The 114720-nt window shown below is 64.1% G+C and carries 103 protein-coding genes and 1 pseudogene (1 of these 104 running past the window's edge); 36 read left to right on the forward strand and 68 right to left on the reverse strand.

Annotated features, from left to right (window positions below; all coding sequences use genetic code 11):
* Positions 1-642: 642 nt before the first annotated feature.
* The 4 genes from IVB28_RS23255 to IVB28_RS23270 all read right to left on the reverse strand — a co-directional run bounded on the left by IVB28_RS23255 (position 643) and on the right by IVB28_RS23270 (position 5263).
* The gene (locus IVB28_RS23255; protein ID WP_247529317.1) at positions 643-1623 is read right to left on the reverse strand and encodes an SDR family oxidoreductase; all 981 of its coding nucleotides are present in this window, start codon (positions 1621-1623) and stop codon (positions 643-645) included.
* Positions 1624-2160: 537 nt separating this feature from the next.
* Positions 2161-2565, reverse strand: a complete 405-nt coding sequence (locus IVB28_RS23260; protein WP_247529318.1) for a YccF domain-containing protein — start codon at positions 2563-2565, stop codon at positions 2161-2163.
* 212 nt (positions 2566-2777) lie between these two features.
* Positions 2778-4322 (reverse strand): acyl-CoA synthetase, encoded by a 1545-nt coding sequence (locus IVB28_RS23265; RefSeq protein WP_247529319.1) that lies wholly within the window; start codon positions 4320-4322, stop codon positions 2778-2780.
* A 131-nt stretch (positions 4323-4453) separates the two neighbouring features.
* A complete protein-coding gene (locus IVB28_RS23270) occupies positions 4454-5263 on the reverse strand; it encodes a crotonase/enoyl-CoA hydratase family protein (RefSeq protein WP_247529320.1) in 810 nt (269 codons plus the stop codon).
* 117 nt (positions 5264-5380) lie between these two features.
* On the opposite strand from IVB28_RS23270, the gene IVB28_RS23275 reads away from it, so the two are divergent.
* Complete coding sequence (locus IVB28_RS23275) at positions 5381-6253, forward strand: SDR family oxidoreductase (RefSeq protein WP_247529321.1); 873 nt, start codon at positions 5381-5383, stop codon at positions 6251-6253.
* 272 nt (positions 6254-6525) lie between these two features.
* Positions 6526-8103: a fatty acid--CoA ligase gene (locus tag IVB28_RS23280; protein WP_247529322.1), complete on the forward strand. Its 1578-nt coding sequence runs from the start codon at positions 6526-6528 to the stop codon at positions 8101-8103.
* A gap of 173 nt (positions 8104-8276) precedes the next feature.
* On the opposite strand, the gene IVB28_RS23285 is transcribed toward IVB28_RS23280, so the two are convergent.
* Positions 8277-9551, reverse strand: coding sequence for an acyl-CoA dehydrogenase family protein (locus IVB28_RS23285; protein ID WP_247529323.1), 1275 nt, complete (start codon positions 9549-9551; stop codon positions 8277-8279).
* Positions 9552-9764: 213 nt separating this feature from the next.
* Between IVB28_RS23285 and IVB28_RS23290 the strand changes: the two genes are divergently transcribed.
* The gene (locus IVB28_RS23290) at positions 9765-10544 is read left to right on the forward strand and encodes an enoyl-CoA hydratase-related protein (protein WP_247529324.1); all 780 of its coding nucleotides are present in this window, start codon (positions 9765-9767) and stop codon (positions 10542-10544) included.
* 107 nt (positions 10545-10651) lie between these two features.
* Here IVB28_RS23290 and IVB28_RS23295 read toward each other — a convergent pair whose 3' ends face one another.
* From IVB28_RS23295 to IVB28_RS23305, 3 genes are read right to left on the reverse strand one after another with little or no spacing between them, the layout of a single operon-like run.
* The gene (locus IVB28_RS23295) at positions 10652-11029 is read right to left on the reverse strand and encodes a DUF6285 domain-containing protein (RefSeq protein WP_247529325.1); all 378 of its coding nucleotides are present in this window, start codon (positions 11027-11029) and stop codon (positions 10652-10654) included.
* Between the two features lie 3 nt (positions 11030-11032).
* Positions 11033-12019 (reverse strand): phosphotransferase family protein, encoded by a 987-nt coding sequence (locus IVB28_RS23300; RefSeq protein WP_247529326.1) that lies wholly within the window; start codon positions 12017-12019, stop codon positions 11033-11035.
* On the reverse strand, positions 12016-12804 hold the full coding sequence (locus IVB28_RS23305; RefSeq protein ID WP_247529327.1) for an enoyl-CoA hydratase/isomerase: 789 nt from the start codon (positions 12802-12804) through the stop codon (positions 12016-12018). The genes IVB28_RS23300 and IVB28_RS23305 overlap by 4 nt, the downstream gene beginning before the upstream one ends.
* Positions 12805-12982: 178 nt before the next feature.
* Between IVB28_RS23305 and IVB28_RS23310 the strand changes: the two genes are divergently transcribed.
* The 3 genes from IVB28_RS23310 (at position 12983) to IVB28_RS23320 (ending at position 15843) form a co-directional block, all read left to right on the forward strand.
* Positions 12983-13762: an SDR family oxidoreductase gene (locus tag IVB28_RS23310; protein ID WP_247529328.1), complete on the forward strand. Its 780-nt coding sequence runs from the start codon at positions 12983-12985 to the stop codon at positions 13760-13762.
* A gap of 129 nt (positions 13763-13891) precedes the next feature.
* Entirely contained in the window at positions 13892-14272 is a 381-nt protein-coding gene (locus IVB28_RS23315; protein ID WP_247529329.1) for a VOC family protein, read from the forward strand.
* Positions 14273-14565: 293 nt separating this feature from the next.
* Positions 14566-15843 carry an acyl-CoA dehydrogenase family protein gene (locus tag IVB28_RS23320; protein ID WP_027516797.1) on the forward strand — a complete coding sequence of 426 codons (1278 nt, stop codon included), beginning with the start codon at positions 14566-14568 and terminating at the stop codon, positions 15841-15843.
* 116 nt (positions 15844-15959) lie between these two features.
* On the opposite strand, the gene yghU is transcribed toward IVB28_RS23320, so the two are convergent.
* Positions 15960-16835, reverse strand: a complete 876-nt coding sequence (gene yghU, locus IVB28_RS23325) for a glutathione-dependent disulfide-bond oxidoreductase (protein WP_247529330.1) — start codon at positions 16833-16835, stop codon at positions 15960-15962.
* A 390-nt stretch (positions 16836-17225) separates the two neighbouring features.
* Here yghU and IVB28_RS23330 point away from each other — a divergent pair, with 390 nt between their 5' ends.
* Both IVB28_RS23330 and IVB28_RS23335 read left to right on the forward strand, forming a co-directional pair.
* Positions 17226-18359, forward strand: a complete 1134-nt coding sequence (locus tag IVB28_RS23330; protein WP_247529331.1) for a nitronate monooxygenase — start codon at positions 17226-17228, stop codon at positions 18357-18359.
* A gap of 116 nt (positions 18360-18475) precedes the next feature.
* Positions 18476-19993: an acetyl-CoA acetyltransferase gene (locus IVB28_RS23335; RefSeq protein ID WP_247529332.1), complete on the forward strand. Its 1518-nt coding sequence runs from the start codon at positions 18476-18478 to the stop codon at positions 19991-19993.
* Between the two features lie 318 nt (positions 19994-20311).
* Here IVB28_RS23335 and otnK read toward each other — a convergent pair whose 3' ends face one another.
* The 3 genes from otnK to ltnD are packed head-to-tail and all read right to left on the reverse strand — an operon-like array spanning position 20312 to position 23310.
* Positions 20312-21601: a 3-oxo-tetronate kinase gene (gene otnK, locus IVB28_RS23340; RefSeq protein WP_247529334.1), complete on the reverse strand. Its 1290-nt coding sequence runs from the start codon at positions 21599-21601 to the stop codon at positions 20312-20314.
* Positions 21598-22380 carry a 2-oxo-tetronate isomerase gene (otnI, locus tag IVB28_RS23345; protein WP_247529336.1) on the reverse strand — a complete coding sequence of 261 codons (783 nt, stop codon included), beginning with the start codon at positions 22378-22380 and terminating at the stop codon, positions 21598-21600. Before otnI ends, otnK begins: the two co-directional genes overlap by 4 nt.
* 12 nt (positions 22381-22392) lie before the next feature.
* Positions 22393-23310 (reverse strand): L-threonate dehydrogenase, encoded by a 918-nt coding sequence (ltnD, locus tag IVB28_RS23350; RefSeq protein WP_247529338.1) that lies wholly within the window; start codon positions 23308-23310, stop codon positions 22393-22395.
* Positions 23311-23414: 104 nt separating this feature from the next.
* On the opposite strand from ltnD, the gene IVB28_RS23355 reads away from it, so the two are divergent.
* Entirely contained in the window at positions 23415-24089 is a 675-nt protein-coding gene (locus IVB28_RS23355; RefSeq protein WP_247529339.1) for an aldolase, read from the forward strand.
* Between the two features lie 132 nt (positions 24090-24221).
* Here the strand turns inward: IVB28_RS23355 and IVB28_RS23360 are convergent, their stop codons facing one another.
* From IVB28_RS23360 to IVB28_RS23385, 6 genes are all read right to left on the reverse strand, one after another.
* On the reverse strand, positions 24222-24926 hold the full coding sequence (locus tag IVB28_RS23360) for an ABC transporter ATP-binding protein (RefSeq protein ID WP_247529340.1): 705 nt from the start codon (positions 24924-24926) through the stop codon (positions 24222-24224).
* Complete coding sequence (locus tag IVB28_RS23365; RefSeq protein WP_247529341.1) at positions 24910-25641, reverse strand: ABC transporter ATP-binding protein; 732 nt, start codon at positions 25639-25641, stop codon at positions 24910-24912. The genes IVB28_RS23360 and IVB28_RS23365 overlap by 17 nt, the downstream gene beginning before the upstream one ends.
* Complete coding sequence (locus IVB28_RS23370) at positions 25638-26621, reverse strand: branched-chain amino acid ABC transporter permease (protein WP_247529342.1); 984 nt, start codon at positions 26619-26621, stop codon at positions 25638-25640. The genes IVB28_RS23365 and IVB28_RS23370 overlap by 4 nt, the downstream gene beginning before the upstream one ends.
* The gene (locus tag IVB28_RS23375; protein ID WP_256467010.1) at positions 26621-27499 is read right to left on the reverse strand and encodes a branched-chain amino acid ABC transporter permease; all 879 of its coding nucleotides are present in this window, start codon (positions 27497-27499) and stop codon (positions 26621-26623) included. Before IVB28_RS23375 ends, IVB28_RS23370 begins: the two co-directional genes overlap by 1 nt.
* Before the next feature lie 150 nt (positions 27500-27649).
* Positions 27650-28894 carry an ABC transporter substrate-binding protein gene (locus IVB28_RS23380; RefSeq protein WP_247529343.1) on the reverse strand — a complete coding sequence of 415 codons (1245 nt, stop codon included), beginning with the start codon at positions 28892-28894 and terminating at the stop codon, positions 27650-27652.
* A gap of 88 nt (positions 28895-28982) precedes the next feature.
* Positions 28983-29798 carry a putative hydro-lyase gene (locus tag IVB28_RS23385; protein ID WP_247529344.1) on the reverse strand — a complete coding sequence of 272 codons (816 nt, stop codon included), beginning with the start codon at positions 29796-29798 and terminating at the stop codon, positions 28983-28985.
* A 119-nt stretch (positions 29799-29917) separates the two neighbouring features.
* Between IVB28_RS23385 and IVB28_RS23390 the strand changes: the two genes are divergently transcribed.
* The 4 genes from IVB28_RS23390 to IVB28_RS23405 all read left to right on the forward strand — a co-directional run bounded on the left by IVB28_RS23390 (position 29918) and on the right by IVB28_RS23405 (position 34220).
* Positions 29918-30835: a LysR family transcriptional regulator gene (locus tag IVB28_RS23390; protein ID WP_247529345.1), complete on the forward strand. Its 918-nt coding sequence runs from the start codon at positions 29918-29920 to the stop codon at positions 30833-30835.
* Between the two features lie 125 nt (positions 30836-30960).
* Complete coding sequence (locus tag IVB28_RS23395) at positions 30961-32211, forward strand: Zn-dependent hydrolase (RefSeq protein ID WP_247529346.1); 1251 nt, start codon at positions 30961-30963, stop codon at positions 32209-32211.
* 12 nt (positions 32212-32223) lie between these two features.
* Complete coding sequence (locus IVB28_RS23400; RefSeq protein ID WP_247529347.1) at positions 32224-33135, forward strand: NAD(P)-dependent oxidoreductase; 912 nt, start codon at positions 32224-32226, stop codon at positions 33133-33135.
* Positions 33136-33146: 11 nt separating this feature from the next.
* Positions 33147-34220, forward strand: a complete 1074-nt coding sequence (locus IVB28_RS23405; protein WP_247529348.1) for a malate/lactate/ureidoglycolate dehydrogenase — start codon at positions 33147-33149, stop codon at positions 34218-34220.
* A 192-nt stretch (positions 34221-34412) separates the two neighbouring features.
* Here the strand turns inward: IVB28_RS23405 and IVB28_RS23410 are convergent, their stop codons facing one another.
* Complete coding sequence (locus IVB28_RS23410) at positions 34413-35486, reverse strand: tartrate dehydrogenase (protein ID WP_247529349.1); 1074 nt, start codon at positions 35484-35486, stop codon at positions 34413-34415.
* A 155-nt stretch (positions 35487-35641) separates the two neighbouring features.
* On the opposite strand from IVB28_RS23410, the gene IVB28_RS23415 reads away from it, so the two are divergent.
* From IVB28_RS23415 to IVB28_RS23425, 3 genes are all read left to right on the forward strand, one after another.
* The gene (locus IVB28_RS23415) at positions 35642-36418 is read left to right on the forward strand and encodes an SDR family oxidoreductase (protein ID WP_247529350.1); all 777 of its coding nucleotides are present in this window, start codon (positions 35642-35644) and stop codon (positions 36416-36418) included.
* A 112-nt stretch (positions 36419-36530) separates the two neighbouring features.
* Positions 36531-37949 carry an amidase family protein gene (locus tag IVB28_RS23420; RefSeq protein ID WP_247529351.1) on the forward strand — a complete coding sequence of 473 codons (1419 nt, stop codon included), beginning with the start codon at positions 36531-36533 and terminating at the stop codon, positions 37947-37949.
* Positions 37950-38039: 90 nt separating this feature from the next.
* A complete protein-coding gene (locus IVB28_RS23425) occupies positions 38040-38690 on the forward strand; it encodes an aspartate/glutamate racemase family protein (RefSeq protein ID WP_247529352.1) in 651 nt (216 codons plus the stop codon).
* Here the strand turns inward: IVB28_RS23425 and IVB28_RS23430 are convergent.
* The gene (locus IVB28_RS23430; protein WP_247529353.1) at positions 38687-39334 is read right to left on the reverse strand and encodes a TetR/AcrR family transcriptional regulator; all 648 of its coding nucleotides are present in this window, start codon (positions 39332-39334) and stop codon (positions 38687-38689) included. The genes IVB28_RS23425 and IVB28_RS23430 overlap by 4 nt on opposite strands.
* A gap of 154 nt (positions 39335-39488) precedes the next feature.
* Here IVB28_RS23430 and IVB28_RS23435 point away from each other — a divergent pair, with 154 nt between their 5' ends.
* The 5 genes from IVB28_RS23435 to IVB28_RS23455 all read left to right on the forward strand — a co-directional run bounded on the left by IVB28_RS23435 (position 39489) and on the right by IVB28_RS23455 (position 44253).
* Positions 39489-39698: a ferredoxin gene (locus IVB28_RS23435; RefSeq protein WP_015687579.1), complete on the forward strand. Its 210-nt coding sequence runs from the start codon at positions 39489-39491 to the stop codon at positions 39696-39698.
* A gap of 61 nt (positions 39699-39759) precedes the next feature.
* The gene (locus IVB28_RS23440) at positions 39760-40980 is read left to right on the forward strand and encodes a cytochrome P450 (protein WP_247529354.1); all 1221 of its coding nucleotides are present in this window, start codon (positions 39760-39762) and stop codon (positions 40978-40980) included.
* Positions 40981-41010: 30 nt separating this feature from the next.
* Positions 41011-42333, forward strand: a complete 1323-nt coding sequence (locus tag IVB28_RS23445) for an MFS transporter (RefSeq protein ID WP_247529355.1) — start codon at positions 41011-41013, stop codon at positions 42331-42333.
* Between the two features lie 3 nt (positions 42334-42336).
* A complete protein-coding gene (locus IVB28_RS23450; protein ID WP_247529356.1) occupies positions 42337-43002 on the forward strand; it encodes a sulfite oxidase-like oxidoreductase in 666 nt (221 codons plus the stop codon).
* A 27-nt stretch (positions 43003-43029) separates the two neighbouring features.
* Entirely contained in the window at positions 43030-44253 is a 1224-nt protein-coding gene (locus tag IVB28_RS23455; RefSeq protein ID WP_247529357.1) for a bifunctional alpha/beta hydrolase/OsmC family protein, read from the forward strand.
* A 114-nt stretch (positions 44254-44367) separates the two neighbouring features.
* Here the strand turns inward: IVB28_RS23455 and IVB28_RS23460 are convergent, their stop codons facing one another.
* The 16 genes from IVB28_RS23460 to IVB28_RS23535 all read right to left on the reverse strand — a co-directional run bounded on the left by IVB28_RS23460 (position 44368) and on the right by IVB28_RS23535 (position 58570).
* On the reverse strand, positions 44368-45426 hold the full coding sequence (locus IVB28_RS23460; protein WP_247529358.1) for a YeeE/YedE family protein: 1059 nt from the start codon (positions 45424-45426) through the stop codon (positions 44368-44370).
* A gap of 2 nt (positions 45427-45428) precedes the next feature.
* Entirely contained in the window at positions 45429-46433 is a 1005-nt protein-coding gene (locus IVB28_RS23465) for a zinc-binding alcohol dehydrogenase family protein (RefSeq protein ID WP_247529359.1), read from the reverse strand.
* A 70-nt stretch (positions 46434-46503) separates the two neighbouring features.
* The gene (paaK, locus tag IVB28_RS23470) at positions 46504-47835 is read right to left on the reverse strand and encodes a phenylacetate--CoA ligase PaaK (protein WP_247529360.1); all 1332 of its coding nucleotides are present in this window, start codon (positions 47833-47835) and stop codon (positions 46504-46506) included.
* Between the two features lie 46 nt (positions 47836-47881).
* Positions 47882-48331, reverse strand: coding sequence for a hydroxyphenylacetyl-CoA thioesterase PaaI (paaI, locus tag IVB28_RS23475; RefSeq protein WP_247529361.1), 450 nt, complete (start codon positions 48329-48331; stop codon positions 47882-47884).
* Positions 48332-48386: 55 nt separating this feature from the next.
* Complete coding sequence (gene paaE, locus IVB28_RS23480) at positions 48387-49469, reverse strand: 1,2-phenylacetyl-CoA epoxidase subunit PaaE (RefSeq protein WP_247529362.1); 1083 nt, start codon at positions 49467-49469, stop codon at positions 48387-48389.
* 138 nt (positions 49470-49607) lie between these two features.
* The gene (paaD, locus tag IVB28_RS23485) at positions 49608-50111 is read right to left on the reverse strand and encodes a 1,2-phenylacetyl-CoA epoxidase subunit PaaD (RefSeq protein WP_247529363.1); all 504 of its coding nucleotides are present in this window, start codon (positions 50109-50111) and stop codon (positions 49608-49610) included.
* Positions 50105-50881 (reverse strand): 1,2-phenylacetyl-CoA epoxidase subunit PaaC, encoded by a 777-nt coding sequence (gene paaC, locus IVB28_RS23490; RefSeq protein WP_247529364.1) that lies wholly within the window; start codon positions 50879-50881, stop codon positions 50105-50107. The genes paaD and paaC overlap by 7 nt, the downstream gene beginning before the upstream one ends.
* A gap of 129 nt (positions 50882-51010) precedes the next feature.
* Positions 51011-51298, reverse strand: coding sequence for a 1,2-phenylacetyl-CoA epoxidase subunit PaaB (gene paaB / locus IVB28_RS23495; protein WP_247529365.1), 288 nt, complete (start codon positions 51296-51298; stop codon positions 51011-51013).
* A 9-nt stretch (positions 51299-51307) separates the two neighbouring features.
* Positions 51308-52300: a 1,2-phenylacetyl-CoA epoxidase subunit PaaA gene (gene paaA / locus IVB28_RS23500; protein ID WP_247529366.1), complete on the reverse strand. Its 993-nt coding sequence runs from the start codon at positions 52298-52300 to the stop codon at positions 51308-51310.
* Between the two features lie 76 nt (positions 52301-52376).
* On the reverse strand, positions 52377-53243 hold the full coding sequence (gene paaX / locus IVB28_RS23505) for a phenylacetic acid degradation operon negative regulatory protein PaaX (RefSeq protein ID WP_247529367.1): 867 nt from the start codon (positions 53241-53243) through the stop codon (positions 52377-52379).
* A gap of 225 nt (positions 53244-53468) precedes the next feature.
* Positions 53469-54239 (reverse strand): alpha/beta hydrolase, encoded by a 771-nt coding sequence (locus IVB28_RS23510; RefSeq protein ID WP_247529368.1) that lies wholly within the window; start codon positions 54237-54239, stop codon positions 53469-53471.
* 203 nt (positions 54240-54442) lie between these two features.
* Positions 54443-55729: a DUF445 domain-containing protein gene (locus IVB28_RS23515; protein WP_247529369.1), complete on the reverse strand. Its 1287-nt coding sequence runs from the start codon at positions 55727-55729 to the stop codon at positions 54443-54445.
* Between the two features lie 132 nt (positions 55730-55861).
* Positions 55862-56317 (reverse strand): phasin, encoded by a 456-nt coding sequence (locus IVB28_RS23520; protein WP_247529370.1) that lies wholly within the window; start codon positions 56315-56317, stop codon positions 55862-55864.
* 203 nt (positions 56318-56520) lie between these two features.
* Positions 56521-57114 (reverse strand): GNAT family N-acetyltransferase, encoded by a 594-nt coding sequence (locus IVB28_RS23525; RefSeq protein WP_247529371.1) that lies wholly within the window; start codon positions 57112-57114, stop codon positions 56521-56523.
* Positions 57111-58193, reverse strand: a complete 1083-nt coding sequence (locus tag IVB28_RS23530) for an alpha/beta fold hydrolase (protein ID WP_247529372.1) — start codon at positions 58191-58193, stop codon at positions 57111-57113. The genes IVB28_RS23525 and IVB28_RS23530 overlap by 4 nt, the downstream gene beginning before the upstream one ends.
* Complete coding sequence (locus IVB28_RS23535) at positions 58190-58570, reverse strand: hypothetical protein (RefSeq protein WP_247529373.1); 381 nt, start codon at positions 58568-58570, stop codon at positions 58190-58192. Before IVB28_RS23535 ends, IVB28_RS23530 begins: the two co-directional genes overlap by 4 nt.
* 163 nt (positions 58571-58733) lie before the next feature.
* Between IVB28_RS23535 and IVB28_RS23540 the strand changes: the two genes are divergently transcribed.
* Entirely contained in the window at positions 58734-59648 is a 915-nt protein-coding gene (locus IVB28_RS23540) for an alpha/beta hydrolase (RefSeq protein ID WP_247529375.1), read from the forward strand.
* Positions 59649-59767: 119 nt separating this feature from the next.
* Positions 59768-60232: a nuclear transport factor 2 family protein gene (locus tag IVB28_RS23545; RefSeq protein ID WP_247529377.1), complete on the forward strand. Its 465-nt coding sequence runs from the start codon at positions 59768-59770 to the stop codon at positions 60230-60232.
* 50 nt (positions 60233-60282) lie between these two features.
* Here IVB28_RS23545 and IVB28_RS23550 read toward each other — a convergent pair whose 3' ends face one another.
* From IVB28_RS23550 to IVB28_RS23575, 6 genes are all read right to left on the reverse strand, one after another.
* On the reverse strand, positions 60283-60957 hold the full coding sequence (locus IVB28_RS23550) for a spermidine synthase (RefSeq protein ID WP_247529379.1): 675 nt from the start codon (positions 60955-60957) through the stop codon (positions 60283-60285).
* Positions 60958-61109: 152 nt separating this feature from the next.
* Positions 61110-64346: a cytochrome P450 gene (locus IVB28_RS23555; protein WP_247529380.1), complete on the reverse strand. Its 3237-nt coding sequence runs from the start codon at positions 64344-64346 to the stop codon at positions 61110-61112.
* Between the two features lie 91 nt (positions 64347-64437).
* On the reverse strand, positions 64438-65433 hold the full coding sequence (locus IVB28_RS23560) for an alpha/beta hydrolase (protein WP_247529381.1): 996 nt from the start codon (positions 65431-65433) through the stop codon (positions 64438-64440).
* A 10-nt stretch (positions 65434-65443) separates the two neighbouring features.
* Entirely contained in the window at positions 65444-66994 is a 1551-nt protein-coding gene (locus tag IVB28_RS23565) for a wax ester/triacylglycerol synthase family O-acyltransferase (RefSeq protein ID WP_247529382.1), read from the reverse strand.
* Positions 66995-67039: 45 nt separating this feature from the next.
* The gene (locus IVB28_RS23570; protein WP_247529383.1) at positions 67040-67840 is read right to left on the reverse strand and encodes an alpha/beta hydrolase; all 801 of its coding nucleotides are present in this window, start codon (positions 67838-67840) and stop codon (positions 67040-67042) included.
* Positions 67840-68097, reverse strand: a complete 258-nt coding sequence (locus IVB28_RS23575) for a DUF6489 family protein (RefSeq protein ID WP_094975344.1) — start codon at positions 68095-68097, stop codon at positions 67840-67842. Before IVB28_RS23575 ends, IVB28_RS23570 begins: the two co-directional genes overlap by 1 nt.
* Before the next feature lie 304 nt (positions 68098-68401).
* Here IVB28_RS23575 and IVB28_RS23580 point away from each other — a divergent pair, with 304 nt between their 5' ends.
* From IVB28_RS23580 to IVB28_RS23605, 6 genes are all read left to right on the forward strand, one after another.
* Positions 68402-69997, forward strand: coding sequence for an ABC transporter substrate-binding protein (locus tag IVB28_RS23580; RefSeq protein ID WP_247529384.1), 1596 nt, complete (start codon positions 68402-68404; stop codon positions 69995-69997).
* A gap of 104 nt (positions 69998-70101) precedes the next feature.
* Entirely contained in the window at positions 70102-71082 is a 981-nt protein-coding gene (locus tag IVB28_RS23585; RefSeq protein WP_247529385.1) for an ABC transporter permease, read from the forward strand.
* A gap of 11 nt (positions 71083-71093) precedes the next feature.
* Positions 71094-72065, forward strand: coding sequence for an ABC transporter permease (locus tag IVB28_RS23590; RefSeq protein WP_247529386.1), 972 nt, complete (start codon positions 71094-71096; stop codon positions 72063-72065).
* Between the two features lie 29 nt (positions 72066-72094).
* On the forward strand, positions 72095-73081 hold the full coding sequence (locus IVB28_RS23595) for an ABC transporter ATP-binding protein (protein WP_247529387.1): 987 nt from the start codon (positions 72095-72097) through the stop codon (positions 73079-73081).
* Positions 73078-74067 (forward strand): oligopeptide/dipeptide ABC transporter ATP-binding protein, encoded by a 990-nt coding sequence (locus IVB28_RS23600; RefSeq protein WP_247529388.1) that lies wholly within the window; start codon positions 73078-73080, stop codon positions 74065-74067. Before IVB28_RS23595 ends, IVB28_RS23600 begins: the two co-directional genes overlap by 4 nt.
* Before the next feature lie 81 nt (positions 74068-74148).
* On the forward strand, positions 74149-75954 hold the full coding sequence (locus IVB28_RS23605; RefSeq protein WP_247529390.1) for a gamma-glutamyltransferase family protein: 1806 nt from the start codon (positions 74149-74151) through the stop codon (positions 75952-75954).
* 7 nt (positions 75955-75961) lie between these two features.
* On the opposite strand, the gene IVB28_RS23610 is transcribed toward IVB28_RS23605, so the two are convergent.
* From IVB28_RS23610 to IVB28_RS23650, 9 genes are all read right to left on the reverse strand, one after another.
* Positions 75962-76708 carry a hypothetical protein gene (locus IVB28_RS23610; protein ID WP_247529392.1) on the reverse strand — a complete coding sequence of 249 codons (747 nt, stop codon included), beginning with the start codon at positions 76706-76708 and terminating at the stop codon, positions 75962-75964.
* Between the two features lie 9 nt (positions 76709-76717).
* Positions 76718-77968 (reverse strand): adenylate/guanylate cyclase domain-containing protein, encoded by a 1251-nt coding sequence (locus IVB28_RS23615; protein WP_247529394.1) that lies wholly within the window; start codon positions 77966-77968, stop codon positions 76718-76720.
* Entirely contained in the window at positions 77965-78354 is a 390-nt protein-coding gene (locus tag IVB28_RS23620; RefSeq protein ID WP_247529395.1) for a response regulator, read from the reverse strand. The genes IVB28_RS23615 and IVB28_RS23620 overlap by 4 nt, the downstream gene beginning before the upstream one ends.
* Positions 78351-80927, reverse strand: coding sequence for an ATP-binding protein (locus tag IVB28_RS23625; protein ID WP_247529397.1), 2577 nt, complete (start codon positions 80925-80927; stop codon positions 78351-78353). Before IVB28_RS23625 ends, IVB28_RS23620 begins: the two co-directional genes overlap by 4 nt.
* A gap of 159 nt (positions 80928-81086) precedes the next feature.
* On the reverse strand, positions 81087-84182 hold the full coding sequence (locus IVB28_RS23630) for a MexW/MexI family multidrug efflux RND transporter permease subunit (protein WP_247529399.1): 3096 nt from the start codon (positions 84180-84182) through the stop codon (positions 81087-81089).
* A 71-nt stretch (positions 84183-84253) separates the two neighbouring features.
* The gene (locus tag IVB28_RS23635) at positions 84254-85447 is read right to left on the reverse strand and encodes an efflux RND transporter periplasmic adaptor subunit (RefSeq protein WP_247529401.1); all 1194 of its coding nucleotides are present in this window, start codon (positions 85445-85447) and stop codon (positions 84254-84256) included.
* Position 85448: 1 nt separating this feature from the next.
* Positions 85449-86135, reverse strand: a complete 687-nt coding sequence (locus tag IVB28_RS23640) for a TetR/AcrR family transcriptional regulator (RefSeq protein WP_247530144.1) — start codon at positions 86133-86135, stop codon at positions 85449-85451.
* A gap of 104 nt (positions 86136-86239) precedes the next feature.
* Positions 86240-86830 (reverse strand): thiamine pyrophosphate-dependent enzyme, encoded by a 591-nt coding sequence (locus IVB28_RS23645; RefSeq protein ID WP_247529403.1) that lies wholly within the window; start codon positions 86828-86830, stop codon positions 86240-86242.
* Positions 86827-87369 (reverse strand): phosphonopyruvate decarboxylase, encoded by a 543-nt coding sequence (locus IVB28_RS23650; protein WP_247529405.1) that lies wholly within the window; start codon positions 87367-87369, stop codon positions 86827-86829. Before IVB28_RS23650 ends, IVB28_RS23645 begins: the two co-directional genes overlap by 4 nt.
* 105 nt (positions 87370-87474) lie before the next feature.
* Here IVB28_RS23650 and IVB28_RS23655 point away from each other — a divergent pair, with 105 nt between their 5' ends.
* Positions 87475-88695 carry a cytochrome P450 gene (locus IVB28_RS23655; RefSeq protein ID WP_247529406.1) on the forward strand — a complete coding sequence of 407 codons (1221 nt, stop codon included), beginning with the start codon at positions 87475-87477 and terminating at the stop codon, positions 88693-88695.
* A 132-nt stretch (positions 88696-88827) separates the two neighbouring features.
* Here IVB28_RS23655 and IVB28_RS23660 read toward each other — a convergent pair whose 3' ends face one another.
* From IVB28_RS23660 to IVB28_RS23700, 9 genes are all read right to left on the reverse strand, one after another.
* Entirely contained in the window at positions 88828-89691 is an 864-nt protein-coding gene (locus IVB28_RS23660) for a sugar phosphate isomerase/epimerase family protein (protein WP_247529407.1), read from the reverse strand.
* Positions 89691-90881 (reverse strand): dihydrodipicolinate synthase family protein, encoded by a 1191-nt coding sequence (locus IVB28_RS23665; protein WP_247529409.1) that lies wholly within the window; start codon positions 90879-90881, stop codon positions 89691-89693. Before IVB28_RS23665 ends, IVB28_RS23660 begins: the two co-directional genes overlap by 1 nt.
* A 135-nt stretch (positions 90882-91016) precedes the next feature.
* Positions 91017-92168, reverse strand: coding sequence for a Gfo/Idh/MocA family oxidoreductase (locus IVB28_RS23670; RefSeq protein WP_247529410.1), 1152 nt, complete (start codon positions 92166-92168; stop codon positions 91017-91019).
* Complete coding sequence (locus IVB28_RS23675) at positions 92165-93562, reverse strand: hypothetical protein (protein WP_247529412.1); 1398 nt, start codon at positions 93560-93562, stop codon at positions 92165-92167. The genes IVB28_RS23670 and IVB28_RS23675 overlap by 4 nt, the downstream gene beginning before the upstream one ends.
* Before the next feature lie 216 nt (positions 93563-93778).
* Positions 93779-94627, reverse strand: coding sequence for an ABC transporter ATP-binding protein (locus tag IVB28_RS23680; protein WP_247529414.1), 849 nt, complete (start codon positions 94625-94627; stop codon positions 93779-93781).
* A 122-nt stretch (positions 94628-94749) separates the two neighbouring features.
* Positions 94750-95742, reverse strand: coding sequence for an ABC transporter substrate-binding protein (locus IVB28_RS23685; protein ID WP_247529415.1), 993 nt, complete (start codon positions 95740-95742; stop codon positions 94750-94752).
* Between the two features lie 66 nt (positions 95743-95808).
* Positions 95809-96618, reverse strand: a complete 810-nt coding sequence (locus tag IVB28_RS23690) for an ABC transporter permease (protein ID WP_247529416.1) — start codon at positions 96616-96618, stop codon at positions 95809-95811.
* A 400-nt stretch (positions 96619-97018) separates the two neighbouring features.
* The gene (locus IVB28_RS23695; protein ID WP_247529417.1) at positions 97019-97726 is read right to left on the reverse strand and encodes a TetR/AcrR family transcriptional regulator; all 708 of its coding nucleotides are present in this window, start codon (positions 97724-97726) and stop codon (positions 97019-97021) included.
* A gap of 143 nt (positions 97727-97869) precedes the next feature.
* Positions 97870-98718, reverse strand: coding sequence for a VOC family protein (locus tag IVB28_RS23700; protein WP_247529418.1), 849 nt, complete (start codon positions 98716-98718; stop codon positions 97870-97872).
* 212 nt (positions 98719-98930) lie between these two features.
* Between IVB28_RS23700 and IVB28_RS23705 the strand changes: the two genes are divergently transcribed.
* Both IVB28_RS23705 and rbsK read left to right on the forward strand, forming a co-directional pair.
* Positions 98931-99824: a sugar kinase gene (locus tag IVB28_RS23705; RefSeq protein ID WP_247529419.1), complete on the forward strand. Its 894-nt coding sequence runs from the start codon at positions 98931-98933 to the stop codon at positions 99822-99824.
* Positions 99825-99842: 18 nt separating this feature from the next.
* A complete protein-coding gene (gene rbsK, locus IVB28_RS23710; protein WP_247529420.1) occupies positions 99843-100760 on the forward strand; it encodes a ribokinase in 918 nt (305 codons plus the stop codon).
* Here rbsK and IVB28_RS23715 read toward each other — a convergent pair whose 3' ends face one another.
* Complete coding sequence (locus IVB28_RS23715; RefSeq protein WP_247529421.1) at positions 100761-101981, reverse strand: FAD-dependent oxidoreductase; 1221 nt, start codon at positions 101979-101981, stop codon at positions 100761-100763.
* A 225-nt stretch (positions 101982-102206) separates the two neighbouring features.
* On the opposite strand from IVB28_RS23715, the gene IVB28_RS23720 reads away from it, so the two are divergent.
* Complete coding sequence (locus IVB28_RS23720; RefSeq protein WP_247529422.1) at positions 102207-103001, forward strand: enoyl-CoA hydratase-related protein; 795 nt, start codon at positions 102207-102209, stop codon at positions 102999-103001.
* Positions 102998-103573: a histidine phosphatase family protein gene (locus IVB28_RS23725; RefSeq protein ID WP_247529423.1), complete on the forward strand. Its 576-nt coding sequence runs from the start codon at positions 102998-103000 to the stop codon at positions 103571-103573. The genes IVB28_RS23720 and IVB28_RS23725 overlap by 4 nt, the downstream gene beginning before the upstream one ends.
* Here the strand turns inward: IVB28_RS23725 and IVB28_RS23730 are convergent.
* The 4 genes and pseudogenes from IVB28_RS23730 to IVB28_RS23745 form a co-directional block, all read right to left on the reverse strand.
* Positions 103566-104906, reverse strand: coding sequence for a TRAP transporter large permease (locus IVB28_RS23730; RefSeq protein WP_247529425.1), 1341 nt, complete (start codon positions 104904-104906; stop codon positions 103566-103568). The two genes, IVB28_RS23725 and IVB28_RS23730, sit on opposite strands and share 8 nt — an antisense overlap.
* Positions 104903-105483 (reverse strand): annotated as a pseudogene (locus IVB28_RS23735) (TRAP transporter small permease). The gene IVB28_RS23730 and the pseudogene IVB28_RS23735 overlap by 4 nt, the downstream one beginning before the upstream one ends.
* Positions 105484-105607: 124 nt before the next feature.
* A complete protein-coding gene (locus IVB28_RS23740) occupies positions 105608-106603 on the reverse strand; it encodes a TRAP transporter substrate-binding protein (RefSeq protein WP_247529430.1) in 996 nt (331 codons plus the stop codon).
* A gap of 55 nt (positions 106604-106658) precedes the next feature.
* Positions 106659-108377, reverse strand: a complete 1719-nt coding sequence (locus tag IVB28_RS23745) for an IlvD/Edd family dehydratase (RefSeq protein ID WP_247529432.1) — start codon at positions 108375-108377, stop codon at positions 106659-106661.
* Between the two features lie 173 nt (positions 108378-108550).
* Between IVB28_RS23745 and IVB28_RS23750 the strand changes: the two genes are divergently transcribed.
* Positions 108551-109240 carry a GntR family transcriptional regulator gene (locus IVB28_RS23750; RefSeq protein ID WP_247530145.1) on the forward strand — a complete coding sequence of 230 codons (690 nt, stop codon included), beginning with the start codon at positions 108551-108553 and terminating at the stop codon, positions 109238-109240.
* A 344-nt stretch (positions 109241-109584) separates the two neighbouring features.
* Here the strand turns inward: IVB28_RS23750 and IVB28_RS23755 are convergent, their stop codons facing one another.
* Positions 109585-110409 (reverse strand): NAD(P)-dependent oxidoreductase, encoded by an 825-nt coding sequence (locus IVB28_RS23755; protein ID WP_247529434.1) that lies wholly within the window; start codon positions 110407-110409, stop codon positions 109585-109587.
* 89 nt (positions 110410-110498) lie between these two features.
* On the opposite strand from IVB28_RS23755, the gene IVB28_RS23760 reads away from it, so the two are divergent.
* The gene (locus IVB28_RS23760; protein WP_247529436.1) at positions 110499-111479 is read left to right on the forward strand and encodes an SMP-30/gluconolactonase/LRE family protein; all 981 of its coding nucleotides are present in this window, start codon (positions 110499-110501) and stop codon (positions 111477-111479) included.
* A 164-nt stretch (positions 111480-111643) separates the two neighbouring features.
* On the opposite strand, the gene IVB28_RS23765 is transcribed toward IVB28_RS23760, so the two are convergent.
* Together IVB28_RS23765 and IVB28_RS23770 are read right to left on the reverse strand one after the other, a co-directional pair.
* Entirely contained in the window at positions 111644-113074 is a 1431-nt protein-coding gene (locus IVB28_RS23765; RefSeq protein ID WP_247529438.1) for an aldehyde dehydrogenase family protein, read from the reverse strand.
* A 316-nt stretch (positions 113075-113390) separates the two neighbouring features.
* Positions 113391-114720, reverse strand: the 3' portion of a protein-coding gene (locus tag IVB28_RS23770) for a transketolase (protein WP_247529440.1). It continues 1034 nt past the right edge of the window; the window shows 1330 of its 2364 coding nt (coding positions 1035-2364); its start codon lies beyond the right edge, outside the window; the stop codon is at positions 113391-113393.

The following is a 114720-nucleotide window of genomic DNA, read 5'->3' on the forward strand; positions in this document are numbered from 1 at the left end:
GGACGCGCTGCAACGCCCTTTGTGCGTCGAAGACGCGCGTAAACGCGCTGGTGGCGTTGCTGCGCAGAGCCGGGACCCAGCAGCTACCGAGCACACTGCCGAAATATGGGCCCCTGCTCAGCAGCGCATCGCTGAAGAAGCGCGGCGCTGCGTCCGGGGCACGAGAGCTGCAATCTTATCAATAAACATGCCTTCGCGGTCTCGCGGCGCGTTCCGCCCGAGCTGTGCTGTCCGTTTCGCCCTCTCTCAAAACAAAGGGCGCAGGGAAGGCCGGGCGCCGGCTAGCACCAGGGTCCGCACGCGGAAGACGCACGCGGGTGACCACAGGTGACGCCGGGACATCCCGGCCTTCCCTGCGCAATGGTTTTACGGCTTATGGCGTGCTCTCCCCGGGGAGCGATGCACTATTGCCCCTCTCGCCTTGCGGATGACTGGTGCGCGCGCCCGGTCGGGCCGCTTCACCACCGCAAGCCTTGACGCACAGGCCCCGGGCGTCAGGACCACACGCTTTTGCCGTCCGCGGACATCCCCTCCCAAATCTTCGGAAGCTCGCGCGTGCTCGCCCCCGTAGGGTCGCGAAGGGCCGACAGGCGACGTAGCCGGTTTGATTGAACATAAGAGAGGGCGCCAAGTGAGGCGAGCTCAAGTTAAGTGACGGCGAAACTTCTTGATGATCTCGCGAAAGTTAGGACGGAAGAGGCGTAGTGCACGATCGGCCCAGTATTTTTTCCATCCACCCGCCACGCTGTACGGCCCGGTCGGAGCGAACAGGTTTCCCGTCGTCGGCGACTCACAGCCAGGCTCGAATTGGACCGCAGGTGCGGCGCGCGCAACGACGCGTTCGACCAGCATGGGTGCGAACTTAAGCGCGACGCTCAGCATATAACCTGACGCTCCAACGATGACCTCGCGGCGTGGCCGCTCAGAGAGGCTCACGATAGTCTGCGCCACGCGCTCGGACGCTATTACCGGAAAAATCGAGCGTGCCCTTCGCCCGAATACGTTGCCGAGCTTGCTGAAGATGGGCGTATCCACTGCCCACGGCATGACCGCTGAAATGTGGATGCCGGGGACCTGCTCGAACTCCTGCCGTAGGCAGGCGGTGAAGCCCCGAATGGCGAACTTGGAGGCGACGTAAGGACTGGCGAAAGGCTCGCCCATCATACCCAACATCGAACTCGTGTTGATGAGGACACCGCAATCGCCTTGCGTCCGAAACTGTGACAGCGCCACGCGGGAGCCGTTGACGCATCCGAGGAAATTCGTCTCAACGACGCGTCTAAAGGCGTCGAGCGGAATATCTTCGAATCGGCCGAGCAGAAGAACGGCCGCGCAGTTCACCCAGACGTCGATCCTGCCATAGGCCGCAGCCGCCGTGTCCCGGATGCGCTCGACGGCGGCGTGATCGGTCAGATCTGCCGCGCATGCAACCGCTTCCGCACCGTGTGCCTGGCAGCAGCGAACCACCACCTCCAATGCGGCGGCCTCCCGACCGACGAGCACCACGCGTGCCTTTCGCGCGGCGAAGGCAAGCGCAGTCGCGCGGCCAATGCCGCTGGATGCTCCCGTGACAACCACGACGGGCGCATCGTGCCGACCGGTCATGGCCAGATCGCTACGCACGAGTACGGTCCGTGGTTGTTGGCCGCGCAACTGCCGATGCCTGCGCCGGTGCTTCGGGATGCACACCCGATGCGGTGCTGATAGACCAGATCACCGCCCTTCCAGCCCGTAAACAGCAGGATTCCGACAACGACAGCGGATAGAAAAATGCCCCACAGCGATCCCAGTCAGATCGGTTTGAGCCATGGTCGGTCTCGCTCTGATTGAACGTTCCGACAGTAACGCAGCACGTAACAGGCTCGTTCCTGTAGGTGCGGAGGAGGTGCGTCGATTGCGGGCGGTCGAGCGCCCGGACGGGGCGCTGGAGGTGGAAGCCTCGAAGCACGCGGCGCTTGAATCCTCGCCAACGGACGCGGCGGAATCAGCTTCGGATCAATCGGTGCAGACCTCTACCTGTCACTTCTGGTCCACCGCGAACAGCGGACATTCTCGAACCGGCCCGGTTGGCCCGACACGGGCCAGGAGCCGCCTTCACGCGCCCCGCAGCGGTAGGTCGGCAACCCGCCAAAGCCGACATTTCGCCTACGCGTTCGCATCTCAAGCTGGCACGATCACCTTGCCAATCGGCCAGAGCGCGATGCCGGCGAGCTTCAGATGCGCCCATGCGAACGGGATGCCGATGATGGTCACTGCAAGCACCACCGCCGTCACGAGATGGCCGAGCGCGAGCCACCAGCCGGCCAGCACGAACCAGATGATGTTGCCGATCAGCCCGAGCGGGCCGGTGCCGATATCGCTCATGCCGGTGACATCGTAGCGGTTGACCGCCTTTGAACCGAACGGCAGCAGCGTGTAGACGGCGATATTGAACGCCGCCCGCGCCCAGGGCAGGCCGATGATGGTGACGGCCATGATGACCGCCGCGATCAGCCAGCCGAACGCCATCCAGGCGCCGCCGATCAGGATCCAGAGGATGTTGAGAAGATGGGAAAGGGGGGCCATGGCATGATCCGGGAGACAGTGATCCCCTTCATATAGGCGCGAAATCTGTCTCTGCTAAGACGACAAAGCAAATCGCAGCGCCGGGCTACGGACCGTCCGTATCCCGTAGGCTGGGCAAACGCGCGTTTGCGCCGTGCCCACGATCTTCCTCCGTCATGAGAATTTGGTGGGCACGCTTCGCTTTGCCCACCCTACGGCACTACGGCACCTCCTCAGATCTTCCGGCCCGCCTGCTCCCAATAGGGATCGCGCAGACGGCGTTTGAAGATTTTTCCGGAGTCCTCGCGCGGCAGGCCGGTGCGGATCTCGATGTGCTTGGGCACCTTGTAATCGGCCAGATGCGCCTTCAGCGCGGCGCGAACATTGGCGGCTTCCAGCGTGATGCCCGGCTGCGGCTCCACCACCGCCATCAGCGCCTCTCCGAACTCGGCGTCGGGGATGCCGAACACGGCGCAATCATGCACGCCGGGCACCGCGTGCAGCACCGACTCGATCTCGGCCGGATAGATGTTGACGCCCCCTGATATCACCATGTCTCGCTTGCGGTCGCAGATGAAGACATAACCGTCTTCGTCGATGTAGCCGACATCGCCGGAGGTGATGAAGCCGTCGCGGTCGATCTCGGCGCGCTTGTCCGGCTTGTTGTGATAGGTGAAATCGGCAAGCCCGGCCATGCGCGAATAGATCTCGCCGATCTCTCCGGCCGGCAGCACGCGGCCGTCTTCGCCGAGGAAGCGCAGCTCCGCGCCGGGCGAAATCTTGCCGACCGTGCCCGGCTTTCGCAGCGCGTCTTCGGAGGTGGCGAAGGTGACCGCGCTGGATTCGGTCGAGCCGTAGAATTCGTAGATCACCGGCCCCCACCACTCGATCATGGCGCGCTTGACCTCCGCCGGACACGGCGCGGCGGCGTGGATGACGTGGCGCAGCGAAGAGACGTCATATTTCCTACGCACCTCCTCCGGCAGCTTCATCAGGCGGATGAACATGGTCGGCACCATGAAGATGGTGTCGATCTCAAAGCGCTCGATCAGCTCCAGGAACTCTTCTGCCTCGAAGCGCGGCATCAGCACCAGCGCACCGCCGAGCTTGCCGGCGCGGATGCCGAACGAGTTCGGCGCGGAATGATAGAGCGGTCCCGGCAGGATCGCTCGGGCGCCGGGCTTGAGACCATAGATCATCGCGCGCATGCGCTCGCCGGCGGCCTGCTGTTCCGGCGTCGGCGCGTTGCGGCGGACGCCCTTGGGATGGCCCGTGGTGCCCGAGGTGTAGATCATGTTCATCGGCTGCGGCACGACCGGGCCGTCATAGGGGTGGAATTGCGCGAGCCAGGATTCGAAATCGATAGCGAAAGCCGGTGTCGTCAGATGGCCCGGATCGATCTTGTAGTTGGACAGGATCTCCGGCGGCGTCGGCACGCTCAGCACGGTGACGCCTTCCGGAATCGTATCGCGCAACGAATGCAGCATGTCGGCATGTCCGATCAGCACTGAGGTGCCGGTATCCTCAAGGATATAGCTGATCTCCTCCGGCTTGAAATGCCAGTTGATCGGCACGCCATAGGCACCGAGCCGCATGGCGGCGTAGGCGGCTTCGAGGAAGGCAATGTCGTTGCGCATCAGCATGCAGACGCAATCGCCTGGCTTGACGCCGAGCTTGGCAAGCCCTGAGGCGATGCGGTCGGCGCGAGCGGCGACCTCAGTGTGAGAACGACCGCGCTCGCCGGAGACGATGCCGAGAAATTGGGAGGTTTCGCTCATTGTTGTTTTTCTTTGTTGTCATGTTGTCATTCCGGGATGGTCCGAAGGACCAGACCCGGAATCTCGAGGTTCTCAGGTGCGCAATTGCGCACCATAGTTCGATGCTACGCATCGCCCCGGAACGACAGCAATCAATCCGCAAACTTCGCCGCGCGCTTCTCCAGATTCGATCGCACCGCCTCGGTCTGGTTCGCACTGCCGATCAGCTTCTGCTGCTCGACCGACTCCGCAAGCAGTGCCGGGCCCGGATCGACCGAGAGATTGTTCAGCAGGCGCTTGGCCGCGCGGATCGCATCGGGGCTCTTGCCGGCGATCTCCCGCGCGGCTTCGAGGGCGGCGGCGCGCGGGTCGTCGCAGATGCGCGTGGCGAGGCCGTAAGCCAACGCCTCCTGCGCCGAGAAAATGCGGCCGGTGTAGGTGAGATCGCGCAAAATATCGTCGCGCACGAGCGAAGCCAGGATCGGCGTGCCCGCCATATCGGGGATGAGGCCCCATTTGATCTCCATCACCGACATCCGTGCGTCCGCCGAGAGGAATCGCATGTCGGCGCCGAGCGAGAGCTGGAAGCCGCCGCCGAAGGCGACACCGTGCACGGCCGCGATCACAGGCACCGGAAGCTGGCGCCAGCCCCACACCGCCTGTTGCGCAAAGTTGGCCTGGCCGTGCGTCCGCTTGGTGAGATCGCGATTTTCGCCACCCGGAATTCCGTTGCCGCCCTTCTCCTTCATGGCGGCAAAACGCCCCATGTCGAGTCCGGCGCAGAAGGCGCGGCCCTCGCCCGACAGCACGACCACGCGCACGCCTTTTTCCTTCGAAAGCCGCTCGGTTGCGGCAACAAGGGCCTCGAACATGGCCTGATCGAGCGCATTCATCTTGTCCGCGCGCACCAAGCGCACGTCGGCGACGCCTTCCGAGATCGAGATCGAGACGCGCTCTTCCATGGACGAATTCTCCCCTAAGTTCTTGCCTGTTCTTGTTCAGTGCCGCTTTACAGGACGACGGCGGCCGGATTTAGTCAATCGATCAATTAACCGACAATCGCGACAGGGGAAACAGCCATGTTCAAGGAAAATCTTCTGACGGGACGGCGCATCCTCGTGACCGGCGGCGGCACGGGTCTTGGCAGGTCGATGGCGGCGCGCTTCCTCCAGCTCGGCGCCGAGGTGCACATCTGCGGCCGCCGCAAGATCGTGTGCGACGAGACCGCGACCGAGCTGATGGCCGAGTATGGCGGCCGCGTCACCAGCCACGGCGTCGACATCCGCAACGCGCTCGCGGTCGAGGAGATGGTGGAGACCATCTTTCGCGACGCGCCGCTGACCGACCTCATCAACAATGCCGCCGGCAATTTCATCTCGCGCAGCGAGGAGCTGTCGCCGCGCGGCTTCGACGCCGTCGCCAACATCGTCATGCACGGCACGTTCTACGTGACGCAGGCGATCGGCAAGCGCTGGATCGCGTTGAAGCAGCCCGGCAACGTGGTGTCGATCACCACGACGTGGGTGCGCAACGGCTCGCCTTACGTGGTGCCGTCGGCGATGAGCAAGTCGGCGATCCATGCGATGACGATGTCTCTCGCCGCCGAATGGGGCCGCTACGGCATCCGGCTCAACACCATCGCGCCCGGCGAAATCCCGACCGAGGGCATGAGCAAGCGCATCAAGCCCGGTGACGAGGCGGGCGCGCGAACCAAGGCGATGAACCCGATGGGCCGCGTCGGCACCATGGAGGAATTGCAGAACGTCGCGGTGTTCCTGATCTCCGGCGGCTGCGACTGGATCTCCGGCGAGACCATCGCAATGGACGGCGCGCAGGCGCTGGCCATGGGCGGCAATTTCTACCAGCTCCGCGACTGGAGCGACGACGACTGGAAGACCGCGCGCGAGAGCATCATGGCGCAGAACGAGAAGGACCGGGCGAAGCGGGGGTGATGTCGTGCCCCGGACGCAGCGCAGCGCGCTCGTGGCCGTGCGGAGCATCATCCAGCGCGGCGTGATGCACTGCTGAGCCGGGGCCCAGCACTCTTTAGACGTGGAGAGAATGGGTCCCGGCTCTGCGCAGCAGCGCACCGAACGATGCTTCGCATCGCGGGGGAGCGCTGCAGCGCGTCCGGGACACGAGGCATGGTTTCCCCTCCCCCGTATTGTCTTTGCCCGCGGATGACGCCACACTCGCGGCATAAGAAAACGCCTGCGGGAGAAACATGACCACACAGCCACTGGCGAATCTCGCCGACATGGTGCGCGAGCGTGCGACGAGCCGCGGCAACGCGATCGCCTTTGAGTTCGAAGGCCGCGTCACCAGCTTTGCCGAGTTTGACGCCAAGACCAATCGCGTCGCCAATGCGCTTCGCGCAATGGGCGTGAGACACGGCGAGCGCATCGCCTATCTCGGCAAGAACAGCGACCTCTATTTCGAGCTCTTGATGGGCGCGATGAAGGCCGGCGTCGTGATGGCGCCGGTGAACTGGCGGCTGGCGGGACCCGAGGTCGCGTTCATCGTCGAAGATTGCAAGGCGCCCGTGCTGTTCGCAGGACCGGAGTTCATCACCCAGGTCCGCCAGATCAAGGACCGGCTGCCGGGCGTGCGCACGATCATCACCACCGAGGGCGGCGCGCCGGAGTGGCAGGATTTTGCGGCGTGGCGCGATGCGCAGAGCGGCGACGATCCGAAGATGCCGATCGACAGCCGCGACATCGCGATCCAGCTCTACACCTCCGGCACCACGGGCAAGCCGAAGGGCGCGATGCTGTCGCATGCCAACTTCCTGAACCTGGTGCAATCAGGCAATGTCGAGGACAAGCCGGAGTGGAACCGGTGGTCGACCGACGACGTGTCGCTGGTCGCCATGCCGGTGTTCCATATCGGCGGCTCCGGCTGGGGCGTGATGGGCCTCTATCACGGCGCCCGCGGCGTGATCGCGCGCGAATTCGACCCGACCAAGGTGCTGGATTTCTTCGAGCAGTCCGGCATCACAAAGCTGTTCATGGTGCCGGCGGCGATGCAGTTCGTGGTGCGGCAGCCGCGCGCTAGGACCGTGGATTTCTCGCGGCTGAAATACATGCTGTACGGCGCCTCGCCTATTCCGGCGGCGCTGCTGAAGGAGTGCATCGAGGTCTTCAAATGCGGCTTCGTGCAGATGTACGGCATGACCGAGACGACAGGCACCATCGTCGCGTTGCCGCCGGAGGATCACGTCGAAGGGCTGGAGCGGATGCGCTCTGCCGGAAAGGCGCTACCCGGCATCGAACTCGCGATCTTGGGCGCCGACGGCAAGCCGCTGCCGCCGCGCCAGGTCGGCGAGATCGCGACGCGCTCGGGCTCCAACATGGCGGGCTACTGGAATTTGCCTGAGGCGACCGCCGCGACGCTGCGCGGCGACGGCTGGCTGCGCACGGGCGATGCCGGCTACATGGACGAGGACGGCTATCTCTACATCCACGACCGCATCAAGGACATGATCATCTCCGGCGGCGAGAACATCTATCCCGCCGAGGTCGAGAGTGCGCTGTGCGATCACCCTGACGTCGCCGAGGCCGCCGTGATCGGCGTGCCCGATGACAAATGGGGCGAGGCGGTGAAGGCCATGGTGGTGATGAAGCCGGGCAAGGAGGCGAGCGCCACCGACATCATCAACTTCACCCGCGAGCGCATCGCCGGCTACAAGGCGCCGAAGAGCGTGGAGTTCCTGCCGGCGCTGCCGAGGAATCCGTCAGGGAAGATTTTGCGGCGGCAATTGAGGGAGCCGTATTGGGCGGGGAAGGACCGGCGGGTGAATTGATCGTCATTGCGAGGAGCGAAGCGAGAAGCAATCCAGACTGTTCTCAGCGGAAAGACTCTGGATTGTTTCGCTGCGCTCGCAGTGACGGTGTGGAGGCAGACACGCGCCTGTCTCCGCCGTCATTGCGAGGAGCCCTCGCGACGAAGCAATCCAGACTACCTCGCAACGTCAGTCTAGTGCTTCCCCGGCCCCATATAGCCGAACAGGAACCCCGCCACTTTCCGCATCTGGATCTCCTCGCTGCCTTCGGTGATGCGGTAGCGGCGGTGGTGGCGATAGATGTGCTCGAACGGCTTGTGGCGTGAATAGCCCATGCCGCCATGGACCTGCATGGCGCGATCGGCGGATTCGCAGCAGAGCCGGTTTGCCCAATAGTTGCACATGGAAACGCGGTCGGAGAGCGTGCGCTCGACCTGCTCCTCGGTCAGCTGATCCATCTCCCAGGCGGTCTTGCGGATCAGCAGGCGCAGCATCTCGGCCTGCGTCGCGAGTTCGACCAGCGGAAACTGGATCGCCTGGTTCTCGGCGAGCGCCCGGCCGAACGGCTTTCGCTCGCGCGCATATTTCACACTCTCGTTGATGCAGTAGACCGCCGCGCCGAGCGAGCTTGCGGCCTGGCGGATACGGTTCTGATGCACAAAACACTGCGCCAGCGACAGGCCCCGACCGACCTCGCCGAACAGCGCATCATCAGGCACGAACACGTCAGTCAAACTGACGCGGGGATGGTCGGTCGGCATGTTGAAGGTCCACATGTACTCTTCAATCTTGACGCCATGGCTCTTGGCCGGCACCAGGAAGCAGGTGATGCCGCGGGCATCGCCGTCATTACCGCCAGTGCGCGCGAACAGCGCGCAGTGGGTGGCGACGTGCATGCCGGTGGTCCACATCTTCTCGCCGTTGATGATCCAGCCCTTGACGTTGTCGCGGGTCGCCGGCACCGCGCGCGTCTCCATGTGGGTGGCGTCCGAGCCGTGATGCGGTTCGGTGAGGCCAAAGGTGATGCGATACTTGCCCTTGATCGAGCCGTCGATCATCGCCTTCTGGTCGTCGCGGCCGTAGCGGTCGAGCATGGTGACGACGGGGAAATTGCCGACGACCGAATGCTCGTTCTGAAGATCGTTGTGCAGGCCGAGACCCTTCGCGGCAAAATGCTCGCGGATCACCGCCATCCAGAGATTGGAGCCGTCCTTGCCGCCATACTGCTTCGGCACCGGAAAGCGGAGGTGGCCGGCGGCGTCCGCGAGGTCCTTGGCTTTGCGCAGCAGCGCCTCCCATTCGTGCCGCGGCAGGCCGCCATTCTCGAAATCCGTGCGCGCCCATTCGCGGCGATGATCGAAGAAGCGGATATTGTCGTCGGCTTCTTCGAGCGGCTTGATCTCGCGTTCGATGAATCGGTCGAGCTCTTCGAGATAGGCGACGAGGTCGGCAGGCAGTGAGAAATCCAAGGGTTCTCTCCCGGAATGATTTTATCGTTTTGCGTTAAGGCGCTAGGCGCGTTCTTGCTTCGCATGATTAAGCGGAGAAGAGCGCATTCAAGTCAAGCAAGGCGAGCCGTGCCAGACGTGCAAGGCGCACCAGCGCAATTCGATGGTGCTCGAGCAGGGCGGCGCGCTACTATGCCGGCAATATTCCTTCCCAAGAAAATGCGGGAGCGCGCGATGGAGCTGAAATTTTCCAAGGTGGAACGCAAAGGGCCGATCACAATCGTCACGCTGTCGCGCCCCGAGGTCTACAACGCGCTGCATACAGATGCGCATTTCGAGCTGCAAAAGGTGTTCGACGATTTCTCCGCGGATCCCGAGCAGTGGATCGCGATCGTCACCGGCGCGGGCGACAAGGCGTTCTGCGCCGGCAACGATCTGAAGTGGCAGGCGGCGGGCGGCAAGCGCGGCTGGGACAAGGGCGGCTTTGCCGGCCTCACCGCGCGCTTCGACTGCGACAAGCCGATCATCGCCGCCGTGAACGGCGTCGCCATGGGCGGCGGCTTCGAGATCGCGCTCGCCTGCGACCTCATCATCGCCTCGGACAACGCGACCTTCGCCCTGCCCGAGCCGCGCGTCGGCCTCGCCGCGCTCGCCGGCGGCCTGCACCGGCTGCCGCGGCAGATCGGGCTCAAGCGCGCCATGGGCATGATCCTGACCGCACGCCATGTCAGCGCCAAGGAGGGCCACGAGCTCGGCTTCGTCAACGAGGTGGTGCCGCAGGGCGAAGCGCTCACCGCCGCGCTGCGCTGGGCCGAGATGATCAGCAAGAACTCGCCGATGTCGATCCGGGCGTCGAAGCAGGCGACTCAGAAGGGGCTTGGCGTCTCGCTGGAGCAGGCGATCGACGAGCAGCGCGAGTATCCCGCGGTAAAGGCTATGGTGGCCTCGCAGGACTACATCGAGGGACCGAAGGCGTTTTCGGAGAAGCGGCCGCCGAAATGGGTAGGGAAGTAGACTGTTTCCTCGTCGTTGCGAGCGTAGCGAAGCAATCCAGATCGCCTCCGCATTAGGTAGTCTGGATTGCTTCGTCGCAAGGGCTTCTCGCAATGACGGGGAGAGGCCTACCCGCCCGGCCCCAACTCCCGCTTGTAGGACGCGTAGTTCGGCTGGTCGACTGCGAGCTTGTCCATCGTGGTCGCCCACAGATGCTCGGCGAGGCCCGGGGTTGCGAGGTCGACCTCGCCTTTCGCTATTCGCTCGGCGAGCACGAGATTGAGCTCGGTGACAGAGCCGTCCATACCAAGCAGTGCACGCAGGCGCTCCACCTCCCTGGCATCACTCCCCGCCTCCCGCGTCAGCTGCCGCGTCACGAGGTCGAGGATGTTGATGGCGACGCGCAGCTTGAAGGCCTCGTGGCCGGAGATCAGCGGCGTGATGTCGTTGCGGAGGAAGTCGGCGACTGACTTGGTCAGCTCGACCGGGGTCGGCTCGTCCTGCATGTGTCAACTCCCGCGCGGGGCCACGAGCCGCAACAGATCGATTTCGGTCTCGGAGGCGCGGCGGCCGATCATGGCGCGCTCCATGGAATGGTCGGGGCCCTCGCGGAATCGTTGCATCATGCCGCCGCACATGATGCCCCAGCGCAGCGTGCCCATCACTTCCCAGAATTTGACGCGCGCCGGATCGACCTTGCGCCCCACGGCTTCATAGCCGGCGAACAGTTCCTCACGCGAGCCAAATCCGCCGACCGGCTTGTCGATCTCGCCGAAACGCCAGGAATTGACGCAGACCCAGCCGAGATCCTCCATTGGGTCGCCGAGATGGGCGAGTTCCCAGTCGAGCACGGCGCGCACGCCGTCGGCGCCGATGATGAGATTACCGTTGCGGAAATCGCCGTGCACCAGCGTGGTCTCGCCCGACGGGCCGGGATCGCGATCGCGCAGCCAGCGCAGCGCCAGCTCAAACACCGGCTTGGGCCAATTCAGGCTGCGATAATCGCGCTCGAACTCGGCGATCTCCTGAGTTGCCCCTCGGCTGCGCAGCTCCGGCAGCTTGTCCTTTGGCAGTCGATGCAGGCCAGCGAGAATGCCGCCGATCTGCCGCGCGAGTTGCGGCCGCGCCGCCGCATATTCGTCATCGCGAAGAATCTTGCGCGCGATGGTCTCGCCTTCGACCCGCTGCATGATGAAGCCAGTGCCGAGGTCATCCTCCGGCACCAGCACATGCATCACGCGCGGCGAGGGCAATCCCGCCTCGAAGGCGCGTTGCATCAGCTGCGCCTCAGCGCCAAGGCCTGCCGCGCGGCTTGGCGCCGCGCCATAGCCTTTCGGCGAGCGGCGCAGGATCGCGCCGATCGGCCCGCCGGGATGCACGATATCGAAGCGCCAGGTTTCCTGGCTGGCGCCGCCGGACAGTTTTGCCGCGCCGGTGACGCCGGTCGCCCCCTTGCACCAGCGCTGAACGCTACGCGAAAGCTCCGCCTCGATCATTTGCCTTTGAACTGCGCGGGCCGCTTCTCCAGGAACGCGCCGACGCCCTCGCGGAAATCCTGGGTGTCGCCGGCACGGAGCTGGCACTGGAATTCGAGGTTGAGCTGATCCTCGAAGGAATTTTCCGGGCTGTCCCAGTAGAGCTTGCGGATCAGCGACAGCGCGATTGTCGGCCCGCTGGCGAGATCGCGCGCGAGCTTCATCGCCTCCTCCATCAGCACGCCGTCATCGTGGACGCGGTTGACGAGGCCCCATTCCAGCGCCTTCTCGGCCGGCAGCCGCTCGCCCATCAGCGACAATTCGATCGAACGCGCCCGGCCGATGAGGCGCGGCAACAGCCAGGTCGAGCCGCAATCCGGCACGAGGCCGATGCGACGGAAGGCCTGAAGGAAGTAAGAGGAACGCGCGCATAAAATCATGTCGCCAAGCAGCGCGAAGCTCATGCCGGCGCCCGCGGCCGGGCCGTTGACCGCGGTCACGATCGGGCAGTGCAGATTGCGGATGCGACGCAGGAAGGGATGAAAGCCGGTCTCCAGCGTCAGGCCGGCCTTGGTCTTCTTCGACTGGTTGTTGCGGCCCTGGAGATTTGCACCCGTGCAGAACGCCCGCCCCGCGCCGGTCAAGACGACGCAGCGCACCTCGTCCTTCTTCTCCTCGATCGTGTCGAGCGCTTCGGCGAGACCGCCCAGCATGTCCACGGAGACCGCGTTCATCACCTCCTGATGGTCGAGCTTGAGGATCGCGACCGAACCATCGAAATCGAGCGTGACGTGTTTGAACTGCATGGTTTCCTCGTGAGTTGGTCCTAGCGATGTTTCGCAGGCCGGAATTGCTTTTGCCGGACTGCATATTTGATTTTCGGCGCGGTCTTGTCCATGGTGATCGGAGCATAGCAAGCAATCTTGCGCGCAGCGGCTGATGCGCCGCAGACCAAGAAGACTCGCCAAAAGCAGGAAACGCGCCATGAACCTTTTCGACCTCACCGGCCGCGCGGCCGTGATCACCGGCGGCAATGGCGGCATCGGGCTCGGCATCGCGCAGGCGCTCGCCGGCCAGGGCTGCAACGTCTCGATCTGGGGCCGTAATGCCGACAAGAACAAGGCTGCTGCCGCGAGCATGGCAGGGCTTTCAGGCAAGGTCGACACCCGCGTCTGCGACGTCACCGATCCAGCCTCTGTCACCGCCGCAATGAAGGCGACGCTCGACATTTTCGGCCGGGTCGACGGTTGCTTCGCCAATGCCGGTATCGGCGGCGGCGGCCGGCGCTCCTTCGTCGAGCGCACCGAGGAGGAATGGCGAACGATGTTCGCGACCAATCTCGACGGCGTATTCCACGCGTTCCAGGCCGCCGCGCGCCACATGACCGATCGCGCCAACGCCGGCGATCCCTTCGGTCGTCTGGTGGCGACCTCGAGTCTGGCCTCGATCTTCGGCACCGCGCGCAACGAACATTATGCCGCTACCAAGGCCGCGATCAACGCGCTGGTGCGCGCGCTCGGCGTCGAGCTGGCGCGCCACGGGGTCACTGCCAATGCGATCCTGCCCGGCTGGATCAAGAGCGACATGACATCAGGTCTCATGGCGAACGAGAAGTTCGTCGCCAATGTGATGCCGCGGATTCCGGTGCGGCGCTTCGGCGAGCCAAGCGATTTCGGCGGCATCGCGGTGTATCTGATGAGCAAGGCGTCGTCGTACCACACGGCGGATACGTTCGTGATCGACGGCGGCTATACGGCGTTTTGATCTCCTGTAGGGTGGGCAGTGGCGCTCTTGCACCCTGCCCACCAGAAGCATTGTCCAATGTCGCCGTGGGCACGCTGCGCTTTGCCCACGCTACGCCTCCTCATTTTAAGCGCAGAAGGGAATGGGCGAATGTTCTCGCACGTGATGATCGGCACCAACGATCTCGACAAGGCCAAATCATTCTACGACAACCTGCTGAGCACGCTCGAGGTGCGGCCGGCCAGGGTCGACGGCCACCGCATCTTCTACATCACCAAGACAGGCGTGTTCTCGGTATCGAAGCCGATCAACGGCGAGGCGGCAACCTGCGCGAATGGCGGCACCATCGGCTTTGCCGCCAACTCGCCGGAGCAGGTCGATGCCTGGCACGCGGCTGGTGTCGCGGCCGGCGCAAAATCGATCGAGGATCCACCCGGCGTGCGTCAGGGCCCGGGCGGAAAGCTGTACCTCGCCTATTTGCGCGACCTCGACGGCAACAAGATCTGCGCGATGCATCGGATGCCGAGCTAGCCACGTCACTGCTGTCGTGCCCCGGCTTGACGGGGGCATCCAGTACGCCGCGGCCGTGCGGCGCAATCACTGCCGTGTTTGGGATGCTGGATCGCCCGATTAAATCGGGCGATGACAGCGGAGAACATGGCATGGGCGCGCTCAATCCTCACCCCATTCAAACAACATTTCAAACGCGCCCGCGATATTCCATCGCATGGCATGGCTCCGTTTGTGAAAATGCGCGCTCGCACTTTGGCCGCGCTGCGACTATTCTTGCGCCCAGAATGATCTCAAGCCTCCCGGGAGGAACAATGACAAAACACACCTACATTCCCCGCACCACGAACTACACCCTCAATCCCGGCGACGAGCTCAACGACTTGCGCATGTCGGACCAGGTCCGGCCGCTCTACGATCACGTCAGGAAATTCATCCGCGACACCGTCGAGCCGATGTCGATCGAGTTCGCCAAGGCAGGTGAAGGCAAGGAAGACCGCTGGAGCTTCACGCCGAAGCAGCTCGAGGTGCTGGAGAAGGCCAAGAACAAGGCCAAGCAGGAAGGCCTCTGGAACTTCTTCCTGCCCGATGACGAAACCGGCCAGGGCCTGAAGAATCTCGACTACGCCTATATCGCCTCCGAGCTCGGCAAGAGCCCGCTGGCCTCGGAGAGCATGAACTGCTCGGCGCCGGACACCGGCAACATGGAGGTGCTGGAGCGCGTCGGCACCAAGGAGCAGAAGGAGAAGTGGCTGAAGCCGCTGATGAACGGCGAGATCCGCTCGGCCTATGTCATGACCGAGCCGAACGTCGCCTCCTCCGACGCCAAGAACATCTCGACGAGCGCGAAGCTCGTCGGCGACGAATGGGTGATCAACGGCGAGAAGTACTACATCTCTGGCGTCGGCGATCCCCGCTGCAAGATCCTGATCGTGATGGTGAAGACCAATCCGGATGCCGCGCCCAGCAAGCAGCAGTCGCAGATCCTGGTGCCGCGCGACACCCCCGGCGTCGAGGTGCTCGGGCCCATGTACGTGTTCGGCCAGGACCACGCGCCGCGCGGCCACATGCACATGCGCTTCAACAACGTCCGAGTCCCGAAGGAGAACATCCTGCTCGGTGAAGGCCGCGGCTTCGAGATCTCGCAGCTTCGCCTCGGACCCGGCCGCATCCATCACTGCATGCGCACCATCGGAAAAGCCGAGAAGGCGCTCGACCTGATGGTGCAGCGTGGCCTCACCCGCGAGGCCTTCGGCAAGAAGATCGCCCATCTCGGCGGCAACATGCAGATCATCGCCCAGGCTCGCTGCGAGATCGAGGCGATGCGGCTGATGGTGCTGAAGGCGGCCAAGGCGATGGACGTGCTCGGCAACAAGGAGGCCCGCGTCTGGGTCTCCATGGTCAAGGCCATGGTGCCCGAGCGCGCCTGCAAGATCATCGACCAGTCAATCCAGATGCACGGCGCCACCGGCATCTCGCACTGGACCCCGCTCGCCGAAATGTACCAGGACGTTCGCCATCTACGCTTTGCCGACGGTCCGGACGAGGTGCACTGGATGGTGGTGGGCCGCCATGAGCTGAGCATGGCGTAAGGCACGAGATGCCGTAGGGTAGGCAAAGGCGCGCTCTTCGCGCGCCGTGCCCACCATTATACGTTCTCACAAAAGGCGGTGGGCACGCCTCGCTTTGCCCACCTACGAAGTTCGCCTTAGGTCGCGGGCGCGATCTTGTCCTGCGTCCTGGTCTCGAAATCGCTCGCGTCGTGCCGCTCGTGGAGCTGGCTGGCGGGATCGCCGGAGACGCGGTTGACCATGCGGCCGCGCTTCACGGCGGGGCGCTGCGCAATCTGGTCGGTCCAGCGCTGCACGTTCTTGTAGTCCTGCACAGAGAGGAATTCGCCGGCGCCATAGACCAGCCCCTTGGCGAGCGCACCGTACCACGGCCACACCGCCATATCGGCGATCGTGTACTCGTCGCCTGCGAGATACTCGTTGTCGGCAAGGCGCCGGTCGAGCACGTCGAGCTGGCGCTTGGTCTCCATCGCAAAACGATCGATAGCGTATTCGATCTTGGTCGGCGCGTAGGCGTAGAAATGGCCAAAGCCGCCGCCGAGATAGGGCGCGCTGCCCATCTGCCAGAACAGCCAGGACATCGCCTCGGTGCGAGTCTTGATGTCCTTCGGCAGGAAGGCGCCGAACTTCTCGGCGAGGTAGAACAGGATCGAGCCGGACTCGAACACCCGGATCGGCTCCGGGCCGGAGCGGTCCATCAGCGCCGGGATCTTGGAATTCGGATTGATGTCGACAAAGCCGCTGCCGAACTGGTCGCCATTACCGATCTTGATCAGCCAGGCGTCGTATTCCGCGCCCTTGTGGCCGAGCGCCAGAAGCTCCTCCAGCATCACCGTGACCTTCACCCCGTTCGGGGTCGCCAGCGAATAGAGCTGGAAGGGGTGCTTGCCGACCGGCAGCTCCTTGTCGTGGGTGGGACCGGCAATCGGGCGGTTGATGCTGGCGAACTGCCCGCCGTTCTCCTTGTTCCAGGTCCAGACCTTGGGCGGCACGTAGGCGGGGGTGTCGGTCATGCGAGGGGCTCCGGCGGAAAGATGCGCCTGCATTAATTAGCCCGGGAATGGCCAATGACAAGGGCACCGCAACGCATTGCCCGGCGGAGCAACTTCACGTTTTGTCATGGCAAGCTCCCTTCCCTGTCATTCAGGAGCGGCCGGAGGGCGAACCCGGAAATCCATCCGGCCGCTGGGATAGCTGGAGACACGGATTCCGGGTTCTCGCTGACGCGAGCCCCGGAATGACCGGAGATCACCCGGGTATGCCGTCGCGGATTGCGGATGGAGCGGCGGCGCCTGCACGCAAGATGCTCCGCCGAATCCGGCGTGGCATCGCCAGCGAGGATGAGCTAGTCAACCTTTGCTTCGCCAAGAGAACAGCAACGCGACGGCCGCCGGGAGAGAGCCATGAAATCGCCGATCTGCGACATGCTGGGCATCGAGTTTCCGCTGCTGGCGTTCAGCCATTGCCGCGACGTCGTCGCCGCTGTCAGCCGCGCCGGCGGCTTCGGTGTGCTGGGTGCCACCGTGCACACGCCGGATACGCTCGAACGCGAGCTGAAATGGATAGACGATCACGTCGATGGCAAGCCCTACGGCATCGACGTCCTGATCCCCGAGAACATTTCCACGTCAGGCGAGAAGGATGTCACCTGGAAAAGCCTTGAAGCGCGCGTGCCGCAGGAGCATCGCACCTACACGCGTGATCTCCTCGAGAAATATGACATCGAGCTCACCACGACCGAGGTCGCGGCCGACCAGCCGCAGCCGTTCGACGGAAAGACGGCGCTGGAGCTGCTCGAGGTCTCCTTCAATCATCCGATCCGGCTGATCGCCAATGCGCTGGGCGTGCCGCCGAAAGCGATGATCGGGATGGGCAAGAAACACGGCGTGCCGGTCGCAGCTCTCGTCGGTGCCAAGGAGCACGCGCTGCGCCAGGTCGCGGCCGGCGTCGACATCCTCGTGGTGCAGGGCACCGAGGCCGGCGGCCATTGCGGGGAGGTCTCGACCATGGTGCTGGTGCCCGAGGTGATCAAGGCGATCAAGAAAATCCGGGACGTGCCGGTGCTGGCGGCCGGCGGCATCATGACGGGGCGACAGATGGCGGCCTGCATGGCGATGGGCGCGGCCGGCGCCTGGACCGGCTCGGTGTGGCTGGCCACCGTCGAGGCCGAGACCACGGAGATTTTCCGCGAGAAGATGATCGCAGCGTCCTCGCGTGACGCCGTCCGCTCCAAGGGCCGCACCGGCAAGCCGGCGCGGCAGCTTCGCTCGGTCTGGACCGATGCCTGGGACCGCGCGCCGGACAGCCCGGGCGCGCTGCCGATGCCGCTGCAGAGCGTCATCAGCCGGGACGCCTTCAACTCGATCGATCGGGCCGCTGCGAGCGGCAACGCCAAGGCGCGCGATCTCGTCAGCTATTTCGTCGGCCAGGGCGTCGGCCTGATCGACAGCGTGAAGTCCGCGGGCGCCGTGGTACAGGAGTTCAAGGAAGAGTTCGCCGAGGCCGTCGAGCATATGAATGCGCTGGTGGCGGAGTAGTCTCTCATTGCGAGCGCAGCGAAGCAATCCAGACTGCCTCCGCAAATACATTTCTGGATTGCTTCGTCGCTTCGCTCGTCGCAATGACGAAACAACTAACATCGTGAACCGAGATTATGATTGACAAGACCAACGTCTCCCCCGACCGCACCCCCGTCATCGTCGGTGTCGGCGAGATCGTCGACCGCCCGAAGGAACTCACCGACGGTCTCGAGCCGCTCGACCTGCTCGAGCAGGCGCTGCGGCGCGCCGAGCAGGATGCCGGCGCAAAACTGCTCGGCGAGGTGCAATCGCTCGACGTCGTCAACTTCCTGAGCTGGCGCTATCGCGATCCGGAGAAGCTGTTGGCGCAGCGGCTCGGCATCTCGCCTGGGCATTGCTATTACGGTCCCGTCGGCGGCGAGAGCCCGATCCGTTACATCCACGAAGCCGCAAAGCGCATCGCGCGCGGCGAATGCAGCGTCGCGGCAGTGTGCGGCGCCGAGGCGCAGTCGACCGCGACCAAGGCCGAACGCGCGGGCGCGAAGCTACCATGGACGCCGTTCGCGCATGATGTCGAGGAGCCCAAGCGCGGCGCGGCGTTCCAGAAGCCGCTGGCGGTGAAGCTCGGCGTATTCCGGCCCGTCACGGTCTATCCTTTCTACGAGGCCGCCTCCTCGGCGTATTGGGGCCAGACGCCGCGCGAGGCGATGGCGGAATCCGGCACGCTATGGTCGCGCTATTCGGAAGCCGCCGCGCAAAATCCCAATGCCTGGCTGAAGCGGCGCTATGCGCCTGAAGAAATCACGACGCCGACCGCGGACAATCGTCTGATCGCCTGGCCCTACAACAAACTGATGGTCGCCAACCCGAGCGTCAACATGGGCGGCGCGCTGCTGCTCACCAGCCTCGCCAAGGCGCGCGCGGCGGGCATTGCCGAAGACAAATTAGTCTATCCGCTTGGCGGCGCCTCGGCGGAAGAGCCGCGCGATTATCTGCTGCGCGACCAGTTCTACGAGAGCCATCCGCAGAATGCGGTTCTGAAATCCGTGATGGATCTCGCCGGCGGCGACGGCGACAGGTTTGACGCCATCGAGCTCTACAGCTGCTTCCCTTGCGTGCCCAAGATGGCACGGCGGACCCTCGGCCTTGGTGCCGACGTGCAGCCGACCGTGACCGGCGGCCTCACCTTTTTCGGCGCGCCACTCAATACCTACATGACCCATGCGGCCTGCGCGATGGTGCGGCGTGTGCGCGACGGCGCCAGGCTAGGCCTGCTTTACGGCCAGGGCGGTTTCGTCACCAAGCACCATGCGCTGGTGGTGTCGAAGGCGCCGCCGCGCGAGGCGCTGGTGCAGGAGACCAGTGTGCAGGCGGAAGCCGACCGTAACAAGCGCGCGGTGCCGGAGTTCGTTGACGAGGCCTCGGGCAAGGGCAAGGTCGAGAGCTTCACGGTTCTCTATGGCCGCGGCGGCGATGTCGAGCAGGGCGTGGTGATGCTGCGGACCACAGATGACCGACGCACGCTGGCGCGGATCCCGGCGGGCGACAGCGCGACGCTGGCGCATCTGCTGAACATGGCGAGGACGCCGGTGGGATCGCTCGGGGAGATCGCGATGGCCGCCGATGGCGTGCCGGAATGGCGGGTGGCGTGATTTCGCGTCCCGGGCGCGCAGTGCCGCTCCGCAATCACTCTCGTAGCAATCACTGTCGCAGGGCGGGCAAAGCGAAGCGTGCCCACCATCTCCATGTGATGGTGAACTTTCGTGGGCACGGCGCAAGAGCGCCTTTGCACCCTACGAGACCGGCGATGCCGGAGATCTGCTGGCCGATCTCACCGGTCGCCTTCGCGGTGTGCCCGGCGAGCGCCTTCACCGACATCAAACAGTGCGCCTGAGCAGATGTTAACTACGACTCCGTACGCATACGAAAGCCCGAGACAAACGAACACGGCGCTAAGAAACGCCCTGCGCTCAGCGCATGAGCCTAAGCGCGTCGGAGAAAAATTTCGCGCCGCCGAAATTTCCGGACTTCAAAGCAAGCAACATGTCGCCTTTTTCAGCCCCGACCGCGCGCAGCACCGGGACGCCCGCCGCGATCTCTACTCCGACGAGAAATCCAGGAATCTTTAACCGGTCAACCACGGCGCCCGATGTCTCCCCGCCGGCAACGACAAGGCGCTTGACGCCGGCATGCACCAGCCCCTCGGCGATATCGGCCATCGCCTGCTCGATGGCGTGACCGGCCGCGTCGCGGCCGTGGCGCGCCTGGAGCGCTGCGACCTGATCCGGCGTCGAGCTCGATGCGATCAGGATCGGACCTTCGGCGAGTCGCGGCTTCGCCCAGGCCAGCGCACGCTGCGCCTCGTCCTCACCCGCAGTAATACGGTTCGGATCGAGATGCAGCACCGGCATGACACGCTCGGCATTCGCGATCTGCTGAAGCGTCGCCTGCGAACAGCTTCCGGCAAGGCAGGCCGCCGGTCCGCCGACCGCCGCGCCTGCGTCGCTGCTCGCAGCAGCCGATTTGACCTTGCCCGTCGATACCAGTGCGCGCGCAAGACCGAGGCCGATGCCGGAGGCACCGACCGACAAGCGATGCTCGCCGGCAACGAGGCCGATGGTCTCAAGGTCGCGGTCGAACACGGCGTCGATGATGGCGGCGCCGATGCCCTTGCCCGGGAGCTCGGCCAGCCGCGCCCGCACGGCATCCGCGCCGCGTGCGACAGTGGCGAGGTCGACGAGACCGATCTGCGTCCTGCTCTGGCGCGCGAGCACGCGCACCAGGTTGGAATCATGCATGGGATTCAGCGGATGGTCCTTCAGCGGGCTCTCGTTCAACGGGACGGCGCCGACGAAGAGGTTACCCTGATAGACGGTGCGGCCGGTCTCCGGGAACGCCGGCGTCACCAGAACGGCAGCTTCGCCGCAGTCGGCCCGCAGCGCGTCCATCACCGGGCCGATATTGCCAGCGTCGGTGGAATCGAAGGTCGAGCAGATCTTGAACAGCACATGGCTCGCGCCACGGCTGCGCAACCATTTGTCCGCAGCGCGCGAACGCGAAACGGCAAGGCCTGCCTCGATCGAGCGGCTCTTCAGCGACACCACGACGGCATCGACTTCGGGCAACGCGAGATCGTCGGAGGGCACGCCGATTGTCTGCACGGTGCGCAGGCCCGCGCGCGTCAGCGTGTTGGCGAGATCGGAGGCACCGGTGTAGTCGTCGGCGATGCAGCCAAGAGATAATTTCGCTGCAAGTGTCACGGCTTCACTCCAGCGTAAGGCTTGAACCAGGCAAGGCCGTCGGTGGTCTTGCCGCGCGGATTGTATTCGCAGCCGACGAAGCCGGCATAGCCGAGACGGTCGAGTTCGGTGAACAGGAACGGATAGTTCAGCTCCTCGCCGTCGGGCTCGTTGCGCGAGGGGATGCTGGCGATCTGGACGTGGCCGATGATCGGCATCATCTCGCGCAGGCGCATGGTGACGTCGCCATGGATGATCCCGCAGTGATAGATGTCGAACTGGAGCTTCAGGTTCGTAAGCCGCAGCTCCTGGATCAGGTCGCGCGCAAAGCCGAAATCGTTGAGGAAATAGCCCGGGACGTTGCGTGCATTGATCGGCTCGATCACGATATCGATGCCATGCGGCGCGAAGAATTCGGCAGCCCACGCCACCGATTTGTAGAACGCCTCGATCGCCACGCGCTCGCCGCGGTTGGCGATGCCGGCCATCAAATGCAGGCGCTTGACGCCCGTCGCCCTGGCATAGGGCAGCGCGATCTCCAGGCTGGCCTTGAGATCGGAGAACCGCGAGGGGAGCGCGGCAAAACCCTTTTCGCCGGCGTTCCAGTCGCCCGGCGGCAGATTGAACAGCGCCTGAGTCAGGCCGTTGCGCTTGAGCCGCTCGCCAACTGCCTCGGCCGGATGATCGTAGGGAAAGAGAAACTCGACCGCGGTGAAGCCGGCTTGCGCAGCGGCATCGAAGCGATCGAGGAACGGCACCTCGGTGAACATCATCGAGAGATTGGCGGCAAAACGCGGCATCGGAGTCCCTTCTTACTTGTCGCCGGGCAGCTTGACGCCGGTGACTTGCGCATACATCCGCGCCACCGAGGCGTCGTCGTCGCGGCCCATGCCGGCAGCCGCCGTCATCAGGAACATCTGGAGTGCTGCGGCCGACACCGGCACCGGAAATCTGGCACTGCGCGCCATGTCCTGGATGATGCCGAGATCCTTCACAAAAATCTCGACTGCGCTGCGCGGCGTGTAATCGCCGTCGAGCACATGCGGCATGCGGTTCTCGAACATCCAGGAATTGCCGGCGGAGGCCGTGATCACTTCGTAGACCTTGCGGATGTCGAGGCCCTGCTTGGCTGCGAACGCCATGGCTTCGCTGGCGGCGGCGATGTGCACGCCGGCGAGCAACTGGTTGATCATCTTGAAGGCCGCGCCCTGCCCTGCGGCATCACCGAGCTCGTAGAGCTTTGCGGCCATGGCATCGAGCGCGGGCCGCGCTTTCGAAAACGCGGCGGGACTGCCGGAGGCCAGAATCGTGAGCTCGCCTTGTGCGGCGCGCTGCGCCCCACCGGAGATCGGCGCATCCAGATAATGCCGGCCGGTCGCCTCCAGCTGCTTGGCGAGGCGCCGCGCCACGTCGGGATCCATGGTCGCCGAGGATATGAACACGCTGTCCTTCGGCATGGTCTCGGCGGCGCCGTCCTTGCCGAACAGGATCGCCTCGGTCTGCGCGGCATTGACCACAACGCTGACGACGATATCGGCGTCCTCGGCCGCTTCGGCCGGGGTCTTCGCACCCGCGCCGCCATCCTTCACGAAGCACGCGACGGCATCGGCTGAAACGTCGCAGCCGGTGACGGCATGGCCTGCGCGCTTCAGCGAGGCCGCCATGCCGTATCCCATCGAGCCGAGCCCGACGACGGCGATGCGCTGATTTTGTGGCGTAGAGGCGGACATGCAACTGATCCTTGCGAACGTTTCCCGGACGGCCAGCCCTTGCGGCAGCTCGTCGAACCGATAACACGGCTTGGCCGCGCTGCCAAAGCGTGAGACAAGCGGACATGACGGCCATGAGCAACGAGACCCGGCTGCGCGAGGACATCTGTCGCTTCGGACGGTCCCTGTTCGAGCGCGGGCTGACGCCGGGATCCTCCGGCAATATCAGCGTCACGCTGGACGGCGGCGGATGGCTGGTGACGCCGACCAATGCCTCGCTGGGCTTCCTCGATCCCGCAAAACTGTCGCGGCTCGACGATCAGGGCCGGCTGGTTTCGGGCGATGCGCCGACCAAGGAAGTTCCGCTGCACAATGCGCTCTACGACACGCGTGGGAGCGCGCGAGCGATCGTGCATCTGCATTCGACGCATTCGGTCGCGCTCTCGATGCTGCCCGAGATCGACCCGCGCGCCGCGCTGCCGCCAATGACGGCCTATTACCTGATGAAATGCGGCGCCACCGCGCTCGTACCGTATTACCGCCCCGGCGATCCCGCGGTCGCGGACGCGATTAAGGGACTGGCGGGAAAATATTCATCGGTGCTGCTCGCCAATCACGGCCCGGTGGTCGCCGGCGACACGCTGGAAGCTGCGGTGTTCGCGACGGAGGAGCTGGAGGAGACGGCGAAGCTGTATCTGCTGCTGCGCGGGATGAATCCGCGGTATTTGTCGCCGGAGCAGGTAAAGGATCTGGTGAAGGTGTTCGGGGTGACGCCGCCGGAGCATGGGCACGAGCATTAGGCCTGGCTCCAAACTCGTCATTGCGAGCGCAGCGAAGCAGTCCAGAGTCTTTCCGCAGATGCACTTCTGGATTGCTTCGCTGCGCTCGCAATGACGGAAGATGTGGCGGCGATTGCAGAGACAGTCTGAAAGCTACAGGCCCAGATACGCCTTCCGCACGTCCGGGTTGCCCCTGATCTCGGCTGCCGGGCCCTGCATCAGCACGCGGCCGGTTTGCAGGATGTAGGCGCGATCGGCGATCTCCAGACACTCGGCCATGCGCTGCTCGACGATCAGCACGGTCATGCCGGCGTCGCGGATGCGCTTCACGGCCTGGAAGATCTCGTCGACCAGCTTTGGCATAATGCCCTGCGACGGCTCGTCCAGCATCAACAGCCGGGGGCGCGTCATCAGCGCGCGGCCGATCGCGAGCATCTGCTGCTCGCCGCCGGAGAGTGTCTCGGCGCGCTGCTCCAGGCGTTCCGACAGACGTGGAAACAGCTGGAAGACGAGATCGAGCGGCTCCTCGCGATTCGCATCACCACGGTAGAGATAGCTGCCGAGGCGGAGATTGTCGCACACCGACAGGCGTGGAAACAGGCGGCGGTTCTCCGGGACGTAAGCGATGCCGGTGGCGGTGATGTGGTGCTGCGCCATGCCGTCGAGGCGCTTGCCGTCGAACGTCACGCTGCCCGATCGCGGGCGCTCGGCGCCGGCGATGGATTTGAGCAGCGTCGACTTGCCCGCGCCGTTGGCGCCGGCCACGCAGACGATCTCGCCCTTCTGGACCTCGATCGAGACCGCGGAGATCGCGACCAGGCCTTGATAGGCGGTCGTGACTTCACGCACCGACAGCATGACGATCTCCCAGATATGCGCTGATCACCTTGGGATCGCGGACGATATCGGCGGGTTTGCCCTCGACCAGCACCTTGCCGAGATCGAGCACGATGGCGCGGTCGACCAACGGCATCACGATCTCCATGACATGCTCGACCATCAGGACGGTAATGCCGGCATCGCGCACCTTGCGTACCAGCGCGACACCGGTCTGCGCCTCGGTCGACGTCAGGCCGGTGAGGACTTCGTCGAGCAGCAGCAGCTTCGGTTCAGTCGCGAGCGCACGCGCGACTTCGAGGCGGCGCTTCTCGGCCGGCACGAGATCGCTTGCGAGCACGTCGGCGCGCGCGGCAAGGCCGGTGAACTCCAGCACCTCACGCGCCTTGCGGCGGGCCTCGCGCATCACGGTGTTGCGCACGAGCGCACCGACGATGACGTTGTCAATGACAGTCATGGTCTCAAAACTCTTGACCACCTGGAAGGTGCGCCCAACGCCGCGCTGGCAGCGCTCGGCGGCCGGCATGCGGGTGACGTCCTCGCCGTCGAACCAGATCGATCCCTGCGTCGGCGGCAGCACGCCGGCGATCAGGTTGAACAGCGTCGACTTGCCGGCGCCGTTGGGGCCGATCAGGCCGACGATCTCGCCGCGCCCGACCGAGATCGAGACGTCGCTGTTGGCGACGAGGCCGCCGAAGCGCTGCCAGACGCCGCGGGTTTCGAGAAGCGGCGTCATCGTGCGGCTCCCGTCTTCTTCGGTCGTGAAAACAGGCTCAACAATCCGCGCGGCAGGGCCAGCGAGATCAGGACGATCAGCGTGCCGTAGACAATGAGGTCGACACCGCGCCCCGAGCCGCCGAACTTGAAGCGCGTCAGCTCAGTCAGCGGGATCAGGATGGCGGCCCCTAACACCGGCCCCCACAGCGTGCCAATGCCGCCGAGCACGGCGGGCAGCGCCATCAGCAGCGAAAACTGGAAGCCCATGACGCTCTCAGGGTCGATGTAGGAGACGAACTGCGCGTAGAAGCTGCCACCCACCGCGACCAGGAAGGCGGAAACGGCAGCCGCGCCCATCTTGGAATTGAACACGACGACGCCGAGGCTCTCGGCCGCTTCCGGATTGTCCTTCACCGCGCGCCACCAAAAGCCCCATTTGGAATCTTCCAGCCACCAGGTGACGAACCAGGCGAGGCAGCACAGTACCAGTGCGAAATAGAAATACGGCAGCTTGGTGCGCAGGAACTGGAATTTCAGCCAGCTGTCGCCGCGGATTGGAATGGTGATGCCCATCGCCGCGCCGGCCCATTCCCAATTGTGGAACAGCAGCAACCCGATCTCGGCGATGACGATGGTGGCGATCACGAAGTAATGGCCACGCAGGCGGAAGAAGGGATAACCAAGTCCCATCGCGATCAGTGCCGACACCACGCCACCCGCCAGCATGCCGAACCAGGGCAGCACGCCGAACTTGGTGAACAGCAGTTCGGTGGTGTAGGCACCCAGGCCGAAATATAGCGCGTGCCCGAGCGAGATCTGCCCGCAATAGCCGGAGAGGATGTTCCAGCTCTGTGACAGTCCCGCATACATCAGCGTCAGGATCAGGATGTTCTGGACGACGACGTCCTTCACGAACAATGGCGTAAGCGCGGCGATCGCGGCAAGTACTGCGGCGATGATGAGATCGCGGCGGCGCCGCGCTGCAAAATCCTTGTCCATCAGATTGATCCGAACAGGCCGCGCGGCCGGATGAAGACGACCAGCAGATAGACCGCGTAGATGCCGACCGATTTCAGTGACGGCGGCAGCACCAGGGCGGTGGTGGCCTCGACGAGGCCGACGACGATGCCGCCGGCAAAGGCGCCGAACACGCTGCCGAAGCCGCCGAGCGCCACGGTGACGTAGGCGATCAGGGCAAAGGACGCGCCGACATCGGGATAGATGTAAAAGAAGCTCGCCATGATTGCGCCGGCGAGGCCGACCAGCGCGGCGCCAAGGCCCCAGCCGAACGCGAACACGCGGTTCTTGTCGATGCCGACCAGTGCGACCGCGCCGGGATCTTCGCGGGTGGCTTCGATCGCGCGGCCGAAATCGGTGCGATGGATGAAGAGATAGAGGCCGGCAAAGGCCGCCATCGACACCAGCGCGCCGACCAGCTGCGGCTCCGGCAGGAAGATGCCGGCGATCGAGATCGTTTTGCCGCCGAGCCAGGATTGCGGAATGCTGCGATAGTCCGGCGTGAAGAAGAACTGCGCGAGGCCGCGCATGACGATGGCAAGGCCGAAGGTCGTGAAGATCTGCACCATGCCGGCATTGGCCTTGGCCCGCATGGCGAACCGTACAATCAAGAGATAGATCACCGCCCCGAAAACGAAGAGTGCCGCGGCGACCAGTGGCGCCGACAGCAAGGGGTCGATGGCGAAGAACGCGAACAGGAAGAAAGACAGGTACATCGCGATCATCAGGAACTCGCCATGGGCGAAGTTCGTGACGTCCATCAGGCCGAAGATCAGCGCGAGGCCGACCGCGATCAGTCCGTAGAGCAGGCCCATGAGCAGGCCGCTCGCGAGACTCTGGATAATGGCTTGGGCTGTCAAAACTCGTCCCCCAAAAAAGTCCTCATCCTGAGGAGCGCGCACCAGCGCGCATCACGAAGGATGGCCCAGCCCTCGTCCTTCGAGACGCGGGCTACGCCCGCTCCTCAGGATGAGGGCGGGAGCTACGTCCGAGCTCCCGCTTTCCCAGTTTCACTTCATCGGCCAGATCGCCTCGGCGATCGCGGCCTGCGGCGGGAAGATGGTGACGAACCTGCCGCCGACATATTGCAGCAGCACCGGGTCGGCGTCGTTGTTCTGGCCCATCTCGTCGAACTTGACGCGCTTCCAGGGCATGATGGTCTGCTCGCCCGGGAGGTCGGTCGCCGCCAGCGCATCGCGGATCTTCTCGCCGTCGGTCGACTTGGCGCGGCTGATGGCGTCGGCGAGGATGATCAGGCCCATGAACTGGCGCGAGGTGAGGTCGTTGAAGTCCTTGCCCGACCGCGTCTTGAACATGTCGTTGATCTTGCCGACCATCGGGCGCTTCTGCGCGAGGTCGAGCGAGAAGGTGCCGCGCGAGATCACGCCTTCGAGCTTGTCGCCGACGGCATCATAGAGCGCTTTCTCGGAGAAGCCGGCGTCCTGCGCCACGATCGCGTTCGGCTTGTAGCCGAGCTCGGCCATGGTCTTGACCAGCAAAATGCCGTCGGTGGTGTAGCTCGAAGGCATCAGCACGTCGGCATTCGCAGACTTGAGCTGCTGCACCTCGGCCGAAAGCGAGGGCGAGTTGGCGCGGTACTTGATGTCGGTGACGATCTTGTAGCCGCGCTCGCCGGCGATCTTGGCCTGGGCGTTGCCGGAATCGGTGCCGAAGATGGTGTCCTCGTGAAACAGCGAGAGCGTCTCGATCTTGGTGCCCTTCTTCTTCATGGCATCGAAGAAATCGAACATCGCGCCCGAATACATCTCGTCATGCGGCGCGGCGCGGAAATAATATTTCAGCCCGCGGCGATGCAAGCTCGGCGAGGAGTTGTCGGCCGAGACGAACGGGACCTGGTAGCGTTCGCAGATCTGGCTGACGGTGACCGCGACCGCGCTCTGATAGGTGCCGATGATGGCGCAGACTTTCTCCTGCGTGATCAGGCGCTCGGCCTCGGCGCGCCCCTTCTGGGGATCGGCCTGATGGTCGGCGAACACGAGGCGGATCTTGGCGCCGCCGAGGCCCGGCAAGCCCTCGCCCTTGCCCAGCGGCAAGTCGAAGTCGGTGTCCTTGTTGATGACCTCGAGCGCAGTCTCATAGGCCTTCTGCGCGTCGACGCCCTGCTGCGCGCTGCCGCCGGAGAACGGATAGATCACGCCGATCACGACTTCCGAAGTCTGTGCGCGTGCAGCGAGCGGCACCAGCGCAGCTGTGGCGGTGGCACCTAACAATACGTCGCGGCGAGTGATCGTCATGGCAGAGTCCCCTGTATCTGAATTTCGGCTGATTGAATGAAGCGATTGATGGATGCGGTAGACCTCGAAGAAGCAGCAAACGCTCCCACTAAATCACGGCCATGGTCCTGTTCTTGAGATCCGTCACCAGCATCAGGCCGGGCGAATGAGTGATGGCGAACGGCAGCTTGGCGGCGTTGATCACCGATTGCGGCGTCACGCCGCAGGCCCAGAACACCGGGATCTCGTCGTCGGCGACGGGCACCGGATCGCCGTAGTCGGGCTTGGAGATATCCTTGATGCCGATGAGATGCGGATGGCCGAGATGCACGGGCGCACCGTGCACGGCGGGATAGCGCGAGGTGATCTGCACCGCGCGGATCGCATCCGCCGGCTTGAACGGGCGCATCGACACCACCATGGGACCGGCGAACGGGCCCGCCTCGCCGCAGGCGATGTTGGTGCGATACATCGGCACGCGCACGTTCTGCTCGATATGGCGGATCGGCATGCCCTCGTCGAGCAGCGCCTCTTCGAACGAGAAGGAGCAGCCGAGCACGAAGGTGACGAGATCGTCACGCCAATGCTTCGTCACGTCGGTCGGCTCGTCAACGACCTCACCGTCGCGCCAGACGCGGTAGCGCGGCACGTCGGTGCGAATGTCGAGATCAGCACCGAGCGCGGGGATGTGGGGACTGCCGACTTCGGACATGCCGATGATCGGGCACGGTTTTGGATTGAGCTGGCAGAAGCGGTGAAAGGCGCTGGCATATTCGGCAGGCAGGATCGCCAGATTGCCCTGGACGAAACCGGGAGCGACGCCGGCGGTAGAGGCGACCAGCCCCTCGCGATAGGCGAGCCGGGCCTTGCGGCTCGGAAGGGCGTCAGGCGTTTCAGTTTGCTGCGCTGCCACCAAAACAGTCATGTAATCGACCTGCCTATAAACTCGACAAGGACAAGCCAACACCAAGCGTGCTATAAAGTCTAATCGTCCTTTCTAATCAATCTCGATAAATATCTTTTATCGATGGGAAAATCCTTCCAATGTTGGACTTCAGGTCGATTGAGACATTCCTCTGGGTTGTGAAGCTCGGCAGCTTCCGCGGCGCCGCCCAACGGCTCAACACGACCCAGCCCGCGATTTCCCAGCGCATCGCCCAGCTCGAGCGCGAGATGGGCGTGAAGCTGCTCAACCGCGATCATCGCGTCGCCTCACCGACCCCAAGCGGCCGGCAGATGATGGTCTATGCGGAGAAGCTGATCGGCCTGCGCGCTCAGATGCTGTCGGAGATCGGCGACCGCTCAGCGATGCGGGGGGTGATGCGGCTCGGCGTCGCCGAGACCATCGTGCACACCTGGCTGCCGCGCCTCGTCAAGAGCGTGGACCAGGTCTATCCGAACCTGTCGCTGGAGATCGACGTCGACATCACGCCGAACCTCACGGCGCGCCTGCTCGCACAGGAGATTGAGCTTGCTTTCGTCGTCGGACCGCTGTCCGCCTCCGGCGTGCAAAATCGTGTGCTCGCCGATTACCCAATCGGCTTCCTCGCAAGTCCCTCGCTCGGCCTTGGCTATGGCCCGGTCACGCCGGCGGAGCTCGCGCGGTTTCCGATCATCACCTTCCCGCGCAAGACCAAGCCTTACGAGGTCGTGCGCGAGGTATTCGACCGCCCCGAGCTGCCGCCGATCCGGCTGCACGCCTCCGCCTCGCTTGCCACCGTGATCCACATGGCGGTGGAAGGGCTCGGTGTCGCCGTGATTCCCGACGCTATCGTCGAGAACGAACTCGCCGACGGGCGGCTGCAACTCCTCGACACCGATCTTGCGATCGCGCCGCTGACGTTCACCGCAAGCTGGCTCGCCTCGCCCGACGTCGTCGCCGTGGAGCGCGTCGCGGAGCTCGCTCGGCAGATTGCGCAGAGCAGCCTCGCGGTTGACGCGCCCGCGCTGGCGCGTCATTGAAACAGGCGCCGGACAACCTTTCCCGTCATTCCGGGACGGTGCGTAAGCACCAGATCCGGAATCTCGAGATTCCGGGTTCGATGCTTCGCATCGCCCCGGAATGACAGATTAAAATGGACTGACGCATGAGCCGAGCCGCCACTAACCTGCAAATCGATTCCGCCCGCCTCTGGGGCTCGATCCACGAGACCGCACAATTCGGAGCGACAGCCAAAGGCGGCGTGCGGCGGCTGACGCTGAGCAACGAAGACAAGCAGGTGCGCGACTGGTTCCGCAAAGCTTGCGAAGACGCCGGGCTGGAAGTTCACGTCGACGCGCTCGGATCACAGTTCGGACTGCGCAAGGGCCGTGACATGTCGAAGCCTCCCGTCGGCATCGGCTCGCATCTCGACACCCAGCCGACCGGCGGCAAGTATGACGGCATCCTGGGGACTCTCGGCGCGCTGGAAGTGATCCGCACGCTGAATGATGCCGGTATCGAAACTGAAGCGCCGATCTGCATCGTCAACTGGACCAACGAGGAGGGCTCTCGCTTCGCACCTGCGATGATGGCCTCCGCGGCTTACGTCGGCGACTTCACGACCGACGACATTTTGTCGCGCAAGGACGCCGAGGGTACGACCGTCGGCCAGGCGCTCGACAGCATCGGCTATCGCGGCGACAAGCCGGTCGGCTTCCAGAAGCTCGGCTGCTTCGTCGAGCTGCACATCGAGCAGGGTCCGATTTTGGAGGCCGAAGGCAAGACCATCGGCGTGGTCGATTCCGGCCAAGGCGTGTTGTGGTACGACGGCAAGATCTCCGGCTTCGAGAGCCATGCCGGATCGACCCCGATGCCGCTGCGGCGCGATGCGCTGGCCACATTGTCGGAAATCGTGCTGGCGATGGAAACCATCGCCGGCAAGCATGGACCGAAGGCGGTCGGCACCATCGGCGAGGCCGTGATCGCAAATCCTTCGCGCAACGTCATTCCCGGCGAGATCGCCTTCACCATGGACTGCCGCAGCGCGGACGGCGCCATCATGGACGCGCTCGATCGCGATCTACGTGCAGCCATTGCCGAGATCGCCGCGCGCCGCAAGGTGGAGGTCACGATCGATCTGGTCTGGCGCAAGCCGCCGACGCATTTCGATCCCAAGCTCATTGCTGCGGTTGAGAACGCGGCGAAGACGCTGGGTTACTCCTCTCGCCGCATCACCTCCGGCGCCGGCCACGACGCCTGCAATCTCAACACCGTCATGCCGGCCGCGATGGTGTTCGTGCCCTGCAAGGACGGCATCAGCCACAACGAGCTCGAGGACGCCACCCAGCCGGACTGCGCCGCAGGCACCAACGTTCTCATGCATACCGTGCTGGCGATCGCCGGCGTCGCGTCCTGACCGGAGAAAACCATGCGAGGAGTATTCGTCGACGCCAACGAAACCTTGGCCGTGATCATGGAGCGGCTGGAGCAGCCCGGCGACCCCAAGGTGCGGATTCACAGGAACCCCGATATCAAGCCCGAACAATATCCTGAGATCCTCGACGGGGCCGAGATCGCGATCGTCGACCACACCGCGCTGCCGACCGACGTGGCGAAGACGTGCACCGGGCTGAAGCACGTCGTATTCCTCGGCACCGGCGCACGCAGCTACATGAACCCGGAGGAGCTGGCCGAACTCGGCATCTCCGTGCATCTGATCAAGGGGTACGGCGACACCGCGGTGGCCGAAGCCGCGATCGCGCTGATGTGGGCGTCGGCCCGCGTCATCGCGATGATGGATCGCGAGATGCGCGCCGGCAACTGGCTGCGCGAGGACGGCATGCAGCTCACCGGCAAGACCCTCGGCCTGATCGGCTTCGGCGGCATCGCCGCAGAGGTCGCGCGCATCGCGTCGGGCAGCGGCATGAAGGTGATTGCCTGGAACCGCTCGCCGAAGAGCCATCCGGGCGTGGAATTCGCCGATCTCGACACGCTGCTGGCCAGGAGCGACGTCGTGTCGCTGCATCTGCTGCTCAATGACGAGACGCGCGGCATGATCACGCGCGAGAAGATCGCAAAAATGAAGCGCGGTGTGATCTTCGTCAACACTGCCCGCGCCGCGATCGTCGACGAGCAGGCGATGATCGAGGCGTTGAAATCAGGCCATATCCGTCATGCCGGCCTGGACGTCTTCAACGCCGAGCCCCTGCCCGGCGACCATCCCCTGACCAAATTGCCGAACGTGACGCTGTCGGCGCATTCCGCCTTCCGCACGCCGGAAGCAAGCGAGAACCTGATTGGCGCGGCGTGGGAGCACTGCCGCCGGATCGTAAAGGCATAAGAGCAACAACAATGGCCGACTATCGCACCATCAAGGCAGAGCCGCTCACCAATGCCGTCCGCGCCATCGTCAAGGCCGGCGGCTCTTCGGACCGCGAAGCCGAGCTCGTGTCCACCAATCTTGTCGAGGCCAATCTCAAAGGCCACGACTCTCACGGCGTCGGCATGATCCCGCGCTATGTCCAGAGCGTCACCAACGGCGGCCTCGCCGTCAACCAGCACGTCAGGATCGTGCTCGACACCGGTCCGCTTCTCACCCTCGACGGCCTCACCGGCTACGGCCAGGTGATCGGCTATGAAGCGATGGAGCTCGCGGCCGAGCGCGCCAAGCAAAACGGCGTGTGCCTCGTCGGCCTCTCAAACTCGCACCATATCGGCCGCATCGGCCACTGGGCCGAGCAGTGCATCGATCATGGGCTGGTCTCGATCCACTTCGTCAACGTGATCTCGCGCCCGATCGTAGCGCCCTGGGGCGGCAGCGATGCGCGCCACGGCACCAACCCGTTCTGCGTCGGCATCCCGCGCGCGGGCAACGCCCCCATCGTGCTCGACTTCGCCACCAGCAGGATCGCGCAGGGCAAGACCCGCGTCGCCCACAACAAGGGCGTCGCGCTCGAGTCCGGCACCATCATCGATAATGAAGGCAAGCCCACCACCAACCCGCGCTACACCGTGATCCCGCCGTACGGCGCCATCCTGCCGTTCGGCGAGCACAAGGGTTCGGGGCTCGCGCTGGTGTGCGAAATCCTCGGCGGCGCGCTATCCGGCGGGCAGGTGGTCAAGGGCCCGTCCGACGGCAAGTACAACGTCCTCAACGGCATGCTCTCGATCGTCATCGACCCGAACAAGCTCGGCACCGGCGAAAACCTCGCGCGCGCAGTCGAGAGCTTCGTTGCCTGGCACACCGGCTCGCCGCCCGGCCCCGGCGTCGACAAGGTGAAGATCGCGGGCGAGCCCGAGCGCGAGACCAAGAAGAAGCGCCTTGCCGAGGGCATTCCGGTCGACCCGACCACCTGGCAGGACATTCTGGATGCCGGGAAGAAGTTTGGTCTGGATCAGGCGGCGGTCGAGAAGATCGCGGGGTAGCGAGGCAGAGCACGCTGCTCTTCCCTTCTCCCCCTGTGGGAGAAGGTGGCGCGAAGCGCCGGATGAGGGGTCTCTATCCAGGAAGAGAAATGCGATTGAGAGGTCTATCTCCGCGGAGACAACCCCTCACCCGTCTTCGATGCTTCGCATCGAAGCCACCCTCCCCCACAAAGGGGCAGGGAAAGCAGAGCCCTAATCCACCATATCCGCGACTGCCTTGCCGCAAGCCGTGGTGTCGGCATTGCCGCCGAGGTCCTTGGTGCGCAGCGTGCGTTCGGCGAGCGTCCGCTCGATCGCATCGACGATCGATTTGCCGGCTTCCTTCTCGCCGAGATGCTCGAGCATCATCGCGCCCGACCAGATCGCGCCGATCGGGTTGGCGATGCCCTGGCCTGCGATATCAGGTGCCGAGCCGTGCACCGGCTCGAACACCGACGGGAAATCGCCTTCGGGGTTGATGTTGCCTGACGGCGCGATGCCGATCGTGCCGGTGCAGGCGGGGCCGAGATCGGACAGGATGTCGCCGAACAGATTGGAGCCGACCACGACGTCGAACCAATCCGGATGCAGCACGAAGTTCGCGGTGAGGATGTCGATGTGGTACTTGTCCCACTTTACGCCCGGAAACTTCTTCGCCATCGCCTCCACGCGCTCGTCCCAATAGGGCATGGTGATGGAGATGCCGTTAGACTTCGTCGCCGATGTCAGATGCTTCTTCGGCCGCGACTGCGCGAGTTCGAAGGCGAACTTCAGGATGCGATCGACGCCGATGCGAGTCATTACAGTCTGCTGCGTCACGAACTCGCGGTCGGTGTCCGGAAACATGCGGCCGCCGACGGAGGAATATTCGCCTTCCGTGTTCTCGCGCACCACCCAGAAATCGATGTCTCCGGGCTTGCGGCCTGCCAGCGGCGACGGCACGCCGGGCATCAGCCGCACCGGGCGCAGGTTCACATATTGGTCGAACTCGCGGCGAAACTTGATCAGCGAGCCCCACAGCGAGACGTGGTCCGGAATTTTGGCCGGCCAGCCGACCGCGCCGAAGTAGATCGCATCGTGCTTGCCGATCTTGTCCTTCCAATCATCAGGCATCATCTGGCCGTGCTTCTCGTAATAATCCCACGACGAGAAGTCGAAATGGTCGAAATGCACGGCGACCCCGTGCTTCTTCGCCGCAGCCTCCAGAACGCGAAGGCCTTCGGGCATGACTTCTTTGCCGATCCCGTCGCCGGGGATGACCGCGATCCGGTATTGTTGCTTGCTCATCGAGAACGTCCTTGGTTAGTCCGGCAACCGCCGCCTTTTGACCGCACTGCAATGGACCAAACGCAGCGGCAGTGCAACGCTGCACTGCAATGTTGACCATGGCGCGGCCAAGCGCCTACTGATTTTATCCTGTTCCTAGCCCGCGAGTACCTCTCATGGATCTGCATCTGCGTGGCAAGCGTGTCCTGATCACGGGCGCGTCCAAGGGCATTGGCGCTGCCGCCGCCGAGGCGTTTGCCGAAGAAGGCGCGCACCTCCTGCTCGCCGCCCGCAGCGGCGACCAGCTCAAGGCGCTCGCCGACCGATTGCGTTCCGCGCATCAGATCGATGCCGCAACGTGCATCGTCGATCTGCGCAAGGCCGAGGACGTGGCGCGGCTCGCCAGGGAAGCCGCCGATGTCGACGTGCTCGTCAACAATGCCGGCGACATTCCCGGCGGCTCGATCGACAAGATCGACGAGGCGACGTGGCGGCACGCCTGGGAATTGAAAGTATTCGGGTACATCAATCTCACGCGGCAGATCTACGCGCAGATGAAGGCGAAGGGCGGCGGCGTCATTGTCAACGACATTGGAGCTGCCGGCGAAAAGTTCGACGCCAACTACATCTGCGGCAGTGCCGGCAATGCCGCGCTGATGGCCTTCACTCGTGCGCTCGGCGGCAAGAGCCTCGCCGACAACATCCGGGTGGTCGGCATCAATCCCGGTCCTGTCGGCACCGATCGCCATGTCACGCTGCTGAAGACCCGGGCCAAGCACCAGTTCGGCGACGAGAGCCGCTACAAGGAATTCCAGAAGAGCCTGCCGCTCGGCCGCCCAGCGCATGCGCGCGAGATCGGCGACCTCATGGCGTTCCTGGCGTCGGATCGCGCCGGCTATACGTCGGGTGTGATCTATACGGTGGACGGCGGCATCAGCGCCGGGTGGGGCTAGTTATCCGTCGTTGCGAGCGCAGCGAAGCAATCCCGAAATGCCTCCCGCGGACAGACGCTGGATTGCTTCGCTACGCTCGCAACGACGACCGATTAAGCACAGGAGTGAATAATTGTCTCAAGACCTGATCCGCGAAAGCGCATGCACCGTCGTCGACAAGCTGCGGTCTGGCGATGTCTCGCCACTCGAGCTCCTCGATGCGCTGGAGAAGCGCATCAGTGAGGTCGACGGCAAGGTCAATGCGCTGCCGACACTCTGTTTCGATCGCGCGCGAGACAACGCGAAGGCCTTGATGCGGAAGCCGGCCGGCGCGCGGGGGCTGCTCGCGGGCCTGCCGGTTCCGATCAAGGATCTGACCGACGTTGCGGGCGTGCTGAACACCCAGGGCTCGCCGATCTTCAAGAACAACATCCCCGCCAAGTCCGACCTCATGGTCGAGAATCTCGAGGCCAATGGCGCGCTCGTCTACGCAAAATCCAACACGCCGGAATTCGGCGCTGGCGCCAACACTTTCAACGAGGTGTTCGGCGCAACCCTCAATCCCTGGGATATTTCGAAATCGGCGGCAGGCTCCTCCGGTGGCGCCGCGGTAGCGCTCGCGACCGGCATGGCCTGGCTCGCGCAGGGCTCCGACATGGGCGGGTCCTTGCGCAGCCCCGCCGCATTCTGCGGCGTTGTCGGCATGCGCCCGAGCATCGGCCGCGTCGCACATACCCCAAAAGCCGGTATCGATCGCAATCTCGGCGTGGTCGGCCCGATGGCGCGCAACGTCGAGGATCTCGCGCTGCTGCTCGATGCCATGAGCGGCGACTACGCGGACGATCCGCTGTCGCTGCCCGCCCCCGTGACGTCGTTCCTGTCGGCGGCTCAGATGGGCAAGAAGCCGAAGCGCATTGCCTATTCACCCGATCTCGGCATCACGCCTATCGATCCCGAAGTGAAGGCGATCACTCGCAAGGCGGCGGAACGCTTTGCCGAGGCTGGTGCCATCGTCGAGGAGGCGCATCCGGACTGGCGCGAGGCGCATGAATGCTTCCACGTTCTGCGCGCCTTCGATTTCGCGATCACCAAGGCAAATCTGCTGCGCACCAAGCGCGACCTGCTCAAGCCCGAGGTGATCTGGAACATCGAGGAAGGCCTTAAGCTCACGGTGGAGCGGCTCGAGCGCGCCGAGGCCCAGCGCGTCGGCATGACCGCCCGGGCGGTCGAGTTCTTCAAGACCTACGATTTGCTGCTGACACCGACCACGATCGTGCCGCCCTTCCCGATCGAACACCGCTATGTCGCCGAATGCGCCGGCAAGAGGTTCGAGAATTACGTCGAATGGCTCGGCATCGTCTACGCCATCACGCTGGCCTGCTGCCCCTCGCTGTCGCTGCCGTGCGGCTTCACGGCGTCGGGCCTGCCGGTCGGCGTGCAGGTCGTCGGCGCACCGCGAGGCGACGCAAACGTGCTCGCGGGCGCGAAGGTGCTGGAGGATATTTTGGGCCTGCGCGGGACTACGCCGATCGATCCGAAGGTGAAGAAGTAGCTCCTCTCTCGTGCCCCGGACGCGGCGCAGCGCCCCTTCGGCAGTACGCTGCAGAGCCGGGGCACGAGACCTGCCAGGTAATCACGTCCAATGACGACACCCCCTCGCATCACCCTCATCCACGCGCTCAAGCACTCCATTGCCCCGATCGAGGCCGCGTTTGCCAAGGCGTGGCCGGAGGCGCGGCTGATGAACCTGCTCGACGACAGCCTGTCGGCGGATCTGGCCCGCAACGGCCAGCTCAACGATGCCATGACCGAGCGCTTCCTGGCGCTCGGCGATTATGCGGCGGCGACCGGAGCGAACGGGATCCTGTTCACCTGCTCGGCCTTCGGCCCCTGTATCGAAGCGGTCGCCCGCGCGCATGCGCCAATGCCTGTGCTGAAGCCGAACGAAGCGATGATCGAGCGCGCGGTGACAATGGGCAGGCGCATCGGCCTGCTTTCCACCTTCCCGCCGACACTGGCCTCGATGCCGCCGCAGTTTCCGGCTTCGGTCCAGGTGGTGCCGAAGCTCGCCGAGGGCGCGCTGGCGGCGCTCGACCGCGGCGACCGCGCCACGCATGACCGATTGATCGCTGAAGCGTCGAAGGACCTGTGCGACTGCGATGTCATCGCGCTGGCGCAGTTCAGCATCGCAGCGACGGCACCGCTGGTCGCAGAAATGACCGGTCGTCCCGTCGTGACCACGCCTGACAGTGCCGTCGACAAATTGATGGCGTTGTTGGGGTTGAAGGCTTAAGGGCCGGTTGTCTTTCGACGCCGAGCGCCCTTGATCGCGGCCGCGAGCGCGGCTTTCGTTTCGCTGACGAAATCCTCGACCAGCTCCTCGCGCGTGGCATGGGCGGCCTCGCCGGTGAACAGGCCCTGCTCCGCCAGCATCACGACGCCATGCAGCGCCGCCCAGATCTTGAGCGCTTGCCGTTCGCGCAAATAGCCGACCGCAGGCGCTTCCAGGGCTTCGATGACGAGCGAAAAGGTCTCGCGCGTGGCCTCGTGCAGCTCGCTGCCCTTGGCCGCGCACGAGACGGTGCGCGACGCGAACATCAGTCGGTAGATGCCATTGCGGCGCAGACCGAAATCGAGGGTAATCTGCGCCAGCCGCGACAGCTTCGATTGCCTCGACGTCCCAGCCATCGCCTCGCGCAGGATCGCGCTGAGCTGCCGGAACGCTTCCGCCGTCACCGCGGCAAGCAGCGCCTCTCGATCGGCAAAGTGCCGATATGGTGCCGGCTGAGAGACGCCGAGCTGCTTGGCCAGCGCCTTGATACTGATCGCCTCGGCGCCGCCCTGCTCCGCCTCGCGCAGCGCGGCCTTGATCAGCGCGGCGCGGAGATCGCCATGGTGGTAGGTGTTCTCGGGCTTGCGAGCGAGTTGGGAGCGCATGTTGTGCCTAGCCTATAAGTTTGCGCTTGACAGGGGAAGCCTGTCCCGAATGTAATAGCATATAACTTAGAAAGAAGCGGCGAATGCCGCCGACAACGTTGGCGAGAGGAACGCGCCGCCCTCCAGCCGCGTGCATACGACCGAGGAAGCCGCCATGACAGAGCGATTGAGGGTTCACGTCGATCCCGACAAATGCCAGGGCCACGCGCGTTGCAAGGCTCTCGCGCCCGAACTGTTCGAGCTCGACGAATACGGCAACGCGCACGAAGCGGGCGACGGCATCGTCCCGCCCGGACTTGAAGACAAGGCCTGGCTTGCCAAATCCAATTGCCCGGAAATCGCAATCGACGTGATCGAGGAGTAGCGCGGGCTTCCCGTGTGCCCGCCTGCGCGATTCGACCACCAGTTCGAGGATTCTCCCTGATATGTCCGACGTCAACCAGCCTGTCGCTCATCCGCCCGTTACCGACTGGATCAACGATTTCGACCACACCGATCCGCAGTGGACGGAGGATCCCTTCCCGATCTGGGACGAGCTGCGCGCCGCGAGCCCGGTCGTGCACACCGAGCGCTTCCTCGGCTGCTACATGCCGACGACCTATGAGGCGGTGCGCGAGATTGCCAACGACACCGAGCACTTCTCCTCGCGCCGCATCATCGTCCGCGACGTGCGGCCGGAGGTCGCCAGGAACGCCGCCCCTCCGATCACCTCCGACCCGCCCGTGCACAAGCCGGCCAAGCAGCTCCTGCTGCCGCCGTTCACGCCGGACGCGATGAAGAAGCTGGAACCGCGGATGCGCGCGATCTGCAACGAGCTGATCGACGGCTTTCTCGCCGATGGCAAGGTCGACGCCGCAGCGCGCTACAGCAAATACATTCCGGTTCGCGCCATCGCGCATATGCTGGGCATCCCCGAAAGCGACAGCGATCTCTTCATCAACTGGATCCACATGATCCTCGAGCTCGGCATCAAGGACGAAAGCAAGCTGCTCGAGGCCGTGCATGAGATGAGCGCCTATTTCAGCGCGCATATCGAGGAGCGCAAGAACAAGCCGACCGACGATCTCATCTCCTACCTGATGAATGCCAGGGACAAGGAGGGCCACCCGCTCGAAGACTCCCACGTCCTCGGCTCGCTGCGTCTGCTTCTGATCGCCGGCATCGACACCACCTGGAGCGCGATCGGTTCCTCGCTCTGGCATCTTGCGAAGACACCGGCCGATCGCGAGCGGCTGATCGCCGAGCCCGCACTGATTCCGACCGCGGTCGAGGAGCTGCTGCGCGCCTATTCGCCGGTGACGATGGCCCGCGAGGTGGTCAAGGAGACGACGATCTCGGGCTGTCCGGTCAAGGCGGGCAACATGGTGCTGCTGTCGTTCCCAGCCGCAAACCGCGATCCCAAGATGTTTCCGGATGCTGACAAAGTCGTGATTGACCGCCGCGAAAACCGCCACGCCGCGTTTGGCCTCGGCATCCACCGCTGCGTCGGTTCCAACCTGGCGCGCATGGAAATGCAGGTTGCGCTGGAGGAATGGCTGAAGCGCATTCCAGACTTCGCCCTCGATCCGGCAGGCACGGTGACCTGGTCGCAGGGCACCGTGCGAGGCCCGCGCCAGTTGCCATTTTTGCTGGGAAAGGCGATGTAAGCCTTTCCCAAGACAGCGGAGAGGCGGGACGTGACTGAGCAAGCAACCCAACCAGCCTCGGACAACATCGACATCGCCGATGCCAAGCGCCGGATCAAGGCGATCTTCATCGGCTCGATCGGCAATCTGGTCGAGTGGTACGATTTCTACGCCTACACGGCCTTCGCGCTTTATTTCGCTCCGGCCTTCTTCCCCGGCAACGACCCCGTCGTCCAGCAATTGAACGTCGCCGTCGTCTTCGCGGCGACGTTCCTGATGCGGCCCTTGGGCGGATGGTTCTTCGGCTATCTCGCCGACCATTTCGGACGGCGAATCTCGCTGACCCTGTCCGTCGTCTTCATGTGCTTTGGTTCACTGATCATCGCGCTGACGCCGACCTATGCCACGATCGGATTCGCAGCGCCGGTCATCCTCGCGCTTGCCCGCGTCATCGAGGGCCTGAGCCTCGGCGGCGAATATGGCGCCAGCGCCACCTATCTTAGCGAGGTCGCCGATCCCAAGCACCGCGGCTTCTATTCGAGCTTTCAATACGTCACCCTGATCGGCGGCCAGCTCACCGCGATCATCGTGCTGCTGCTCCTGCAAAAGGTCTTCCTCACTCCCGAGGAGCTGAAGGCCTGGGGTTGGCGTATCCCCTTCGCGATCGGCGCGGCGCTCGCGATCTTTGCCGCGGTGATGCGGCGCGGCCTGCACGAGACGGAGGCATTCGAGGAAGCCAAGAAGGTGGTGAAGCCGACCGGTTCGATCAGGAATTTGCTGCGTTATCCGCGCGAGCTGCTGCTGGTGGTCGGCCTCACCGCCGGCGGCACCGCCGCGTTCTACACCTTCACCACCTACATGCAGACGTTCGTCAAGCTTTCGGTCGGGCTGACCGAGGACCAGACCACTTTCGTGATCTTCGGCACGTTGATTTTCGCGACCATCCTCCAGCCGATCTACGGCGCGATTTCCGACAAGATCGGACGCAAGCCGCTTCTGATCTTCTTCGGTGTCGCCGGTACGCTCGCGACCGTGCCGTTATTGATGACCCTGAAAGAGACCAAGTCGCCCTTCGTGGCGTTCATCCTGATCTGCTGCGCCTGGCTGTTCGTCGCCGGCTACACCTCGATCAACGCCGTGGTGAAGGCCGAGCTGTTCCCGACCAATGTCCGCGCGCTCGGCGTCGGCCTGCCCTATGCCATTACGGTGTCGATCTTCGGCGGCACGGCGCCAGCGATCGCGCTCTATTTCAAGAGCATCGGGCACGAGGAATGGTTCTACTTCTACCTTGCCGGCATCATCTGCCTGTCGCTGATCATCTATTCCACCATGCGAGACACCAAGCATGCCTCCGCAATGCATCGGCACGAGTAGACCATGGCTGATGACAACGAGACGCCATCCGACAGCAAACTGACACGCACCAAGGAAAAATGGGCGCGCGAGGGCCGCTTTCTCACAGGAAAGATCACCCGGCCGAAGGACCAAAGACTGCCGCCCGGCCAGCACCTCACCAGGGATTGGCCGGTGCTCGATCTCGGCGTCGTTCCGCCGGTGTCGCGCGAACGCTGGCGGCTCGACGTCTACGGTGCGATCGAGACTCCCGTGTTCTGGACCTTTGCGGAGTTCGCTGCGCAGAAGCAGGCCCGGTTTACCTCCGACATCCATTGCGTCACCACCTGGTCGCGCTACGACAATGAGTGGGAAGGTCTCGCCACGCGCGAGCTGCTCGCGGCCTGCCAGCCCCGCGAGGATGCACGCTTCGTGACGCTGCATTCCCATGACGGCTACACCACCAACCTCGCGCTGGAAGATTTCGCCGCCGAGGATGCGCTGCTCGCCCATAGCTGGTCCGGCCAGCCGCTGACGGAGGAGCATGGCGGCCCGGTGCGGCTGGTCGTGCCGCATCTGTATTTCTGGAAGAGCGCGAAATGGCTCCAGGCCATCGAATTCCGGACCGAGGAGGCGCCGGGCTTTTGGGAAGTCCGCGGCTATCATAACCGCGGCGATCCCTGGGCCGAGCAGCGCTATTCAGACGATTAGGATTGAAGCAAGAAAGCGGGGAAGCCCATGCCGACGGAGCGCTTTCAATTCACCGGCGAAGGCGGTCACCAGCTTGCGGCCGCGCTGGAGCTGCCGGACGGCGAGCCCGCGGCCTACGCGCTGTTTGCGCACTGCTTCACCTGCGGCAAGGATGCGCTCGCGGCCAAGCGCATCGCGGTCGCGCTCGCAGCCAAGGGCATCGCGGTGCTGCGCTTCGACTTCACCGGGCTCGGCTCGAGCGAAGGCGATTTCGCCAATTCGACGTTTTCTTCCAACGTCGCCGATCTCGTCCACGCCGCCGATCATCTGCGCAGCGTCCGCAAGGCGCCGTCCGTCCTGATCGGCCACAGCCTCGGCGGCGCAGCGATCCTCGCTGCAGCTGGAAATATCCCGGAAGCCAGGGCACTCGCGACCATCGCGGCCCCCTCCGACCCGGCGCACGTGACCGGCCTCTTCAAGGAGCATATCGACAACATCCGCACGCAGGGCGAGGTCGAGGTCTCGCTTGCTGGACGCCAGTTCCGGATCAGGCGCGAATTCCTCGACGACATCGCCGAGCACGAGCTGATGACCGATATCAGCGGTCTGCACAAGGCGCTGCTGGTGATGCACTCGCCGGTCGATGACACCGTCGGTATCGACAATGCGACCAAGATCTTCGTTGCCGCCAGACACCCCAAGAGCTTCGTCTCGCTGGACCACGCCGATCATCTGCTCACCAAGCCCGCCGATGCGCTCTATGCGGCCGACGTGATCGCGGCCTGGGTGAGCCGCTACGTCGACACCGCAAAGCCCGCGAAGGCGATGGATCTTCCCGAGGCACTGCGTCAGGTCGTGGTGCAGGAGACCCGCACCAGCAAGTTCAACCAGATCATCACCGTCGGACCACATCGTCTCGTGGCGGACGAACCGGTCGCCGCGGGCGGGGAGGATGCCGGCCCCGGGCCCTATGATTTCTTGCTCGCCGGCTTAGGGGCCTGCACTTCCATGACCATGCGCCTCTACGCCGACCGCAAGTCGCTGCCGCTCGAGCGCGTCACCGTCACTCTGAAACACTCCAAGATCTACGCCAAGGACTGCGCGGAGTGCGACACACGCGAGGGCATGCTCGACCAGATCGAGCGCGACATCACGATCGACGGCACGCTCGATGCCGAACAGCGCAAGAAGCTGATGGAGATCGCGGACAAATGCCCGGTGCACCGGACACTGACGTCGGAGATCCGGATCGTGACGAAGGCGGCCGACTAAAGCGCGATGCGATTAGGATGAATCGCCATCGCGCCTTAGGTTGTTGTTTAAGCATGATCTTTTCGGGAAAACCTCTGCGCACTTTCCCGGATCATGCTTTAGGCACTTGCGCGGTCAGGCCGCCGCGAGCGGCTGAACGCGCAGCGCGCCACGCAAGCCTGCTGTCGTGCCGAGCAGGATACCTGCGACCGCGACGAACGAGCCCAGTGCGAGTGTCGAAATGCCGGTAAGCCCCTGCCCGATCGAACAGCCGAACGCCATCACGCCGCCAATCCCCATCAGCGCGGCGCCACCGGCTGAACGCAGCATGTGGCGGGGCGACGAATAGCCTTCAAGCTTGAAACGGCCCGTGGCCAGCGCCGTCGCGAGGCTACCGGCGAAGACGCCGGCCACCGTCGCAATGCCGAAGTTCAGCGTCAGGCCGGTCGAGAGCATGGCGTATTGCAGGCTATCCGCGATCGGCGCGACGAAGGTGAGCGAAGTAACCGCGACGGGATTGAAGTCGTCGGCGCCGAGATAGCCGGTCACGAACCAGCCGCTGGCGACGAGGAGACCGACGATGACGCCCGCTGCAATCTGGCCCGGCGAGCGGCGGAACCCGGGATGCGCCAAGGCAAACAGGACCAGCGCAGCGGCGACCACAGCCGCAGCCAGCGCGCGCGAGAGAGGTTCGGCGAGACCGAACGCCGCCAGCAATGACGGCAGCGAATTGATGCTGACGGTGGTTTGCGAGGCCTGAACCAGCGCGATGCGCGCCGGCGCGATCAGGCCCTTGAGCGTCATCTGCGCGGCGGTAGCGAGCACGAGCACGACCACGAAGGAGCGGAGATTGCCGCGCCCGAGCAGCACCAGCGCGCGCGAGCCGCAGCCGTTCGACAGCACCATGCCGTACCCGAACAGCAGGCCGCCGAGGAACAGCACCGGCACCGAGAAGGTCTGTTGCAGGTAGATCGTCTTGCCGAGATCGACCATACCGTTGCCGGCGAGGATTTGGCTTGCGGCGATCGCAACCGCGATCGCCAGCGCATAGGTCCGCACCAACCGCCCGTCCCCATCGGCCAGCCAGCCACGCATGCTGCTCATCAAGCAAAAACCGCTGAGCAGGCCGATGGCGCCGTAGACGAGACCGATGGCAAGGCCGGCGAGGATGACGAATTGTGCGGACGCTTCCATGATCAAGGCTTCAGGATCACCCGATCGCGCGAGGAGCCGGCAACGGCGACGTAGGCCTCCTTTGCTCGCTCCAGCGGATAGACGGCGCTCGGCTTGATCGGAAACGGTTTCAGCTGGCCGCTGGCAAAGCCAGGGCCGAGATCACGAAGCACCGCGCCAGTTGCGGCCGAGGACAGACCCAGCGTGTCGATGCCGACATAGCTGTGCTGTCCGCGGTAGAACTCCAGAATGTTGAACTGCACGATGCGGTCGATCGCGGCAATCAGGATCTGGCGACCACGCAATGCGAGCGACTTGTGCGCCGCCTGGAAATAGGGATCGCCCACCGTGTTGAAGACGACGTCGGCGCCCTTGCCGCCGGTCACTTCGCGCACGCGCGCGGCAACGTCCGTCGCGGAGGCGTCGATCATTTCGACCGGTGCGTTGGCGTGGCCTTCGTAAGCTTCCGCCTTGCGCACAACGCCGATCACGCGTGCGCCCTGCCAGGTCGCGATCTGCACCGCAGCCTGGCCGACCTTGCCGTTGACACCGAATACCAACACGGTCTCGCCGTGCTTCGGTACACCGGCACGGCGATAGCCTTCCATGGCCGTGACGAAGGGAACGCCGATCCCGGCCGCCTCCTCCCACGAGACCTCCTTCGGCTTCTCAACGACGGCATCGGCCTCGACCACGAGATGGCTGGCATGGGTGCCGTCGCGGCGGATGCCGAGATCACCGGAGGAGCCGAACACTTCGCGGCCAATCGTGCCGGCTGGCCCCTCGAGCACTACGCCGGAATAGTCGCGGCCCGGGGTGCGCGGGAACACGGCATAGGGCATCAGCCCGGTCGCAGCCTTGACGTCGGATGGGTTGACGGCGGCAGCCTTCACCTCGATCAGGAGATCGTTCGGGCCGCGCGTGAGCGTCTGAAACTCAATCAGCGGCGCAAGCGCAGCCGCGTTTTCGGCTTTGACATTCAGGCGCACGCAGCGCGCTTCGATAGTTTTGGTATCGGCTGGCGACATAAAAGACCCGCGATTTCTCGCAGGCCTTGTCGCCTTTGGGGCGGATCTAGTCAATCCGTCATCCGTCAAGTCAGTCCTTGGGCCGCTTGTCGTAGAGGCGTTTGGCCTTGCCGAGCGAGCGTTCCAGCGTGGCCGGCGCGACAATCCGCACCTTCGAGCTGATGCCGATGGTATTCTTGATGTGGGTCGAGACGCGATCCGCATGATCGACAAGCCCCCGGCCGTCCCAGCTTTCCGGCCTCGCCTCGGCGATGATGGTCAACTCGTCCATGCGGCCTTCGCGGGTCAGCTCCAGAATGAAATGGCCGCCGCACCAATCGGTCGCGAGCAGCACCTCCTCGATCTGGGTCGGGAACAGGTTGACCCCGCGCAGGATGATCATGTCGTCCGAGCGGCCCGTCACCTTCTCCATGCGCCGCATGCCGGGGCGCGCCGTTCCCGGCAACAGCCGCGTCAGGTCACGGGTGCGATAGCGGATCACCGGGAACGCTTCCTTGGTGAGCGAGGTGAACACCAATTCGCCCTTCTCGCCATCGGGAAGCACCGCGCCGGTCTGGGGGTCGATCACTTCGGGGTAGAAATGATCCTCCCATACGTGCAGGCCGTCCTTGGTCTCGATGCACTCCTGCGCGACGCCGGGGCCGATCACCTCGGAGAGACCATAGATGTCGGTCGCGTCCATGTCGAAGGCGTCCTCGATCTCGCCGCGCATCGCGTTGGTCCAGGGCTCGGCGCCGAAGATGCCGACTTTGAGCGAGCACTGGCGCGGATCGAGCCTCTGGCGCTTGAACTCGTCCAGGATCGCCAGCATGTAGCTCGGCGTCACCGTAATGATATCAGGCCGGAAGTCGTTGATGAGCTGCACCTGCCGCTCGGTCATGCCGCCGGAGATCGGCACCACCGTGCAACCGAGCTTCTCGGCGCCGTAGTGGACACCGAGCCCGCCGGTGAAGAGGCCGTAGCCATAGGCATTGTGGATGATCATGCCGGTGCGGCCGCCGGCGGCGCGGATCGAGCGCGCCATCACCTCCGACCAGGTATCAATATCGGCTTGCGTATACCCCACCACGATCGGCTTGCCCGTCGTACCGGAGGAGGCGTGCACGCGCACAAGCTTTTCGCGCGGCACAGCGAACATGTTGAAGGGATAATTGTCGCGCAGGTCCGTCTTTACCGTGAACGGGAATTTCGCGAGATCGGATAGCTCGCGAAAGTCGGACGGATGTACGCCGGCCTCGTCGAAGGCCTTGCGATAATGTGCGACGTTGTCATAGGCATGCTTCAGCGACCAGGCCAGCCGCTGCTTCTGCAGCGCCATGATCTCATCGCGCGAGGCGCGCTCCTGCGCGTCCATCTCGGCGCTATAGGAGCTGCCACCTTGCTCGAGCCTCGTCAAAGCCATCCTCGCTTCCCCACAACATTGATTTGTTCTTTTCTTGATTGGTCTCTTATTGGTCCTGCGTCGGCAGCCACGTGCCGGGAATGACACGCGAATGCCCACGGAATTCCGCGATAACAGTATCGCCCGCGGTGACACGCACGTCATAGATGCCGGAACGCCCCCCGCGTTTGATCTCACGTGCCTTCGCAACGAGGCGATCCCCAAATTTGCCGGGCTTGATGAAGGTGATCTGTCCCTGTGCAGCAACGACGCGGTCGTTGTGCGAATTGCAGGCAAAGGCGAAAGCGGAATCGGCGAGCGTGAAAATGAAGCCGCCATGGGCGATGCGCTGGCCATTGACCATGTCCGGCCGCACCATCATTGCCAGCGTGGCGAAGCCCGGACCGATTTCGACGATCTCCATGCCGAGCCCCTTGGAGGCATCGTCCTCCGCCCACATCGCCTCGGCGCAGGCGCGGGCCATATCCTCAGGCGACAGGGCGGCTTTCAAGTTCACGGGCTTCTCCCGGCGAAATGCTTGCACACGATGTTCTGCTGCTCCGCCAAACCTGTCAAACGTGGTCGTAATCGACTACGACGCGCTCCGACGACGGTTTCGCCTGGCAGGTCAGCACGAACCCAGCCTTCAGCTCCCACGGCTCCAGCGAATAATTGATGTCCATCGGCGCGTCCCCTTCGACCAGCTTGGCGCGGCAGGTCGAGCACATGCCGCCCTTGCAGGCGAACGGCAGATCGACGCCGGCACGCAACGCGGCATCGAGGATCGCCTCGTCCTCGGCAACAGGGACGTCACGGCGCTTGCCGTCGATGATCAGCGAAGCGATCGCCTTCGGCGGCGCGTCGGGAGCCACCAGTTTCTTCGGCCGCGGCTTGCCGCCGAACTCGGAGACGAAGCGCTCCACGTGAATGCGTTCCTGCACGATACCGAGTTCGCGGCAAGTCTTCTCGATGTCTTCGCTCATGCCAAGAGGCCCGCAAATGTAGACATGATCGACGCTTCCCGCCGGCACCAGCGAGCGCAACAGCACCCTCACCTTGTCGCCGTTGAGCCGGCCATGGAGGATCGGGATGTCCTGCTCCTCGCCGGAGATGACGTGGAAGATCGAGAGGCGATCGATGAAGCGGTCCTTCAGCTCTTCGAGCGCTTCGAGGAACATGATGTTGTCGGTGGTGCGGTTGCCGTAGAACAGGAAGAAACGGCTGTCCGGCTCGCGCGCGAGCACGGCCTTCACGATGGACAGGATCGGGGTAATACCCGAGCCCGCAGCGAAGCCGACATGAACACGCGCGCTTTGTGCCGGCGCGACCAAGCCGAAGCGGCCCGTCGGCGTCATCACGTCGAGCTCGTCGCCACATTTGAGATCTTCGGCTGCCCAGTTCGAAAACGCGCCGCCGTCAACCTTCTTCACTGCGATGCGGATCTCGCCGTCGTCAGGGCCGGAGCAGATTGAATAGGACCGGCGCACCTCTTCTCCGTCCAGCGTAGTGCGGAGCGTCAGGTACTGGCCGGGCGTGAAGGCGTAGTCGCGGGCGAGTTCGCCGGGGATGGCGAAGGTCATCGAGACGGCGTCGGCCGCCTCGCGGCGGAGATCGGCGACGGCCAGGCGATGGAAGCGTGGTGCGGCGGCTGACATTAGGGGTCACCTGCGTTGGTCTCACCGCCGTCGCAGCGAGGAGCTCTTGCGACGAAGCGATCCAGACCGTAACCGCGGAGGCACTCTGGATTGCTTCGCTGCGCTCGCAATGACGGAAAGGTTGGCATCTGATCCAGCTCAATGGCACTTGAAATAGTCGAAAGGTTCGCGGCAGGACTTGCAGCGCCACAGCGCCTTGCAGGAGGTCGAGCCGAATTCGGAGAGCAGCTCGGTGTTCTCGGAGCCGCATTGCGGGCACGCCATGGCCTGCGCACCGAACAGCTCGCGGCGCGAGCTTGAAGCTTGCGGCGGTGCAATGCCATAGGCGCGCAGCTTTTGGCGGCCCTCCTCGCTCATCCAGTCGGTGGTCCAGGCGGGCGACAGCACGGTACGGACCTTGGGACGGTGGAAGCCTGCGCGCTCCAGCGCCAGCTCGATTTCCAGCGCGATCATGTTCATCGCCGGACAGCCGGAATAGGTCGGCGTGATCGCGACCTCGACATGATCGCCATCGAGCGCAACCTCGCGCAGCACGCCGAGATCGGCGATCGTCAAGACCGGGATCTCCGGGTCGACCACGCTCGCCGCGGCATCCCAGGCGCGCTGGCGCAGCTCGCTGTCGGGCTGGAGCACCGTCACCATGTCAGCCCCGGAAATGTGCGTTGCATCGATTGCAGCTCGGACAGGAGATGGCCGAGATGTTCGCTGTGCCGACCCAAGCGGCCGCCCTGCTGCATCCAGTCGTTCTGCGGCAACACCAGCGTCGCCTGACCGACGATATCGGAAACCGTCTGCAGCCAGGGCCCGCGCAAGGTGCCGGGATCGATGGCAATACCGGCGTGGATCAGGGCGCGCTCGCCTTCGTCCACATCAAACATCTCGCCGGTGAAGGCCCAGAGTTGATCGATTGCGGCTTGCGCGCGGGCGTGGCTCTCATCGGTGCCGTCGCCGAGCCGGATGATCCATTCCGAGGCATGGCGCAGGTGATAAGCGCTCTCCTTCTCCGACTTGGCCGCGATCGCGGCAAGCGTCGTGTCGCGCGAGGTCATCATCGCGCGCCAATAAAGGTCGGCAAACGCGGAATAGAAGAACTGTCGCACCAGCGTCTGCGCAAAATCACCGTTGGGCTGCTCGACCAGCAACAGGTTGCGGTACTGCCTGACGTCCCGCAAATAAGCGAGCTTGTCCTCGTCATTCTCCTTGCCTTCGGCCTTGGCGGCGTAGGAGTAGAGCTCGCGCGCCTGGCCGATGAGGTCGAGCGCGATGTTGGAGAGCGCCATGTCCTCTTCCAGCATCGGCGCGTGGCCGCACCATTCCGACAGCCGATGGCCTAGGATTAGCGCATCGTCGGCGCGGCGCAGTGCATAGAGCACCAGCGGCGTTTCGGAGACCTGGATGTTGGCGACCGGCATGTTCTATCCACTTGTTCCGACCTTCATCCCGAGGAGGCGCACAGCGCGGTCTCGAAGGATGGCCGCAGGGTTACGGGCCGTCATGGTTCGAGACGCGCTTCGCGCTCCTCACCATGAGGGGAGAGAGCGCTACATGTGTCCCACTTCCTCGGGCACCTCGTAGAAAGTCGGATGCCGGTAGATCTTCGATTCCGCCGGCTCGAACATCATGCCCTTGTCGGCGGGATCGCTCGCGGTGATCGCGGTGGACGGCACGACCCAGATCGACAGGCCCTCGCCGCGACGGGTGTAGATGTCGCGGGCGGCTTGCAGGGCCATGGTGACATCGCTGGCATGCAGCGACCCCACATGCTTGTGCGCGAGCCCGTTGCGGCTGCGAATGAAGACTTCCCATAGCGGTGTGTTCGGCGTTGTCAATCCTGCCCCCTATTCCGCGGCTTGCGCGGTCTGGCGCTGCGCACGCTTTGCCGCGTAGGCAGCTGCCGCCTGGCGCACCCAGGCGCCCTCTTCATGTGCCTTGCGCCGCGCGGCCAGGCGGTCGCGATTGCAGGGCCCGTTGCCCGCGAGCACCTGTTTGAATTCTGTCCAGTCGATCTCGCTGTGGCGCCAGTGCCCGTCCGCATCCTGAATCATGTCGGGATCGGGAATGGTAAGGCCGAGATATTGCGCCTGCGGCACCGTGGCATCGACGAACTTCTGACGGAGCTCGTCATTTGAGAAGCGCTTGATCTTCCACTTCGCGGAGGTGTCACTGTGCTGGCTCGTGGCATCGGGGGGGCCGAACATCATCAGCACCGGCCACCACCACCTATTCAGCGCGTCCTGCGCCATCGCCTTCTGCTCGTCCGAGCCGCGGCACAGCGTCAGCATGATCTCGTAGCCCTGGCGCTGGTGGAACGATTCCTCCTTGCAGACGCGGATCATCGCGCGCGCATAGGGTCCATAGGAGCAACGGCACAGCGGGATCTGGTTCATGATCGCGGCGCCATCGACCAGCCAGCCGATGGTGCCGATGTCGGCCCAGGTCAGCGTCGGATAATTGAAGATCGACGAATATTTCGCCTTGCCGGCGAGCATGGCATCGACCAGCTCTTCGCGCGAGGTACCGAGCGTCTCGGCGGCTGCGTAGAGATAAAGGCCGTGGCCGCACTCGTCCTGCACCTTGGCGAGCAGCGCGGCCTTGCGGCGCAGGGTCGGCGCGCGCGTGATCCAGTTGCCTTCGGGCAGCATGCCGACAATTTCGGAATGGGCGTGCTGGGAGATCTGGCGGGTCAGCGTCTTGCGATAGGCCCCCGGCATCCAGTCGTTCGGCTCGATGCGCTCCTCGGCATCGATGCGGGCCTGGAATTGCGCAGCCCTGGCCGCGTCCTCAAGACCGCGATCGTCAGCCTCGGCCACATTCAGCGCCTGGGTGTACATGCGCGTCCTCCCATTTTATTGGACGGCAATATATAACGAAAATTTCATCATGCAAGATATTTCTGTAACATGACCTTCAAGCCCCGAACCGCCTTTCCAGGAGGTTTCGCGCCGGCGGCAACGCCCCCTTCTCGTTGGCTCCACGTTCATCAAGCCATTGTTCCGATGGAGCGAGCAGCGCGCGATAAATTTCGCCGCAGAGCTTCCGTGCCGCCCTGCCCGGCCAGTCCCCCGGCAGCAGGCTCTCCGGCAGCAGCGGATCGCGCAGCACGACGCGGCGGTAGTAGTGGATCAGCAGGATGCGCGCGGTGAAGGCGTCGGCCTCGGACAGATCCGTGCCGCGCCCGATCGCGGCGCGGAGCGGCTCGAACGTCTTCATGAATTTCAAATAGGCGTCGGCCGTGCGGTCCAGCGGCCAGCTCGCGCTGAGCAGACGACGTCCGCTGTCGTCTTCCGCCGAGACCTCGAGACGGATCGCGCCCGAGGCTTCATCGGGCACCGGCACGCCTGACGGTGCGACCCAGACGCCAGGCAACGGACTGCCGAAACCCGCATTGCGCAGCGCTTCGCGCGAGGCGTCACGGTCCTCTCCATTGCCGATCAGCAGCAGTTCGAAGCGCCCGGTCCAGTCGGATGGCGGCGGATCGTAGATATGGCGCGTCGCAGCCTCGAAAGTTTGTCGGCCCTTGTCGGCCAACCGATAAAAACTATTGCGACCGACCTTCTCGCGCGTCAGCCAGCCGTCGGCGGCAAGACGAGACATCGCGGTGCGGACAACGCCGCTGTCGATATCGAGGCCTTCGAAGAACTCCAGCAGCGTACCCAGCCACACGGAGCCGCCGCGCGGCACGATGGCATCGCCGAACACAGTTATGACGATGGAGCCGGTGCGCGACGGCTCGCGCTTGAGCTGGTCGATGATGCGGGAGAGCGAATGCGCCATACCCGAGCCATAGCGCGTTTGGTGCGGGCGCGACAATGGACGGGAGCGACCATTGACTAGAGCAGAGCTCGATCCTTTGAGACGGCGCTTTGCGCCTTCTCAGCATGAGGCCTGATCTCTTCCGTGCGGCATCGATTGGTTTCAACCCTCATGGTGAGGAGCGCAGCAAAGCCGCGCGTCTCCGGATGATGCTTCGCATCGCCAGGAGTATCATGCAGGGCCCATCTACCGATGCGGATCCGGATAGACCACGCTGCGCCAGCCGCTGCGGTCGAAAGGACGCCACTGGCCTTCCTTCTGCGCGAGGCGGTCGGCAACCGCGTAGACCACAGCGGGATGATGGCCCATGCCGCAATGGCTGCTCTCGACCTCGATGCTCTCGGTCTGCACGCCCGCCTTCTCCATGCAGCCCTGCCAGGCGCAGACGCCGTCGGTGCGGCTGAAGATGGCGGTGGTCGGCACCGGCGGCGGAGCGGCCAGCTCGCCGCCGAACTGCGGATCAACCTCGTCGGACTTGCGCCCGCTCGCCCATTCATAGACGCGCCAGGCGTTGGTCGAGCGCGGATCGCCCGCAAACGGGCTTCCGAGCGTAATCACCTGACGAACGCTATTCGGAACCATCTTTGCAAGCTGGCGCGCATAGATGCCACCGAGGCTCCAACCTACCAGGCTGATCTTGCGGCCGTGGGTGTCGTTGAGCTCCCGGATCAGATCGAGCATGGCATCCTGCACGCCGGGCCGCAGGCCGTAGTTGCGCCCCTGGCGCCAACCAGCCACCGCATAGCCCTTGCTCCTTAGAAAGGTTCGCAGCGCGCCCGTGGAGGTGTCGGAGGCCACGAGGCCCGGCAGCACCAGCACCGGATGCCCGTCGCCGCGCGGCGCGAGGCTCAGGAGCGGCAGCGCGCCGAGAAATGCGCCGAACTCGTGGATCGCGCGCCCTTCAAGGAACATCAGAGTACGGGACGGCGGACGCAGCGTCTGGGCAGTAGCGGTCATCAATAGTCCCCTGGGAAGAATTGCTGAAAGGGCCACCGGCCGTGACGCCGGCAAAAAAGGATTTGAAATCCAACACACCGGCTTCTGGATCGTTCCGCAACGCAACATGAATCAGCTAGGCGGCCGGTTCCCGACATTCAAGCGGGAGAGATGCGGGGCGACAATAGGCCCCCGCGTTAATGGTAACGGCCGTGACGCAAAAGTCACAGTAATCGGAGCAGGAATTCTACGGAGTAGAGCGCGAGCCCGGCGAGGCCGCCGATCAGCGAACCGTTGAAGCGGATGTATTGCAGGTCGCGCCCGATGTTGATTTCGATGAGCGAAATCAGCTGCGCCATGTCCCACGCCTTGACCTGGTCGGAGATGAAGATCGAAACGCCGCTTTTCTGGTCGTCGACGAAGCTACGCAGCACTGCGACAAGACCCTTGTTGATCTCACCGCGCAACTCGGCATCGCCGGCGAGCGCCTCGCCCGCGGCGACGAACATGCCGGCGAGATGATGCTGCAGCACCTGCGTCTCGCCGCTCGCACTGCGCTCGATGAAAGAGCGCGTGTTGGCCCACACCGTGCGGGCGAGATCGGCAAGCTCGGGCCGCGCCAATAGATCGCGTTTCAGTCCATCGATGCGGTCGATATAGGCCTGATCGCTGCCGAGCCGGTCGACGAAGCTCAGCACCATGCGATCGAACTCGCCGCGGAACGGATGTTTGGGATCGCTGCGCACCTCATTGAAGAACGCCGTGGCAGACGCCACGATCTTGTTCACCAGAAACTTGTCGGCGCGATAGAGCCTGAGCAAGGTCGGCAGCTCCGCGCGCACCTTGTCGCGGATCATCGCCATCGTCTCTTGCTGGTTCATCGTCTCGTGCATCACGCGCAGGAGATCGTCGAACAGGATCTGGTGTCGACCCTCCGCGACGAAGCCGCGCAGCGTACCGGCGGCGAGCGGCGCCAAATCGATCGACTGGAGCTGCGAGGACATGCGGCGGATGATGAAGGTCATCAGGCCCGAGCTTTCCGTGGCGGAGACGGCATCCGGCAGCAGACGCAGCGCAAAGCGTGCAAGATCGTCGCTGCGCTTGCGATCGCGCAGCCAGTCGGCAACGAAAGAGCCGAAATCGATCTCCTTCAGCTTGGCCTCGACCGGACCCGCCTCGAGAAAATGCACCTGGATGAATTCGCCGAGCTTGTCGGCGATCCGGGCCTGGTTGCTCTGGATGATGGCGGTGTGCGGGATCGGCAGGCCGAGCGGCCGCTTGAACAGTGCAACCACTGCATACCAGTCGGCTAGTCCCCCGATGGTCGCGGCTTCCGCGAACGCGGCAATGAAGCCGAAGATGGGATGCACGTTCAGAAGGATCTTCGCAACGATGAAGAGCGCAAGCGTCGACGCCAGCACCAGCGTCGCCAGCACCTTGACGCGGCGAAGCTCGGCCGCGCGCTCGGCGTCACCGGGGCTGTCGAAGGAGAAGGTGGCGGGTGCGTTCATGGTGAACCGGAGACTACGTCATTCCGGGGCGGTCCGCAGGACCGAACCCGGAATGACGGCAATGATGACGACAACACAAAACAAAGGCCCGCCGAAGCGGGCCTCAAATTTCGGTTTGCTCGGGGCGCCAGATCAGGCGGTCTTGGTGTAGACCTTGGCGAAATTGTCCTGCGCGGACTGCGCGCCGTTGGCGGCGAGCTTGCCGAAATAGTCGGCGGTCGCCTTGGCGCGCGAGACGAACACTTCGCCGCGCGAGCGGAGCAGGCCCGACTGGATCTCGACGGCCTCGCTGAACGACTTGGCGGAGGCGAGCTTGTCGATACCGGCGAAGAACGCCTGGGCGTCGTCGTAGATCGCCTGCTGGATGTTGCGGCTGATCTTGCCTGCTTCAGTGACGGACTCGGTCACTGCGTTCTCGACGGCGGCGGTCACGCGCTCGGAGCCAGCGAACACCTCGGCAGCACGGTCCTTGGCGGTGTTGGCGGACTTCTTGACGAACTCGCGGGCGGCCTCGGGAACTTCCAGGTTCTGGATGTTCTTGAATGCGTCCTTGAAGCCTTCGAAAGCGGTGTTGGTTTCGGTGGTCATTGGGGTTCTCTCCATCCTCGTTGCTTTGAGCTATGGGCTCACCCCGTCCGCATTTGGCCCGGGGCCCCATCTATATGGCACGGTTAATGGTGCGATGCAATATTCATATTGCATTGCGATATCACGAAATCGTGAACAGCCTTACCGGGAGGCAATCTGGTACCTCCGCCAGGCAGGTTCCCAACCGGATGAGCCGGCCCTACCTAGTGCTGCACCGCGCTTGGCAGCCCGTAGGCCTCCATCTGGGCCCGGACCTGCGCGATGTTGTGCCCGAGCACGACGATGTCATGGGTCTTGCCATCGACGTCCCGAACGTGGTCCCGCAGCAGCGCTTCGGCCTTGAAGCCGAGGCTCTCGAACACGGCGATCGCCGCCTGCTGGTCGACCGTCATCTGGACCGAGAGCTTTTCCAGGCCGGCCCCGAGCGCGAGCGCAAAGGTCTCCTGCGAGAGCGCCCGCCCCACCCCCTTCCCGCGCACATCGAGCGAGACCACCATCCTGATCTCGCCGACATGGGGTGACCAGGAATAGGGATCGCGCACCAGTGTGCCGCAGCCGACGACCTTGCCGTCCCTGACTGCAAGCAGGCTCGTGATCGCACCACGCTCGATCTCCTTGACCCAGGCCGACAGCACCTTCGGCTCGCTGATGTTGCGCGGCAGAAACAACAAATCGTGCGTCGGCAGGCCCTTGCCGAACGCGAGCACCGCGGCTTCATCCGCGGGCGCCATCAGGCGAATCTCGATATCGCCGGCGTCGGTCTTGACGTGGCGCGGATAGGAACGCTGTTCGCTCATGTCGATCTCTTTCCCAGCCAGGAATCCAGTTTTGGCCATAGCCGCTTCACGGCGTTGGCGCCCGCGACGAGCGAAACGTGACCGCCTTTCAGCATCACCTCTTCCTTGTCTGCAGATCCAATCTTCGCAATGAGGTGCTTGGCGGCCTCATACGGCACGATGTGATCGTGCTCAGCGACCGCATGCAGGATCGGCACCTTGATATTCTCAAGCTTCGCGGCGCGGCCGCCCACCGACATGGTGTCGTTGAACAGCTTGTTGTCCCACATCAGGTCCTTGGTGATAGTGCGGAAATATTCTCCTGCCAGCGGCAGCGTGTCGGTCGCCCAGCGGTCGAACATGCGGTACGACTTGACGAACTCGTCGTTCCAGATGTTTTCCCAGAGCTGGATCTGGCTCACCGTGCGCGAGGCCGGGCGCAACATCTCGAAGGAGGACAAGATCATCTCCGGCGGCACATTGCCGATGCTGTCGACGAGACGGTCGACATCGAAATAGCGGCGATCCGAGAAATTCGAGAACAGCTTCATCTCGCGGAAGTCGATCGGCGTGGTGAAGCAGATCAGGTTCTTCATCGGCCCGTCCTGGTGGATCGAGCCGTACAGCAGCGACAGCACACCACCGAAGCAATAGCCGATGACGGAAACGTCCTGCTCGCCGGAATCCTGCTGCACCCGGCGGACGCAGTCCGGAACGAAGTCTAGGACATAGTCCTCCATCCGCAGGCTCTTCTCCTCCGGTCTCGGCGCGCTCCAGTCCAGCATGTAGACGTCGTAACCCCGCTTGAGCAGGAATTCGATGAAGCTCTGGCCAGGAACGAGGTCGAGAATGTAGCCGCGATTGGTGGTGGCCATCACGATCAGAACCGGCACACGGTAAATCTCGTCCGACATCGGCCGGTAGTGATAGAGATTCATGGTGCCGCGCGAATGCAGCACGTCTTTCGGCGTCGAGCCGAGCGAAGGGCCCGAGGTCGAGAAATATTCGACGCCCTTGATGCTGCGCTGGATCGCACGCTGCACCTCGGACTGGATGCGCTCCGGGATGGATGCGAAATCGAGTCCCGTCGGCGCGTTCATGTCTGCTCTCCTTCCGAGGGCGGACGCTTCGTCCGTGGCGGCCGCGGCGCGCCGTCGAAGCCTTGCGAGATCCCCGAACCTGCCGCGATCTGGCTCAGCATCGACTTCATCTCGCCGATCTGGGCTTCGATGGACTGGAGCCGTTCAGCAAGGCCTGTGACCTGCTCCCGGCTAGGCAGATTCATGCTGACGAGGTATTTCTCCATGAGCTCGCCCAGCTGCTTCTGAGCACCTGCGGCAGCTCCGCCCGCACGGTTCATCGCCTGTGAAAACTCGGGCGAAGACATGGCCTGATTGGCGAAAGAGTTGAACCCCTTCTCCATCTCGCCGATCATCTTCTGCCACATGGCAACGGGGTCGTTGGTCTTGTCGGTCATCGGCGTCCTCCTGAAATCGAGAGCTGCGATGCCCTTCTTTACCGGCCATACCACACCGTTGCGCGGTGCCGGTCAACCGGCAGGTCGCACAGTGCGGCGCACACGGCTTCTTTACGGCGTGAAACCGTGCGATACACGATCATCAAAAGCCAAGGGAACGCCCGTGACCACCCATCAGCCGCCCCAGACCGTCCGCGCCAATGGCATCGACATTTGCTACCAGATCTTCGGCAACGACAATGCGGAACCGCTGCTGCTGATCATGGGTCTCGGGGCGCAGATGATCCACTGGGACGATGCGTTCTGCGAGCAGCTTGCCGCGCGCGGCTTCCGCGTGATCCGCTTCGACAATCGCGACATCGGCAAGTCGAGCCATCTGGCGGGCGGCAAACGGTTGACGCCGCTCGAGCTGTTGAAGCTGCGCTTCCTCAGAATTCCCGTCGCCGCGACCTATAGACTGATCGACATGGCCAAGGACACAGTCGGGCTGATGGACGCGCTCGGCATCAAGTCGGCGCATCTGGTCGGGGCGTCCATGGGCGGCATGATCGCGCAGGAGGTGACGCTGTCGTTTCCCGAGCGCGTGCGCTCGCTGACCTCTATCATGTCGACGACGGGCAATCCGCGCATCCCGCCCCCGTCACGCGAGGCCGCCGCGATGCTGATGGCGCCGCCGCCGCGCAGCAAGGAGGAGTTCATGGTCCGTTACGGCCAGACCTGGAAGGTGCTGCGCGCCGGACATTTTCCCGAGGAGGAAGCGCTCGATCCTGGTCGCGCCGAACGCGTGTTCGCGCGCGGGCTCAATCCGGCAGGCGTCGGCCGGCAGCTCCGCGCCGTGCTCGCCTCCGGCAGCCGCAAGGAACGGCTGCATGCCGTCAAGGCGCCGACGCTGGTGATCCACGGCACCGTCGATCCCCTGGTCCGTCCCGAGGGCGGCAAGGACACGGCAGAGTCGATTCCGGGCGCCAAGCTCCTGATGATCGAAGGCATGGGCCACGCGCTGCCGATGCGATTCTGGCCGGAGATCATAGCCGCGATCGACAAGCACGCGCATGGCGCGGCGGCGCAGGCGGCGTAGACCGCCGGTCTCCTTGCGGTGACTATGTGAGCAGCCGGTTACTCTCTTAACGAAGGCCGGCACGGAAGCTATACAGGCACTCACCAATCGCAAAGAGGCTGCGGCCTCTGGGAGCTCACATGCATTCCATGGTCCGGCCAGGCACAACGATCGTTGCTGCAATTCTCGTGCTCTCGCTCGCCAATGGTGCCGCGATAGCCGGTAGCGCGCAAGAGGAATCCAATCGCAAAACCGTGCTCGACTTCTACGAGAAGGGGCTCAACCAGAAGGATGCTGATGCGGCCCTCGCCCATGTCGGCGACCGCTACGTCCAGCACAATCCGAACGCGGCCGATGGCGCGGAGGGTTTTCGAAAGTTCATCGGCTTCCTGCGCGAAAAGTTTCCGAACTCGCGCAGCGAGATCAAGCGCAGCTTGGTGGATGGCGACTTCGTCATCCTGCACGTTCACGCAGTTCGCGAGCCTGGCAGCCGCGGCAATGCGATTGTCGACATCTTCAAGCTGGAGAACGGCAAGATCGTCGAGCATTGGGACGTCGTGCAGCCGATCGCAGAAAGCCCTGCGAACAACAACACGATGTTCTAGCTCGGAAGCGTAGCCCGGATGGAACGCAGCGCATCCAGGCCGAAGGCTGCCTAGCCTTTCCGTGCCATCCAGATCACGTGGCGTGCGCCACCGCCCCTTCCAGTGGCGCGGACGTTGACTTCATTGACCTCGAAACCGGCGCGGCCAAGGCGTTCGGTGAATGCCGGATTGGGCCCAGACGACCAGACCGCGAGCACGCCGCCTGGCCGCAGCGCCGTCTTGGCCGCCGCTAGCCCGCTCGCATCGTAGAGCGCATCATTGCCCTTCCGGGTCAGCCCTTCCGGCCCGTTGTCGACGTCGAGGAGGATGGCGTCGAAAGCCGACCGCTTTGCCCGGATGATTTCGCCGACATCGGTTTCCCGTATACTCACCCTGGCATCATCGAGACTGTCGCCAAAGACCTCCGCCATCGGGCCTCGCGCCCAGGCGACCACAGACGGGACGAGCTCGGAGACAACGATCTTCGCCTTGCTTCCGAGCACCTTCAGCGCCGCGCGCAGCGTAAAGCCCATGCCGAGGCCGCCGATCAGGACCACGGGCTTCGCGACCTTCTCGATCTGCTTCGCCGCGAGCGTTGCGAGCGCGGCTTCCGAGCCTGACAGGCGGTTGTTCATCAGCTCGTTGGTGCCGAGCTTGATGGAAAACTCCCTGCCACGTCGCATCAGGCGGAGCTCTTCGTCGGAGCCGGGGATTTTGGCGGTATCGATTTTTTCCCAAGGAATCATGGGGGACGTTTAGCACGATCGAAAATCGTAAGGTGGGTTAGCCGAAGGTGTAATCCACCATTTCGTTCCGCATTCGCTGAAGCATGGTGGGTTACGCCGAGCGATCGCGCTGTGCGCAATCGCGAGGCTAACCCAAACCCTACGATCTGCGCCTACCCACCCGCCCAAACATCGAGCACATAGCGGTTCTTCGTCCCCATCTCATCGATCCACCGTGCACTGGCCGCCTCGTCGCTGCCGCTCTTGTCGCGGTGGATCGCGACCAATGCGGCCTTCACGTCGGGCTCCATCTTGCCACCATCGCCGCAGACATAAATGATCGCGCCCTGCTCGATCAGCGGCCAGACCTTGTCCTTCTGCGCGGCGAGCACATGCTGCACATAGGTTTTCGGTCCGTCCGCACGCGAGAATGCCGTGAACAGCTCGGTGATGCCGCTTGCCGCCAGCGCCTTCAGCTCGTCCGCATAGAGAAAATCCTGATCGGGATGGCGGCAGCCGAAGAACAGCATGGACGGCCCGAGCGCCGCACCCTTGCCTTTGCGCGCGGCGCGTTCCTGGAGGAAGCCGCGGAACGGCGCGAGGCCCGTGCCGGGGCCGATCATGATGATCGGCACCGAGGGATCGTCCGGGAGCCGGAAGCCCGCCTTGGTCTCGCGCACGATGGCGTAGATCGCATCGCCCGTGCGCCGGTTGGCGAGATAATTCGAGCAGATGCCCTTGTAGGTGCCGCGCCCGGACGCGGCCGGCCCTTCGACCACGCCGACCGTGACGCTGCAACGTGCCGGGTCGACCGACGGCGAGGACGAGATCGAGTAATAGCGCGGCGCCAGCAGCGAGAGCATTTCCAGATAGACATGGAACGGCAGTTCGCAGGCCGGATATTCCAGCAGCAGGTCGAACACGGATTTGCGCCTGGCCAGGATCTCGCTGCGATAACGCTCGAGTGGTTCGCCCTCCTCGCCAACGAAGGCCAGCAGTTTCGGCTTCGTGACGGGGCAGCGCGTGTGCTCGGCCATGATCTGGATCTGCTTCCGTGTCGCGACCTGCTGCAGCTCGACGAACTCACTGAGCAGGCGGCCGACCGACACGGCATCCCCGACGGGCAACTGTGCGCGGCGGCCTTCTGCGACCTGGAGCCTGATCTGGTCGGCCGGCAGGAAACCGAAGCGGCGGGCCACCGAATCCACCAGCGTCGGATCGTTGCGCGGAACGACGCTGAGGTGATCGCCGACGCGGTAGCTGACGTTGGACGGCAGCTGCACCTCGATATGACGCGTCGAGCGCTCCGATGGGTTTGAGCCGCTCTTGTTCTGAAGCTCGTCGTTTGCCAGCACCCTCATCGCCACCGCGCCGCCTTGGGCCACGATGGTGTTGACGGCGGTCACCGCCACCGGCTCGATCGCGTAAAGCGGATCGTCCTCTGCGGTGCGGGTGAAATTCCAGTCGATGCCGAATTCCTTGGTCGCGACCTGAGCGGCGGCCGGGAACCATTTCTGGAACTGGCCGTCGAGGTCGCTACGCGCATCGCCCTCGCCGCGCGGATAGATCGCGCGCGCACCGTGCGCCGACAATTGCTCGTCGATCAAGCGCGGCACCGATTGATAGGTCGCAGCCCAATCACTATTGCCGCAGCCGAACATTGCGTAGCGCACATTGGCAAAAGCATCCTTCGGCAGATCGCCGCCGAGCCATTTGACGAACTGCGTTGCATTGTCCGGCGGTGCACCGTTATAGGAGGCGCAGATGATCAGTACCCCGCCCTCCTGTGGCAGCTTGCCGACATAATCGTCGAGCGAGCCGAGATGCACCGCAAAGCCGTTGATCTCGGCAAGATCGGCCATGCGTGTCGCGAGCTCCTCGGCGGTGCCGAGATTGGAGCCGTACAGCACCAGCATCGGCGTGTTATGGCCGAGCCGGGCCGTCGGCGCACGCGGCGCTTTCGGCGCTGAACTGGAAGCCGCGACAGGTCCGCCATAGGCGCCCCGCTCGCGATCGGCACGCGGGCGCACCTTGATCTTGAAGCCTTCCGGCTTCATCGTCAGCGTTTCCTTCAGGTGCATCTGGTAGCGCTGGTGATCGATCAGCTTGAAGCGCTGCAGGATCATGCCGAGCGCGAGCGCTGCCTCATGCATGGCAAAGCCGCGGCCGATGCAGGCGCGCTGGCCGTTGCCGAACGGCTTCCAGGCGTTGATCGGCCGTTTGGCCTCCGCCTCTCGGCTGAAATTCTCGGGATCGAAGGCATCGGGATTCGGCCCCCAGACCGAGGGATCGCGATGCAGCGCGGTCACGAGGATGGTGGTGAAGGTGCCTTTCCTGAGCTTGTACTTGCCCCCGCCGATGGTCTCGTCGTTGAGCGGCGAGATGCCATAGGCCGGCGCCGGCGGCCACAGCCGCAGCGCCTCTTTGAGGATCTGCGTGATGTAGGTGAGCTGCGTCACCTGCTGATAGGTCGGCTTGGCATTGACGTCGGGGCCGAGGACGCGGTCGATCTCGTCATAGGCCTTCTTGAGAATCTCCGGGTGCTTGAGCAGCGCATAGATCGCGCAGGACAACAGGCCGCTGGTGGTCTCATGGCCTGCGATCAGGAACGTATTGATCTGGTAGCGGATATTGACGTCGTCGAGCTGCTCGCCGGTCGAACGATCGACGCCGGTCATCATCGCAGCGAGCATGTCCTTCTTGTCGTCGATCCCCTCCGCGTTCTTGCGCCGCTCGGCGATGATCTCGTCGACCATTTTGTTCATGAAGGCGACGTCTTCGCCCATGGTCTTGCGCCGCTTCTGCATCCAGAGCTGCTCGAACGGCAGACCGCGCGTCATCATGATGGTTTCGAGCGAGCGCACCAGCGACTCGACGAAAGGATGGTAGTCGCGTCGGTAGAACGAATTGAAACGGTACTCGAAGCCGCACAGCCCGATCGTATCAAGCGTCAGCGCGGTCATGTCGTGGACGACGTCGATTTCGTCGTCGGCGTTGAGCCGCTCCCACTTCTGGACGAGCTGCTCGGCAATATCGACCATGCTGGGGTGATAGGACTGCATGGCGCGGTTGCCGAACGGCTGGAGCAGGATGTTGTGCGCCTTGCTCCAGTTTGGTTCCCTGGTATCGGCGGTGAACAGGCCATCACCGCCGACCGCGCGCACGCGCCGCAGCGCACCGCGCACCGTCTTGTCGAAGCGCTTCTCGTCGGAGAGCTCGTCGACGAGATCGTGGCCGGAAACGACGACGATCGGGGAGCCCATCATGTCGAGCCAGAAGATCGGGCCGAGCTCCTTGGAAAGCCGCGTCAAGTGTTGCACGGGGGCGGCCGAGTCCAGCGATAGCATGTTGCCGACCACCGGCTTGGTGGGCGGATGCGGGATCGGATCCAGGCGGTTCTTGGTTGACATTAAAATGCACTTCCCCCTCTTGCCGTCATTCCGAGGTCGGCTCCTCGCGCCGTCCCGGAATGACGTCTCATTTACATCGACGACCGCGTCGCTAGCCAAACCGCCTTCTACGCCATTCGATCAGCTTGGCGCTGACCTCTTCCGGCTTCTCCTGCTGCGTCCAATGGCCGCTATCCTTGACCAGATACTTCTCGAGATCGCCGATCAGTTTCTCCATGCCCTCCGCCGCCGAGGGCGGCAGCACCGCATCATTCTCGGCCATGATCATCAATGACGGCACATGGACGTGATGATCCAAGCCCTTCGACCGCTCCCAATTGCGCGTGAAGTTGCGATACCAGTTGATGCCGCCGGTAAAGCCGGTTTTGGTGAAGGTGTCGACGAACACCTTCTTCTCGTCCGCGGACAGGATCGGCGTGCGCGGATCGACCTTGGCATCATAGGCCGCGATCATCTGCGGGAAGGCCAAATTGGTTTTTGCCGAGGCGCCGACGCCTGCGATCGGCGGCGCCGCAGGCTTTGCCTCCGGTCGCGCCAGCGGCTTGCGCATGAAGGCGTCGAACGTCTGCTCGACGCGGCTGCCGAAGATCTGGTCGGGCCCACGCGCAGGATCCTGGAACTGGACGATATACATCTGGTCGCCGAAGCGCTGGCGGAACAGCGCAATGGGATCGACAGGCGTGCGGTCCCAATGCGGAGTGTTGACGCCGACTACGCCGGCCACGCGCTGGGGATGCCGCAGCGGCATCTGCCAGACGACGAAGCCGCCCCAGTCGTGACCGACGAAGATCGCCTTGTCGATTTTCAGATGATCCAGCAGACCGACGAGATCGCCGGTCAAATGCTCCATGTCATAGTCCTCGACCGGCTCCGGCCGGTCGGTCGCGCCATAGCCGCGCTGATCGGGCGCGATCACGCGGATGCCGGCGTCGCTCAGTGCCTTGATCTGGTGACGCCAGGAGAAAGCGAGCTCGGGCCAGCCGTGGCACAGCACGATCGGCGGCTTGTCGTCGGCCGGGCCTGCCTCGTAATAGCCCATGCGGATTCCGTTCGTCGTCGCGAACTGGAGCGGCGGCATTTCAATCATTGCAATATTCCTACTCAGCGGCGCCCTTGATCTCCGCCGCCGGCGGCGCGTAGGCCGCCTCCAACGCGGCAAACTCTCCCGGCAGCATGTCGCACATCACCTGCACATGCGGAATGATGTTGGCACCGACGATGAAGCCGAAATCGAGCTGGTCGCGGTAGCTCTGCACGGTGATATTGAGCGCCTGCCCGTGCGTCGAGATTGACACCGGGAAGATGTGCAGCAGTTCGGCGCCTGCCGCATAAAGCGTCTGCCGCGGCCCCGGCACATTGGACACGGTGACGTTGGCTGCCGGCGGCAGCACGTCCGAGAGGTTCGAGCGGCTGTAGAGCAGCGCGAGGATCTGCACCATGATCGGTGCGCCCAGCATCGAGATGTTGGAGACCTGCGGCATCAGTGCCCGCAGGGGATGCGACATCTCCTTGGACTTGGTCGATTGCGCGATGATGGCTTCCAGCCGTGCCTTGGGATCATCGATGTTGGTCGCGATCGAGCAGATCATACCGAACACCTGGTTGTTCGCCTCGGTGTTGCCCTCCTCCCGCAGCGAGATCGGCACGGCGGCGGTCAGGGATTTGGCCGGCAGTGTGCTATATTGCTGGAGGTAGCGTCGGACCACGCCGGATGCGAGCGCCAGCACGACGTCGTTGAGCTTGCCGCCGGCGAGCTTCGCCAGCGCCTTTGAGCGCGACAGCGAGATCGACACGCCGGCGAAGCTTCGTTCCGACGAGATGGTCTTGTTCAGCATGGTTGGCGGCGACACCATGCTGGCAAGGCTCTCGCGCGACTTCGGATCGGAGACCTTGCCGAGCACCTCGGAGACGCTCTTGACCATAGTCGGAATATTGCCCGCGAAGCGCACCGCGCTCTCGATCTGGTACATCGCGTTGTCGAACAATATCGAGCCGATGTCGCTCTTGCCGGTGCGCGGCAATTGCAGGTTCTGTGCGGCCTTACCGGCGTCGAGCGGCTGGTTGAACAGCTGCTGGTAGGAATCGAGCAGGTTCGCCGCGATGTCGCGTGGCTCCTGTCCGGGCTTGGCTCCTGCCGCCGGCGGGTCGACCTTCCGGGGGATCGGGGAGATATCGTAGATCAGGTTGGTCAGCGCCGCACCGGCGCCGCCGTCGATGGCGGCATGGTGCATCTTGGAATAAAGGCCGACCTCGTTGTCCTTCATGCCCTCGAACACGTAGAACTCCCAAAGCGGGCGAGCCCGGTTCAACAGCTTGGCGTGCATCCAGCCGACGATGCGCTCAAGCGTGGCCCGGTCGCGCGGCTGCGGCAGGCTGGCGCGGAAGATGTGGCGGTCGATGTCGAACTGATCGTCCTCCACCCAGGAGGGATGATCGATGTCGAGCGGCGCCTTCTCCAGCCGCGCCTTCAGGATCGGCGCGATGTGCAGGCGCGAGACGATCATCGCCTTGAAGTCTTCGAAGAAGTCGCCCTTGTAGTCGTCGGGCAGGCGAAAGATCGCCATGCTCCCGACGTGCATCGGCATTTCCGGCGTTTCCAGATAGAGAAACGACGCGTCCAGCGACGACAGCTTCTTGCCCTCAGCCATAATTCCCTCCCGCGATTTGACGGGCGCCTTAGCCGGCGCTTCTCGTCAGGCCGATACTGCCTGTTCCGGCGGGGCATATGCAATGGCAAACGGCCCTGCCCGGTCAAATGGCGAGAATTCCCCCTCCGGTTGGGCCAGACGGTCGGCCACGGCCCACAGCGCCGCAGGGTTCACCCCGAGTCCGATATGGCTCGCCAAGTGCACCTCGATGTTCTCGGCACGGCCCGAGGGACGGAGCAAGCAGGTTCGCCAGTTCACGACACCGTCGGCGCGCGAATAGACCGAGGTTGCCGGCACCGGCAGATCGCCCGCGATCGCCTCGCGCGCTTCCGCAAAATCCTCGACCCGTTCGCCGGACAGCGCCTCGTAGAGCCGCGTGGCGTGGGTGGCCCGCACGTCGTTGGCAAAAGGACTGCCGAGCGTGATGACATAGCGAACCTTGTCGGGCGCCCACAGCGCGAGATCGCGGGCATAGACGCCGCCGAGACTCCACCCGACCAGGCTGACCTTACGCCCCGTGGCGGCATGGATTTCGACAAGACGACTGCGCAGCGACTGTCGCATCCGCCCCAAGCCGCCAAGGTTGCGGCCCATTCGCCAGGCATGTGCCTCATAGCCGAGCGCGCTGAGGTAGCGCCGCATCGGCGCCATCGAGAGGTCGCTGGCGAGAAAGCCCGGCAGCGCCAGTACCGGATGGCCGTCGCTCCTGACGGCGCGCATCAAAAGCGGCGACAGCAGCAGGCTGGCATTGAATTCGAACAGGCCGCGAACCTCGGCAAGCAGCAGGCCGAGACCCGGCGGACGAAGCCGGGCTGACTCCAGCGCCCCATCCGGCCCGGGCGACACTATTTCTTCTTGTCGCTGCTGCGTGTGCCGCCGAGGCCGGCCATGGTGACGAACATGTCCTGAAACCGCTCCGCGATCTTTGGATCGAAGGTGAACCAGCTCTGAATCAGCGACTCCGGCGAGACCTTATCGATGTTGGACATCATCTGTTGCTGCAGCTTGTCCATGACAGCGGTCTGCATCGGCATCACGTCCGGCAGGCCGAAGAACTGGCGGGCCTCGAGGGGGGTGCAGTCAATTTCGATGTTAACTTTCATGTCCCCTCCGGATTGAGATTCGAGCGGCTCGCCCGAGTATCGCCGCGAGTTGTGGTGCGACGCAAGCGACCTGATGCAGGCGCGACATGCCCCGTCCGGCAATCGGCCGGTATGGTCAACCAAAGTCGAAAGACGCGGTCCTCCATGTCGGGCGGCGCGGTCAGCATTGCTGCACAGCGGCGCAACTTGGCGCGTTCCTTGCTGGAATGGCGCTTGCACCGGTCGAGAACTCTGGGCAACATGGATTAATCGGCCGGCCGAACAATCAAAAACCACCGGCACGGCGGTGTGGAGAGGGTCAAGAATGTCAGTATGTCGGAGTCTGTTTGCGGCGGCGCTCGCCGGTACGTTTGCGTTGACGGTGTCGCCGGCAACCAGCCAGACGCTGCGCTATGCCAACCAGGGCGATCTGAAGTCGCTTGATCCCTACTCGCTGAACGAGTCCACCACCCACGCCCATCTCGGCCATGTCTATCAGGGCCTGACGGCACGCGACAAGAATTTGAAGATCATCCCTGCGCTGGCGGAGAGCTGGGAGACGCCGGAGCCGACCCGCTGGCGCTTCCATTTGCGCAAGGGCGTGAAATTCCACAACGGCGACCCCTTCACCGCCGACGACGTGGTGTTCTCCGCCGACCGTGTCCGCAACAAGAACTCCAACATGCAGACCCGGCTCGCGCCGGACGTCAAGGTCGTCAAGGTCGACGACTACACGGTCGATTTCATTCTGCCTTCGCCCAATCCCATCCTGCATAACTCGTGGGATGTCTGGTACATCATGGACAAGAAGTGGGCCGAGGAAAACAAGGCCATCGAGCCGACGCCGGTGTCCGCGACCTCGCCAAGCTATGCCTCGCTGAACGAGAACGGCACCGGTCCCTTCACCATCGAAAGCCATCAGCCCGGCGTGAAGACCGTATTCAAGGCCAATCCCAATTACTGGGGCAAGATGGAAGGTAACCTGAAGGAGATCGTCTTTACGCCAATCGCCTCCGACGCCACCCGCGTCGCCGCGCTGCTCTCGGGCGAAGTCGACGTCATCGAGCCGGTGCCGGTCCAGGATATCGCCCGCGTCGATGGGAGCCCGAACGCCCAGGTGCTGAAGGCGCCGGAGCTGCGCACAATCTTCATCGGCTTCGACCAGACTCGCGACGAGCTCCTCTATTCCAACATCAAGGGCAAGAACCCGTTCAAGGACGCCCGTGTCCGCGAGGCCTTCTACAAGGCCATCGACATCGAGCTGATCAAGACGCGCGTGATGCGCGGGCTATCGACGCCGTCGGCCCTGATGATCGCTCCCGAACTGTTCCCACTCTCCAAGGAATTTACGCGGCCGAAATTGGACCCAGACGGCGCCAAGAAGCTCCTGACCGAGGCCGGCTATCCCGACGGCTTCGAGGTCACCATGGACTGTCCGAACGATCGCTACGTCAACGACGCCGCGATCTGCCAGGCCGTGGTCGGCATGCTTGCTCGCGTCGGCATCAAGATCAACTTGCTGGCACAGCCCAAGGCGCAGTACTTCGCCAAGGTGTTGAAGCAGGGCGGCTACCAGACCTCGTTCTACATGCTGGGCTGGACACCGAGCACGATGGACTCCCATAACGTGCTCTATGATATCATGGGCTGCCGCAGCGATCCGAAATCCTCGCGTGGCGAGGCCAATCTCGGCGGCTACTGCAACAAGGAATTCGACGCTATCACCGACAAGGTGCTGGTCGAAACAGATACGGCCAAGCGCAATCAGCTGATCAAGCAGGCGTACGAGATCAGCATCAAGGACTGGGCCTACATCCCGCTGCACCAGCAGGCACTGGCCTGGGGCGTATCGAAAAAGGTCAACCTGCCGCAGCGTGCCGACAACCTGGTGATGTTCCACTGGGCGACCAAGCAGGAATAGCGTCACTTGAACACAAGGTCCCGGCGCCGTTAGACGTCCGGGACCTTTCCTTTTCCGGCTGACAGCGACGTCGGCCGCACGCACACCCAAGGACAGTGGAAGGCATGCTCGCTTTCACTCTTCGCCGCGCCGTCCAGGCCATCGGCGTCATGTTCGCCGTCGGCATCATCGCCTTCTCGATGTTCCGTTTCGCCGGCGACCCCGTCAACCAGATCGTCTCGATCGACACGCCGGCAGCCGAACGCGAGGCGGTGCGCAAGTCACTCGGCCTCGACGATCCCGTGCCGGTGCAGTTCGTGCGCTATTTCGGCGATGCCGCGCAGTTCAAGTTCGGCGTCTCCTACCAGTTTCGTCAGCCGGTCTCGGCACTGTTGATGGAGCGCATGCCGGCGACGCTGGAACTTGCGATCTGCGCGACGGTCTTTGCAATGGTGCTCGGCATCCTGATGGGCGTCTATTCAGCGCTCAGGCGCGACACCGTGCTCGCCAAGCTGTTCCAGGCGGTTTCGCTGATCGGCATCTCGCTGCCGACCTTCCTGATCGGCATTCTTCTGATCTATCTGTTCGCGGTGACGCTGGGCTGGCTGCCCTCGTTCGGCCGCGGCGACGTGGTCAAGCTCGGCTGGTGGACGACGGGCCTGCTCACGCTGTCGGGACTGAAGGCGCTGATCATGCCGTCGATCACGCTCGGCCTGTTCCAGATGACCCTGATCATGCGGCTGGTGCGCGCGGAGATGCTGGAAGTGCTGCGGACCGACTACATCCGCTTCGCCCGCGCCAGGGGCCTCACCACCCGCGCCATCCATTTTGGCCACGCGCTGAAGAACACGCTTATTCCCGTGATCACGGTGGCCGGGCTTCAGTTTGGCTCGGTTATTGCATTTTCGATCATCACCGAAACCGTGTTCCAATGGCCGGGCATGGGACTTCTGTTCGTGCAGGCCGTGCAAAATGTCGACATCCCGATCATGGCCGCCTATCTGCTGATGGTTTCGCTGATCTTCGTCACCATCAATCTGGTGGTCGACATCCTCTACACCGTGGTCGATCCGCGCCTGCGCGCGACCGTCGGCCGCGCGACATAAGGCAACCCTGCATGTCCGACGCAGTCGCCTCCGATTCCGGCAAGCAGAGCGCGCCGCCGGCGCATGCCGGCCGCAGCCGGCTCAGCCGCGCCCTCGACAGTGACATCTTCTACTCGTTCCGCCGTTCCAAGCTGACCATGGTGGCCGCTGCCATTACCGTGCTGTTCTTCCTGCTCGCGATCTTTGCATCCGCGCTCGCTGTGCAGAATCCGTTCGATCCGGCACAACTCCAGTTGATGAACTCGCGGATCTCGCCGCTCTGGACCGCCGACGGGCAGAGCCCGTTCCTGCTCGGCACCGACGAGCAAGGCCGCGACGTATTCTCCGCCATCCTCTACGGCATGCGCATCTCGCTCGCCGTGGGCGTCGCCGGCGTGATCTTCGCCGGCGCGCTCGGCATCGCGCTCGGCCTGATCGCCGGCTATTTCGGAGGCGCGGTCGACGGGGTGATCATGCGGATCGCCGACGTGCAACTCACCTTCCCCGCCATTCTGATCGCGCTGCTGGTCAATGGCATCGCGAAATCGATCCTCGGCAACCGGCTGGACGCCAACAGCATGCTGGTGGTGCTGGTGATCTCGATCGGCCTGAGTTTCTGGGTGGGGTATGCCCGGACGGTGCGCGGCTCCGTGATGGTCGAGAAGAACAAGGACTACGTGGCCGCCGCGCAGCTGATCGGCCTGCCCGCGCCAAAGATCATGCTGCGGCACGTGCTGCCCAACACGATGGGCCCGATCCTGGTCATCGCCACCATCAACCTTGCGCTGGCCATCATCACCGAGGCGACGCTGTCCTTCCTCGGCGTCGGTCTGCCCGACACCATGCCCTCGCTTGGCACGCTGATCCGCATCGGCAACAATTATCTGTTCGCCGGCGAATGGTGGATCGTCGCCTTCCCCGGCCTCGCGCTGGCCGGGCTGATCCTGTCGATCAACCTGCTCGGCGACTGGCTGCGCGACGCGCTCAACCCAAAACTCCGATGAGAAAAACCTTTGATAAAAGCGCCTCGCCCATGACCGAGCCCGTTCTCTCCGTGCGTAATCTTCGCGTGGAGTTCGCCTCCCGCCGCGGCACGCTGCGCGCCATCGACGACGTCTCCTTCGACATTGCCAAAGGCGAGGTGCTGGGCGTGGTCGGCGAATCCGGCGCCGGCAAATCCGTCACCGGCCTCGCCGTGATCGGCCTGATCGACCCGCCCGGCCGTATCGCCGGCGGCGAGATCCACCTCGCCGGCCTGCGCATCGACAATCTGCCGCAGGAGGAGATGCGCCGCATCCGTGGAAAGCGGATCGGCATGATCTTCCAGGATCCTCTCACCTCGCTCAATCCGCTCTACCGGGTCGGCGACCAGATCATCGAGACGATCAGAACCCACCTGAACCTGTCCGAGACGGCCGCCCGCCGCCGCGCCATCGACCTGCTCGCCGAGGTCGGTATTCCCGCGCCTGAAAAGCGCATCGACGGCTATCCCCACGAATTCTCGGGCGGCATGCGTCAGCGCGTCGTGATTGCGCTGGCGATCTGCGCCGAGCCCGAGCTGATCATCGCCGACGAGCCGACCACCGCGCTCGACGTCTCCGTGCAGGCGCAGATCATCTCGCTGATCAAGCGGCTGGGTCGCGACCACGGCACCGCCGTGATGCTGGTGACGCACGACATGGGCGTGATCGCGGAGACCTCGGACCGCGTCGCGGTGATGTATGCCGGCCGTGTCGCCGAAATCGGTCCAGTCCAGGATGTCGTCAGAAATCCGCTGCATCCTTACGCCAAGGGCCTGATGGGCGCGATTCCGACGCTGGCCGGCGACGACAAGCGCCTCGTGCAGATTCCAGGCTCCATGCCGCGCCTCTCCGCGATCCCGCGCGGTTGCTCGTTCAATCCGCGCTGCGCCTTCGCGTTCGACCGTTGCCGTGTTGATCGGCCGGAGCCGCTGCCACGCGGCACGCAATCGGTCGCCTGCCATCTCTATGACAATGTGCCGACGGAGAGCGCGGCATGAGCGCCCCCTTCGTTCAGGCCAGGGGTCTGCGCCGCGTCTTTGACGTCTCAAAACCCTGGCTTAACCGCGTGCTCGAAGGCGGGCACCTCGAATATCTCAAGGCTGTCGATCACGTCGCCTTCGATATCAGGAAGGGCGAGACGTTTGCGCTGGTCGGAGAGTCCGGCTCGGGCAAGACGACGGTGGCACGGATGGTCGTCGGCCTGTTGCCGCCGAGTTCGGGGGACGTCCTGATCGACGGCGTCTCGATGACCGATCCGCGGCAGGCGACGGCACGCCGAAAGCTGCGCCGCCGCATCCAGATGATCTTCCAGGACCCCTATGCGAGCCTGAACCCGCGCTTCCGGGTGGATGCCATCATCTCCGAGCCGATCCGGGCCTTCGACCTCATCCAGGGTGAGCGCGACATCCTGGGGCGCGTTGGCGAGCTGCTCAGCCTCGTCGGCCTGCATCCCGACGACCGGCTGAAGTTTCCGCACGAATTCTCCGGCGGCCAGCGCCAGCGTATCGCGATCGCGCGGGCGCTCGCCTCCGACGCCGAGTTCATCGTCTGCGACGAGCCGACGTCGGCGCTCGACGTCTCCGTGCAGGCGCAGATTCTCAATCTGATGCGCGACCTCCAGGACAAGTTCGGCCTGACCTACATGTTCATCAGCCACAACCTCGCAGTGGTCCGCCACATGGCGAGCCGCGTCGGCGTGATGTATCTTGGTCGCATCGTGGAGATCGCGGAAGGACGCGAGCTGTTCGCCAATCCTCGTATGCCCTACACCAAGATGCTGCTGGGCGCCGTGCCTGATCTCGCCATGAGCGGCCGCCAGCGCATTCCGGTGAAGGGCGAGATCCCGAACCCGATCAACCCGCCCTCCGGCTGCGCGTTCAATCCGCGCTGTCCGCTGGCGTTCGACCTCTGCCGCAAGGAGACCCCGGAATTGATCGACGGTGTCGCCTGCCACGCGGTTAACACCGCGCCGGTCCCAGCGTGACGCGCGCGTGCCATGCTAGCAGCGCATTGGCGGCGCGGCATCGCCCGTGATCAATTGCGCGCGCCGCAAACGAGGTAGCCCATGGCCAGCAACGTCAATCCCGATTCCTTCACGACACGCCCCGAAATCGAGGGCACCTTCGGGGTCGTCGCCACCACACACTGGATCGCGACCGCCGTGGGCATGGCTATCCTGGAGAAGGGCGGCAACGCCTTCGATGCCGGCGTTGCCACGGCCTTCACGCTCCAGGTGGTCGAGCCGCATCTGAACGGCCCCGGCGGCGATGTGCCCGTCATCGTCCACGACGTGAAGCGCGGGCGCACCGAGGTGATCTGCGGCCAGGGCCCGGCGCCGGCACGGGCCACCATCGCGCATTACAAAAGCGAAGGTCTCGATATGGTACCCGGCACCGGCCTGCTCGCGGCCTGCGTCCCCGGTACCTTCGAATCCTGGATGATGCTGCTGCGCGACTACGGTACGATGCGCGTGCGCGACGTGCTGGAGCCGGCGATCTCCTATGCTCGCGACGGCTATCCGCTGGTCGAGCGCGCCTGCGCCACCATTCAGACCGTCGAACAATTGTTCCGCAAGCACTGGCCGACCTCGGCTGCGGTTTACTTGCCGAACGGCGAGGTACCGAAGCCCGGCACCCTGTTCACCAACAAGACGCTGGCCGCGACCTACGCCCGCATACTCAGTGAAGCCGAGAGTGGCGCCGGTGACCGCGACGCCGAGATCGAGCGCGCACGCAAAGCCTGGTCGCAAGGTTTCGTCGCCGAGGCCATCGACAAATTCTGCCGCACGCAGGAGGTGATGGACGTCAGCGGCTCGCCGCATCGCGGCGTGCTCACCGCCGACGACATGGCGCGCTGGCAGCCGACGATCGAAGCACCGCTCACCTACCACTACGGCCGCTATACCGTCTGCAAGGCCGGCGTCTGGAGCCAGGGCCCGGTAACGCTGCAGCAGCTCGCCCTGCTGAAAGGCTTTGCGCTCGACGGAATCGATCCGACCGGACCGGAGTTCATCCATCTCCAGATCGAATGTGCAAAACTCGCCTTCGCCGACCGCGAAAAATTCTACGGCGATCCCGACTTCAGCGAGATCCCGATCGCAACGTTGCTATCGGACGCCTACAACGACGAACGTCGCAAGTTGGTTACCGAGAGAGCTTCGCTCGATCTCCGGCCCGGCGCGGTTGAGGGCTTAGGCGGTGTGGTCAAGCTGCGCCGCGCGGAAGGACAGCGCGAGGCCGTCGGCGCGCTCGGCGCCGGCGAACCGACCGTGGGGCGGTTCGGCGAGGTGCGCGGCGACACTGTGCATTTCGACATCATCGACAGGGCCGGCAACATGGTGTCATCGACGCCGTCCGGAGGCTGGCTGCAGTCCTCGCCTGTCATTCCCGAGCTGGGTTTCTGCCTCGGCAGCCGCGCCCAAATGTTCGATCTGGAGGAGAACCAACCAAGCTCGCTGGCGCCGGGCAAGCGGCCGCGGACGACGCTGTCGCCGACCATGGCGCTGCGCGACGGCGAACCCTATCTGGCCTGGGGCTCGCCCGGCGGCGACCAGCAGGATCAGTGGATTACGCAGTTCTTCCTGCGCCACGTCCATTGCAACCTCAATCTCCAGGAGGCGATCGACGCGCCGGCCTGGCACTCCGAGCATTTCCCGATCTCGTTCTGGCCGCGCACCGCGCGTCCGGGCGTGCTCGTGGTCGAGAACCGCGTGCCCAAGGCGACGATCGAGAACCTCCGCGAGCGCGGGCACATCGTCGAAATCGGCCCCGACTGGTCGGAAGGCCGCCTCACCGCCGCCTCGCGCGTCGGCCGGCGCCGGCGCGCAGCCGCCAATCCGCGCGGCATGCAAGGTTACGCCGCGGGACGCTGAAGGCCATTCAAATCACCACTTCCCGCAACACGCGCCGACAATCCATCTCGTATTCGAGATCGACCACGGGCGGCCGGGCGAAATGCCAGGTCAGGCCCGAGCGCAGCGCGCCGCGGCGCACCAGCTCGTCGACCAGCGCGTGGTGGAAGTCGTGCACGGAATAGGCCTGCACCCCGGTGGTGTCCTTCCAGCCGAAGCCGAAGGCGGCCATCCGGCTTTCCATCTGCGACGTCGTCGTGAAGCGCACCTTCTCCCGCAGCCCCTCCGGGCTGAGATCGCGGTAGCGCACGGTGCGCTCGACATAGGTGCCGCTGCCCTCGCGCGCCTCCGCGCCTCCCGATATCACGAAGGATGGCGCTTTCGAACGGGCCGGGCGCGTGAAGGAGAACGCGTAGAACGACGGCTCGGTCGGCGGCTCGATCTCGGGACAGACATTGCTGCGCGCCACCGGATTGGTGGTGCCGTCGAAGATGCCCCATTCGGACAGCGTCTTCACATAGTGCAGGTTGAACGCGCGAAAACCATCTTCGCTGAAGGCCGCGGGCGAACGCAGCTCGCAGGCACAGAACGCCGTCAGCGGACGTCCTGCCTCCTGGATGAACCTTGCAGCCAGCGCAAACCCTTCCGCGAGCGGCACCAGTCGGTCGAAGCGGATACGCTCGATTTCGTAGCCGTCGTCCGCGGCGGCGCCCGCCGAATACTGGAACACCGACGGAATGAAGCGATAATTGCCGGCAGAGAAGTCACGAACCATATCGAACCCCTATTCCAATTGCATGCGAATGCCCTTGGCGCCGTTAAGCAGGCGCTTCAGGTGAAAGCCGGCCAGAGAATCCTCGGCATGCATGCCGACCAGCGCGGCGAAGGCCGGCATGGCCGCGGCATCGCCGGCCTCCATCTTGACGAAAGCCTCCGAATACAGCGCCGTTTCCGGCGCTTCGAATTTGGCTTGTGGCAGCGGCTCGAACGCGCGCAACGGCTCGCTGCGTCCGCGTAGCATCAGCTCCCCGACGGGACGGCCTTGGAAATGCTCAGCCGCCTCGGCGACGCTGCCGCTGACGCAAATGCGGGTGCCCAGATGCTTGTTGGCGGCCTCCAGCCGCGCCGCGATGTTGATGGAGTCGCCATAAGCGGTGTAGTCGAAGAAGCGGTTGCCGCCGAAATTGCCGACCAGCGCCGGGCCGGCGTGAATGCCGATGCGGGTGGCACCGAAGGTGACGCCCATGACGCTCTGGCGCGCACGAAAGCCCTGCGCCCACGCATCGAGCTCGTGGGCGCAGGCGACCGCGCGCGTGGCGTAATCCGGCTGGTCGCCGGGCGCATTGAAGAGCACCTGGATGGCATCGCCGATGATCTTTGCGACCGTACCCTCGTGCTCAAAGACGATCTCGGTCATGCCGCCGACATACTCGTTGAGCAGCTTGCCCAACGTCTCGGGCGGCGCGCTTTCCACCAAGGAGGTGAAGCCGGTAATATCGGTGAAGATGGTGGCGACATCGCGCCACTGCACTTCGATCCCCTCGCCGTCGCCGCTTGCGGCCAGACGCTTGGCAAGCTCGGGCGAGAAATGACGCGATAACGCGGCATGGGCGCGCTCGGCTTCCATCTGACGCCGCCGCACGTCGCGCAGCATCTCCACATGGCGGACGGTCTTCTCGATCGTGGCTTCCAGATCGGCGAAGTCGATTGGCTTGGTCAGGAAGTCGAACGCGCCGCGATTCATGGCGGTTCGGATGTTGCTCATGTCGCCATAGGCGGAGACGATGATGGTCGACTTCTTGTCCTCGGCCTCCTGGAGTTTCGCGAGCAGCGACAGGCCGTCCATCCTGGGCATGTTGATATCGGAGACCACCATGTCGACATGCGGATTCTGCTCGAGCGAGGCCAGAGCATCGAGGCCGTCGCGGGCGAACATGATGTCGATCTGTCCGTCGCGAATCTGCCTGCGGAACTTTTGCAGGATCAGCGCCTCGAGATCCGGCTCGTCGTCGACGAAGAGGATGGTCGCAGTCATGCGGCTTGCTCGAGCCTCGTATCGATCTCCTGCCGCAGCAGCGCAAAGTCGATCGGCTTGGTGAGGAGCGCGACGGCGCCGCGCTCGATCGCCTTTCGCCGAGTCTCGGCATCGCCATAGGCAGTGATCATGATGACGGGAACGTCCGGATGCGCGGCACGCACCTTTGGCAGCATGTCGAGCCCGCTCATGCCGGGCATGTTGATGTCGGACAGGATCAGGATCAACGAGGGATCGCGAACCTCGGCGGCGCGCTTGAGCGCATCGGGCGCGGAGGAGGCGAACTCCATCTGGAAGCGGCCGGCGCGCAACTCGCGCCGGAACTGCTGCCGGAACAGCGCCTCGACGTCGGGCTCGTCGTCGACGACCAGGATGTAAACGTTCAAGACTTGCCTCCGGGGGTGGCGCCCGCCGCGACCGTGCGCGGCAGGGTGATGATGAACTCCGTAAATACACCTTGCGTGGTGTTCACGTCGATGGTGCCGCCGTGCTGCTTCACGACGATGTCATGGCTCATGGACAAGCCTAGGCCGGTGCCCTCGCCGACGGGCTTGGTGGTGAAGAAGGGATTGAATATCTTCTCCTTCACCTCGGGTGGAATCCCTGTGCCATTGTCGCGGATCCGGATTTCGACCTTGCCGCCGAGATCTTTAGTTGCCGCGCTCAAAGTGGGCTCGAAGGCCTCACCCGCGCTCTCCTTGCGCTTTGCCGTGGCATAGAATCCGTTGGAGATCAGGTTGAGGAAGACGCGCGTGATCTCCTGCGGATAGATGTCGACCATGCCGGCCGCGGGATCTAACTCGCGCCGGAGCGTGACGTTGAAGGACGGCCGTTCGGCGCGCGCGCCGTGATAGGCCAGATTGAGGCTCTCCTCCACGACCGCATTGATGTCGACGGCGCGATGCTCGCCTGAGCCCTCGCGCGAATGCAGCAGCATGTTCCTGACGATGGAATCCGCGCGCTTGCCATGCTGCACGACCTTCTCGAGGTTGCTTCTGAGCATGCCGGTCAGCTCGTCGACCTCCTGCCTCGTTTTGTCGTCGAGCGCGGCCGATTGCAGGGTCTCGTTGAGCTCGTCGATCAGCTCGGTCGAGACCGAGGAGAAATTGTTCACGAAGTTGAGCGGGTTCTTGATCTCGTGGGCGATGCCGGCAGTGAGCTGGCCGAGCGAGGCGAGTTTTTCCGTCTGGACAAGACGGTCCTGGGCGGCGCGCAGCTCGTCGAGCGACTGCGACAGCTCCCTGGTGCGTTCCTTGACCTCCTCGAACAACCGGACATTCTCGATCGCGATAAGGGCCTGGTCTGCAAAGGTGGTGGCGAGTTCGATTTGCTTTGCGCTGAACGGCCGCACCTCGTGTCGCGTCAGGACGAACACCCCGATCGGCGCCCCCTCTCGCAACAGGGGCACGCCCAGCATCGTACGTACGTTGGGGCGCCTTCGAGCGGATGAGGACGCAAACTCCGGGTCGGACTGCACATCCGGGACATGAACCGTCTTGGCGTCGAGCAGCGTACGGCCGACCACGCTTCCCCGTTCCGGCATAGAGGCGAATGTCCGCAGCTTGTTTTCCTGCTCCGTGTCGAGCCCGCAGCTTGCCGCCAAAAAGAAAACGCCATCGCTCGGTCGAAAGATCGTCCCCTCATCCGCATCGCACAACCGGGCTGCCGAGCCAACGAGCGTGTTCAGCACGGTTTGGAGGTCGAACGCCGAACGGCTGATGACTTTCAGCACATCGGCGGTCGCCGTCTGCTGCTGCAAGGATTCGCTCAATTCAGCCGTCCGCTGTTCGACTTTCTTTTCCAGGTCCGCATAGGATTCCTGCAAGCGCGCGCCCATATCGTTGAACTGGTCGGCAAGCCCCTCGAGCTCATCGCCGGTGCGGATCGAGATGCGCTGGGAGAAGTCGCCACCGCCGATCCGTTCGGCGCCGCTGCGCAGCGCCTGAATCGGCCCAACCATGCGGCGCGCAAGGAATATCCCCGCAAGCACCGCGAAGATCGACGCCGCGAGCAGCACGATCGCGAGCCGCTGCAGCGAGGCGTAGAGCGATGCATAGGCCTCCTCGACTGGCAACTCGACGAACATGGTCCAGTGCAGCGGCTCGATTGGAGCCGATGCCGTCAAGACCTTCTGGTCCTGGATGTTGCGCGCTTCCTGCAACGCATCCGGCATCGTGCCGCCGCCAGCTTGCGCGGCGCGCACCTGTGCGAGGCCCGACATGTCGGTGTTGCGCAAGACCAGACTGATGTCGGGATGCGCGATCAGGCGCCCCTCCGGCCCCACCACATAGGCATGTCCATGCTCGCCGACCTTGATCTGGGAGACGACGTCCCAGATCAGCTTGAGATTGACCTCGGCGATACTGACCCCTGCGTCCTTGCGTGCGCCGGCCAGCGCCAGCGTCATGTAGGGCTCGGACTCCCGGCGGAAATAGACCGGCCCATAATAGACCTTGTGCGCGACGGCCTCGGTGAACTTCGGATCGCTGGACAGGTCGATGCCGCTCTCGATCGCATCCATCGCCAGCCGCGACACCCGCAACCGCTCCTTGCCGGTCGAATCGACCTGGGCGAGCTCCGTGATCCCAGGCACCTGGCGCAGCAGCCGCAGCGCGTCGAACCGGCGCTGCTCGATCGAGCCTGCCGACCACGGCAGTTGCGTGGTCCAGCCGAGTTGGCTCTCGATCTCCTTGACGAATTGACCGATCTTGGCCGCAGCCGCCTCGGCCTGCTCATGCTGGACCCGGATCAGCGAAGCCTTGTGCTCGCGATAATAGAAGAAGACCTCGAAGAGGCCGTTGGCCAGCAGCGCGATGGCGACGACGGCCACGAATAGCGCAACATATTTGGTGAACAGCCGGGTCCTGATCCCTCGTCCCGCCAACGCGCCAGAGCCAACCGGGGCCGCACTCGGCAGCGTTCTGGCTTGCGGGGTGTCGGGATGGAGGGAAAGGCTCATCCCGCGGAACCTAGCAAGAAGACCGGGCCTTGTCTCTCGCAAGCGCGGCAAGGCCCCCGCCCGATGGCCGCGGCGTCGAATTGCCGGTGCGGTGGCAGAACGAAAAGGGGCGGCAACGGTCTGGCCGCTGCCGCCCTCTGTTTCGCCTGCGTGCGGCGTTCAGGTCGGCCGCAGGGCCTTGGCGTCGAGGTCGAGCTCGGCAACCTGCTTGTTCCGCTCGGAATCCGCCGCCGCGCGGTGGTCGGTCGCCAGCACGACGTACACCGCCGGCAGCACGAACAGCGTGAACAGGGTGCCGATCGACATGCCGGCGACGACGACCAGACCGATCGAGAAGCGGCTGGCCGCGCCCGCGCCGGTCGCAGTCAGAAGCGGGATCAGGCCGGTCACCATGGCGGCCGTCGTCATCAGGATCGGCCGCAGGCGGATGCGAGCCGACATTTCGATGGCCGAGCGGCGGTCGAGCCGCTCGTTGACCTGGAGCTCGTTGGCGAACTCCACCATCAGGATGCCGTGCTTGGTGATCAGGCCCACCAGCGTGAGCAGACCGACCTGGGTGTAGATGTTCATGGTCGCGACGCCGAAGAACAGCGGGATCAGCGCGCCGACGATCGCCATCGGCACCGAGATCATGATCACGAGCGGGTCACGCAAGCTCTCGAACTGCGCCGCCAGCACCAGGAAGATGATGATCAGCGCGAAGCCGAAGGTGATCGCGAGCTGGTTGCCTTCCTGCACGTACTGCCGGGAGTCCGCCAGATAGTCGTGGCTGAAGCCCTGGGGCAGCTTCTTGGCCTCGCCTTCGAGGAAGTCGACCGCCGCGCCGACGGTCACGCCGGGCATCGGCACGGCCGAGAACGTCGCCGAATTGAGCTGATTGTAGTGCGTCAGCGAGTTCGGATCGGTCTTGGTCTGGATCGACACCACCGTCGACAGCGGAAGCTGCTGGCCGGTGTTGGTCGTCACGTAGTAGCCGCCGAGCGATTCAGGCGAGAGCCGCTTGCCGCGCGGCACCTGAGGGATCACCTGGTAGGAGCGGCCTTCGAGATTAAAGCGGTTGACGTAGTTGCCGCCGAGTAGCACCGCGAGCGTAGCGCCGAGATTCTGCATGTTGACGCCGAGGTCCTGCGCCTTGTTGCGGTCGATCGTCACCCTCACGCTCGGCTGGTTGTAGGCAAGATCGCTGTCGGAGACGATGAACATCCCGCTCTTGCGCGCAGCGTCCTTCAGCTTCTCCATCTGCTCGTAGACCGTCTGGAACCCGGCGGTGGAGTTGATCACCATCTGCACCGGAAGGCCGCCCGGCCCACCCGGCAGCGGCGGCAGGTTGAACGCGAACGCCTGGACGCCCTCGATCTTGGAGAGCTCGGCCTGTACCAGCGGCTTCAGGGCGATCGACGAGCGTTTGCGTTCGTCCCAGGGCTTGAGCAGCATGCCGGCGATGCCGCCCTGCGGGCCGTTGATGCCGTTCAGCACGAAGCGCAGATCGGTCTCGGGGAACTGCTGGAATTTCGCGTCGAGTTTCTCGCCGTAGAAATCGACGTAGTCGATGTTGGCGTATTTCGGCGCTTTGGTCACCGCGAACACGATGCCCTGATCTTCCTCAGGCGCCAGCTCCTTCGAGGTGTGCATGTAGAGGAAGCCGACGAGCCCGAGGATGGTTATCGCGAACAGGCCCGTGATGGCCTTGTAGTCGAGCGAGCGGTCGAGCCTGCGGCCATACCAGCGCGTCAGGGCACCGAACACCCGGTTGACGAGCTTGGCAAAGCGGCCCTCTTCAGTGTTCTTCAGCAGCACCGAGCACATCATCGGCGACAATGTCAGCGCGATCACGCCCGACACGATCACTGAGCCCGCCAGCGTGAAGGCGAATTCGCGGAACAGCGACCCGGTGAGGCCGCCGAGGAAGCCGATCGGCGCGTACACGGCGGCAAGCGTGATGGTCATCGAGATGACGGGGCCGACGATTTCACGCGCGCCTTGCAGCGACGCCTGGACCGGCGACTTGCCCTCCTCCAGATGGCGATGGATGTTCTCCACGACGACGATGGCGTCGTCGACCACGAGGCCGATCGCCAGCACCATCGCGAGCAACGTCAAAAGGTTGAAACTGAATCCCAGTGCCAGCATCAGCGTGCAGACGCCGATCATCGAGAGCGGGATGGTGACGACGGGAATGATGACCGAACGGAACGACGCCAGGAACAGGAAGATCACCACGATCACGATGATCACCGCTTCGCCCAGCGTCTTCTGGACCTCGTCGATCGAGGACTGGATGAACTTGGTCGAATCGTAGGCAACCTTCATCTTCATCGACGGCGGCAGATTGCGTTCGAGCTCAGGGAACAGCGCGCGCACGCCCTTGACCAACGTCAGCGGGTTGCCCTGCGGGGTCGCCTGTACACCGATGAAGATGGCGTGCTCGCCGTTGAAGGCGACGCTCGCATCCGTGCTTTGCGCGGCAAGCTCGACCGTGGCGATGTCCTCCATCCGCACGAAGCCGCCATCCTTGGCCTTGACGATCATCTTCTTGAACTGATTGACGTCGGTCAGGCCCGTGTTCGTCGAGACGTTCGAGACGGTCAGATAGCCCTTGGTCTGGCCCGCCGCGGACTGGAAGTTATTGGCGGTGATCGCCGCGGCGACGTCGCCGGGCGACACGTTGCGGCCGGCCATCTTCTCAGGATCGAGCCAGAGCCGCATCGCGAAGGTCTGACCGCCCAAAATATCGGCGGAAGCCACGCCATCGACAGTCGACAGCACCGGCTGCACCACACGCGTCAGATAATCCGAGATCGCCGAGCCCGAGAGTTCCTCGGACGAGAAGCCGAGATACATCACGGCCGTGGTCTGGCCCGTGGTCTTGGTGACGATCGGGTCGTTGGATTCCTTCGGGATCAAATATTTGACCGAGTTCGTCTTCGCCAGCACCTCGGTGAGCGCCTGGTTCGGATCGAAGTTCAGCTTGATGTAGACCTGGATCGTCGAGGTCCCGAGCACCGAGGACGAGGTGATGTAGTCGACGCCCTCGGCGGACGCTACCGCCTGCTCGATGGGCGTCGTGATGAAGCCCTGGATCAGGTCCGCGGACGCGCCTGGATAGACGGTCGTGATGTTGATGACCGTGTTCGACAGTTTGGGATATTGCCGGATCGGCAGCGTCGTCGCCGCGCGCAGGCCGATCAGCAGAATCAGCAGGCTGACGACGACCGACAGAACCGGGCGCTTGATGAAAATATCGGTAAGGGCCATCGCGGCGATCTCGATTTCTTTGTCTCAAGAGAAGTGATCCGGCCAGGCCGGGTCACTTGAATGTCATGGGATCAGTAGCGCGGCGGCTGGGCCGGAATCTGCGGAACCGGATCGGTCGAAATCGACACCGGCGCGCCCGATTGCAGCTTGAGCTGGCCGACGGCGACGACCTTGTCGCCCGCCTTCAGACCCTTGATGATTTCGACGCGACCTTCGACCCGGCTGCCGGTCTGCACGAAGGTGCGCACCGCGGAGAGACTGGTCTTGCCGTCCTCTTCCTTCTTCTCGGTGATCACGAAGACCGAGTCGCCGTACAGCGTGTAGTCGACCGAAGTCTCTGGAACGGTGATCACGGCCGGCTTGTTCGGCAGCACCACCGTGGTGGTCACGAACATGCCGGGCTTCAGGATCTTCTCCGGATTGGAGACCGTTGCCTGCACGCGGATATTCCGGGTGTCGCTCGCGATCTGCGGCTCGATCGTAGTGATCTTGCCCTCGAAGGTGCGGCCAGGATAGGCGTCGACCTTGAGCCGCACAGTCTGCCCGACCTTGAGACTGCCAGAATCCTTTTCGGTCACGGTGAAGTTGGCCCACAGTTCGGAAAGATCTGTCAGCGACACGATCGCCGTACCTGCCGTCAGATATTGGCCGACCTCGACCTTGCGGACACCGAGATCGCCGGCGAAAGGTGCACGCACCAGTTTCTGCGAGATCAGCGCCTCGGTCTTGGCGATGCCGGCCTGCGCCTGGTCGTAGGCGGCCTGCGCGGTGTCGACGGTCGCCTGCGGACCGAACTGGCGAGCGGCGAGCTGCTTGGCGCGATCGAGCGACAGCTGCGCCACGGTCGCCTGGGCCTTGTAGTTGGCAAGGTCGCCCTGCTCCGGCGCATCGAACAGCTGCACCAGCGGCGTGCCGGCTTCGACACGCGTGCCCGGCTCGAACTTGATCTCGGTGACGCGGCCATTGACGTCGGCGCTGACGTCGACCTGGTGCACGGCGACGAGGCCGCCGACTGCGGTGAGCAGGTTCGGCACCACTTCGGACTTCGCCTCCGCCGCGCTGACTGCGGTCGGCGGCGGCTTGTTGTTGGCGAAGAACTGCTTGATCATCTGGCCGCGAAAATAGTTGAACCAGACGAGGCCGCCGACGAGCACGGCGAGCAGCGTGCCGACGATGACGAACCAGAGCACCGGACGGGCCGGACGCTTGGGAGCCTTGTTGTCGATCGGTTCGCCCGAAATCTTGTGTTCGGTTACGATGTTCATATCATGCACTTTCTGCAATCGCCGTCCTGCCAGCATCCGCGGCCTGATTGTGGCCCAGATGCGCAGCAATTGCGGCGTCGTTAAGTCCGATACCTCTCAGGAGAAACTCACACAGCTGCCGCTCGAGCTCGCTTGCCTTGCCGTAGACGAGGCAAGGCGTCGCCGGCAGCCTGGTCAGCGCAGCGGTCATCACCGTGTGATGCGCAAACCAGAACAGGTTGAGCGGCTCGCCGCTGAATGGCCGCGCGTCGCCGGCGGCAACGGCACGTTCGAGCGAGGCGACGAAGGCCGCTCCGATCAGCGTCTCGATCTTGGCATATAGCAAACGGGCGAATTCGCCATCATCCAAATGGCTGGTGGCCATCAGCCGCAGGCGCTGCGCCTCTTCCTGGTCGGGACCATCGGCGACATTGAGGAAATGCCCGACCATGCCACGAATCACTTCGACCAGCGTGGCGGTCGACGGCTCCCGTTCGAGCAGCTCCATCAGGGCCGGGTCCGCCTCGCATTCGTCGCTGAGGATCTCGGCGTAGAGCGCCGCCTTGGACGGGAAATGCTTGAACAGCAACGCCTCGGAAATGGCAGCGGCGGCCGCCACGCTCTTCGTCGTGGTGCCGGTATAGCCATGCCGGGCAAAGCAACGCTTTGCGGCGCCGAGGATCAATTGACGCCTCAGGTCGCTCGTCATACGCAGTGAACTCATGCGAGTGAGTAAGCACTCACCCACGCAGAAGTCAAGCCAAATGGTGCGATGCAACCTGTGAGACGACCGAAAAAAGGTATCTGTGGGTTCTAGATCGGCTGGAAGCCGAGATCCCTACGAAGCCGGTTGAGGATGTAAGTCCCATCCCGGCTCGGCAAAATGCGCTCCAGGCCGGCGCTGTCGATCTTCACATTCGCAAAGCGCGGCCCGGCCGAGACGTCGTGGACGGTATCGGCAAAGGCTTCAACTTCGGCCATGGTCGTGACGGCCCGGCTGTCCTCGATGCCGCAGGCCCTGGCGATGCCGACGAGATCGGCGGCGGCCGAGGTGTGGCTGGTCTGGCCGCCTGTCTCGCCATAGGCCTCATTGTCGAGCACTGCGATCGAGAGGTTGGGCGGCTTCTGCAGGCCGATCGTGGCAAGGCTGCCCATGCCCATCAGCATTTCGCCGTCGCCGGTGATGACCAAGACCGGCAGCTGCGGCTGCGCCAGCGCCAGGCCGAGCCCGATCATCGCCGCGCCGCCCATGCCGCCCCAAAGGTAAAAGTTGCGAGCGTGGTCGCCCGCCGCGCACATGTCGTTGGTCGAGGCGCCAAGGCCGCCGATCGCAACGGCGTCCTTGCGGTTCGCGAGCAGCGTGGACACCACCTGCCGCCGATCGAGGAGATTGGCCTTGCTCATTTGGTGAATACCTTGGCGCCGATCAGGCGCTGCGACAGAAGGACGGCGGTAGGGGTGAGCGCGTTGTAGGCCTGCGACGCGGCGGCCTCCAGCACGGCCGGCACCTCGGCCGCGTTCGAGGCGCGCAGTACCTTGACGCCGGAGAGCTCGAACACGCCCTGCGTGGTCGATCCCATCGGCACCTGCCACGGATTGAACTCGCCCCACTCGCCGCGCATGGTCACGAGGGTGAGGAATGGAAAGCGTAGGATGGGGATCAGCGACAGCATGTTGATGCAATTGCCGACGCCGCTCGACTGCATCAGCAGCACGCCGCGCTGCCCGCCGGTCCAGGCGCCGGCGAGGAGCGCCACGCCCTCCTCCTCGGTCGTCAGAGGAATGCCGCGCATGGTGGGGGACTCCAGCACGTGCTGGATCAGCTTCGAATGGCCGGCATCGGGCACATAAGGCACCTGCCGGACGTCGAAGCGCTGCAAGGCCGCAAAGATATCGTCGGGCCAAGTCGGGGCCGTGTCGGGAGCGTCAGCGCGCGCGTGCATTTTCCTGTCCGGTCGGCTAGCAGTGTCCGAAGACTGTAGACGCATGCACGTCTCGACCAGAACAACAAAAACGGCATATCGGCTTTAACCGGCGAGTATAACGGGATGAACGCAGACGCGAAGGAGCTGGCGAAAAGCTTCGACCTCGAGAAGCCGACGCCGGAGTTCTACGACAACCCCTACCCGACCTATCGTGCACTGCGGGAGAACGAGCCGGTCAAGCGGCTGCCCAGCGGCACCGTGTTCCTGACCCGCTATGACGATCTCGTCACGACCTACAAGAACACGAAATCGTTCAGCTCGGACAAGAAGCGCGAGTTCGCGCCGAAATACGGCGACACGCCGCTCTACGAGCACCACACCACCAGCCTCGTCTTCAACGATCCGCCCTCCCACACCCGGGTGCGGCGCCTGATCATGGGCGCGCTGTCGCCGCGGGCGATCGCGGGGATGGAGGGCGATCTCATCAAGTTGGTCGACGGCCTGCTCGACGCCATCGCCGCCAAGGGGGCTTGCGAGCTGATCGAGGATTTCGCCGCGTCCATTCCCATCGAGGTGATCGGCAATCTGCTTGACGTCCCTCACGAGGAACGCGGGCCGCTGCGCGACTGGTCGCTCGCGATCCTCGGCGCGCTCGAACCCGTGGTGTCGCCCGAAGCGGCTGCGCGCGGTAACAAGGCGGTGGAGGACTTCCTCGCCTATCTCGAAACGCTGGTCGCGCGGCGGCGCCAAAAGCCCGGCAATCCCGAGCGCGACGTGCTAACACGCCTGATCCAGGGCGAGGAGAATGGCGAGCGGTTGACCGAGAAGGAGCTGCTGCACAATTGCATCTTCCTGCTCAATGCCGGCCACGAGACCACCACCAATCTGATCGGCAACGGCCTCGTCGCGCTCGACCATCATCCGGAGCAGAAGCAGCGCCTGATCGGCAACCCCGGCCTGATCAAGACCGCGATCGAGGAGATGCTGCGCTACGAGAGCTCCAACCAGCTCGGCAACCGCATGACCACGGAGAGGGTCGAACTCGGCGGCGTGATGCTCGATGCCGGCACGTCGGTGACGCTGTGCATAGGCGCCGCCAACCGCGATCCCGCACAGTTTCCGGAACCTGAAAGCTTCGACATCGCGCGCACGCCGAACCGGCACCTCGCCTTTGCCACCGGGGCGCATCAATGCGCCGGCATGGCGCTGGCGCGGCTGGAAGGCGCGATCGCGATCTCGCGCTTCCTGGCGCGCTTCCCGAACTATGCCGTGAGCGGTAAGCCGGTGCGTGGCGGGCGGGTGCGGTTTCGGGGCTTTTTGAGCGTGCCCTGCTCGATTGGGTGAGGCCTCCAAAACCAAACTGCGAAAACAACCCCATGCACAGTAGAGCGTCGTCGGAGAAGGATGCCTGCGGCATCGACCAACCAGCTGATATGTCGAGCAAATCAGCAGTGTAGGCGCGCGGTGCCTAAATACCTAAACCACCGTCTTGTGCCGTGTGATGCAGGTGCTGAGCACCTCGTCCATCGGCTTGCCCCACCAGTCGCTGGAGAAGATCTCGATCTCGGAATAGCCGGCAAAGCCCTGCGCTTCGACGGCCCGGCGCACCGATTTGATGTCGATGACGCCGTCACCCATCATGCCGCGGTCGTTGAGGATGTCCTTCGTGGGCACCAGCCAGTCGCAGACGTGGAAGGCGAGCAGGCGGTCCTTGCCGGCGCGCGCGATCTGCTCCGTCAACTCCGGGTCCCACCAGATGTGATAGACGTCGAGCGCGACGCCGAGCATGCCGCTGCGGCCAGGATCGAGCCGGTCGCAGATGTCGAGCGCCTGTTTTGTCGTGTTCACACAAGCGCGGTCGGCCGCATAGGCCGGGTGCAACGGTTCGATCGCCAGCGGCAGCTTCGCCTGTTTGGCGTAGTCGAGCATGTCGGCGAGTGCCTCCTCCACCTGTCCACGGGCCGCCACAATGTCTTTCGAGGCCTCGCTGCCCGGCCGCGAATATTGCGGCAGGCCTCCGACGACCAGCACGATGCAAGGCGCACCGAGCGCCTTGGCTTCGTCGACGCAGCGCCTGTTATCGTCGCGCACTTCGCCCCGGCGAGAGGCGTCCGAGGTGAACATGCCGCCGCGGCAATAGCCTGACAGATCGAGGCCGGCATCGCGCACCGCGCGCGCGGCGCGCTCGAGACCGACCGCGGCGACCTGGTCGCGCCAGGGATCGATGGCGCGGATGCCGTGCCTCGCACAGGCATCGATGATCTCGACGAGGTCACCCTGCTTGCGGACGGTCGCCGTGTTCAGCGACAGCCAGCGGTGGTCGGACGAGAAATCGCGCATCAGGATTCGATACCGTGGGTGGCGAGCACGGTCTTCATCCGCTGCGTCGCGAGTTCAGAGTTGGCGAGCAGGCCGGCCTTGTCGGCCAGACGGAACAGCTCGGCCAGATGCAACGTGGAGCGCGTGCTCTCCTGCCCGCCGACCATGGTGAAATGATCCTGATGCCCGTTCAGATAGGCCATGAACACGACGCCCGTCTTGTAGAAGCGCGTCGGCGCCTTGAAGATGTGGCGCGACAGCGGCACGGTCGGTCCGAGCACGTCGTGGAAGCCCGCTTCGTCGCCGGCCGCGAGCCGCGACAGCGCGTAGGACGCCGCCGGCGCGATCGCATCGAAGATACCGAGCAGCGCGTGCGAGAAGCCTTCGCTATCGCCGGCAATCAACTCCGCATAATTGAAATCGTCGCCGGTATACATCTTGATGCGCTTGTCCAGGCGGCGGCGCATGTCGATCTCGCGCCGCTTGTCCAGCAGCGATACCTTGACGCCGTCAATCTTGCCGGCGTTGCCGTTGATGATGGCGACCGCGATGCCCATCGCCTTGTCCAGATCCTTGGTGCCCCAATAGCCTGACAGCGCCGGATCGAACATGTCGCCGAGCCAATGGATGATCACGGGCTCGCGAACTTGCGACAGCACCCGGTCATAGACCTTCGCGTAATCGTCGGCATTGCGGCCGAGTTTCGCCAGCGCGCGCGACGCCATCAAGATGATGCGGCCGCCAACCTTTTCGACCGCCGACACCTGCTCCTCATAGGCGCGGATCACGTCGTCGAGGCTCACGGCGTCCTCGACCGCGAGATGATCGGTGCCGGCGCCGGAGAACACCAGCGCGTTGCGCCGCTTCGCGGCGCCGACCGAGCGCGTGATCAGCTCAAGCGAGGTCGGCCAGTCCAAGCCCATGCCGCGCTGCGCGGTATCCATGGCCTCGGCAACGCCGAGACCGAGATCCCAGACGTGCTCGCGGAAGGCGATGGTCTTGTCCCAGTCGACGGCGACCGACAGCCAGGGGTCGTTGTCGGCGAAAGGATCGGCGACGGTGTGCACGGCCGAGAAGGCGATGCGGTTCAGCGTCCCCTCCAGCTTTGCGGGGAACGTTCGCGAGGCCGCGAGCCGGTAAGTCTCGATCGAACGGTCGGCCTTCGGCAGCTTGAGCGACAGGGACGACATCGGCAGGACGGGCTTGTTCATGATTTCGAACCTCTCCCCGTCATCGCGAGAGCGAAGCGACGAAGCAATCCAGACTGCCTCTTCGGAACGACTCTGGATTGCTTCGCTTCGAGCACAATGACGGCTTGGTAAAAATCGGGGCTTATCCAATCAACCTCAGACCTTGATCGGGGCGACGTCAATCCAGCGTCGCTCCTTCCAGCTCTTCAGCGCGCATTCGGCGAGCTGCACGCCCTTGACGCCTTCAAGCAGCGTGAACTTGTAGGGCGCGTCCTCGCAGACGTGGCGGATGAACATCTCCCACTGCTCCTTGAAGCCGTTATCGTAGGTGACGTTGTCAGGCAGCTTCTGCCAGTCGCCGTAAAAGTCATGCAGCCGCTTCTCGTCGGGATTCCAGACCGGCCTCGGGGTAGCCTGCCGCGCCTGGATCATGCAGTCTGTGAGGCCCGCAACCGCTGAACCGTGCGTGCCGTCGACCTGGAAGGTGACGAGGTCGTCGCGATAGACGCGTGTCACCCAGGACATGTTGATGTGGGCGATGGCGCCGCCCTTGAGCTGGAACGTGGCATAGGCGGAGTCGTCGGCGGTCGCCTTGTACTTCTTGCCCTGCTCGTCGAACCGCTCGGGAATGTCGGTGTTGCCGATGCAGCTCACGCTCTCCACCTCTCCGAAGAGATTGTCGAGCACGTAGCGCCAGTGGCAGACCATGTCCAGGATGATGCCGCCGCCGTCCTCGTCGCGGTAATTCCAGGACGGCCGCTGCGCCTCCTGCCAGCCACCTTCAAACACCCAATAGCCGAACTCGCCGCGTACCGAGAGGATGCGGCCGAAGAAGCCGGAGTCGCGCAGGAAGGCGATCTTCTTCAGGCCCGGCAGGAACAGCTTGTCCTGCACCGTGCCATGCTTGATGCCCTTGGAATTGGCGAGCTTGACGACCTCGAGCGCCGCCTCGAAATTGGTCGCGATCGGCTTCTCGCAATAGACGTGCTTGCCAGCATTGATGGCCTGAGTCAGCAGCCCGGGGCGCGCCTGCGTGGTGGCGGCGTCGAAGAACATGGTGTCGTTCTTGTCGGCGAGGGCCGCGTCGAGATCGGTGGTCCAGCGCGTGATGTTGTAGCGCTTGGCAAGGGCCTCGACCTTCTCGGCGCTGCGGCCGACCAGGATCGGGTCCGGCATCACGCGGTCGCCGTTCTTCAGGCGCACGCCGCCCTGGTCGCGGATCGCGACGATCGAGCGGATCAGATGCTGGTTGAGCCCCATGCGGCCGGTGACGCCGTTCATGATGAGGCCGAGGCGTTGGGTGGTCATGCCAAATGCTCCTGAAGTGATCTTGGCTGTTCGAGCGGACGGAGCGCCGACCAGTCCGGATGGACCGAGGTGGCGAAGCCCGTTGCGTGAAGCGATCCCGTCAGGAGATCGCCATCGTGGATGGAGAGCCGGATGCCCTGCCCGGTGTCAGTGTAGAGATCGGGATGCGCGGCCGCGAAGGCCTGCGCTTCTGCGACTGGCGTGTCGCCAAAACCGTCGACATAGTGGTGGCCGTTGCGCTCGGCATGGGTGACGCCGAGGAAAGCACCGAGCGCGAGATCCTGCTGCACGGCAAGGCCCGCCTGACAGGTGAGGTCCTCGCCGGTCACGAAGAACCTTTCGCCGCTCGCGCTCCACTTCGTCGCGCGCGTCGCGTTGACGATGGACTTGTACAGCCCCTTGCAGGACTTGGAGGAAATGCCGCAATAGCCCAGCGCCCGCGCCGCCGGGAAAGCATCGTAGGAATCGTCGGCCTCATCGATGATGAAGCCATGCGAGGCCAGCGAGCCGAGCGGGGATTGCCGCGTGATGTCGCGCGGCATCGGTTGCTCGACATAGAGCAAGCGCGAGGCGATCGGCCGCAATGCGGGATCATGATCGAGCCGGTCCATCAGCGCGCCCAGCACGGCAAGATCGGCGTACTGCTCGTTGGCGTCGAGCGTCACCTTGGTGCCGCGCCCAAGCGTATCCAGCTCCTTGCCGATCCGCACCAGTCGCGACGCATCGGCCACGGGCTCGCCCGACAGCTTCAGCTTGAAGTAATTTGCGCCGGCGCTTTCGTGGGCATCGGCAACGCCGCCCTCGCCTTCGACGGTATCATCGAGGCCGACGGTATGCCTGATGGCAACACGAGGTAGGGGCTTGCGGCCGGAGAGAAACGTGCTGATATCCCTCTCGCTCAGGTCAGGGGACAGCCGCGCGTCGATGCCGGCAAGGTTGGCGGCCATCCCGTCGAAGAAGCTGGTCTCGACGCCGCGCAGCAGCGCATCAAGGATCGCCTTATCGATCTCCGCCGGACCATAGGCCGCCGCAAGCGCCGGAATGTTCTTTTTTGCACAGGTCGCGACCTGGGCGCCAATGCACGAGGCATGGAGGTCAAACGCCGTCAGAAATCCCGTCCGTGCCAAATAAAGCCCGCGCGCGATTTCCAGCGAGCGGCGCAAGTCGTCGACGGTCTGCGCCGGCGACAGCTCAGGCCGCTTGTCGAACCATTTGGGCACCAGCAGTTCGGCGCTGGCGCCGACCGCCGATCCCCTACCCTCGACCTCGATCTCGACCCGCACGAACAGCTGCGGCGTCGCGTTGATGGTCACCGCGCCAAAGCGGAACGGCCGCGCGAACTGCACGGGACGTTCGAAGAAGGAGATGTCTCGCAGCTTCAGGCGCGGCGCCATGGTGCTTCCGCATGTGAGCTTGTTGGAAACCGGTCTTGCCGCGCGGGCAGTGCACCTCGCCCGCTTGCGGGAGAGGTCGGCGCGCAGGGCCGGGTGAGGGTTCTTTCCGCTATGGGACAATCCCGATGCGGAGATACCCTCTCCCCAGCCCTCCCCCGCACGCGGGGGAGGGAGCGCACCTTGGATGTGGTCGGCCTGGAGAACACCATCGCTAACTTAATCCAACGCCCCTTGCGAGAAAAAGTGCTTGCGAATGCGCTGCACGAGCTCGGTGAAAACAGGGTCAGCCATCACGTCGAGCGAGCGCGGGCGCGGCAGCGGCACGTCGTAGATCGCGGCGATCGCGCCGGGGCGCTCGGTCATGACCAGCACGCGGTCGGCGAGAAACACGGCCTCCGGAATCGAATGCGTGATCAGCAGCACGGTCTTCTTCGTCTCACGCTGGATCCGCATCAGCTCGACATTCATGCGCTCGCGCGTCAGCGCATCGAGCGCGCCGAACGGCTCGTCCATCAGCATGATCTTGGGATCGTGCACGAGCGCCCGGCAGATCGAGGCACGCTGCTGCATGCCGCCGGAGAGCTGCCAGGGCAGCTTCTTCTCGAAACCTTCGAGCCCGACCAACCTCAAGAGCGCCTTGGCGCGATCGAGATATTTTTGCCGCGGCAGCCGCTTCATGTCGATCGGCAGCATGACGTTGCCGAGGATGTTGCGCCAGGGCAGCAGCAGCGCATTCTGGAACACGATGCCGACATTGCCGTGCGGCGCCGTCACCTTCTCGCCCTCGACCAGGATCTCGCCCGTCGTGGGCGGCAGCAGGCCCGAGATCAGCTTGAGCAGCGTGGACTTGCCGCAGCCGCTGGGGCCGACCACGACGAAGAACTCGCCGTCGTTGATGTGGAAGTCGAGCGGACGCAGCGAGGGCACATCGCCATCGCGCGTCCGGTAGGTTTTGGACACGCCTGATAGCTTGATGCCCGACGCGTCGCCGGCAGCCCGGTCGCTCACCAATCTCAGATGTGCGGCCGGCTGCGCGTCACCCGCCACCTTCGTTGCTGCGGTCATCTCATCAAGTCCACTCAACAACAGGAACCGTCATTCCGGGATGGTCCGAAGGACCAGCCCGGAATCCCGAGATTCCGGGTTCGATGCTTCGCATCGCCCCGGAATGACGGTGTGTGCTGGTTTCACGAGCCACTCTTCGGCAGATAATCGTTGGTGTAGAAAGCCTTCGGGTTCTCCTTGGCCTTGGCATCGAGGCCGCCATATTCGACCAGCAGGTTCACAGTCTCGGTCATGTCCTGGTCAGTGACCTGGAACGGCCGCTTGCTCTTGGTCTCCGCCGTCCGATAGAGCGGAATGGTCAGCTCGAAGCCCTGCGTCAGCGTGTCGATCTTGCCGCCCTTGGGGTTGGAATCGAGGATCGATTGCGCCGCGGCTTTCGGCTCCTTCTCAGCGGCTTCAACGGCCTTGGTCGTCGCCGACATGAAGCGGCGGACGAGATCGGCATTGGCCTTCACATAGTCGGTGTTGGCGATGATGCCCGAGGAGACCATGTTGATGCCGTAGTCGGCGAACTTGATCGGATAAACGTCCTTTCCGGTGGCGTCCTTGATCTTCATCGACTGGTCCATGACGTAGCCGAGCAGGAGGTCGGCCTGGCCGTTGATGACAGCGTTGAGCTTGGTCTGGCCGTCGCCGGCAACCGTCTTGAAGTCGCTTTCCTTCAAGCCGGTCTTCTTCAGGAACAGCGGCCAGATCTGGGTCATGGAGTCGGCCGGGGTGATCGCCACCGTCTTGCCCTTGATGTCCTCGGGCTTCTTGATGTTCTTGTCGACGAAGCCCATCGCGGACATTGGGCTGGTCTGCAGCAGCACGCCGGTCGCAACCACGGGCGCGCCCTTGATCGCGGCTCGCATCATGGTGGGGACGTCCACATAGCCGAAATCGGCGGTCTTGGCCGCGACGGCCTGCGTGGTCGCAGCCGAGCCGCGACCTTCCTGGATCTCGAGTTCGATGCCCTCGGCGGCGTAGATGCCCTTGGCCTTGCCGTAATAGAACGGCGCGTGCTCGCCGTAGACGTACCAGTTCAGCATCAGCACGACCTTGTCGGCCGCCTGCGCCGGCATGGCTGCGAAAGTCATCAGCACCACTGATGCAGCCCCAATCCACCGCTTCATCGTCACTCTCCCTTGCCGTTGTTGCGTCGGCCGTTGGTGGCCGTTCGTTGCTTCACTTCAGAATACCTAAGAGGCGAAAATCACGTCTTCGCGCTGGCTGACATGCCAGGGAATGACCAGCTTCTCGATCCGGTCGACGACCCAGAACAGGACCACGCCGAGCAGCGCGAGGATGACGAGGGCCGCGAACATCGTCGGTAGATCGAAGGTGCCGATCGAGCGCTGCATGACGTAGCCGATGCCGGAATTTGAGCCCACGAACTCGCCGACGACGGCGCCGACCACCGCGAGCGTCACCGACACTTTGAGCCCCGAGAAAATCGCGGGCAGCGCGTGCGGCAGGTTCACCGCACAAAACACCTGAAAACGGCTGCCCTGCATGGCGCGGGCGAGATCGACCATGTCGGGGTCGACCGACTTGAACCCCTGCACGGCGGAGACCACGACGGGGAAGAAGCCGAGCAGGAACGCCGAGATGACCTTGGGAATGATGCCGAAGCCGAACCACACCACGAACAGCGGCGCGATCGCGATCTTCGGCACGGACTGCGAAAACACCAGCAGCGGATAAACGTAGCTCTCCACCGTCTTCGAGCCCGCGATCAACATCGCGATGGGAATGCCGAACAGTGCGGACAGCGCGAAACCGCAGACGGTGGCATAGGTCGTCGGCCAGGACTGGCGCAGCAGTTCCGGCCATTCCGTGCGCAGCACCGCGACGACATCGAGTGGCGCCGGGATCTGATAGGCGGGGATTTTGAATAGCCGGATCGAAATATCCCAGGCAACCACGATGAAGACGAGAAACAAGAACGGCCGGACCCAGGCGGCATTCAGCACCTTGGACACTGCACCTTGCTGCTTCAGCTCGGCCAATTTTCACTCCCGGCATTCTTCTTGGTCGTCCGAAGAAATTAACCCGTTGGATAAATACTGTCCAGAGCTTTCCCTGTGACGTTTTGCGGCGGTTCCGGGCATGGGTGAGGATCCGCACTGGCGGTTCCGGGCTCCGCACTGGCACTTCCGTGCCCGGGCGCGCTTGCGGAGCTTGCGCTGCTGCGCAGAACGGGGACCCCGAGGCCGCGTGCTCCACTGAAGCATGGGCCCGGCTCTGCAGCGCATCACTTACGTGCTGCGCTGCGTCCGGGGCACGAGATCGCCCCGCCCACGGTGTCAACGGGGAATCCTACGCTGCGGCTTTTGCGCATGCCACCAGTGTCTCTGGATACTGGGCCGATCAAGTCTGGCGATGACGCGGAGGTTGGGGAGACAGCGACTACACCGTCTGCGCCACCACGCTCCGCGACTTTGGCGCTTTCGCAATCTCGAACAGCGCTACGGACTGTCCTGTCAGCGCCGCCAGCACGAGGCCCACCATATGGGCCAGCCGCTCGTCCTTGGCCTTCTTGTCCAAGAGATCGCGGCCGAAGATCACGCTGAGCGTCGCCGAGTTCGAGAGATAGAAAAAGCACAGCCCTGCGATCGAGATGTAGAGCTGCACCGGATCGACTGCGACCTGGAAGTCGCCGCCATCGACGCCGCGCCGCACCACGGTGCGGATCATCTCGACGAAGGGCGAGTGCATCGACTTGACCTTGGTCGACTTCTTCAGGTGCTTTGCGCGCGCGAGGTTCTCGGTCTGAAGCAGCGACAGGAATTCGGGATTGCGCAGGAAGTAATTCCAGGTGAACTCGATCAGGCGCCTGATGGCCTCCGGCGGATCGAGATGTTCGAGATCGAGCCCCCGCTCTTCGCTGCGGATCTTGTCATAGGCGCCTTCGAGCACCGCCAGATAGAGCTCGTCCTTGTTGCCGACGTGGTAGTACAGCATGCGCTTGTTGGCGCCGGCCTTGGCCGCGATACGGTCGACACGCGCGCCGGCAAGGCCATGGGCGGAAAACTCCTGCTTGGCGGCTTCGAGAATGCGCAGCCGCATCCCCTCGGGGTCACGCTGCCATTTCGGAGTTCGCTTTGCCTTCGCCAACCTGGGTGCTCACTGAGTGGTCTCAGGATGCCGTGTAACACGCGCGCGCCGTCATTGCGAGGAGCGAAGCGACGAAGCAATCCAGACTGTCACCGCGGAAGGATCCTGAATTGCTTCGCTCCGCTCGCAATGACGGGTGTCCATCAATCCACCGGCTTGGGCGAACGCTCCAGCAGCACCGTCTGTATCCCGCAGGTCCCGTTCCGCACCGTCATGATCCGCGTGCCCGGCTTGCGGCCGTTGCGGACCTCGCTGACGTCGAGACCTGCAGCGACCAGGCGGGCGCGGGTGGCGTCGATGTCGGCGACCCGCCAGCTCAGGCCCCACAGACGGTCGTGCGTGAGGTCACCGCCGGCGACGGGCCGGCGCACCACTTCGACGATGAGGTCGCCGCAGCGGAAGAACATCAGCTGGCCCCAATCCTGGTGCGAGCGGTCGAGCGCCAGGTCGAGGCCGAGCCGCGCGCCGTAGAGCGCGGCGGCGCGTTCGGAATCCTCGGTGGTGATCACGACATGGTCGAGCGCATCGATTGGCGCGATGTCGGTCGCCGGAGACAGCGGGCGCTCGTCGGCCAATTCGAGGAAGAACATGCGCACGCCGCGGGTGAGCTCCGTGGCGGCACGGGTGCGCTTCCAGTGCAGGACGTTGCCTGATTCAGCGTCGCTGCTCTCGACCTCGGCGACCGGGTCCGGTCTCAAGGCCACCCGTTCCAGCCGGCGCTGCATCCTGCCGATGTCTGCGACACGAAAGCACAGGCTGGCGAGCACACCTTCCTGGTCGTGGAGCAGCGCGCGCATGCGGTCCGCAGTCACGCTGAAGCCGCTCGGCGCCATCAATTCGATCGTCATGTTGCCAAGGGTGAACAGCACCCGGTCGGCGCCCTCGCCCGAATTCTGCCAGGCCGGCGCGCGGGCGAGCAGCGTCTGGTAGGCCGCCCTGGCCGCACCGATATCGCTCACCAGAACGACGATGTGATCGAGCCCGGTGATCATCCTGCACCCTTTTGGTCGACCTGGAACCCACGGACCGAAAGACGGCGTTTGTCCGGGCTTGGCATTGGCCTGACATGGTCGTATTCCGGCACCCTGCTGACCTCAAGCGCTCCGGGCGGCAGTTTTGCGAATAATTTCAGCGTCCCTCCGGAGCGGAACCGGTGCTAGAGTAATCCCGCCGGCCGGGACCACAAGCGCATCACGGACAAGCAATGCAGGCTCTCTTCATCGGACAGACCTATATCGACGTCGTCTTCATCACCGACCACATGCCGACCGGCGACGAAAAGCACGTTGCGTCCGACTATGCTGTCTCCTTCGGCGGCAACGCGGTGACGGCAGCGTTCTGCTGCGCCAAGCTCGGCATCGTGCCGGACCTCATCGCCACGGCGGCCAATGACTGGCTGGGGCGCATGTTCCAGGACATGTGTGCGAAATACGCGATCTCCCTGCACGGGCGGAAGGTCAACCAGTCCTCGCTCTCCTTCATCATGCCCAAGGACGGCAAGCGCGCCATCGTCCGCTGCCGCGACGACGAGCACATCCATCCCTTCCCGATGCTCAATCTCGGCGGCTGCCGCGCGCTGCATGTCGACGGCCATCAGCCGGATGCCGCGATCCACTACGCCAGGGTCTGCCGCGAGGCCGGTATTCTGACCTCGCTCGACGGCGGCGGCCTGCGCACCAACACGCATGAGCTGCTGGAGTTCATCGACGTCGCGATCGTCGCCGAGCGGCTGTGCGAGCAGATGGACCTGACGCCGGAGAAGATGCTCGACTATCTCAAGAGCCGCGGCTGCAAGATCGGCGGCATCACCATGGGCGAGAAGGGCCTGCTCTGGTACGACGAAACAGGGACGGTGCAGGTGATGCCGGCGATGCCGATTCCGCGCGAGCGCGTGATCGACACCAACGGTGCCGGCGACGTCTTCCACGGCGCCTATGTCTATTCCTACCTCGCCCATCCCGGCAAAAGCTGGCGCGAGCATTTTGATTTTGCCAGGGCGGCCTCGACCTACAAGATCCAGCGCCTCGGCAACGAGGCCGGCCTGCCGACGCTGGTCGATATCGCCAAGGTCAGGCACGATTTCGAGGTCAGGGTTTAGCGCTCGCTGAGGTTTGTCATGGGGCGCGTCTTTGTCGCCGGCAGCATCAACATGGATGTGGTGGCGACCGCCGATCGCCATCCACGCGTCGGCGAGACCGTGGCCGGCCGGCAGGTGCTGTATTTTCCGGGCGGCAAGGGCGCGAACCAGGCGGTTGCAGCGTCACGGCTTGGTGCGAGGACCACGCTGATCGGACGGCTCGGCAAGGATTCGTTTGGAGGTGAGCTGAAGGCTTTCCTTGGCGATCAGGGCATCGATCTCGGCTACCTCCAGGAGACGAATGAGGCCCACACGGGCACCGCGATCATCACCGTGGCGGCGGCTGACAACACCATCATCGTCATTCCCGGCGCCAATGCGCTGGTCGGCCCTGATGATGTCAGCGTTGTACCGATGTTGAAAGGCGACGTCGCCGTCAGCCAGTTCGAGATCCCGCTGCCGACCATCACCGCCTTCTTCCGGCGCGCGCGCGAGGCTGGCGTCGTGACGGTGCTCAACCCGGCGCCGGCGCAAAAAATGTCCGGCGAGTTGCTCTCCCTGGTCGACATCCTCGTGCTGAACGAGACCGAGCTCGGCTTCCTCGCCGGTGTGGAGCTGTCCGACAGCGACGAGGCCGCACGGATGTTCGACGTGGCGCGGCAGCTTCAGGCGCGGCAGGATCAGACCATCTGCGTCACGCTCGGCAAGCGTGGCGTGCTTGCGCTTGCGGGGCGCGAAGAGTTTGCGGTGCCCGGGCGTGCCGTGAAGGCGGTCGATACCACCGGCGCCGGCGATTGTTTTGTCGGCGCACTCGCGGCGCAGCTCGCCGAAGGCGTCGCGTTGCGCGCCGCCCTCACCTTCGCCAACGCCGCCGCCGCGATCAGCGTGCAGCGGATGGGCGCCGGGCCGTCGATGCCGACGGCGGCGGAAGTGGCAGCTGGTCTGGGCTCCGGGTGATCAGGCCAGCGCGCTCTTCAGATCAAAACTTTCGTCCGCAGCCTGCTCCGGCGTGATCGAACGGTCCATGCCCTGCAACCGGCGGCCGAACATGTGATCGCCGGCGCGGTTGATGGACTCGATGCCGAGCAGCGTCTCGCCCTTGTAGCAGAACGCGGAAAACGCCTTCCTGGCGGGATCGCCGCGCAGCACGACGCGGTCGTAGCCAGTGGTCAGCCCTGCGATCTGCAGCTTGTCATCGCCCTGGTCGCTCCAGAACCAGGGATGGCTGTCGTAAGGCTTCTTGTCGCCCGTCAGCCGCGCCGCGAGGCAGCGGGCGTGGTCGGTGGCGTTCTGCACCGATTCCAGCCGCAGCGATCCGCCGAAGCGCGGGCTTTCGAACAGCGCACAATCTCCGATCGCGGAGATATCAGGATCGGCCGTCGAGAGATATTCGTCGACGATGATGCCGGCCGCGACCGGCAATCCGGCCTCGGCCGCCAGCTCGATGTTCGGCAGCACACCGACGCCGACGACGATGAGATCGGCGGGCAGATGCCGTCCGTCGCTCAAGGAGACACCGGTGACCTTGCCGCTCTCGGCTTCGATCGAGGTGGCCTGCACGCCGAGATGGATACGGATGCCGGCCTCGCGATGGCGTTGTTGAAAATATTCCGAGACCTCCGGCGTCACAGCCCGCGCCATCACCCGCGGGGCAAGCTCGAGCACGTCGACCTCGAGACCCTTGATCCGGGCGGTTGCGGCGAATTCCAGGCCGATGAAGCCGGCGCCGATGACCACGACCCGTGTCTTCGACGGCATGATCGCGCGCAGCGCCTCGCTCTCGTCGAGAATGCGCAAATACTTCACGTCGGGCAGACTGGCGTTCGGCAGATCGAGCAGCCGGTTGCGCGCGCCCGTCGCCAGCACGAGGTGACCGTAGGCAAGCGCCTCGCCGGATGCGAGATGCAGTTTGTGCCCCGCGCGGTCGATCGACACCGCGCGGCCGGCGATCAGGTCGACGTTCTGGTCGTGATAAAACTTCTCCGGGCGGAACATCAGGCTCTCAGGACCGGCGGAGCCCTTGATATAAGCCTTCGACAGCGGCGGCCGCTGATAGGGCAGATGCGCCTCGTCATTGATCAGTCGGATGCGCTGCGAAAAGCCCGCCTGGCGCAGGGATGCCGCGGCCTGATAGCCGCCATGGCCGGCACCGACGATGATCACCGGACCGTCGGTCATTGCAGCAGCCCACTTCCGGAGACACGAGCGTGACCCATGTCGTCTCCTCTTTTGCTGATTTTGATTTGCTGGCCTCGCGAGGAGCCGGCGCTCGTGTCCGTATCCTTGGCGAAGGCGAGCCCATTTGAGCCTATCGGTCCGCCCGGCGCAAGAGCCGCCGGGGATTGTCACCTCTCGCCTTCTGCGATTTAGTTGCAGCAATGACCTCCTGCCGGGGATTTCCAAATGACCGCGCCCGTCTCCCAACCCGATGATCCCGCCCTGCTCCGGATCGACGGCCCCATCGCGACCATCACGCTCAACCGTCCCGCCGCGTTCAACTCCATCAACCTTGCGATCGCGCAGAAGCTCGAACAGCTCGCAGCCTCCATCGAAGGCGACGACAACATCCGCGTCGTGGTGCTCGAAGGCGAAGGCCGCGCCTTCTCGGCCGGCGGCGATCTGCAGACGATCGGGGCGGCCGCCGAAGCGGGCACAGTGACGCCGGTCGTCGGCGAGCTCCTGAAGCACTATCACGCCTTCATCGAGATTATCCGCCGCATGCCGAAGATCTCGCTGTCGAGCGTGCACGGCTCGGCCGCCGGCGCCGGCATGGGCCTCGCCTTCGTCACCGATCTCTGCATTGCCGCTGATGATGCCAAGTTCACGCCGGCCTACGCCAAGATCGGGGTGTCGCCGGACGGCGGCTCGACGGTCGGCATCGTCGGCACGGTCGGCTCCCGCCGCGCGCTCCAGATGTTTCTGGCCGAGGACAATTTCACCGCCCAGCAGGCCCATGAATGGGGCCTTGTCGCCAAGCTTGTGCCCGCCGCGGAGCTGAAGGCGGCGACGCGGCAGCTCGCGGAGCGCCTGGCGCAGAACGCGCCGGCCGCGATCGCCGGCACCAAGCAGCTGGTCTACCAGGCCGCCACCACACCGGTGAAGCAGCAGCTGGACGCCGAGGAGCACAAGATCATCATGGCGATGAACACGGAGGCGTTTCGTACCGCGGTGAAGAAATTCACGAGCAAGTCAAAGTGACGGCGCCCGCGCGCAGCTTCTACGGCCTTCGTCACGGCGCGACCGACTGGAATCGCGAGGGACGTTTCCAGGGGCGGACCGACAATCCGCTGAACGAAGACGGCCTGCGGCAGGCGCACGAAGCCGTGGACATGCTGCGCGGCGCCGGCATCAGCCGCATCGTCGCAAGCCCCCTGGTGCGCGCGGCACGAACGGCCGAGATCATCGCGGACGCGATCTCGGTCCCGCTCGCGATCGACGAAGGCATCGTCGAGTTCGATTTCGGCAGCTTTGAGGGCCTTCCCGTCCGCGACCTGATGATCAAGCACGGCGTCAAATCTGCGGCGGGCCTCGTGTCGATCCTTCCGACCGACGGCGAAGACTGGCACGCCATGACCGAACGCTCGCTGCGTTGCGTTTCGACCTGGCTCGCGCGTCATCCTGACGACAATCTGCTGTTCGTCTGCCACGACGCGGTGATGCAAGGAATGGCGAACGTGCTGTGCGGCAGCTACTTCAGGAATAGCCACGGCACGCCGTTCCGCTACGTCCGCGAATCAGCGCGGTGGCGTGTCGAGCAAGTCGTTATTTAGGACAGATGTAGCCCGTGCCCGCCGGCGACTTGAAGCAGCCGACCGACTCCGGCAGCACCTTCTGCGGCAGCCACAGCACCACGCTCGGAAAGTAGATTGCGAATGCGATCGTCCCCAGGAACACCAGATAGATCGGCAATGCCGCGCGCAAGGCCTTGGCGAAACTGACGCCGACGAATTTCGACGCCATCAGCAGCACCAGGCCGTAAGGCGGCGTGATCAGACCGAAGGCGAGCGTCGCGATCAGCACCACGCCCATATGGACGGAATTGATGTCCCCTGCTTCCGTCAGCGTGTTGACCAGCGGCATGAAGATGATGATGGTCGGCACTGGCTCGATGAAGTCGCCGACGATGGTGAAGAGCAGCACCATCAGCAGCATGATCAGATGCGGATCATTGCCCGCCAGCGAGGTGATGACCTCCGCGATGTAGCTTGCACCGCGCAGATAAGCGAGCATCCAGCCAAAGGCGTTGGCGGCGCCGATGGTGATCAGCGGCAGCGAGAAGATCAGGCCGGCGAGACAGAAATCGTAAGGAATTTTCCGGATATGGCCCCGGTTGAGCGCGGGGATCACGACGAGGACGATCCAGACCACGGCGACGACGCCCGCCTCCGTCGGCGTGAACCAGCCGGTCAGGATGCCTCCGAGCAGGATTACCGGGATCATCAGCGGCAGGGCAGCATCTCCGGCGGCGAACACCACCTGCCGCAGCGGCGCACGCGGCTTGCGCAGGCCGGAGGGACCGAAGAAATAGCAGTAGATCATCAGGCCGAAGCCGATCATCAGGCCCGGCACGACGCCGGCCATGAACAGGCCGGCGATCGAGACGTTGCCGACCGCGCCATAGACCACCGCCGTGATGCTCGGCGGCACCAGTGCCGCGATGGTCGAGGCCGACGCAATGATGGCGGCGATGAAGGCCGGTTCATAGCCCTCGCGCTTCATCGGGCCGCCCAGCGCGCGACTCATCACGGCAACGTCAGCGGTTGTCGAGCCCGACATCTCCGAGAAGAACATGCTGAAGACGACCACGACCTGCGACAGGCCGCCCCTGATATGCCCGACCAGCGACACCGAGAGATTGGCTATTCGCACCACCACATTCGCCGAGCTCATGAGCTCGCCGACCAGCAGGAAAAACGGGATCGCCAGCAGCGCCTCGGAATCGACGCCGTCGAAAATCTTCTGGATGATGGCGGCGAGCGAAACATCCGACAGCAGCGCGCCGATGAAGACGCCGGCCATCAGCGAGAACGGCACGGGCACGCCGAGATAGCCGAACGAGAGGAAGCAGATCGTCATCAACGCCAGAACAACGGGTGCGCTCACGGCTGTGTCCTCATCTGTACGTCGGTGATGACAGGTCCCCGTCGTCTTCCTCGGGCGGCTCGGGGTGGTCAAAGCCGTTGCGCAGACCGTTGACGAGTTGCTCGAGGGTGAACAGGCCGATCAGCACGCCCGACAGCGGAATGATTGCGTAGAGCGAGGCAATCGGCGTGCCCGACGGCAGGCGGAAACTGCCGAAGCCGCGCAGATAATTCTGGTAGCCGTACCAGATCAGGCAAATGGCGACGCCGAGCACGACGAGACGGATGATCACCTCAACGATCAGCCGAGAGGTGCCGTGCATCGCCTCGGAGATCGCGGTGAGATAGAGGTGGTCGTTGCGGCGCGTCGCGGCGGCCGTACCGACGAAGATCGCGTAAACGAACAGCGTCGAGGTCACCTCCTGCAGCCACAGCCAGGGATGGCCGACGGTGCGGGTGACAATATCGGCTGTCACCGAGAGCGAGAAGCCGAAGCAGAGCAGGCCGCAGAGAATCATCAGCGCCAGCTCGAGCCAGTCCAGCCCGCGCCATTTGAGGTGTCGTTGCCGTTGCAGCAGCAGTTTGTCGACGATGGGCATTGTTGCTCCCGGCTGCAGCTTTCCGTGATGGCCGGCTTGTCCCGGCCATCCACGCACTTGGCGCGGTCGAAGGAAGAACATGGATGCCCGGGACAAGCCCGGGCATGACGGCTTCGATTGCGGCCTAATTAATCGACCGGATCAAATCCTTGATCTTCTCAGCGTGCGGGCCGAGCTCCTTGGCGAGCTTGTCGAGATAGGGATCGGCGATCGCCGTAAAGCTCTTCTTGTCGACGTTGTCGACGATCTTCACGCCCATCTTTTTCAACTTCTCGGCCGCGGTCCGCTCCAGGTCGAACGCTTTCTGCGGCTCCCTGGAGCTGACCTCGTTCCCCGCCGCCTGCACCCAGCCCTTCTGCTCGGCCGAGAGGCTCTGCCAGAGCTTGTCGGAGATGAACACCAGCGCGTTGTTGGCCTCGTGCTCGGTGATGTTGAGGACCGGGGCGACCTCGTAGTGCTTGTTGACGAGGTAGACGTTGATGCTGTTCTCGGCGACCTCGACAACGCCGGTTTGCAAGCTGGTGTAGACGCTGCCGAATGGCATGTGCACGGTCTGGGCGCCGTAGGCCGGGAACATGGTGTCCTCGGTCGCAGTCGCTTGCACGCGGATCTTCAGACCCTTGATCTCGCCGACATTGTGAATCTCCCTCTTGGAGTACATGTGGCGCACGCCCTGCGAGCCGGTCGCGATCACGTGCAGGCCCTGCGTGGTCTCGTCGATCATGGACTTGAGCGCTTCGAACACTTTCGGGTCGGCCAGGCCCTTGACCACGTGATTCTCGTCGCGGAACAGGAAGTGCAACGACATCACGCCCGCCTGCGGCGAGATCGTCGCGGTGTTCGCCGAGGAGATGATCGCGAATTCGACGTCGCCCGCCTTCACGAGCTGCAGCACCTGCGGCTCCTGCCCGAGCTGCGCACCTGGATACTGGTCGATGATCATGGTGCCCTTGCTCAATTCCTTGAGCTTCTCGGCGAAGAGATCACCCGCGATGGAATAGCCGGTGTTGCGCGGCTGGTCATAGGCGAAGCGATAATGCTTTACCTCCTGCGCCCCCGCCCCGGTGACGAAAAGCATAGCGGCCGCGGCCGCCAACCCACGCATGGATCGTGCAATCATCGTTTCCCCCTGTGTTATCGCCCGCCGCTGTGCGGTCTGAGCGCTCGTCGTTCGGTCAGCTTGTCTCGGTCTTCTTCCCAGTCCTTTGCATGAAATCGAAGTCGCAGCCCTCGTCGGCCTGCATGATGGTCTCGTTGAACAGCCAGGCGTAGCCGCGCCGCGCGTCTTCCGGCGCAGCGGCGGGCTTCAGCGTAGCGCGCCGCTGTTCGAGTTCGGCCGCGTCGACCAGCAGCTCGATGTTGCGCTTGGCCACGTCGAGGCGGATCATGTCGCCATTCTTCACCAGCGCCAGGGGCCCGCCGACGGCAGATTCGGGCGTGATGTGCAGCACGATGGTGCCGAACGCGGTGCCGCTCATGCGCGCGTCGGAGATGCGCACCATGTCCTTGGTGCCGCCGCGCGCGAGCTTCTTGGGAATCGGCAGATAGCCGGCCTCGGGCATGCCCGGCGCCCCCTTTGGGCCGGCATTGCGCAGCACCAGCACGTCGTCGGCGGTCACGTCGAGATCGGCATCATCAACCCGCAGGGTCATGTCCTCGACCGATTCGAACACCACCGCGCGCCCGATGTGCTGCAACAGTTTCGGGCTGGCGGCCGATTGCTTGATCACCGCGCCGCGCGGCGCAAGATTACCGTGCAGGACGGCGAGTCCGCCTTCCTTCTTGATCGGATTGTCGCGCGGTCGGATCGCATCCTGGCCCGGCACGTCCTCCGCATCGGCGACGACGTCGCGCAGCGTCTGGCCGCTGATGGTCTTGGCATCGAGATCGACGAGATCGCCGAGCTGCGCCAGCAGCTTCGGCACGCCGCCGGCGTGATGGAAATGCTCCATGTAATGTTCGCCTGACGGCTTGAGGTCGACGAGCACCGGCACCTCGCGGCCGATCTGGTCGAACACTTCGAGGTCGAGCCGGTGCGGCGAGCGATGCGCCATCGCGGTCAGATGGATGAGGCCGTTGGTCGAGCCGCCGATCGCCTGAAGCACGACCTGGGCGTTCTTGAAAGATGCCGGCGTCAGCAGCTCGCTCGGCCTCGGCCCCTTCGTCTTCGCCATCTCGGCCGCCACCTTGCCGCTCGCCTCAGCGAGACGAAAGCGCTCGGCATGCGGCGCGGGAATCGTCGCGCTCATCGGCAGCGACAGGCCCATGGCTTCGATCATGCAGGCCATGGTCGAGGCTGTCCCCATCACCATGCAGGTGCCGACCGATGGCGCCAGCCGCCCGTTCACCGCCTCGATCTCGACATCATCCATCTCGCCGGCGCGGTATTTCGCCCAGAGCCGACGGCAGTCGGTGCAGGCGCCCAGCACCTCGCCCTTGTGATGGCCAACCACCATGGGCCCTACGGGGATGACCACTGTCGGCAGGTCGGCGCTGATCGCCGCCATCACCTGCGCCGGCAAAGTCTTGTCGCAGCCGCCGATCACGATCACCGAATCCATCGGCTGCGCCCGGATCATCTCCTCGGTGTCCATCGCCATCAGATTGCGCAGATACATCGAGGTCGGATGCGCAAAGCTCTCGGCGATCGAGATGGTCGGGAACACGAACGGCATCGCGCCCGACAGCATCACGCCGCGCTTTGCGGCTTCGATGATCTGGGGGACGTTGCCGTGGCAGGGATTGTAGTCGCTATAGGTGTTGGTGATGCCGACGATCGGGCGCTCCAGCGCGTCGTCGGAATAGCCCATGGCCTTGATGAATGCCTTGCGCAGGAACAGCGAGAAGCCGGCATCGCCATAGCTCGTCAGACCCTTGCGCAACCCACTCGTCATCGTGCCAGTCCTTCCAATTTGCCATTGTGGTACAGCCTGCCCCTCGATTGTCAATAAGGTTGGTCTATTCTGTCGCATTTCTGGTCCACGACACCATTGGCGGGCACGAATTATTGACAATCGGCTCCTTCCCTGCTTCACAGGGCGACCGGCTGCAGCCGGAGGCCGAGGGCATGTCCGAGATTCGCACCGCAGACGCCATGCCAGTCCGGCGCGATGACCCGGACGACGTCGTCGCGCGGCTGGAGGAGGACATCATCTTCGGCCGCCTGCCGCCGGGGGCGCGCCTGACCGAAGATGCGCTGATGTCGCGCTACGGCACCTCCCGCCACTTCGTGCGCCAGGCGCTGGTGGATGCGGAACGGCGCGGCATCGTCCGCCGCGAAAAGAACGTCGGCGCCACCGTGCGGTTCTACTCGCCCGGCGAAGTCGGGCAGATCTACGAGGTCCGGGAGATGCTGACGCGGCAGGCCGCGCTGATGATCCCCCTGCCCGCACCGAAAGACCTGATCGACGAACTCGCCGCCTTGCAACGGCAATATTGCGCGAGGGCCGACGCGCAGGATCTGCGCGGCATCCACGAAGCCAACGACGCCTTCCACCTCGCGCTGTTCTCTGCCTGCGGCAATCCCTATCTGGTGCGCTCGCTGCAGGACTACATGAACCTGACGCTACCGATGCGCGCCAAGAACCTCGCCGATCGCGACGGGCTCGCGCAATCGCGGCGTCAGCACGACATGATGATCGAGCTGATGAAAGGCCGCGACAGCTGGGCGCTGGCGCAGCTTTGCGTGGACCACATGCAGTTCAGCAAAAAGGATTATCTGGTGAGGATTGCTGGCGAAGCTGAAGGCGCAAACTGATAAATGGTGAGTCTCCGCTTCTAACCATCAAGCAGGCCTGCGCGAGTGGTCCGACAGCTCGCTCTTAGCCGCAATGCTGACGCTCCAAATCCGGACAGAGCAATGTCCGCCTCTCGCGCAACTAAAGCGCGATGCGATGAGGATGAATCGCCATCGCGCTTTAGGTTGTTGTTTAAGCATGATCTTTTCGGAAAACCGCTGCGCATTTTCCGGATCATGCTTTAGACACGAAAATATTCAGTACCGCCTCAGCAAACCGCGATCCACACTCTGGCACTTCCGTAGTCAGCGCAGGCTCGTTTCGGGTCCGTAATCAACTCCGTGCGACGTCTCAGCTGCCTCGATTAGCGCTTATTCCAATCGATGATGCGGCTCGCATCGCCATCGAACTCCATGCTGCAGAACGTGCCGCCCTGGAAATAATCCCCGATCGGATCCGGCTTCAGCTTGGCCTGCTCGGCCATCGCGTGGGCCACGTGATCCTCGGAGCGACCCGTGGGGCGATAGCCGAATTCGTAGGCGCGGTGGTTGTCCCACCAGGCGCGCTCATTGAGGGAGGCGCCGTAGAAGATTTCGAAATGAATGTCGGGATGCTCGAGCCCGATGCGGCAGAGCTGCACGAGGTCGTCGGGCTTGAGCCAGATCGAAAGCCGGCGCTGGTCGAGCGGCATGTCGCCGAAATTGCCGATGCGCAGGCACGTCACCTTTAGCCCGTGCTTGTCGGCGTAGAGCGCGCCGACAGCCTCGCCGAACACCTTGCTGACCCCATAGCGGCCATCGGGACGCGGTGTGACGTCAGTGCCGATCTTGTGGTGGCGCGGATAGAAGCCGACGGCATGGTTCGACGAGGCAAACACCACGCGTTTGACCCCCTTGCGGTAGGCAGCCTCGAACAGGTTGTAGCCGCCGATGATGTTGGCCTGGAGGATCTGATCCCAGGTGCCTTCGACCGAATAGCCGCCGAAATGGATGATGCCGTCGACGCCCTCGCAGATCGCCTCGCATTGCCCGAGATCGGCGAGGTCAGCTGCCTTGAACTTTTCGTTCGCGCCGAGATCGGCCGGCGGCTTGATGTCGGAGAGCAGGAGATCCGGATAGATCGGCGGCAGCAGTTTTCGCAGGCTGGTGCCGATTCCGCCCGAAGCTCCCGTCATCAAGATGCGCGCCATGTCTGTCCTCGCCGTTAGTGTCCGATTTGCGGTGACGTGTCTCTAATGATAGCAGGTTTGTCCAGAGGGAACGAAACGAGAGAACCGACATGAATGAGGCATCGTCCCACTCCGGGGATGGCCGTCACGGCTGGCAGCCGGCGACCTATTATCCCGATCCCGCGATAAAAGCGCTCGATCCCCGTTTCGAAAAATACTGGCTGAAATTGTCGGCGGTGGAACGGCTGACGACCGGCCTGCGCTGGGCCGAGGGACCGGTGTGGTTCGGCGACGGGCGCTATCTGCTCTGCAGCGACATTCCGAACCAGCGCATCATCAAATGGGAAGAGGAGACCGGTGCGGTCAGCGTGTTCCGCAAGCCCTCGAACTTCGCCAACGGGAACACCAGGGATCGCCAAGGCCGGCTCGTCACCTGCGAGCACGGCGGGCGGCGCGTGGTGCGCACCGAATATGACGGCAGCATCACCGTGCTGATGGATCAATTCAACGGCAAGCCGTTGAACTCGCCGAACGATGTCATTGTTAAATCGGACGGCTCGATCTGGTTCACCGACCCGACCTTCGGCCTGCTCGGCAATTACGAGGGCTACAAGGCCGAGCCCGAGATCGATCCGAACGTCTACCGGTTCGATCCCGCGACCGGCAAGGCGACTATCGTCGCCGAGGGCGTGCTTGGTCCGAACGGAGTGTGCTTCTCGCCGGACGAAAAGATTCTCTACGTCGTGGAATCGCGCGGCGTGCCGAACCGGAAAATCCTCGCCTATGACGTCGCGGCGGACGGCACCACGATCTCCAACAAGCGCGTCCACATCGATGCCGGCCCGGGCACGCCTGACGGCATGCGCTGCGACATCGACGGCAATCTCTGGTGTGGCTGGGGCATGGGCGATCCCGAGCTCGACGGCGTCGTGGTGTTCGCGCCCGACGGCGTCATGATCGGCCGCATCGCGCTGCCCGAGCGCTGCGCAAATCTCTGCTTCGGCGGCGTCAAGCGCAACCGCCTGTTCATGGCGGCAAGCCAGTCGATCTACGCGCTGTATGTGAACACGCAGGGCGCCGTGGGGGGATAGAGTCTCTCCGCGTCATTGCGAGCGCAGCGAAGCAATCCAGAATGCTTCTGCGGAGACAGTCAGGATTGCTTCGTCGCAAGAGCTCCTCGCAATGACCTCGGCCAAACAAAAAGCGCCGGAGCGGTTTCCCGCTCCGGCGCTATGTTCATTCACGCGATTAAAACTTACGCCGCGTTGAAGCCGGCGACCGCCTTCACTTCGAGGAAGTCCTCGAGGCCGTACTTGCCCCACTCGCGGCCGTTGCCGGACTGCTTGTAGCCGCCGAACGGCGCGGTGCGGTCGTTGGGAACGCCCTGAAGGTTGACGTTGCCGGCGCGGATCTGCCGGCCGACGCGCTTGGCGTCCTCCACCGAAGCGCCCGTGACGTAGCCGGCGAGCCCATAGGGCGTGTCGTTGGCGATGTGCACGGCTTCGGCTTCGTCCTTGGCGCCAATGATGGTCAGCACCGGTCCGAAGATCTCTTCACGGGCGATCGTCATGTCGGGGGTGACGTCGGCGAAGATGGTCGGACGAACGTAGAAGCCCTTGTTGACGCCTTCGGGCAGGCCCGGGCCGCCGGCGACGAGGGTAGCGCCCTCGTCGATGCCTTTCTTGATGAGGCCCTGGATCTTGTCCCACTGGCCGCGGTTGACGACCGGGCCGATGGTGGTGCCTTCCGCGCGCGGATCGCCGGCCTTGGTCTTGTCGGCGACGGCCTTTGCGATTGCGGCGACCTCCTTCATCTTCGAGGCCGGCACGATCATGCGCGAGGGCGCGTTGCAGGACTGGCCGGAGTTGTTGAACATGTGCATCACGCCGCCGGTCACCGCCTTCGTGAGGTCGGCGCCTTCAAGGATGACGTTCGGCGACTTGCCGCCGAGCTCCTGGCTGACGCGCTTCACCGTCGGCGCTGCGCGCTTGGCCACGTCGATGCCGGCGCGGGTCGAGCCGGTGAAGGAGATCATGTCGATGTCGGGGTGCTCGCTCATGGCGGCGCCGACCTCGGGGCCAAGGCCGTTGACGAGGTTGAAAACGCCCTTCGGCACGCCGGCTTCGTGGAGGATTTCCGCGAAGATCAGCGCCGAGGTCGGGGTGAACTCCGAAGGCTTCAGGATCATGGTGCAGCCGGCGGCGAGCGCGGGCGCGACCTTGCAGGCGATCTGGTTGAGCGGCCAGTTCCAGGGCGTGATCATGCCGACCACGCCAATCGGCTCGCGCAGCACCATGGCGGTGCCGACCGGCTCCTCGAAATGATAGTTCTTGAGCACGTCGAGCGTGGTCATGAGATGGCCCAGGCCAGCGCCGGCCTGGAGCTTCTCGGCCATCGGCAGCGGCGCGCCCATCTCGTCGGAGACGGCGGCGCCGATTTCCTTGAGACGGCCCTTGTAGATCTCGATGACTTTCGACAGCAGCGCAACGCGCTCGTCACGGCTGGTCTGGGAGAACGTCACGAACGCGCGCTTGGCGGCGGCGACAGCCTTGTCGACGTCGGCCTTGGAGCCCAGCGCAACCTCGTACATCGCCTCTTCCGTCGCCGGATTGACCACGGCGGTGGACTTCTTGACGGCGGGATCGACCCAGGCGCCGTCGATGTAGAATTGCATGCGATTGACCATCGTTAACCTCTTCTTGGGGCATGGTGGGGGCGTTTCGGCAGGCATCTTTGCACGAAAGCGCCGGCAATTGAACCCGCCATATGCGGGGCCAGCGTTGCGGCGGACGGAGGTTATACGAGCCGATGGCGGGAACGTGGCAAGGTGGCTGGGAGGCAAGAACTTGGGTCCCGGCTCAGCGTCGCGTCATTTCATGCCGCGCCGCGTCCGGGACACGAGACTGCAGCTCATCGAAACAGCTCTGGTGCCCCGGACGCAGCGCAGCGCTACTTCAGCGGTGCGCTGCTGAGCCGGGGCCCATGCAAGTGGGTTACCTCGACTACACCGCCATCTTCCGATGCAGCACCGGCGCGCCGGTGGTGAGGCTTTCGGCCGCATCGATGATGGCGTTGGCGTCGATGCCGTGATGGCGGTAGAGGTCAGCGATCGTGCCGGTCTGGCCGAACTGCTCGACGCCGAGCGCCTCGACGCGATGGCCGCGGACGCTGCCGAGCCAGCCGAGCGCTGACGGATGCCCATCGATCACGGTCACGATGCCGCAATCGCGCGGCAGCGGCGCCAGCAGCTTCTCGATGTGGCTGAGATGCTGCACGCCGCGGCGGTCGCGCCGCAATTTTCGCGCGGCGGTCCAGCCCGCATGGAGCCGGTCTGCCGATGTGATCGCGAGCAGGCCGATGTCGCGGCGGTTCTCGCCGATGAAGCCGGTCGCCTCGATCGCCTCCGGCGCGACCGCGCCGGTATAGGCGATTACGAGTTCGGCGTTGGGGCCCGGCTTGCGCAGCCAATAGGCGCCGTCGGTGATGCCCTGCTGCAGCTCCGGCGTCATGATCCGCTGCGCCTGCTCGATGCTGCGCGTCGAAAGCCGCAAATAGACCGAACCGCCCTCGCCCGGATCGCGCTGCATGTGGTTGAAGCCCCAACCCATGATCACGGCGAGCTCGTCGACGAAGGCCGGCTCGAACGAGGCGAGCCCATCCTGCGCCATGCCGATCAAAGGCGTCGCGATCGACTGATGCGCGCCGCCTTCCGGCGCCAGCGTGATGCCCGACGGGGTCGCGGCCACCATGAAGCGCGCATCCTGGTAACAGGCGTAGTTCAGCGCATCGAGGCCACGCTCGATGAAGGGATCGTAGAGCGTGCCGACGGGCAATAGCCGGGCACCATTGATCTGATGCGACAAGCCGAGCGCCGAAAGCATGATGAACAGGTTCATCTCGGCGATCCCGAGCTCCAGATGCTGGCCCTTGGGCGAGGCATCCCAGTTGTACGTGGACGGAATTTTCTCACTGCGGAATAAGTCCGCCTTCTCGGCGTTGGCGAACAGCCCGCGGCGGTTCACCCAGGGGCCGAGATTGGTCGAGACGGTTACGTCGGGCGACGTCGTGACGATGCGCTTGGCCAACTCGCTGTCGCCGCGGGCGATCTCGTTCAGCACGAGACCAAAGCCCTGCTGGGTCGACATCTGCGACGACGGCTTGAACGCGAGCTGCGGGGGCACCTCGATAACAGGCGCGCTCAGCCGGCGGCCGTCCTGGTTGAAAGGCACGCGCGCGAGGAACGCATCAAGCTCGGCCGCGTCCTGCGCGAGGCCTTCGTATTTGTCCCATTCATGGCCGGGACGGATGTTCTGGCTGGCGCGATACTTCTCC

The organism is Bradyrhizobium sp. 199 (assembly GCF_023073355.1).
GTDB lineage: Bacteria > Pseudomonadota > Alphaproteobacteria > Rhizobiales > Xanthobacteraceae > Bradyrhizobium.

Excerpts from the sequence above, each read along its gene's own strand:
- IVB28_RS23260 (WP_247529318.1), bottom strand. The coding sequence starts at position 2,565 with ATGGCCCCCCTTTCCCATCTTCTCAACATCCTCTGGATCCTGATCGGC.
- IVB28_RS23265 (WP_247529319.1), bottom strand. The coding sequence starts at position 4,322 with ATGAGCGAAACCTCCCAATTTCTCGGCATCGTCTCCGGCGAGCGCGGT.
- IVB28_RS23270 (WP_247529320.1), bottom strand. The coding sequence starts at position 5,263 with ATGGAAGAGCGCGTCTCGATCTCGATCTCGGAAGGCGTCGCCGACGTG.
- IVB28_RS23275 (WP_247529321.1), top strand. The coding sequence starts at position 5,381 with ATGTTCAAGGAAAATCTTCTGACGGGACGGCGCATCCTCGTGACCGGC.
- IVB28_RS23280 (WP_247529322.1), top strand. The coding sequence starts at position 6,526 with ATGACCACACAGCCACTGGCGAATCTCGCCGACATGGTGCGCGAGCGT.
- IVB28_RS23290 (WP_247529324.1), top strand. The coding sequence starts at position 9,765 with ATGGAGCTGAAATTTTCCAAGGTGGAACGCAAAGGGCCGATCACAATC.
- IVB28_RS23295 (WP_247529325.1), bottom strand. The coding sequence starts at position 11,029 with ATGCAGGACGAGCCGACCCCGGTCGAGCTGACCAAGTCAGTCGCCGAC.
- IVB28_RS23300 (WP_247529326.1), bottom strand. The coding sequence starts at position 12,019 with ATGATCGAGGCGGAGCTTTCGCGTAGCGTTCAGCGCTGGTGCAAGGGG.
- IVB28_RS23305 (WP_247529327.1), bottom strand. The coding sequence starts at position 12,804 with ATGCAGTTCAAACACGTCACGCTCGATTTCGATGGTTCGGTCGCGATC.
- IVB28_RS23310 (WP_247529328.1), top strand. The coding sequence starts at position 12,983 with ATGAACCTTTTCGACCTCACCGGCCGCGCGGCCGTGATCACCGGCGGC.
- IVB28_RS23315 (WP_247529329.1), top strand. The coding sequence starts at position 13,892 with ATGTTCTCGCACGTGATGATCGGCACCAACGATCTCGACAAGGCCAAA.
- IVB28_RS23320 (WP_027516797.1), top strand. The coding sequence starts at position 14,566 with ATGACAAAACACACCTACATTCCCCGCACCACGAACTACACCCTCAAT.
- yghU (WP_247529330.1), bottom strand. The coding sequence starts at position 16,835 with ATGACCGACACCCCCGCCTACGTGCCGCCCAAGGTCTGGACCTGGAAC.
- IVB28_RS23330 (WP_247529331.1), top strand. The coding sequence starts at position 17,226 with ATGAAATCGCCGATCTGCGACATGCTGGGCATCGAGTTTCCGCTGCTG.
- IVB28_RS23335 (WP_247529332.1), top strand. The coding sequence starts at position 18,476 with ATGATTGACAAGACCAACGTCTCCCCCGACCGCACCCCCGTCATCGTC.
- otnI (WP_247529336.1), bottom strand. The coding sequence starts at position 22,380 with ATGCCGCGTTTTGCCGCCAATCTCTCGATGATGTTCACCGAGGTGCCG.
- ltnD (WP_247529338.1), bottom strand. The coding sequence starts at position 23,310 with ATGTCCGCCTCTACGCCACAAAATCAGCGCATCGCCGTCGTCGGGCTC.
- IVB28_RS23355 (WP_247529339.1), top strand. The coding sequence starts at position 23,415 with ATGACGGCCATGAGCAACGAGACCCGGCTGCGCGAGGACATCTGTCGC.
- IVB28_RS23360 (WP_247529340.1), bottom strand. The coding sequence starts at position 24,926 with ATGCTGTCGGTGCGTGAAGTCACGACCGCCTATCAAGGCCTGGTCGCG.
- IVB28_RS23365 (WP_247529341.1), bottom strand. The coding sequence starts at position 25,641 with ATGACGCCGCTTCTCGAAACCCGCGGCGTCTGGCAGCGCTTCGGCGGC.
- IVB28_RS23370 (WP_247529342.1), bottom strand. The coding sequence starts at position 26,621 with ATGGACAAGGATTTTGCAGCGCGGCGCCGCCGCGATCTCATCATCGCC.
- IVB28_RS23380 (WP_247529343.1), bottom strand. The coding sequence starts at position 28,894 with ATGACGATCACTCGCCGCGACGTATTGTTAGGTGCCACCGCCACAGCT.
- IVB28_RS23385 (WP_247529344.1), bottom strand. The coding sequence starts at position 29,798 with ATGACTGTTTTGGTGGCAGCGCAGCAAACTGAAACGCCTGACGCCCTT.
- IVB28_RS23390 (WP_247529345.1), top strand. The coding sequence starts at position 29,918 with ATGTTGGACTTCAGGTCGATTGAGACATTCCTCTGGGTTGTGAAGCTC.
- IVB28_RS23395 (WP_247529346.1), top strand. The coding sequence starts at position 30,961 with ATGAGCCGAGCCGCCACTAACCTGCAAATCGATTCCGCCCGCCTCTGG.
- IVB28_RS23400 (WP_247529347.1), top strand. The coding sequence starts at position 32,224 with ATGCGAGGAGTATTCGTCGACGCCAACGAAACCTTGGCCGTGATCATG.
- IVB28_RS23405 (WP_247529348.1), top strand. The coding sequence starts at position 33,147 with ATGGCCGACTATCGCACCATCAAGGCAGAGCCGCTCACCAATGCCGTC.
- IVB28_RS23410 (WP_247529349.1), bottom strand. The coding sequence starts at position 35,486 with ATGAGCAAGCAACAATACCGGATCGCGGTCATCCCCGGCGACGGGATC.
- IVB28_RS23415 (WP_247529350.1), top strand. The coding sequence starts at position 35,642 with ATGGATCTGCATCTGCGTGGCAAGCGTGTCCTGATCACGGGCGCGTCC.
- IVB28_RS23425 (WP_247529352.1), top strand. The coding sequence starts at position 38,040 with ATGACGACACCCCCTCGCATCACCCTCATCCACGCGCTCAAGCACTCC.
- IVB28_RS23430 (WP_247529353.1), bottom strand. The coding sequence starts at position 39,334 with ATGCGCTCCCAACTCGCTCGCAAGCCCGAGAACACCTACCACCATGGC.
- IVB28_RS23435 (WP_015687579.1), top strand. The coding sequence starts at position 39,489 with ATGACAGAGCGATTGAGGGTTCACGTCGATCCCGACAAATGCCAGGGC.
- IVB28_RS23440 (WP_247529354.1), top strand. The coding sequence starts at position 39,760 with ATGTCCGACGTCAACCAGCCTGTCGCTCATCCGCCCGTTACCGACTGG.
- IVB28_RS23450 (WP_247529356.1), top strand. The coding sequence starts at position 42,337 with ATGGCTGATGACAACGAGACGCCATCCGACAGCAAACTGACACGCACC.
- IVB28_RS23455 (WP_247529357.1), top strand. The coding sequence starts at position 43,030 with ATGCCGACGGAGCGCTTTCAATTCACCGGCGAAGGCGGTCACCAGCTT.
- IVB28_RS23460 (WP_247529358.1), bottom strand. The coding sequence starts at position 45,426 with ATGGAAGCGTCCGCACAATTCGTCATCCTCGCCGGCCTTGCCATCGGT.
- IVB28_RS23465 (WP_247529359.1), bottom strand. The coding sequence starts at position 46,433 with ATGTCGCCAGCCGATACCAAAACTATCGAAGCGCGCTGCGTGCGCCTG.
- paaK (WP_247529360.1), bottom strand. The coding sequence starts at position 47,835 with ATGGCTTTGACGAGGCTCGAGCAAGGTGGCAGCTCCTATAGCGCCGAG.
- paaE (WP_247529362.1), bottom strand. The coding sequence starts at position 49,469 with ATGTCAGCCGCCGCACCACGCTTCCATCGCCTGGCCGTCGCCGATCTC.
- paaD (WP_247529363.1), bottom strand. The coding sequence starts at position 50,111 with ATGGTGACGGTGCTCCAGCCCGACAGCGAGCTGCGCCAGCGCGCCTGG.
- paaC (WP_247529364.1), bottom strand. The coding sequence starts at position 50,881 with ATGCCGGTCGCCAACATCCAGGTCTCCGAAACGCCGCTGGTGCTCTAT.
- paaA (WP_247529366.1), bottom strand. The coding sequence starts at position 52,300 with ATGTACACCCAGGCGCTGAATGTGGCCGAGGCTGACGATCGCGGTCTT.
- paaX (WP_247529367.1), bottom strand. The coding sequence starts at position 53,243 with ATGGCGCATTCGCTCTCCCGCATCATCGACCAGCTCAAGCGCGAGCCG.
- IVB28_RS23510 (WP_247529368.1), bottom strand. The coding sequence starts at position 54,239 with ATGACCGCTACTGCCCAGACGCTGCGTCCGCCGTCCCGTACTCTGATG.
- IVB28_RS23515 (WP_247529369.1), bottom strand. The coding sequence starts at position 55,729 with ATGAACGCACCCGCCACCTTCTCCTTCGACAGCCCCGGTGACGCCGAG.
- IVB28_RS23520 (WP_247529370.1), bottom strand. The coding sequence starts at position 56,317 with ATGACCACCGAAACCAACACCGCTTTCGAAGGCTTCAAGGACGCATTC.
- IVB28_RS23525 (WP_247529371.1), bottom strand. The coding sequence starts at position 57,114 with ATGAGCGAACAGCGTTCCTATCCGCGCCACGTCAAGACCGACGCCGGC.
- IVB28_RS23530 (WP_247529372.1), bottom strand. The coding sequence starts at position 58,193 with ATGAACGCGCCGACGGGACTCGATTTCGCATCCATCCCGGAGCGCATC.
- IVB28_RS23535 (WP_247529373.1), bottom strand. The coding sequence starts at position 58,570 with ATGACCGACAAGACCAACGACCCCGTTGCCATGTGGCAGAAGATGATC.
- IVB28_RS23545 (WP_247529377.1), top strand. The coding sequence starts at position 59,768 with ATGCATTCCATGGTCCGGCCAGGCACAACGATCGTTGCTGCAATTCTC.
- IVB28_RS23550 (WP_247529379.1), bottom strand. The coding sequence starts at position 60,957 with ATGATTCCTTGGGAAAAAATCGATACCGCCAAAATCCCCGGCTCCGAC.
- IVB28_RS23555 (WP_247529380.1), bottom strand. The coding sequence starts at position 64,346 with ATGTCAACCAAGAACCGCCTGGATCCGATCCCGCATCCGCCCACCAAG.
- IVB28_RS23560 (WP_247529381.1), bottom strand. The coding sequence starts at position 65,433 with ATGATTGAAATGCCGCCGCTCCAGTTCGCGACGACGAACGGAATCCGC.
- IVB28_RS23565 (WP_247529382.1), bottom strand. The coding sequence starts at position 66,994 with ATGGCTGAGGGCAAGAAGCTGTCGTCGCTGGACGCGTCGTTTCTCTAT.
- IVB28_RS23575 (WP_094975344.1), bottom strand. The coding sequence starts at position 68,097 with ATGAAAGTTAACATCGAAATTGACTGCACCCCCCTCGAGGCCCGCCAG.
- IVB28_RS23580 (WP_247529384.1), top strand. The coding sequence starts at position 68,402 with ATGTCAGTATGTCGGAGTCTGTTTGCGGCGGCGCTCGCCGGTACGTTT.
- IVB28_RS23585 (WP_247529385.1), top strand. The coding sequence starts at position 70,102 with ATGCTCGCTTTCACTCTTCGCCGCGCCGTCCAGGCCATCGGCGTCATG.
- IVB28_RS23590 (WP_247529386.1), top strand. The coding sequence starts at position 71,094 with ATGTCCGACGCAGTCGCCTCCGATTCCGGCAAGCAGAGCGCGCCGCCG.
- IVB28_RS23595 (WP_247529387.1), top strand. The coding sequence starts at position 72,095 with ATGACCGAGCCCGTTCTCTCCGTGCGTAATCTTCGCGTGGAGTTCGCC.
- IVB28_RS23600 (WP_247529388.1), top strand. The coding sequence starts at position 73,078 with ATGAGCGCCCCCTTCGTTCAGGCCAGGGGTCTGCGCCGCGTCTTTGAC.
- IVB28_RS23605 (WP_247529390.1), top strand. The coding sequence starts at position 74,149 with ATGGCCAGCAACGTCAATCCCGATTCCTTCACGACACGCCCCGAAATC.
- IVB28_RS23610 (WP_247529392.1), bottom strand. The coding sequence starts at position 76,708 with ATGGTTCGTGACTTCTCTGCCGGCAATTATCGCTTCATTCCGTCGGTG.
- IVB28_RS23615 (WP_247529394.1), bottom strand. The coding sequence starts at position 77,968 with ATGACTGCGACCATCCTCTTCGTCGACGACGAGCCGGATCTCGAGGCG.
- IVB28_RS23625 (WP_247529397.1), bottom strand. The coding sequence starts at position 80,927 with ATGAGCCTTTCCCTCCATCCCGACACCCCGCAAGCCAGAACGCTGCCG.
- IVB28_RS23630 (WP_247529399.1), bottom strand. The coding sequence starts at position 84,182 with ATGGCCCTTACCGATATTTTCATCAAGCGCCCGGTTCTGTCGGTCGTC.
- IVB28_RS23635 (WP_247529401.1), bottom strand. The coding sequence starts at position 85,447 with ATGAACATCGTAACCGAACACAAGATTTCGGGCGAACCGATCGACAAC.
- IVB28_RS23640 (WP_247530144.1), bottom strand. The coding sequence starts at position 86,135 with ATGACGAGCGACCTGAGGCGTCAATTGATCCTCGGCGCCGCAAAGCGT.
- IVB28_RS23645 (WP_247529403.1), bottom strand. The coding sequence starts at position 86,830 with ATGAGCAAGGCCAATCTCCTCGATCGGCGGCAGGTGGTGTCCACGCTG.
- IVB28_RS23650 (WP_247529405.1), bottom strand. The coding sequence starts at position 87,369 with ATGCACGCGCGCGCTGACGCTCCCGACACGGCCCCGACTTGGCCCGAC.
- IVB28_RS23655 (WP_247529406.1), top strand. The coding sequence starts at position 87,475 with ATGAACGCAGACGCGAAGGAGCTGGCGAAAAGCTTCGACCTCGAGAAG.
- IVB28_RS23660 (WP_247529407.1), bottom strand. The coding sequence starts at position 89,691 with ATGCGCGATTTCTCGTCCGACCACCGCTGGCTGTCGCTGAACACGGCG.
- IVB28_RS23665 (WP_247529409.1), bottom strand. The coding sequence starts at position 90,881 with ATGAACAAGCCCGTCCTGCCGATGTCGTCCCTGTCGCTCAAGCTGCCG.
- IVB28_RS23670 (WP_247529410.1), bottom strand. The coding sequence starts at position 92,168 with ATGACCACCCAACGCCTCGGCCTCATCATGAACGGCGTCACCGGCCGC.
- IVB28_RS23675 (WP_247529412.1), bottom strand. The coding sequence starts at position 93,562 with ATGGCGCCGCGCCTGAAGCTGCGAGACATCTCCTTCTTCGAACGTCCC.
- IVB28_RS23680 (WP_247529414.1), bottom strand. The coding sequence starts at position 94,627 with ATGACCGCAGCAACGAAGGTGGCGGGTGACGCGCAGCCGGCCGCACAT.
- IVB28_RS23685 (WP_247529415.1), bottom strand. The coding sequence starts at position 95,742 with ATGAAGCGGTGGATTGGGGCTGCATCAGTGGTGCTGATGACTTTCGCA.
- IVB28_RS23700 (WP_247529418.1), bottom strand. The coding sequence starts at position 98,718 with ATGATCACCGGGCTCGATCACATCGTCGTTCTGGTGAGCGATATCGGT.
- IVB28_RS23705 (WP_247529419.1), top strand. The coding sequence starts at position 98,931 with ATGCAGGCTCTCTTCATCGGACAGACCTATATCGACGTCGTCTTCATC.
- rbsK (WP_247529420.1), top strand. The coding sequence starts at position 99,843 with ATGGGGCGCGTCTTTGTCGCCGGCAGCATCAACATGGATGTGGTGGCG.
- IVB28_RS23715 (WP_247529421.1), bottom strand. The coding sequence starts at position 101,981 with ATGACCGACGGTCCGGTGATCATCGTCGGTGCCGGCCATGGCGGCTAT.
- IVB28_RS23720 (WP_247529422.1), top strand. The coding sequence starts at position 102,207 with ATGACCGCGCCCGTCTCCCAACCCGATGATCCCGCCCTGCTCCGGATC.
- IVB28_RS23740 (WP_247529430.1), bottom strand. The coding sequence starts at position 106,603 with ATGATTGCACGATCCATGCGTGGGTTGGCGGCCGCGGCCGCTATGCTT.
- IVB28_RS23745 (WP_247529432.1), bottom strand. The coding sequence starts at position 108,377 with ATGACGAGTGGGTTGCGCAAGGGTCTGACGAGCTATGGCGATGCCGGC.
- IVB28_RS23750 (WP_247530145.1), top strand. The coding sequence starts at position 108,551 with ATGTCCGAGATTCGCACCGCAGACGCCATGCCAGTCCGGCGCGATGAC.
- IVB28_RS23755 (WP_247529434.1), bottom strand. The coding sequence starts at position 110,409 with ATGGCGCGCATCTTGATGACGGGAGCTTCGGGCGGAATCGGCACCAGC.
- IVB28_RS23760 (WP_247529436.1), top strand. The coding sequence starts at position 110,499 with ATGAATGAGGCATCGTCCCACTCCGGGGATGGCCGTCACGGCTGGCAG.
- IVB28_RS23765 (WP_247529438.1), bottom strand. The coding sequence starts at position 113,074 with ATGGTCAATCGCATGCAATTCTACATCGACGGCGCCTGGGTCGATCCC.